We start from the raw sequence: 115,343 nt of genomic DNA on the forward strand, positions 1-115,343 counted from the left end.
AAATGAAGAAGTGGAATATGTGACGCCCAAAATCCGCGAGCTAATGACCACTGCCCTGCTGCTGCCCCACGGCGTGCCGCTAGAGGTGGAAGTAGGCACCGGCGACAACTGGCTGAAGGCGCACTAGGTGAGCTTGTAAGTAGCATGAATATTTGGAAACACTGCTTGCTGTCGCAGCATAAGTTTGGTGGGCAGCCGGGTGATTTTTTACCTGTGCATCGCTTTCTGGATAGCAGTAAGTTGTTTTGCTACCATCCCCGGCACCGATTATTGCTGCATCATACCGTAGGTATTGAATGGGCTATCGAGCTGCTAGGTGATGTGTTGACTACCAGTGATAACCGACAGGTGTTGGTGCGCGATGTGGCTGCCGCTCATTGCCAAGAAGACCTGTTGGGCCGAGTGCCTACGCTAGCGGAGTGGCTACCAGGCCCTGCCCCAGAGTTGCTGGCTGCCCTACCCATAGCTAGCCCCGATGAGTTGCCTGCAACGCTAACACCAGCGTTGCGGCAACTACTGCTGCGGCCTTATTTGCGTACTGGTCAGGTAGCTGCGCTGCTGCTCACGTGCAGCACATTTGGCATGTACCTCGCCGAGCAGCTACTAGGCCTTGCTGCTGCCGAGGAGCTGCTGCGGTGGCAGCCTGCACCAGTGCCGGTGGCCCAGTTGCTGGCGCATATTACTTTGCGCCACCCTTGGCAATATCGCCCCGACCCCCGGGCCTTGGCTTGGCTGCAACAGCAGGAGCAAGAGTAAGCTACCAATTCACCTTTTTAATAAATGACGCCATGCTGGATGGTCCTCTGTCAGCTATTCAAACGCAACTCGTACACCTGCTGAAGGCGGGGCATAAGTTGAGTGTGCGTTGGGATTGTGGTGGCGATGAAAGCTTTGTATATACCAAGATTGATGATAGCGAGCTGAAAGCCAATTACAGCTCTGATAATGATTTGTCTGTGCTCATGGATGAGTATATCACCGAACTGTTGGACCTACCCGCCGCCGGCGAGTTTAGCATGCAGGGTGATGGACGCATCTTTCAGGAAGGCAAGGAGATAATTATAGATTATAAATCGCGGGCAACTACTTACTGGGACGATGATGATAGCTGGAAAGACTATCTCTCTGACGAGCAGTTAGCCGATATAGGAGTCAGTCCTCGTGAAAAGGAGCCGTTACCTACTGAGGTGTCTAACAGTATAGAGAGCCAGCCACTTACCAGCGAAGTAGATACTCCTATTGATTCCGTTGCTTCAGGAGATGAAGAAGATGAGCAGGGAGGTACATATGACCCTGATATGAGTGATGACTATTCTGGCCGTCGCGTCTTATTCACTCTACCTTAAAGTTGGCGAAAGCGTAGTAGCAGACTACCCCAGCCACCCAAACAGTCCCGCCGCTAGCGCGGCTCCTAGCAGCGGCCCCACTACCGGAACCCAGGCGTAAGACCACTCGCTGCTGCCCTTGCCCCGGATAGGCAATAGCGAGTGCATAAGGCGCGGCATCAGGTCACGGGCAGGGTTAATGGCGTAGCCAGTAGTGCCACCTAGGCCAAGGCCGATAATCCACACTAGCAGCGCCACTGGTAGCGCGCCTACTGCACCCAGCCCAATGGCCGTGTGCGTAGCCGTGAGCTCGGGCTGGGTTTGGCTGTTGTAAAAAACAACCAGTAGGAGTACCAGCGTGCCTACTACCTCACTGAGTAAGTTTAGCTTATGGTTGCGGATGGCCGGGCCGGTGCAGAATACCGCTAACTTCAGAAGTGGCTCGGGGGTGCGGTCGAAATGGTCTTTGAACAGCAGCCACGCCAGTAAAGACCCTAGGGCGGCGCCCAACAGTTGGGCCAGCACGTAGGGTAGCACCTGCGCCCACGCAAACTTGCCGGCCAGCGCCAGGCCCAGCGATACGGCGGGGTTGAGGTGGGCGCCGCTGTAGGGGTTGGCTACTACCACACCCACGTACACGGCCAGGGCCCAACCTGTAGCGATGACCAGCCAGCCACTGTTGTGGCCCTTGGTGTCGGCCAGTACTACGTTGGCATTGGTGGCGGTGCCCGTGAGCATGAGCACAGCGGTGCCCACCAGCTCGGCGGTGAAAGGACTCATCTAGGAAGGGTAGAAAATGGGGTAGGGCCTAGCTGGGTTGCTGGGTTACCCGTAGGCGCGGCACCGCAGGTTGTTTGTTTCGGCGCTCTAACTTAGCCCCCAATGTCTGCGAAATCTATTTACTACGCCGCCTGCCAGGCTTTCTTGACCCAGCGCATAGCCCTGGCCCGCGCCGAGATGCAAGCCGCCCAGGATTCATCAAATACCGATACCAAAAGCAGCGCCGGCGACAAGTACGAAACTGGCCGCGCTATGGCCCAGCAAGAGCGCGACCGCCACGCCGCCCAGCTCCACGAGGCCCAGCAGCTATTGGGGGCGCTGCAAAAAATCAACCCTGAGCTCGCCAGCGACACCGTACGCCTGGGGGCACTGGCCAGCACCAGCCTAGGGCTGTTTTACCTGAGCGTTAGCGCAGGGCGGCTGGCCACGTCCGATGGGCAGGAGTTTATGGCCGTGTCGCCGGCCGCACCGCTGGCGGCGGCCCTGAGCGGGCGGCGGGCCGGCGAAGAAGTGCTATTCAACGGCAAGCCGGTGCGGGTGTTGGCCGTGAGCTAGCACCGCCCGCGCACCCTGCCAGCTCAGGTAGACGTAAGCAGGAGTATGGAAGCTACTCTTCGCCAACTAGCCACCCTCCCGGCCCCCAAAACCACCCCGCTGCAAGACGTGGCGCGCTGCCTGCTGGGCAGCTTTATGGTGGTGGCCGGCACCGGCCACCTCACCTTCGTGCGCCACGATTTTCAGGCCCAGGTGCCCGACTTCGTGCCGATGGACAAAGACACTGTGGTGCTACTCTCGGGCGTGGTCGAAATCGCCCTAGGGCTGGCCCTGCTTTTCCTGAAAGGCAAAAACCGGGTGCGTATGGGCCTGGGCCTAGCGGCGTTTTACGTGGCTATTTTTCCGGGCAATATTCACCAGTATACGGAGCGCATTTCGGCGTTCAACCTCGACACCGATGGCAAGCGGCTGGCCCGGCTATTTGGGCAGCCCGTGCTGGTGGGCGCAGCCCTATGGAGCACCGGCGCACTCAAGGCACTGCGCAAAAAGTAGTGTGCAGCGGAGCTTCTCGCTACTGCGCCTTCTCATTTTTAGCCACCACAAACATGCGGTCGCCAAACTGGCCAGTCAGCTTATTGAGCCAGTAAGTAGGGTACTGCGTGCCGAGCTTGGTGGCCTGCTCCACGAGGTTGCCACCTAGGCGGATATTGGCCGGCGCCTTCACGGGGTTGAGCAAATCGACCACCGAAAAACCGTTTTTGGCCAGCATCTTGCGGATGGTGTTTGGCGTGAACTCGTAGAGGTGGTAGGGTAGAATATCCATGCGGCGCTGGCGACCTAGGGCTTTGTAGGCGGCAAAACCCAGGCGCATGCTCGGCAGGTTCGTCACGCTGGGCAGGGCTAGCACCAGCAGCCCGCCGGGGCTCAGGATGCGGCCAAACTTGCGGATGGCGGCGGCCGGCGACAGCAGGTGCTCTAGCACGTCGCCTAGGTAGGCTAGGTCGAACTGATTTTCGTGAAAGTCCTCGGTGGTTTCGATGTTGCCGGTCACCACGGGTAGGCCCAACTCGCGGCGGGCATAGTCGGCGGCGTGGGCCGATATTTCGAGGCCTGAGGTTTCCCAGCCCAGGCTTTGCAGGCTCTTAAGGGTGTAGCCGGGGCCGCAGCCCACCTCTAGGTACCGAAATTTGCGGCCGGGGTAGTGCCGCTGCATATAGGTCGTGAACTTGTCTTCCTTGACCTTACTCAAATCCAGGTTTTTGCCTTCTTCAATAAACGCCTTATCCTTTTCGGTACGGTCGTAGTTGGGGCGGTCCGTGAAGTATTCCTTACCATACAGCTTTTCGAGCTGCGCTGGCGTGGGCTGGGGGTCGAGAAAAGCGAGGTCGCAGCTGGTGCAACGGGTGCCTTGCAGGCGCTGGCCGTCAAAGAGATAGTAAAAGGGGAGGGGCTCGAAGCGCGTGGCTCCGCACAAATCACAATGACGCATTTTTCAATTATCAGTGAGCAATTATCAATTATCAGCAAGGCGGCTGGGCGATAAAGGCAACTGATTTTAGCTGTAAAGTTCAGCAGCAGAACCCAACTCCGCGGCAAGTCGTTGGTTGAGTAGCTAATTGCCAACTGATACTTGTTCGATGATAACTGAAAAGCTAGACGCCATTGTAATCGGGGCCGGCCCCGTGGGCTTGGCCTGCGCGCTCGAAATTCAGCGCCAGGGCCTCAGCGTGGCGGTGGTAGATAAGGGCGCCCTGGTCAACTCTATTGTGGGCTACCCCACCAATATGGAGTTTTTCTCTACTCCCGAGCTGCTCGAAATCGGGGGCTACCCCTTCCCGATGGCTTCTTACAAGCCGCACCGCGAAGATGCCCTCGACTACTACCAGCGCGTGGCCGCCTCCGAAAAGCTTAGTCTGCGCCTCTACGAGCGCGTAACCGGCCTGCGTGGCCAGGCCGGCGACTTTGTGGTCGAAACCACGAAGGGCGAAATCGCCACCCGCACCGTCGTAGTAGCCACCGGCTTTTTCGACGTGCCCAACCCCCTAGGGGTACCTGGCGAGGACTTGCCGCACGTAAATCATTATTTTAAAGAGCCCTACGCCCACGCCGGCCAAAACGTAGTGGTGGTAGGAGCCAAAAATTCGTCGGCCAAAGCCGCGTTGTCGCTGGCTCGCTCGGGAGCCCGTGCCACGCTGGTAGTGCGCGGCGCCGAAGTGTCGGAGAGCGTGAAGTACTGGATTCGGCCCGACCTGCTCAACCGCATCAAGGAGGGGCGCATTACGGCGTATTTTAATACCACCATCACGGCTATCACGCCGCACACAGTAGAGGTCATTACGCCCGAAGGACCGCTCAGTATTCCGGCCGACTACGTGTACGCCCTCACCGGCTACCGCCCCGATTACTCGCTGCTGGTCGATATGCTGGCCCTGCCGCTAGATGAAAACGACCCCGCCCGGCCCATTCTTTTCGACCCTGCCACGCACGAAACGGCGCGCCCCGGCGTGTACGCCGCCGGCACCGTGTGCGGCGGCTTGGCCACCAGCCGCTGGTTTATTGAGAACGGCCGGCACCACGCGCAGCTCATTGCGGCGGCGCTAGCTGGCGCTCCGGTAAATGCCTAGGAAGCAACAATACCGCATAAAAAAGCCGCTTGCTTCGTACAAAGCAAGCGGCTTTTTTATGTGTTGGTTAGAGAGCTAGGGAGCGAACGTAACATCTACCGTGGCGCCACTCAGAGTGCCGGTCAAGCGCAAGCTGTTGCTTGTTAGTTCTTTGATATCGAAAGTGCCATTTAGAGGCGTATTAGGTACGGTGAGCTGCATTTGTGTCTGCTCGCTGTTAGCAAAGCTCCAAGAGCCGGTTTGCGTTTGCGGGTCCGTGGCATTGCATTTGGTTGCACCAGCATCGTCTACCACAGTCTTATCCGTGTTAAACTTGAAAGTGTCGTCATTGTAGCAAGTAGGGAGCACTACGTTGATTGGGAATGAATTTGTGCCAAGGCTAACTGTGCCAGTCGATATCTTCCACTTAGGGGTCGTCAACAATTCGGTGCGCGAAGGAGCAGGTGCGGGCTCGCTGTTTTTATCGCAAGCGCCTAGGGCAGCTATTCCGATGAGAAGAAGGTAGGCTTTTTTCATAGCAGGAGAGAGCTAAGTAGAATGAGAACGCAAGCTACACTCTGGCCACGCATTCTCGCTCATTTGCAGGTGAGTATCGCCTACTGGCAAGCGCTGGCCGCCGGGATGGCATAAGAGTAGCCTGCCGCTGCCCCGCGCTGAAAAAACGCGCACCCAGTAGCTGAGTCGCCCATCTGCTGTGCCAATCGGCCCAGCAAAAACAGCGTGCGGCCGTCTTCGGGCTGGCTCTCTAGCGCTTGAAAGTAGGCAGTGCGGGCGTCGGCGTAGCGCCCTAGGTGGGCCAACGCGGCGCCCTCGGCCTGCAGGTAGGAAAGGGGTACGGCGCGGCCCAGGCGCTGGTATTGGCGGTGGCCCTGGCGCAGGTCGGCCAGGGCGGGGCGGGGGCGGCGTAGGTCAAGCAGGCGGTTTTCGCCGCGAGCCAGGTAGGCCTCGGCTAGTGTAGTGTCGAGGCGTAAGGCCTGCGAGTAGCTACGCTCAGCCTCGGCCGGCTGGTGCAGCACTACCTGGCAGCGACCTAGGCGGTAGAGCACGCGGGCGGTTTCGGGGGTGGGCAGTGGGTCGGTGCCAGCGGCGCTGGCCAGTAGGGCAGCTTGGTAGTCGGCCCGGGCCGTGGCGTAGTCGTGGTTAATGTCTTCGGCGAGCTGGCCCCGCAGGCGCAGGGCCGAGGTGTAGTCGTCGCGGAAGGCAATGGCTTGGTCGAGGTAGCTGTAGGCAGTGCTCCACTGGCCCTGGGCAAAGGCCTTGCGAGCGTCGTCGTAATTAACGCCCGCCGCCACGCGGTCCATCACCACCTTGGCCGAGATACCAAACAAGAAAATGAGCCCCGTAATGGCCGCTACCAACCAGAAATCCTGGCGGTTGAAGCGCACCTGCTGGCGAGGCACGCGCTGCTGGTAGTGGCGCTCGCGGCTGCCTGCCGGGGGGCGGGTGCGCAGCGGGCGGGTGGCCATGGGCGGGGGCATGTGGTACACCGAGGGGCCACTGGCGGCAGCTTCGGCCGCGGCGCGGCGCTGGCTGTCGGCGTACTGGGCAGCTTGCTGCAACTGGTAGTCGTACTGGGCGCGGCGGCCGGGGTCAGACAGCACCCGGTAGGCGGCGGCTACGGCCTTAAATTGCTCTTCGTGGCGTGGGTCGCCGCCGTGCTTGTCGGGGTGCAGCTGGTTGGCTAAGCGCCGGTAGGCCTGCTTGATAACCTCGACCGAAGCCGTTGCGGGCACCCCTAGCACCTGGTAATGATTTTGACTCACGTCCCGAAAAAATTAAAGAGAAGCCAGGGATAAAAGTTAGCCCTGGCCGCAAGTTTTGCGTAAAGAACGCCCTAGGTAGGCGGGCTGTTGCCCACGGCGCCTGCTTCTTAACCGCAACTTCTAGCTAAACAATTCCTCTTTTATGGCGACCCTGACCGACGACAAAACGCCGCGCAACGATAGCCTCATCAGCAACCTCACCGGCTACCTCGACACGCGCATCGACATTGTGCGCCTCGAAACTCAGGAGAAGGTTAAGGGTGTGTTTGTGAGCACTGTACACGGCGTAGCCCTAGCTTTTCTAGGTATCCTATTCATCGTGTTTGGCTCCGTTTACCTGGGCCTGGCCCTGAACCAAGCGCTCGAAAGCCCATCGGCCGGCTTTGGGCTGGTAGCGGCGCTATACTTGGTGCTGGCGGTGCTTTTCTTCGTGGGCGTCGATAAGAAAGTATTTCAAGGGGTAGCTGATAAGCTGCTCAATAACACCATCTACAAATCGGATAAGCGCGACGCGGCAAAGTAATTTGTCCGGCCGGCGGCACCCTAGGTCGCCCTTGCCCTGCCGAGCCTACCTAGGGCGCCTGCCCCACGTTTCTCTCCTCTACTTAGCAACCAACACCTACTATGGCTGAGCCGAACAACCCGCTGTTTGAAGACGAAAAGGAATTTCTGGAGCGCAAAAAGCTCGAGTATGAACGGGCTTTGCGCGGTGATGTCGAAGAAATAAAAGAGCAGACCATTCATGTCGGCAAGCTAGCGCTAGTGGGCGCGGGTGTGGCCGGCGGTGTGTGGCTGCTCGTGAAAGCCTTTAGCGGCAACAAAAGCAAGAAGAAGCATAAAAAGCATAAGCGCCATTCTTCCTTCGAAGACTACGCGGGCTTTGATGGCTACGAAGGCTACGATGATGCGCACGACGAGGAGCTAGATGCCTTGGCTACCGCTTACAACTCGCCAGAGTACGCTTACGACCACGCCAACCGCTACTCAGAAGAAGATGGCTTTTACCAAGAGGGTAATCGGGCCGACTACTTCCAGGATGAGGATAGCGATGACGACGATAATGGCCTGAGCGATTATCCCGACTTCCCGGCCCACTCTAGCTCGCAGCACGGCACCGATGCGTATAGCGAAGGCGCTACCGATACGGATACCACCTACGGCAGCCACGACGACCCAGGCGTGTACAGCACCGATACTGGCGTGTACCACACCGACGAAGACCAAGGTGATGATGACCTAGATGACGCGGAGCCGTCCCATTCGTTTGCTTCGCCCAATTCGTACCAAGCGCGCCCTTACGACGATAGCCGCCGCTTACCAGAATCGGATAGCTTTACCGAGCTGGATGAGAAAGATGAGTACGCGCAACCTGCTGAAAACGAAACGACCGAGGCTAAAAAGCCGTGGCTGATACCAACTGTGATGGCCTTTGCCCAGAGTGAAACGGGTAAGGTGCTAGTAGCGCAGGCTGCCGCAATGGCCCTGGCCTTCGTGAGCAGCAAGGTGAAGGATATTCTGCCGCGCAATGAGGACAAAGCCGGCAAAAATGCCGACCTTGCGCACTCATCGGCCTTGGCGGGCGCTTCGCCTGTTACTTGGCCTGCCAACACTGCCGCTCAGGATGCCTCTGCTGCCGCCCACCACGACACCGACGCCAACTCCCACCGCGAGCCGCTTGCTTGATTCGCTAGTCGGGCTGCGGCGGCGCGGGCGCAAGGCCCTGGCCGTGCTGCTCGACCCCGATGATTTTGCTGCCGATAGCCTGCGCCACTTGCTGCGCTTGGCCCGTCAGCACCCCGTTGATTTCTTCCTCGTTGGGGGCAGCCTGGTGCTTACCGAGCACCAAGCTGCCCTCATTGCGTTGCTGAAGGCTGAGGCGCCGCAGGTGCCCGTTATCCTGTTTCCGAGCCACGCCCTGCACGTAGACCCCGCCGCTGATGGCATACTGCTACTGTCGCTCATCTCGGGGCGCAATCCTGACTTTCTCATCGGGCAGCACGTAGTAGCTGCCCCGCGCCTGCGCCAGAGCGGCTTGCAACTGCTGCCCACCGGCTATATGCTGGTTGATAGTGGCCGCCCCACCACGGCGTCGTACATCAGCGGCACCACGCCTTTGCCCCACGACAAGCCCAGCATCGCGGCGGCTACGGCCATGGCCGGCGAGCAGCTAGGACTGCGCCTCATGTACCTCGACGGGGGCAGTGGCGCCCAGCACCCCGTGTCGGCGGCCATGATACGGGCCGTGCGCGAAGCCGTAGATGTGCCCCTCATCGTGGGCGGCGGGCTAAACACGGGCGAGAAGATTCACGCCGCCCTAGGTGCCGGCGCCGACCTCGTAGTAGTAGGCAACCATATCGAGCACAACCCCAACTTCCTAGCCGAAGCCGTAGCCGCTACCCGTACCGCAGATTCGAACGGATTTGTCGAATTTAACGGATACGCCCGCTAAAGCGGGCTAGCTATTCAGGAGAGGCATAATAGTGCAGAATGCCAGTCTGCAGCCATTAGGCTATACTACGCCCACTGTGTCCACCTAGAAGTCAAGACCTCTACATACTATTCAAAAACACAACAGGCCGCCTATTTGGGCGGCCTGTTGTGTTTTTGAATAGTATAACCAGTTAGTCAGCCTGCTATAGCAGGCGTATCCGTTAAATCCGACAAATCCGTTCGAATCTGCGGTCCTAGATGTTCATGGCCGATTCGCGGCGGCGCATCTTACCGGCCGGAATGCCAAACATCATCTTGAAACGGCGGCAGAAGTAGGCAGTGTCTTTATATCCCACCTCGCGGCCGATGTCGCGGATGCTCTTCTTGGTAGTGCGCAGCAGCGATACCGCACGCTCCATGCGCTGGTATTCGATGTAGTCCTGAGGGTTAATGTTGGTCAGCATCTTGAAATACTGGCCCACATAGTCCTCGCTCACGCCTGCTACGCCAGCCAGCACCTTGTTCGAGAGGTCACCGCTCAGGTTCTCCTTAATGAAGTTGAACAGGTCAATGAGGCGCGGGTCTTTGAAGTACGTGCTGTTGGTGGCAAGCTGCTCCACAAAGAGGTTATTGCGCAAGATGTAGCGCACTACCTCCACCACGATGTTTTCGGTGTAGATGCTTACCAGCCGCTCGCGACCCGGCAAATCTTGTAGCGTTTCTTCAACAACTTTAATAATAAGGTTAGCCAGCTTAGAGTTGCCTTTGATAACAAAGGCCGGCACGTCGAGAGACGAGAAAAAGTTAACCGAGTCGAATACTTTGGCCTCGAAGGCTACAAAGCTGTGGCTTTCTTCGGCGTCGCCAATAAGGTCCAGGTTATCGTTAGAAGAGAAGAACCGGTCCTTGTTTGTAATCAGGTCGTCGTTAGAAATAACCCGGCTGCTAGCCCCGGCGCCGTAGCCAATACGGGTGGCGCGGCCGCCCGGCACAAACAGCAGTTCGCCTTCTTCTACGACTTGCTCGTCTTCGCCGAAGCGAATTTGTCCCCGGTGCAATAAAATAATATTATTACCCACGTCATATACGTTGCGGGCCGTAAAGCCTTGCCGTAGTACCAAATTCTTGGCCTTTATGTAGCGGACCCCTAGTGATTCGATGACTTTATTGTAATCTTCCATAAGTTAATGAGTAGCTCTTGGGTATAATGGGTGTTAAAAGTGCCGAAAGTTACGACTTAATAATCCAATAAAGCATGGAAAAATTCAGTAAAAATAAAAACCCAAGCCAAAAGGCCTGGGTTTTGTGCAAAATGCTTGAAAACAAGGGCCGCAGAAGGCCTATTTGAGTATTTCCCGCGAAATCACAATTTTCTGAATTTCAGAAGTGCCTTCGTAAATCTGCGTGATTTTAGCGTCTCGCATGAAGCGTTCTACGTGGTATTCTTTCACAAAACCGTAGCCGCCGTGAATCTGCACTGCCTCGACCGAAGCGTCCATGGCAGTCTTTGAAGCGAAGAGCTTGGCCATGGCGCCGCTCTTGGCGTAGTCGGCTCCGTTGTCCTTATCAGCGGCAGCCTTTAGGCACAGCAGGCGCGCGGCTTCTATGTTGGTCGCCATGTCGGCCAGCTTGAACTGAATGGCTTGGTGCTTGGCAATCTCTACGCCAAAGGCCTTGCGCTCCTTCGCATACTTGATGCTGAGCTCAAGCGAGCCCGAGGCGATACCTAGGGCCTGCGCCGCAATGCCGATGCGGCCACCAGCCAGCACTTGCATGGCAAACTTGAAGCCGAAGCCATCTTCGCCAATGCGATTCTCCTTAGGCACCTTCACATCGTTGAAGAGCAGCGAGCACGTGTCAGAGCCCCGAATACCAAGTTTATTCTCCTTCGGCCCTTGCTGAAAGCCGGGCATGTCCTTGTCCACAATCAGCACGTTGATGCCGCGCGACTTTAGCTCAGGGTTGGTCTGGGCAATGACGAGGTATACCGATGCCGTAGTGCCGTTAGTAATCCAGTTTTTGGTGCCGTTCAGCAGGTAGTAATCGCCTTTGTCTTCGGCAGTGGTGCGCTGGCTGGTAGCGTCGGAGCCCGCCTCGGGCTCGGAGAGGGCAAAAGCACCGATTATCTCGCCCGAGCACAGGCGAGGCAGGTACTTCTGCTTCTGCTCTTCAGTGCCATATTTTTCGAGGCCCCAGCACACCAGCGAGTTATTCACCGACATAATAACCGAGCACGAAGCATCGACCTTAGAGATTTCTTCCATGGCCAGCACGTAGCTCACGGTGTCGAGGCCCGAGCCACCGTATTCGGGGCTTACCATCATGCCCATGAAGCCGAGCTCGCCCATCTTCTTGATTTGCTCGGCCGGAAATTTCTGGTGTTCGTCGCGCTCAATTACGCCTGCCCATAGCTCTTGGGCAAAGTCGCGGGCCGCGTCGCGCACCGCTAGCTGCTCTTCTGTGAGCTGAAACGGGGAGGTGGGGGCAGTGGTGGTCATCATACGGGGTGGGGGCCGAAGCCAGGGGGAGGGTAGAGTGAAAAAGAGACACGAAAATACGGCCTAGGGTGCATGTAGGCCGAAAAAAAGTCGTCATGCCGAATACCGGCATGACGACTTTTTAGTTCACTAAGAAGCAGATAGTGCTGCTTTAGTTACGGCGGCTACCGCCCAGGAAAATGCTGACGTAATAGAGCAGCGTGGCTAGCGAGCTAAGCGCGGCCACTACGTAGGTCATGGCTGCCCACCAGAGCGCGTCTTTGGCGCCCGCGTGCTCCTGGGTGGTCACCACGCCGCTGCGGTCCATCCAGGCTAGCGCCCGGCTCGAAGCGTCGAACTCGACGGGCAGCGTGACAAACGAGAACAGCGTTGTGAGCGCAAACAGCCCAATGCCGATACCTAGGGGAATGACGCTGGTGCGTATCATGAAGATGCCCGCCAACAAAAGGAAGGGCATGAACTTCGACACGGCCGACAGCGCCGGCACCATAGCCGAGCGGAACTTGAGGAAGCTGTAGGCCTGCGCGTGCTGCACAGCGTGGCCACACTCGTGGGCAGCTACGGCAGCAGCGGCTACCGAGCGCTCGTTATACACGTCGGCGCTTAGGTTCACGGTCTTGTTGGTGGGGTCGTAGTGGTCAGTTAGGCTACCGTCGGTGCTGGTAATCTGCACGTCGTAGATGCCATGGTCGGCGAGCATCTTGGCGGCCACCTCGCGGCCACTCAGGTTGGCGCGCAGACCTACCTGGCCGTACTCTTTAAACTTGCTACGCAGTCGCCATTGCACCGCAGCGCTGGCGACCATTATTAAAATCAGAAGCAGGTACATAATGAAGAAAAGATGAAGTAGCTAATTAAACGGCTAGCCCCCGGTAGCGGTTGCCTCTAGGTAGACGCGCTACTTAACCGCGTGCTTTAGCTACAATACTCGATGTGCTGTAGCCCGCTACGAGCGGCACGGTCAGGACTTGTCCGCCTCTCTTTAACACCAATTCGTGCCCCACAATTCCGTCAATCGCGTAGTCATCGCCCTTTACCAAAATGTCGGGCTGCACCAGTTCGATGAGCCGCAGCGGCGTGGGCTCGCCAAACAGCACCACGGCATCGACAAAAGCCAGCGCGGCCATGATGCGCGCCCGCGAGGTCTGGTCTTGAAGTGGCCGGCCGGGCTTAAGGGCGCTCACCGAGGCGTCGGTGTTCAGGCCCACCACCAGGCGGTCGCCGAGCGCTCGCGCCTTTTCGAGGTAGTCTACGTGCCCTAGGTGCAGCAAATCGAAGCAGCCGTTGGTGAACACTATGCGCTCGCCATTGGCGCGCCAGGCGTTGAGGGTGGCGGGCAATTGGATTTCGGTTAGAATTTTGTCAGCAGTCATAAGTTAGATAGTAGAGAAAAAAGAATGTCATTGCGAGCGCAGCAAAGCAATCGCACCCGACGAGTACCCGAGCGGTACAACTGAACAGGTGCGATTGCTTCGCTGCGCTCGCAATGACAATCAAAAAAATACCTATTCCGTCGTCAGCGGCTCGTGTACCAGCGCATCGGCTTCGTCTACTACGTTGCCTTTGTCGGCCGCTGCCACGGCTACAAAGCTGATGCCACCCATGAGCACCACCAGCAGCGTTTGGGCGCCGTGCACCACCAAGGCGTAGGCAATGCCAGCCTCCTTGCTGATGCCGTACACCAGCAAGATGCCTTGCACCAACACGTGAAATGGCCCGATGCCGCCCGCCACCGGCGCAGCCATGCCAAATGCACCAAAGGTGAGCACCGCCAAGCCGGCACGCATGTCGAGGCCGTAGGTTTCGGGGAAGCAGAAGAAAGCCAGGTAGTCGAGCAAGTAATAAACCAGCCAGGTAAAGAGCGTGTGGAGCAAAAAGAGCCCTTTCTTCCTGAGCTTGAGCACGCTGAATACGCCCGCTAGCAGGCCTTTCACAAATACGATGCCCTTGTTAAACAGTGCGTTCTGCCGCAGCTTTTCGAGATTGCGAAACAGCGCGTAGCCCACGCTGGCCAGCAGCACCAGCCCCACCACAGCCGCTATTACCAGCGGCGTGGGGTTTCGAGCAATGGTGTCGGCTTTGCCGCCGAGTAGCTCATTGTTGAAGAAACCCCAGAAGGTCTTAAAATCGAGTAGTAGCGTGCTGCTCAATAAAATAAGTAGCATGAGCACGTCAATCACGCGCTCGGTCACGACGGTACCTAGGGCCACCTGCACCGGCACGCCGCTGGTGCGCCGTAGCACCGAGCACCGGATAACCTCGCCCGCGCGCGGCAGTACCAAGTTGGCGAGGTAGCCCACCATCATGGCGTGGTACACCTTCCAGTAAGAGGCGGGGTGCTGGGAGGCGTCGAGCTGCATTTGCCAGCGGTAGGCGCGGCTGAAGTATCCTAGGGCCGAAAGTACGAGCGAGAGACTCAGCCAGAAGTAGTTAGCGGTGCGGATGTAGTGCCCGATGCGCGACAAATCTTGGCCGCGCACCGCATACCACATGAGGGCGCCCGAAATGCTGAGGAGCAGCGCGTACTTAAGGACGGTAAGAAGGTGCTTCATAGATTGTTGGCTAGTAGCTGCTGGCCTGGCTGACAAGCTAGCAGCTACTAGCCAGCAGCGAGCAGCTTAGGTAAGGCGGTTGTGTTGGTCGGGGAAAATGACGGTCGGCTTGTGCTCGCGCGCCTCTTTAAAATCGACCAAGGCGTACGAAAACACGATAACCACGTCGCCCACAGCCACGCGGCGGGCGGCGGGGCCGTTGAGGCAGATGGTGCCCGTGCCGCGCTCGCCCCGGATGGTGTAGGTTTCGAGGCGCTCGCCGTTATTAACATTTACCACCGTTACCTTCTCATTTTCAACCATATTGGCGGCGTCGAGCAGGTCTTCGTCAATGGTAATGCTGCCCACGTAGTGCAGCTCGGCCTGGGTTACCTTGACGCGGTGAATCTTGGATTTAAGAACTTCGATGTGCATAAAAGCAGGATAAAATAGCCCTCAAAGATACCAGCCTCAGGCGTCTATGCTCGGCAAGGGCGGCTGGGGCCACGCCAAATGAGTTTAGGACGGATGGGGGGTACTGCGTAGCTTAGCCGCCCAACTTGCTGCCTAGCTCTCCTTCAGTCGTATGAAAATCACCAAGCTGCTCGTAGCCAATCGGGGGGAAATTGCCATTCGCGTGTTTCGCGCCGCCTCCGAGCTCGGTATCCCCACGGTAGCCATCTACACCTACGAAGACCGGTATTCGCTGCACCGCTACAAGGCCGATGAGGCGTACCAGATTGGGCGCGACGACGAGCCGCTGCGGCCCTACCTCGATATCGAAGGCGTTATTAAAGTAGCCAAGGAAAACGGTGCCAATGCCATTCACCCCGGCTATGGCTTTCTGAGCGAAAACGCCACCCTGGCCCGCCGCTGCCGCGAGGAAGGCATCATTTTCGTGGGCCCGCGCCCTGAGGTGATGGAGGCCCTAGGTGACAAAGTAGCCGCCAAAGAAGTAGCGATGAACTGCGGCGTGCCGCTCATCGAGAGCTCGGAGCAAGACCTGACCGACATCGATGTGGCCCTGGCCGAAGCGCACCGCATCGGCTACCCTGTGATGTTGAAAGCCGCGAGTGGCGGCGGGGGCCGCGGCATGCGCGTGATTCGTGACGACGAGCAGCTGGCTAAAGGCTTTTTCGAGGCCCGTAACGAAGCTCAGAATGCGTTTGGCGATGACACGGTGTTCCTCGAAAAGTTTGTGGAGCGCCCTAAGCACATCGAGGTGCAGCTGGTGGGCGACCAGCACGGCCACCTCACGCACCTCTACGAGCGCGACTGCTCGGTGCAGCGCCGCTTCCAGAAGGTGGTAGAAGTGGCCCCGGCCGTGGACCTTACCGAGTCGCTACGCGGTAAGCTCTACGAATATGCTTTGCAGATTGGGCGGGCTGTGGGCTACGACAACGTGGGCACGGTCGAGTTTTTGGTGAACCCCGAACTTGACCGCATCTACTTCATCGAGGTGAACCCCCGCATCCAGGTCGAGCACACGGTGACCGAGATGATAACGGGCGTGGACTTGATTAAAACGCAGCTTTTCATCGCCTCGGGCTTCCCGCTTGAGTCGCCCGAAATCGGCCTAGGTCCCGATGTGGTGGTGCCGCGCATGGGCGTGGCCGTGCAGTGCCGCATCACGACCGAAGACGCCACCAACGACTTCAAGCCCGACTACGGCACGGTGGTGGCCTACCGCTCGGCGGGCGGCTTTGGCATCCGCCTCGACCAAGGCTCGGTGTATCAGGGCGCCGTGATTTCGCCGTTCTTTGACTCGCTGCTGGTGAAGGTGTCAACCCAGGCGCCCACGCTGGCTAGCGCGGCCCAGAAAATGCTGCGCACCCTCGACGAGTTTCGGGTGCGTGGGGTGAAAACCAACATGCAGTTCTTGCAGAACATCGTGCGCAATGCCGACTTCCAGGCTGGCCACGCTACGGTAGATTTCATTAAGGACCACCCCGAGCTGCTGCAGTTTAAGACCCGGCTCGACCGCGCCACGCGCACGCTCAACTTCATTGGGGAGATAACCGTGAACGGCAACCCCGACGTGGCCGGCCGCGTGGACGAGCGCCGCCAGATTCGCAAGCCCCCGCTGCCCGCCGCCGACCTCAGCGTGGCCCCCGCCGATGGCACCCGCCAGAAGCTGCTGGCCCTAGGTCCCGATGAGTTTGCCAAGTGGCTGCGCGCCGAGCCCGCCATCCACTACACCGATACCACGCTGCGCGACGCCCACCAGAGCCTGCTGGCTACCCGCATGCGTACCATCGACATGCTGAAGGTAGCCGACCGCTACGCCCGCCAGCACCCGCAGACGTTCTCGATGGAGGTGTGGGGCGGCGCGACTTTCGACGTAGCCCTGCGCTTCTTGCACGAAGACCCCTGGGCTCGCCTCACGCGGCTGCGCACGGCCGTGCCCAACATCATGCTGCAAATGCTGATACGCGGCGCCAACGGCGTGGGCTACAAGGCCTACCCGGATAACCTGACCGAAAAATTCGTGGCCACGGCCAGCGAAAAAGGCATCGACGTGTTCCGCATCTTCGACTCCCTGAACTGGATGAAGGGCATGGAGGGCTGCATCAACTACGTGCGCAAGCAAACGCCCGGCCTGGCCGAAGGCAGCATCTGCTACACCGGCGATATTCTCGATACCAGCAGGCCCAAGTACAACCTCAACTACTACCTCACGCTGGCCCGCCAGCTGGAGGAGGCTGGCGCGCACATCCTCTGCATCAAGGATATGGCGGGCTTACTCAAGCCCTACGCCGCCGCCGAGCTGATACCCGCGCTGCGTGAAACGGTGAAGATTCCGATTCACCTGCACACCCACGACACCAGCAGCCTGCAACCTGCCACCTATCTCAAGGCCGTGGAGGCGGGCGTAAACGTGATTGACGTGGCCCTAGGTGGCCTTTCGGGCCTCACCTCGCAGCCCAACTTCAACTCGGTGGTCGAGATGCTGCGCCACTCGCCCCGCCACCGCGAGTTCGACCAGGCCAGCCTCAACCAGTTCAGCGACTACTTCGAGGCCCTGCGCGAGCAGTACTATCCCTTCGAGAGCGGCCTGCTGGCCGGCACGGCCGAGGTTTACGAGCACGAAATCCCCGGCGGGCAGTACTCCAACCTGCGGCCCCAGGCGGCGGCCTTAGGTCTGCTCGACAAGTTTGGCGAGGTGAAGCAGCGCTTCCACGACGCCAACGAACTGCTGGGCGATATTCCGAAAGTGACGCCTTCCTCTAAGGTGGTCGGCGACTTGTCCTTGTTCATGGTGTCGAATAATCTGACGCCGCAGGACGTGTTGGAGAAAGGCCCAACGCTCAACTTCCCCGAGTCGGTACGCGAGCTGCTGCGCGGCGACATCGGCCAGCCCGAAGGCGGTTGGCCCCAGGACATTCAGCAGGCCGTACTGCGCGACGAGAAGCCCTTCACCGAGCGGCCTGGCGAGCACTTGGCGCCCATTGACTTCGACAAGGAGTGGGCCGAATTTGAGAAAACGCACCCCTACGCGCAGTTCACCGACCTGCTCTCTAGCTTGCTTTACCCCAAGGTATTTGCTGACTATTGGGAGTTCCGCAAGAGCTACGGCGATGTGAGCCGCGTGCCCACGCCGGTGTTCTTCTTCGGCCTGAAAGAGGGGGAGGAAACCATCATCGAGATTGCACGCGGCAAGTCGATTATTATCCGCCTGCAAAGCATCGGCCCGGTCAATGCCGAGGGCATGCGCACTATGTTCTTCACTCTCAATGGCCAGACGCGTAACCTTGAGATACGCGACCAGGGCGTGGAAGTGAAAACCGTGCACAACGCCAAAGCCGACCGCGCCAACCCCAAGCAGATAGCCGCCCCGCTGCAAGGCCTGCTCAGCAAAATGCTGGTCGAGGCTGGCCAGCAGGTCACGAAAAACACGCCGCTCTTCGTTATCGAGGCCATGAAGATGGAAACCACCATCACTGCTCCCGACGACCTCACGGTTGGTGCCATCGCCCTGGGCGAAGGCACCCGCGTGCTGGCCGACGACCTGGTGCTGACGGTGGCTTAGCCGCAACTAATAGCCCCTATTCCTACTCGTAGCAGATTACCTAAAACCAGTAACACGCCAGCACATGCGCTCCTCGCTTTTAGTTCTTGCCTGCCTTGGCCTGCCGCTCGTAGGAATGGCGCAGATTAGTGATTTGCACACCGACCCGCGCGGCGGCACCCTCAACGACCGGTTTGCCCTAGGGTACTTCATGGCACCGCGAGCCAATGAAGCCATTCAGGGCAACGTATTCCTAGTAGCAGCCTGGGCCCCAGGCCAGCTCCTGCTCAATGGTAATAGCAAGCCAATAGAGGCCCCACTCAAATACGACGTGCACAACCAGGAGGTGCGGGCCAAGCGGCCCAATGGCGACTCGGTAGCTGTGTCCGTGACTAGAGTAAAGGAGTTTACGCTTGCCACGCGGCGCTTTGTGTGCTACCCGGCCCCCACGCTGCCGGCCGAGACAGGCGGGGGCTGCGGCGAAGTACTGGCCGATGGTACCCACGCGCAGCTACTAAAATATGTGCGCAAAACCGTTGTGAAGCAGGCCGCCCAAGGTGGTGCCTATGCTTCTAGCTCTAGCGTTGATGCGCTGGAGGCCCAAACCACTTACTACCTGCGCTGGGCCGATGGGCGCTTCGTGCCCATGCGCCTCAAGCGCAGCAGCCTCGAGCAGGCGCTTGCGGGCCAGCCCGCCGCCCTGGCTGCCCTCAAGGCTCGCAAAGGCAGCCTAGGCAGCGAAACCGAGTTGGCCGCCGCCGTAGTAGCCCTCGACCCATTGCTTACCGCGCCCACGCGCTAGTTTTTAGTTGTTCTTAATGCGTATTTCCTTGCTCCTAGGCTGCTTAGCGGTAGCCAGTACCCTATCGGCCACCGCCCAAACCAAAACGGCCGTGTCGGCCGCAACCGTGAAGCGCGTGCTCACCACCCTGGCCGCCGACGATATGCAGGGCCGCGCCACGGGCCAGCCCGGCCAACTGAAAGCAGCCGAGTTTTTGGCCGGCGAGTTTAAGCGCATTGGCTTGCAGCCGCTGCCGGGCCAGAGCAGCTTCATGCAGGAGTTTCCAGCTTACGAATCGGGTGTGACGAGCCTGCAGGTGACGCTCAATGGTGCACCCGTGCCGGCCACCCGGGCCCTCGCCCTCACCACGAAGCCCCAGCTAAGCTGGACGGAGCGCGACAGCGTGCAGGTGCTGGTACTGGGGCCAGAAGACAAACTGCAGGAGCACTACCGGGAAATCATGCTGCCCAGCAAGAACACGCTCGTCGTGTTTGACCCCGCGCAGGCGGCTACCTTTCAGAATATGCTGAGCCAGTTTGGCAAGCCTAGGCTACGCAGCGAAGTCATTAGCCGCCCCTATTCCAGCGTGCTGGTGCTGGCCGAGGCCCCCGCGCCCAAGGTCACTACCTTCCGGGTGGCCGCCACCGCCGCTACTAAGCCCGTGACCCTGCGCAACGTGGTGGGCTATCTGCCCGGCCGCGACGCCAAGCTAGCCCCGGACAAAGTCATTTTTTCGGGCCATTACGACCACCTAGGTATTATAAAGCCCGTGGCTGGCGACTCTATCGCCAACGGCGCCGACGACGACGCCAGCGGTACCACGGCGGTAGTAGCCCTGGCCGAGTACTTCAAGAAGCGCAACGACAATGCGAGGTCGTTGATTTTTGTGGCTTTCACGGCCGAGGAGATAGGCGGCTTTGGCGCGCGCTACTTCTCCAAGCAGCTCGACCCGAAGGAGATAGTGGCCATGTTCAATATCGAGATGATAGGCAAGGAAGCCAAGTTCGGACCCAAAACGGCCTTCATCACGGGCTACGACAAGTCAGATTTTGGCAAGCTGCTGCAAGCCAACCTGCAAGGCACCGAGTTCAAGTTTGAACCCGACCCGTATCCCGAGCAAAACCTGTTTTACCGCTCTGACAACGCCACGCTGGCCAAGCTGGGCGTACCCGCCCACACCATCAGCACCGACCAGATTCCGACCGACAAGCTCTACCACAGCGTCGACGATGAAGCCAGTAGCCTCGACCTGAAGAACATGACCAACGTTATTTCGGCCATTGCCCGCAGCGCCACCGGCATTGTGGCGGGACAGCAAACGCCCACGCGCGTGGCTCCCGAGCCGGCCGGTAAGTAGGGGCGGCACCTGGCACTACAGCAAGGTGCCAGCGAAGTTTATAGTTTGTAATTGGGGCCGGGCGGGGTTGTACCTTCCGGCCCCCATCCATTTTTAGGCGTTCATTTGGTATGCGACACTCCCTTTTTCAGCTACGCCGCTGGGCTCTTGGGGCTGGCCTCCTAGGCTACCTGCTCTTGGTTGGCAGCCCTTCGGCCCGCGCCCAAACGCCCCTCGGGCAGCCCTCGCTCGACGAAGCCAAGGTGCAGGTGTGGTGCGCCACAGCGCGCTTTGTATACGAAGATGCCGGCCGCCCCAACCTCAAGCGCACCCTGCGCTGCGACGGCAACCTAGGCACCCTGGCCGCGAGCCTGCGCCCCGACAGCCTGCGGGTGTATTCGCTGCTGTACGCGCCCATCGAGGGGCAAGGCCGCATATATAAAGGCCTCAAAGACAATCCGGCCCGCTTGGCGGCGCTCACTAAGGCTATCATTGCCCGCCTGCGGTCGTCGCCCGCTCGGCAGCGCGACCCCGCCCGCCTGGCCCGCCTGCAAGGGCTCGAAAAAAAGCTGACCGACTACGTTACGACCGGCCTGCCCCCCGGCCGCGAAGAGGAAGCCCCCACGGCCGATACCTCCGTGCGTGCTGCCCCAGGCCTGGCCGAGGCCGCCGAGGCGAGCGCTACTGGCGCACCCGCCGCCCGGCCAGAGGCGCCCACCACCGAGCCGGTGCTCAATCGCTTTTTCGCGCCGCTGGCCTTGATTCTGAGCATTGTAAGCCTAGTCTTGTTTGCGCTGCTGCGCCTGAGCATGGGCCGCGAGCTGCGCCAAATGCGGCGCATGACCAGCCTAGCCTCTGAGCTGAGCCCGGCCCAGCAGCGGCAGGTGGAGGAGCTGATAACCCGCCGCGTGGCCGAGGCCCTGCGCGAGCGCGAAGGCGAACGGCCACCCACCACCTAGGCCGCCTACGCTGCCCCCGCCACTCTACCTCTCCTCCCTATGAAAGCAGCTTTTAGGTCAACTACGGCGGCGGGCTTGCTGTTACTAGCCGCCTGCCGCACGGCGCCGCCCCGCCAGGCGGGCATCTCTCCTTCTAAAACCAACGGCGGCCACGACGCCCTCACCGAATCGGCGATTGCCGAGCGCGCGCAGCCCACCGCTACTTCCACTGCCTTGACCTACCCCCAAACGCGCCGCGACGCGCACACCGACAACTACTTCGGCACCACCGTGGCCGACCCCTACCGCTGGCTCGAAGAGCTGGACTCGCCCGAAACCAAAGCCTGGGTAACGGCCGAAAACCAGGTGACCTTCGACTACCTCAGCCGCATCCCGTTTCGCGACAAGGTGCGCGAGCGCCTCACTACCCTCTGGAACTACGAGCGCTACGGCGTGCCCAGCGTGGAGGGTGACCTGCTGATTTTCAGCAAGAACGATGGTTTGCAGAACCAAGCCGTCGTCTACGCCGTGAAAAAGGGCGAGCCGCTCGAAAACGCCGTAGTGTTGCTTGACCCCAACAAGTTTTCGGCCGATGGCACTACGGCCCTGGCTGGGCTGCACTTCAGCAACGACCACCGCTACCTAGCCTACGCCACCAGCGGCGGCGGCTCGGACTGGCAAAAGGTGCACCTGCTCGACATGCAAACCCGCCAGCCATTGGCCGACGAGCTCGATTGGGTGAAAGTATCGGATATTTCGTGGGCGGGCAAGGGCTTCTACTACAGCGGCTACGACGCCCCCAAAGCCGGCGAAAACAGCTTGGCCGGCAAAAATGAGTACCACAAGGTGTACTACCATCAGCTGGGCACCCCGCAGAGCCAGGACAAGCTGGTGTACGAAGACAAGACCAAAGCCCTAGGGTTCCGCATTGCGGGCGTGACGGAGGACGAGCGCTTTCTGTTTCTCTCGCTTACCGATAGCAAGGCCGATGGCAACCAGCTGCTGGTGCGCGACCTCAAAGACCCCAAGCAGGCCACTGCCTGGACTACGCTGCAAACTAGCTACGAGTACGATACCAGCGTAATTGGTAACCTAGGCGGCGAGCTGCTGGTGTACACCAACGACCACGCGCCCAATTACAAAGTGGTGCGCATCGACCCCAAGCACCCGCAGCCGGCTAGCTGGAAAACAGTGATTCCCGAGGCCAAGGAAAAGCTCGAAGGCATCAGCCAAGCCGCGGGCCAGCTGCTGGCCACCTACCTGCACGACGCCAGCTCGCAGGTGAAGGTGTACACCGAAGACGGGAAGTATAAGTACGATGTAGCGCTGCCGGCCATTGGCACGGCGGCGGGCTTTGGCGGGCGCCGCACCGACAAGTATCTGTACTACGCGTTCACGTCGTTTACCTATCCCACTACCATCTATAAATACGACCCGGCTACCAACCAGAGCACCGTATTTAAGGCGCCTAGGGTGGATGTGAAGCCCGAGGACTACCTCACCACGCAGGTATTCTACGCTAGCAAGGACGGCACCAAGATTCCGATGTTCATCACCCACAAAAAAGGGGTGAAGCTCGACGGTAAAAACCCAACCTACCTCTACGCCTACGGCGGCTTCAACGTGAGTTTGACGCCGGGCTTTTCGGCCGCGCGCATGTTGTGGCTGGAGAATGGCGGCGTGCTGGCTATTCCGAACCTGCGCGGCGGCGGCGAGTATGGCGAGGCCTGGCACAAGGCCGGCATGACGCCCAATAAGCAAAACGTATTCGACGACTTCATCGCGGCGGCCGAGCACCTGAAGGCCCTAGGGTATGCCGACGCCGACCACCTCGCCATTGCGGGCGGCTCGAACGGTGGCCTGCTCGTGGGCGCTACCATGACGCAGCGGCCCGACCTCTGCAAGGTGGCCTTCCCGGCCGTGGGCGTTATGGATATGCTACGCTACCAGAAGTTTACTATCGGCTGGAACTGGGCGCCCGAGTACGGCACCTCCGACGACAAGGCGCAGTTTGAAAACCTCTATAAGTTCTCGCCGCTGCACACCCTCAAGCCCGGTACCAGCTACCCGGCCACGCTCATCACTACCGCCGACCACGACGACCGCGTGGTGCCGGCGCACTCCTTCAAGTTTGCCGCCCAGCTGCAAGCCGACCAGGCCGGCAACAACCCCACGCTCATTCGCATCGACGTGAACGCCGGCCACGGCGCCGGCAAAAGCACTAAGCTGCAAATTGATGAGTGGGCTGATATCTGGAGCTTCGCCTTCTATAACATGGGCGTGACCCCGATGGGCAAGTAGCTATTAATAAACAAAACACGTTTGTCATGCTGAGCTTGCGAAGCATCTTCTCACGTCAGGGTTATTAGCTCTAACGTGAGAAGATGCTTCGCAAGCTCAGCATGACAAACGTGTTTTAGTGGACGTAGTAGGTACCCTAGGGCATGCCTTTGCCACCCGCCGAGCCATAAATCTGGCCCGTGGCGTAGCTGGCGTCGCTAGCCGCAAGCTGCACGTAGATGCTGGCTAGCTCCACGGGCTGGCCGGGCCGCTTCATGGGCGTGTCGCCGCCAAACTTGACCAGCTTTTCTTGGGTCGCACCACCACTTACTTGCAGCGGCGTCCAGATGGGGCCAGGAGCCACGCCATTTACCCGAATGCCTTTGGGAGCCAACTGCTTGGCTAACGAGCGTACGTAGTTGGTAGTAGCCGCCTTGGTCTGGGCGTAGTCGTAGAGGTCTTCCGACGGGTCGGTAGCCTGCTCCGAGGTAGTGCCAATGATGGCCGAGCCCGGAGGCAGGTGCGGCAGCGCAGCCTTGATAATCCAGAACGGCGCGTAGATATTGGTTTTTATCGTCCAGTCAAATTGCTCGGTCGAGATGTCCAAGATAGACTTATTCGCCTGCTGCCGGGCCGCGTTGCTGACCACAATATCGAGCCCGCCGAGCTGGCGTACGGCTTCCTCGACCAGCTTTTTGCAAAACGCCTCGTCGCGCAAGTCGCCCGGAATGGCAATGCCTTTGCGGCCTTCCTTCTTGATGAGGGCAATAACTTCTTTGGCATCAGCCTCTTCAGCAGGCAGGTAATTGATGGCTACGTCGGCCCCCTCGCGGGCGTAGGCAATGGCGGCGGCGCGGCCCATGCCCGAGTCGCCACCCGTGATGAGGGCCTTGCGCCCTTGCAGGCGGCCCGAGCCCTTATAGCTGGTTTCGCCGTGGTCGGGCTTGGGGTCCATTTGGCTGGCCAGGCCGGGCCAAGGCTGCGACTGGCTCTTAAAAGGCGGCCTAGGGTACTTGGTGGTAGGGTCCTGGAGCGGGGCCGCCGTGGGGCCGGGGGCCGCCTCGGCCGGTAAGATGGGCGATACGGCTGCGGCAGCTAGGCCGGCGCCCAGGCCACCGAGCAGCTTGCGCCGGCTAATGTTGTTTTCTTCCATGAGATAGCACGCTGGTTGGCTAAGTAAGAGTAGGCTGGGCTAAACGAAACAGGTGCCAGGAAGTTGCTATAGTTAAGCTTACTAAGATAGTTAAGCATAGGGGTATAGCAGTAAATGCACGCGCTTTGGCGCCGCAGAATACGAACGCTCGACCTAGGCGGCCGCGCTAAAAAACAATGTCCGGCCGAGCTAGCTCAGCCGGACATTGCCAGGCAATTAAAAGCGAGCGCTGGGCTACTCTATCACCTCCAGCACGGTGCGGAAGGAAACGTAATTGCCCTTGAATTTTCGGTCCATTTCCTCGCGCAGGGCGGGGGCAAAGTGCTCTTGGTAAGCCTCTAGTTGCTCGAGGCTGATGGCGAAATACTGGGCGGCATACGTGATGCCGTCGTCTTCCTCATTGAGCAGGCGCAGCAGGCTACTTTTGATGAAGCAACCGGTGCCTACTACCTCGGCCATGTGGTGGTCGCGCATGTAGGCTACCCACTCGTCGGCAATGCGGGGCTCGAGGCTGGTCGTAACGTTGTATAGAATCATGAGAGTGAAAATAGGGCGCAGGAGGCAAGCGTGGCCACTCAACAGCACCAAGCTGAAGGTAGCCGCCGTCTACTACTACGAGGGTTTAGTTTGAGATGGGCATTGCCGCACGCAATTCATCGGCCAGCACGCGCACTAGCTCGGCGGCAGGCAACGCGCGTGCCCGCCCAGCCCCGGTGCCGGCCCACTGCACGGCAAAGCCGGGCTCGCCGGCTTGCTGGGCGGCGGCCACCAGGGCTTTGCCCGCCGCATAGGCCCGTGAGTAGGCGGCGGTAGCAGGCCGGCCTGGCTGGTCGACATCTAGCATAAACCGATTGACCAAGCCCCGCGCCGGCCGCCCCGAAATAACGTCGGTGAGCGCTGTAGCGAGTGGCGGCTGTTGAAGCAGTGCGGCTCGGTAGGCCGCACTGGCTCCCGACTCGGGGCAAGCGACGAAGGCAGTACCCAACTGTGCCGCCGCTGCGCCCGCGCCCAGCGCCGCCGCAATGTCGGCTCCGGTCATGAGCCCGCCGGCGGTCACCACAGGTAAGGGTACCGCTTGTGCCAACTGCCGCGTCAGGGTGAGGGCTGGCAAAAAGGTATCGGTAGCTACGTCGAACACGCCTCGGTGGCCCCCGCCTCTATGCCCTGGGCCACTAGCGCATCGGCACCTAGGGCCGCCGCGGCCTGGCCCTCGGCCACCGACGTAACGCAGGCCAGTAGTAGCGCGCCAGCTTGCCGCAGGGCGCTGGCCTGGGCTGCCGTAGGCAAGCCAAAGTGAAAGCTCACTACCCGCGGCCGGGCCGCTACCAGCACCCGCAGCAAGGCATCGTTCACCCGAAAGCTAGGGTACACTTCGGGTAGGCTGGTGGGCGGCTCGCTGCCTAGGTCCTCAAAAAATGGCCGCAAATAGGCCAGCCACTGAGCATCGTGGACCGGGTTGGGCGCGGGCGGCTGGTGGCAAAAAACATTGACGTTGAACGGCCGGTCGGTGGCGGCTTGTAGCTCGGCTAGCTGCTGGGCCACTACTGCCGCATCGGGGGTAGCCCCGGTGGCCAATGAGCCCAGTGCACCCGCCCGTGACACGGCCAACGCCAGCGCTAGCGTAGACACCCCAGCCATAGGTGCCTGAATAATAGGATGGGTGAGCGCAAAACGCTCGCAGAAGGCATTCATAAGCTAGCGGGGTGGTGGCTAAAACTAACCAGCCAGCTGCGCGCAGGGTTTGACCCTAGGGCTCACACCCGCATGGAGTCAAACTGAAAATCGTTGATGCGGGCCTGAATGTCTTGGGGCGACAGCTTTTCGCGAGCGGCGGCCTGGGCCAGGGCGGGCAGTTCCTGGTCGCCGGCCAGGCGCAGGGTCAGAATCTGCTTGAGCGTGAGGTTTTTTTCGAGCTCGGCAAAGCGCTGGCCACTTACTTCAAAGTAGCGTTGGCGGACTTCGAGGCGGGCCACCCGGTCTTGCAGCAGCAGGGCGTAGTGCTGGCGCAGCATCACGACCGTGACAAAAAACAGCAGCGTGACGGCCGCCAGCGAAAACCACAGCCGCGAAATTTCGGAGTCGTCGCCGGCCACGCCCACGTAGCGCCGGATAGTGTAGATAACCATCACCAGCGTGAGGGGCAGCACGATAAAATGGTGAAGCGGGTAGTAGCGAACGGGGTTTTTGGCAGCCATTGGGCGAGAAGATTAGAAAAGGAACTAAGCCAAACGAGAAAACTCCGGCCGGGGCCGGAGTTTTCACTAAAAAACGTAAGTACGAAGCCGCGGCTAGGATTTACGGGCTTCTTTTTCGGCCCTCTTTTGCGCCTTGAGTTGCTCTTTAGCAGCTTTCTCCTGCTGCCGGGCGGCTTTGCTGGCTTCCTGCTGCTGTTTGAGCTGTTCCTTTTGCTGCTTGGCCGCAATGCGCTGCTCTTTCAGCTGGCGCTTGAGGTCGTCGGCCTGGTTTTGTTGCTGCTCGATAGCGCGCTTGCTGTCGCGCACCGAGGCCTCCGAGGCCTGCCGCTGTGCACGCTGCTGGTCGTAGGTGGCTTGGGCACCCTGCACCGAAGGCTGGGGAGCGCTCTGGTCGGGGGTAGTGGTCTGGGCGTGGGCCGAGGTAGCGGCCAGGCTGGCTACGGCAAAGGCAGCCAGCAAAAATGCTTTTTTCATGAGAAGAAGATGAACAGCTAACTAGCTGAACTACTTTAACGTGAAAAGCCTAGGTAAGGGTTAGGGTAAGCACCGCCACCTAATGCATGCGGCGTACTTCGACTCACTGCTAACCACCTTGAAGCCACCTAGGCATGTGCCGCGGCTGGCACGGCGCAGCCGCTTCGGCAGCCATCAGGCAGCTCGGTGTCTTCAACCTGCACCGTGCTGTGGTGAATATGAAACTCGCGCAGCAGCCCCGCCGATAGGTTGGCCAGCCACGTGGCATCGGCCCCACCGGGGCGCACCAGGTGGGCCATGAGGGCGGTATCGTGGCCATCGCTGCTCATGCTCCAGATGTGCAGGTCGTGCAGGCTTTGCACGCCCGGCTGGGCCAGCATAAACTGCCGCACCTTTTCGAGGTCGATGCCATCGGGCACGGCTTGCAGCCCGAGGCGAATGGTATCGCGCAGCAACCCCCACGAGCTCACTGCAATCACCCCCAGCAGCCCGAAGCTGATGAGAGGGTCGAGCCAAGTTACATTGGTGAAGTAGGTGATGGCGCCGCCTATCACCACGCCTAGGCTCACCAGCGCATCGGTCAGCATATGCAGGTAGGCGCCGCGCACGTTCACATCGCCCTTTTGCCCGGCGCTGAACAGCCAGGCCGTGAAGCCATTAATCAAGATGCCGGTGCCGGCCAGCAGCATCACGGCGCCGCCCTTCACAGGCTCGGGGTGACGCAGGTGGTCGATGGTTTCCCACAAAATGAACCCTAGGGCGCCGTAAAGTAGTGCGGCATTAATCAGCGCGGCCTGAATGGTAGCGCCCCGGTAGCCGAAGGTATAGCGCGGCGTGGCCGGGCGGCCCGCCAGCCAGGCGGCCCCCCAGGCCAGGGCCAGGCTCAGCACGTCGCTCAGGTTGTGGCCCGCATCGGAGAGCACGGCGGCCGAATTAGACCACAGCCCACCTAGGGCTTCGATAACGACAAAGGCCAGGTTTAGCCCGATGCCCCAGGCAAAGGCGGCGCTGAATTTGCCCCCGGCCGGCGGGGCGGCGTGTACGTGGCCGGCGTGGTCGTGGTCGTGCGAATGGCCCATAACTAAGTAGCGTGCGCGTGTACTGGCCTAAACGCAAAGGCTGGGGTTTGGGTGCGAAAGTAGCCCTAACCCCGGCCTAGGTGCTATTTAAAGGCCAGGGGCACTACCACTTTCACGCTCACCGTGCGGCCCATGTTAAACACGCCCTGGCGGCCAGTGGTGTAGTTGATGGCCGCGTACTTGAGGCGGCTCAGGTGCGACTGGTAGGCCACGTCGAACAGGTTATTGGCCGTCACAAATACCGAAAACAGCGTGCGGCCTTTGCTGTCGGCTACGTCGGTGCCCGCGCCAGCATTAAACAGGGTATAGGCAGGTGTCGCCGTTTCGGTATCGAAGGCCCCGAAGAAGCGGTTTTGGGCAAAGGTCTGCTCTAGCTGAAAGCGGGCGTACACGTTGGTGAGGCGCTTGCCCTGGCGGCGGAAGTTGCCGCGCAGCTCCGATTGCAGCCGGTCGGCCGGGATGAAGGGCAGGTACTTTTGCTCGTCGGGCACGTCGAGCTGGCGGGCGCGCACCATCGAAAACGAGTTTTCGAAGTGCAGCCAGTCGAGCGGGTGGGGGTGAAAGTCGAGGGTGACCTCGCCGCCCAGCAGCCGCGCCTGGCCCTGCACGTAGTTAAACAGCCCGATGTCGGGCCCCGTCGAAACTAGCGAATCGGTGCCGGCCTGATTAAGCACGCGCCGCGCAAAAATGTAGTTCGAGATGCTGTTCTCAAACGCATCGATGCTGAAGCGCACGTGGTCGCTGACATAGCTCACGCCGGCATCGACCTGCAAGCTGGTTTCAGCCTTAAGGCCCGGCTGGCCCACCTCATAGCGAATGGTACCCTCGTGCACCCCGTTCGACCCCAGCTCGGCAATGTTGGGCGCCCGGAAGCCGCGACTCAGGTTGGCCTTCACCGTAAGGCGGTCGCTAAAGCTATAGGCGGCACCTAGGCTGCCGCTGTAGTTATTGAAAGTGCTCTCGAAGCCCGGAAACTTGGTTTCGGCGCCGGCCGTGCCGGCGGGCACGGGCTGTTCGTCGGCATCGAGGTACAAACTCTGGGCCCGGATGCGGCGCACATCGTAACGCAGGCCGCCGCTGAGGTCGAGCCCGCCGAGCGATTTTTTGATGACCCCAAACACGCCGCCCTCGTTCAGCTTGTAAGCCGGAATCAGAAATTCCTGCCCTAGGTTACGGTTTTGCTGGTGCAGGCCGCTGGTGCCCACGGCCAGGTTCCAGCCGTTTAGCTCGGGCAAGAAATAGCGCAGCGCGTAGTCCACAGTGCGCAGCTGGAAGTACAGGTCGGGCGTGTCGGGCGCCAGCACGTTGCCAAACTCGCGGCGCAGGTTCTGCTGGTAGTTGACTTGCAGCGCCAGCCGCCCGCCGCGCTGCCCAATGATAAAGTTATTGTCGGTGCCAAAGCGCAAGTGGTTGATGCGCTGGCGCGGCACTTGCAAGGTGTAGCCCGATTGGTTGTCGGTCACTACCTGGGGCTCGGCTTGGCCGTTCACGGCCACCTCGCGCAAAAAGCGTCCGGTCAGGCTGTCGCGCTCGCCTTCTATCAAGCCCACGTTTTGGTTAAATGAGCTGAAGGTCAAGTGCGAATAGCCCCAGCTTTTGTTCAAGCCCACGTAGCCGTTGGCGTCCCATTCATTAAAGCCTGAGTTGAAAACCCGGCCGTCGTAGCGGTTGCGGTAGTCGCCGGCCACCTTGCGGGTACCCCGCACCAGCCAGTTAAAGCCATTGAGGTTACCCGCGTTTTCGAGCGAGTAGCCCTGTTGGCGGTTGTTGGTTTGGTAGTTAGCCACGGCCTGGCCCGTGATGTGGCCTTCGGCAATGGGGTCGGGCGCTAAGAAGTTGATAACGCCCGCCATGGCATCGGAGCCATACAGCAACGAGCCCGGCCCCTTAATAATCTCGGCCCGGTCGATGCTGAACTCGTCTAGCTCAATGCCGTGCTCATCGCCCCACTGCTGGCCTTCCTGCTTGGCGCCGTTGTTGAGCGTCACCACGCGGTTGTAGCCCAGCCCGCGCACTACCGGCTTGCTAATGGCTGCACCTGTGGTAATCTGGCTGATGCCCGGCGTGTGCGCGATGGCGTCAATCACGTTGGTGGCCGAGGTCTGGTTGAGGCGCGTGCGGTCGACCACCGTGGTGGGCACCGGCGAGCGGCGCAACTCTGTGGCCTGGCTCACACCCGTCACTACCACCTGCCCAATCTCGGTGGCCGACGGGCTCAGTTTGAAGTCGAGCGGCTGGCCGCTGCCAGTGTCTACCAGCTGGCTTATCGTGTTATACCCTAGAGAGGTAATCTGCACTGTGAACCGGCCCCTGGGTAGGTTGGCGAAACTAAAGCGGCCCTCAGCGTCGGTGGCTGTGCCCTGCTTGAGGTCGGGAAAAATAACGTTGACGCCCGGCAGGCTTTCGCCCGTGGTGGCATCGGTAAGGCGGCCACTGACTGGCCCCGCTGCCCGCGGGCGTGCCACTGGCGCAGTAGATTGGCCTGCTGCCGCAAAAGACAAGGTGCTGGCTAGCACCAGCATAGAAGAGGTACGAAGCATAAAGCCCACTAAGTAGAAAAAAGGCACCAAAGCGGCCAGCTCTGGGCTCGGCTAGCAAGCCTCTGCGCCTAGCTAGGGCCCGGGGCCTTAGCAGCGAGGAAGAGCAGAGCTGCCGCCCGGCAGGTACGCCGGCGCTTGGCGCTGGCCCGCGGCTGCACACGCAGCCCGCAGGACCAAAACCTAATTGATTGAAAGAAAAAGAATTGTGGGTGGCATAGGCCCGGCCTAGCTACCCAGTAGCTACCTAGGCACTCGGCGGCGGGCCGCGCAAAGCCGAGCGCCGTAGGGCCGCCGCCGAGCAAGCCAGCGTGGCAGGCACGGCCAGCGGCCGATAGTACAGCGCGCACGAGGGGAGAGGGACGGCTACCCGCGGCGCAGACTGGTAGGCTACATTATAGAACTGCTCGGTTTGGCAGTGGGTGTGCTTGGCCGTGAGCCGCACCTTACCTGGCTGGTGCTTTGCGGCTGGGGCAAAGGCGGGCTCCTCGGTAGTGTGCTCGTGGGAGTGCAGCGCCAGTATCCATGCCTCCGGCAGCAGCGTCCGCATCAGGCAGAGCAGCAGCAGCAAAGCAAGGTAGGGGCGAAGAACGGGCCGCAACACAGTAACGCTAAAGTAACCGACTTACTGACAACGCAGGCGGCTTGGCATGGCTGCCGCCCGGCAAAGATATGCTTAAATAAAAAGCGCAGCGGGGAAGCGGTGCAACAGGGTTTCGCGAACACTCGCGCGGCCTAGCCGTAATGAGCGCCTGCCAGTAAACGACCTTGCTAAGTCTTCACCGCTGCGGGGCACCACGCCGCAGTGCCTCATGTGCCAACCCTAGGACCGGCAAAAAATAGTACCAATCTAACTAAGCAGTGGTGCGGGCTTGCTACCGCAGTTCATAGGCTGGCATATGAAATGCTGTTACAAAATAACCTATTTGGCATGCGGTTGCTACAGCTTGCTGTGCTTGGCGTAGGCTTACCGGCGTTACCTTTGTTTTTAATTCAGAAAAGTCAAAACATCAAGTATATATCATTAAAATAGACGAGTTTTTTGTATTTATTCTATATTTAATATATTTTGGGTTTTTCGAGCGGTTTTCCCGACCGGAAATAAGGTTTCTGCGTACGTGCGCCGCTTTCTTGCATAAAATTATATTGCCTGCGGTGCGTTGAGTCGTACCGTCAGGATGCTCTTCTTTCTTCCGCTGTTGTTTTTATGATTATTACGGACATTAAAGAACTCAAAATTCAATATGATGAACCGTTGCATCTTTTACGAGTAGAGTGGGCCGCTGGCCGTGATATGCGCCGCCTCCGGCCTGCCCTGGAGCAGCTATCGCAAGTAGCTATTCGCTTGCAAATCACGCACGGCCTACTGGCAATCGACACGCTGCCCGACATTTCGGCATACGACCAGATATGGCTAGGCTCGCAATGGCTGCCTAAAACGGAGCGGCTGTCGCTAAAGCAAGCCGTGGTGGTACTCTCGTCGGGTAAGATTTATAATCAGCAAGCCATCGAAACGCTGCTGATGCTGAATCGAAACCACGTAAAATTTGACTTTCAGTTCTTTAGCCAGTCAGTATCGGCCATGCACTGGCTCACCAACGAGTCGCGGCGCCTGCCAGCCCTGCTTGCCGAGTGGGATAGTGCCTTTGGGCCCATGGAACCCGAGGCCTCGCAGGTAGCCGAACCGCGGGCACCGTACCGCCGGCCATAGCCGCTCGCGGCCTCTGCCAACCTGGCAGCGGCTACTACATTTGGAACAGCCTTTGAAAGAAGGGCTGACTGACAGGCGCGGCTTGTTGGTCAGCCTTTTATTGTTTTCACTTAGCTCATTTCCCGATGTCCGAAACCGGCTCCATCTCCATCCATACCGAGAACATCTTCCCGATTATCAAGAAGTTCTTGTATTCTGACCACGAGATTTTCCTGCGCGAGCTGGTCAGCAATGCCGTCGATGCCACCCAGAAGCTTAAGAGTCTGGCAGCGCTGGGCGAGTACAAAGGCGAGCTGGGCGAGCTGAAAGTGCGCGTGACGGTTGACAAAGACCAGCGCAAAATCACGATTTCGGACCACGGCCTAGGTATGACGGCCGAGGAAATTAAGAAGTACATCAACCAGATTGCCTTCTCCGGCGCCACCGAGTTTGTGGAGAAATACAAGGAGAAGGATGCGCAAGCCAAAGACCAGATTATCGGGCAGTTCGGCCTAGGCTTCTACTCGGCCTTCATGGTGGCCAAAGAGGTAGAAATCTGGTCGCAATCGTATAAGGAAGGCGCCCTGACCGCGCACTGGACTTGCGACGGCTCGACCCAGTATACCATCGACGAGCCTACCGGCGAGCACGCCAAGGCCGAGCGTGGCACCGACGTAGTGCTGCACGTGGCCGAGGACTCGGACGAGTTCTTGGAAGAGGCCCGGTTGCGCACCATCCTCACCAAGTACTGCAAGTTCCTGCCCATCCCGATTGAGTTTGAGGGTGAGCTGATTAACGACACCACGCCCATCTGGACCAAGCAGCCGGCCGACCTGACCGACGAGGACTACAAAAAGTTCTACCGTGAGCTGTACCCGATGAGCATGGATGAGCCGCTGTTCTGGATTCACCTGAACGTGGACTACCCCTTCAACCTGACGGGTATTCTGTACTTCCCGAAGGTGAAGGACGAGCTGCAATTCCAGCGCAACAAGATTCAGTTGTACTCGCGCCAGGTGTTCATCACCGACGAGGTGAAGGACGTGGTGCCCGAGTTCCTAATGCTGCTGCACGGCGTGATTGACTCGCCGGACATTCCGCTGAACGTGTCGCGTAGCTTCCTGCAGGCCGACGCCAACGTGCGCAAAATCAACACCTACATCACCCGCAAGGTGGCCGACAAACTGGCCGAGCTGTTCCGCAAGGACCGCGCTGGCTACGAGGAGAAGTGGGCTGACATTGGGCTGTTTGTGAAGTACGGCATGCTCTCGGACGATAAGTTCTATGAGCGCGCCAAGGACTTCGTGTTGCTGAAAAGCGTGGACGGCACCCTGCGTACCCTCACCGAGTACACCGAGCACGTGCAGGCCAACCAGAAAGACAAGACCGACAACACTGTGGTGCTTTACACCACCGATGCTGAGGCGCAGCACGGCTTCGTGGCAGCAGCCCAGGAGCGTGGCTACGACGTGCTGAACATGGACCAAGTGCTCGACGCGCACTTCATCGGCCTGCTAGAGCAGAAGCTCGAGAAGACTACGTTTAAGCGCGTGGACTCGGCCACGGCCGGCCAGCTCATCGAGAAGGAAGAAGCCCCGGCCAGCGTGCTGAGCGAAGACGACCAAAAGAAGCTGGAAGAGGTATTTACGGGTGCTATCAGCAACCCCGCAATGCACGTGAAAGTGGCGGCCCTCTCGCCGCAGGATGCGCCGGTGGTTATCACCCAAAATGAGTTTATGCGCCGCATGAAGGACATGCAGCGCACCGGTGGCGGAGGCGGCATGCAGATGTTCGGCAACATGCCCGACTCGTTTGACGTGACCGTGAACGCCAACAGCCCGCTGGTGAGCAAGGTGCTGGCCGACGGCGGCGACACCATTGCCAAGCAAGCTTTCGACTTGGCGCTGCTGGCCCAGGGCCTGCTGAAGGGCGAAGCTCTCACGGCCTTCGTGAAGCGCAGCACTGAATTGCTATAAGTAGAGCCGTCCTAGGTTAACGAAAGCCCCGCCACCGCAAAGTGGCGGGGCTTTTTGATTTGGTAATGGCTGGTGTAACTGGCGCGAGTTTAGCGCAGCGTAACTCGTGCCTAGGTATTACGTGGAGGCTGCGCCTCCACTGCCGCGTTAGCGGCAAATCACAGTTGAAATGAGCGAGATTGCGCAAGCCAAGCGGCAATCCCTTCCGCACATTGCCGCGTTGCGGCAGTGGAGTTGCAAACTCCACGTCATACTCAGGCACGAGTTACGCTGCGCTAAACTCGCGCTAGTCACAGGGGCTTTTGAGTTAGTGGCAGCTGGTGGGCCCGACGCTGGCCCTAGGGCAGTCAGCAAGATTTTCGGCAGAAGTTCTTACTATTGTGCGACTCGTGCTGTAAAAAATTCAAGCACCTAGCTCTTTGCTCGCCCCACCCGCCCTATGAAAAACCTGATTGCCCTGGCGCTACCCTGTTTCGTGGTAACGGTCGCCGTTGCCCAGCCAAGCCAAAAAGCAGCGGCCGACTTAGCCCGCAACCAAGCCCGCGTGAGCGGCGGCGTGCTGCAAGGCGCGGCGGTTGATAATATTCACACCTTCAAGGGCGTACCCTATGCGGCCCCGCCGGTGGGCAACCTGCGCTGGCGCGAGCCCCAGCCCGCAGCCAAGTGGACCAACCTGCGCCCGGCCACGCAATTCGGACCTAGGGCCATGCAGCTTCCGCTATTTGGCGATATGAATTTCCGCTCGAATGGCGTGAGCGAAGACTGCCTCTACCTGAACGTGTGGACCGGGGCCAAAACTACCAGCGAGAAGCGGCCGGTGCTGGTGTACTTCTACGGCGGCGGGCTGGTGGCCGGCGACGGCTCGGAGCCGCGCTACGACGGCGAAAGCATGGCCCGCCGGGGCATCGTGTCCGTAACGGTGAACTATCGCCTGGGGGCGTTTGGCTTTATGGCCCATCCCGAGCTGACCAAAGAATCGCCTCACCACGCCTCGGGCAACTACGGCCTGCTCGACCAGGCCGCGGCCATTAAGTGGGTGAAGGACAATATTGCGGCCTTCGGCGGCGACCCGCAGCACATTACTATCGCGGGCGAGTCGGCGGGCTCGTTTTCGGTGAGCGCCCAAATGGCATCACCGCTTTCTAAAAACCTAATAGCCGGCGCCATAGGCGAAAGCGGCTCGCTCCTAGGTCTGCAGCCGCTGCCCGCGCTGGCGCAGGCCGAGCAGGCGGGCGCTACCTGGGCTACCAGCCTCGGCGTGGGCTCGCTAGCCGCACTACGGGCGCTGCCGGCCCAGCAGGTGCTAGAAGCCAGTGGTAAGCCAGGTGCGCCGCGCTTTTCGGCCATTGTAGATGGCTACTTGTTTCCGCAGTCGCCCAAGGAAATTTTCTTGGCTGGGCAGCAAGCCAAGGTGCCGCTGCTGGTGGGCTGGAACTCGCAGGAAAGCGGCTACCAGGGTATCCTGGGCCAGGCTGCTCCAACCGTGGAAAACTACCGCGCCGCCGTGCAGAAAAACTTCGGCGACCGCGCGGCCGAGGTGCTGCGCCTGTACCCCGCCACCACCGATGCCGAGGTAGAACAAGCCGCTACCGACCTGGCCGGCGACCGCTTTCTGGGCTATAGCACTTGGAAGTGGGCCGATGCGCACGCTAACACCAGCGGCCGGCCCGTGTACCGCTACTACTACGCCCGCCCGCGCCCGGCCATGACGCCCGAAATGGGCAACGCCACGGCCAACCTAGCCGGCGGCGTAACCAAGGGCGACCCCAACGCTAAGCCCGCGCCGCCTGCCAAGGGGGCCGTGCACTCGGCCGAGATAGAGTACGCGCTCGGCAACCTAGGGAGCAATAAAGTATTTGCCTGGACGCCCGACGACTACCAAGTGTCGAAGACCATGCAGGCCTACTTCGCCAATTTCATCAAGACCGGCAATCCCAACGGCGCGGGCCTGCCTACCTGGCCGGCCCTGAAGCCCGGCGCGGGTGGCCAACTGCTGCACCTCGACGTGCAAACCAAGGCCGTGCCCGACCAAACCCGCGACCGCTACTTGCTGCTCGAGCAGCTGGCGACGAAGTAAGTGCTAGGCACTAGCAGAGCCGTACGCCGGTGTCTGACTACTAAGGTGATAGAATTGGTGTGCCTGGGTATTAGGTATAGATAAAACGTTATATCAAATTAGCTCCTCTTTTCGTATGATAGCGTATGGAGCCTACATCATTAACTGACGCGACCGAGCCCGACGAACTGGCGCAGGTGCTACTGGAGGTAGCTCCGGTAGGTATGATGCTGCTGCGCCCCGTGTTTGCTGCGGAGGGCGGAGACATTATCGACGTAGTTTTTGAATACCTTAACCCCATAGCCCAGCGCAAAGTCCTGCTGCCGGCGCGGCCTACCGAGTCGCTGCGCACGCTGTACCCCGACGATGAAGGACTGTTCGCTTTTTACCAAAAAGCTTACCTAAGCGGCGGGCGGGCCGAGTACGAGGGTACCCGCGAGGTTGCCGACTTAGTATTCACTTACCGCCTGGTGGCGCAGCGGCAGGGCCCTAGGTTGGTTGTCAGCTTCGAAACGACCACCAACCACCCCATTGAGGCGGTGGCCGAGCAGCTGCACGCCAGCCTAACCCGCGAGCAGGCGGCCCGGCAGCTAGCCGAGCGCCAGCAGCAAGAGGTGACCCGGCTGTTTGAGCAGGCGCCCGTGGCCATTTCGGTGCTGAAGGGGCCCCGGCACGTGGTCGAACTCATGAACGAGGCCAACGCGACGCTCCTAGGTAGCACGCGGGAAAAATTGCTGGGTCAGCCCATTATGGAGGCGCTGCCCGAGCTGCAGGGGCAAGGCTTCGACCTGGTGCTGCACCGGGTGATGCAAGGCGAAACCATCGTGTTTCGGGAAGTATCGGTCGAACTCAGCCGTGCCAACATAGGCAAGCCCGATAGCGGCTACTACCACGTGACGTACCAGCCCTGGCGGGCCGAAAATGGTGCCATAGTGGGTGCGATAGCCGTGGCGATTGAGGTAACCGACCAGGTACTGGCGCGCCAGCAACTCGAACTGCTCAACCAGGAGCTAGAAGCCCGCGTGCAGGACCGCACCCGGCAGGCCCACCTCGCGCGGGCCGAGGCCGAGCGCGAGCGCGGCCGCCTGGCGCAGCTCATTGCCGAGGCCCCGGCCGCCATCTGTGTGCTGGCGGGGCCCAAGTTTGTGTACGAGTTCGTCAATCCGCGCTACCAGGCGCTTTTTGATAACCGTACCTTAGTTGGGCGGTCTATTCTGGATGCGGTGCCCGAGTATGCCGACCAGCCCGTGTGGCACGGCCTGCGCGGGGTGTACAAAACAGGCCGCACCCACCTAGCCGACAGCAAGGCGGTACCCGTGGCCCGGCCCGACGGCGTGGTGGAAGAGCGCTACTTTACCTACATCGAGCAGGCCCGCCACAACGAGCACGGCGAAATAGACGGCGTCTATGTGTTTGGCTTTGAAGTGACTGATAAGGTACTGGCGCACGAGCAGGTAAGGCGCCTCAATGACAAGCTGACGGCCGCCAACCAGGAGCTATGCGCCGCCAACAAGCAGCTTATGCGCACCAACATCGACCTGGATAATTTCATTTATACGGCCTCGCACGACCTCAAAGCGCCCATTACCAACATTGAGGGCTTGCTGAACTTACTGAAAAAGAGCCTGCCTGCCGAAGTTCGCACCGACGGCCTAGTGGCTACCGTGCTGAGCCGCATGCACGGCTCGGTCGAGCGCTTTACGCGCACCATTGGCCACCTCACCGACGTCACCAAGCTACAAATCGAGTTCGCTCATCCTCCCGAAACGCTGTCGCTGGCGGCCGTGCTGGAAGACGTGCGCCAGGACCTGCTACCCCAGCTTACCGAAGCCGGTGCCGAGCTTGAAGTAGACGTAGATGACTGCCAGCCACGCGTATTTTCGGAGAAGAACTTGCGCAGCATCCTCTACAACTTGCTCAGCAATGCTCTCAAGTACCGCCATCCCGCGCGGCCGCCCCGCATCCGTATGGCCTGTGCCCCCGAGGGTGATGAGCTAGTATTGCAAGTACAAGACAATGGACTGGGCGTGGGTGATTGGCAGCAGGCGCGGCTGTTTCAGTTATTCCAGCGCTTGCACACCCACGTCGAGGGCTCGGGCCTGGGGCTGTATATGGTGAAGAAAATAGTGGAAAACGCGGGCGGCACCATTACCGTGGAAAGCCAGGTAGACGTGGGCACCACGTTCATCCTCCGCTTCCCGGCCTAGGACAATAAACAATTATCATTGCGAGCGCAGCGAAGCAATCGCACCCCAATAGTGTCGCTCAACAGGTGTGGTTGCTTCGCTGTGCTCGAAATGACAGACGGTACTAATTACTCAGCGCTGGCGAGTAGTGTCCGTTAGCGTTAATAAAAACGCTTTGAGGTCGGCTACGTCGCGGGTAGAAAGGTGCAGCTTGTCGGGCGGCAGGGTTTGGTTTTCGACGGAAATACCCTGGCCTACCCCGCCGCCCTCGTTATAGAACGCGATGACCTCATCTAGGGTGCGAAACTGCCCATTGTGCATATAAGGCGCGGTGAGCGCCACGTTACGCAGCGTAGGCGTTTTGAAAGAATGGCGCAATGGGGCCAGCTTGGTGAGAGCGTAGCGCCCTAGGTCGGGGTCGAGCTGCCGGCTGCTGGGGCGCGTGGGCACGCCCAACACCTCGGCCTCCGAGTCTTGGAAAGTAGGGGGTGCGGTGCCGTTGGTGAGGGGCAAGAAGTGACAGGTGGCGCAGCGTGCCCGACCCGCGTAGAGATTAAAGCCGCGCACGGCGGCCGAACTCAAGGCGGCGTCCTTTTCGCCGCGCACGTAGCGGTCGAAGGGTGCGTTGAGGCGCACGAGGCTGCGCTCGTAGGCAGCCAGCGCGTTTTGGATGCGCACCGGGCTCACGAGCGGCGCGCCAGCTTCGGTGCCGGGAAAAGCTTGGCGGAACTGCGCGGCGTAGCGCGGCTGCCGGGCCAGGCGGCCGGCGGCAGATTCCAGTGAGCCGTGCATCTCGTCGCGGCTGCCGACTACATCAATGGCTTGGTTTTCAAGATTGGGGGCGCGCAGGTCGTAGAATTGCCCGGCCTGGAGTGCGGCATTGAGGATGGTAGGGGTGTTGCGCCGCAACGTACCGCCGTTGAGCGTGGCGCTCAAGGCCAGGCCATCGGTGAAGGCGCGGCTTGGCTGGTGGCATGAGACGCAGGAGCGGCCGCCGCCGCTCAGCACGGGGTCGTGGAATAGCGCGCGACCTAGGGCCACCTTGGCCGGGTTACTGAACCACTGCCGGTTGCCAGTATAGAAATCGGGGTTGAATGCACCCGTATCGAATAGCGTGGCCGCGTTGGGCCGCAACGCCCGCAACTCGCCCGGAAACGGCGCAATGTTTAATTGCATCTGCAAAGCCAGTAGGCTGCGCCCCAGTGGATTGGCGTGGCTGCGAATAAACCCTATGCGGTCGAACAACGCAAAATCTTGTTGCTGTAGTAGGGCCGTGCGAGCCGCCGCCAGCCGGGCTTGCGCGGTAGGCGCGGCTGGCTTGCCAGCGGTAGCGCCAGCCGGGGCATACAGCCGCAACGACGCTTCTAGAGCACCTAGGGCGGCCTCTGCTTCAGGCAAGGTGGCGGTGGGGCACAGCGGCGTATCGAAGCCCGTGATACCCAGTGCCACCACCCGAAACACCTGCTGCCGCAAGGCGTCAAAGACGTGAGCATCAGTAAACTCTTGGTCGGCCCACGAGAGCTGGAGCGAGCGCATCTGCCGTCGCAGGCGCACTACTTGGCGGCGCAGTTCGGTGCGGCTGGCCGTGTCTTGGGCGGCCGGGGCGGGGCTAGGGTACAGCAGCGGCTCAATTACCTGCAAGCCCGCCGGCTCAAACATCTTGGTCTCTTCCACCTCCACTTCAGCCACGGGCGCGCCATTCACCAACCGGCTGGTGGCGGGCAAAAAGTATTCGGTAAACGGCTCGACGCGCTTGTAGGCCAGCCGGCAGCGCCGGAATGCCTGCCGCAGCGAATCGATAGGGAGCGGCTCAGCGGCGGGCCGGCGGCTCAGCGGCAGCAGCTCCTTATCAATGAGGGCTAACAGGTGCCCTAGGTCGCGAGCTACGGCGGTTTTTACCTGAGCTGGGCGCGAGCGGGCTTGCTGGGTGGTTTGGCCGGTGGGGGCGGGTGGGGGAGTGGCCTGCTCGTCGGTGGCGGGCGTGCAGTAGGTCAGCACGCTTGCCAGTAGCAGATTTAGGCTTAAAAATTGAAAAAGAGGCTGTTTCATAAAAGTGCCAAGCTGTGGCCGCTGATGCAGAAGCGAGGCTATCCCTCACTGGTCATGCAGCGCGTAGCGAAGCATGACAGTTAGTTGTGCTTCTATAAAACAGCACCCCCCACCAGGGCCGGCGGAGGGTGCTGCAAAGGCCCTAGGTCCTGAAAACTACTTGGCTACGCCGCGCACGATGACGACCTGGCCGCCCTCGCTGTTGGTGTTGGAAGTTGCTCCTGAGCCATCGGCGTTACGGAACTTGGTATCCTGCCAGGTGTGGGGGTGAATGTTGACCAAGAAGGTGTTAGGCGTATTTACGAGGTCGCTGATGTCGTACATGGCGCCGTATTCCCAGGAGCTTTTCTGCTGGTTGTTGCTGGGGTTATACTTGGCGTTGAAGGTGGCATCAGTGCGGCGGTGGTCCATTTCAAGCATGGCCTTGGCGCGCTGGCTGGGGCTGTTGATGGCCCACTGCCAGATGCGGCCGTCGTGGTTGTTGGCCACGTAGTACGAGTCGCCGTCTTCCTGAATGTAGACGTAGTTGTCGGTCACGCAGATATTGTCCGGGTTCACGATGTAGTTGCCGGGGTCGCTGGCGCCGTCTACTACCACTTCGAGCTTGGCGGCGGCGGTAGGGTCGGTGGCATTCAGGTTCAGCTTATAAACGCGGCCCCACATGGTTTTGCCAGCCACGGGCGTCACTTTATCCGAAGCGCTCACGCCGGTAGCCGTGAAGTACACCTCGCGGTTGTTGGCGGCGCTGCCCTTGCGGTAGTCTAGGTCCTCCACGCGGGCTAGCTGCAAGGCATTGTTGGTCACCGAGAAGGCAGCAATTTGGGCGCCCGTCATGGTGGTCACGTTGGGTACCTCTACCCACTGCACGTCGTAGCTGGTGCCGGAGCTCATGTTGGTCTCGACGGGGTCGTTGTTCTGGCGCTTCATCATATAAAGCTTGCCATTGTCGAGGTCGCCGGGCGTGTTGCTCACGTAGAGCAGCACCTGGCCGTTGGTGTCGTCTTCGCCAATCACGATAACCGTTTTGCCGGGGTAAGCCTGCTTGCTGAGCGGCACGGCGTTTTCCATGCTGGCCTTACCTAGGGCGGGCTTGCGGCGGCTCGAGTTAGACTTGTTGGCCGTGCCTAGTGGGTCGAGGGCGTGCACCATGCTTTCGGAGCCGCTTTCGCCGGCCGTCAGGAAGGTGGGTATCGGGAAGCCGTGCTCTTCGGGCGTGGCCAGCGTGGCCGAGCACAGGCGGGTGGTGCCGCCATTGTAGTCCAGGATATACTCGCCGCGTACCGGCTTGAAGGTGCGGTCAAGGTACACGCGCGATACCGACTGCGAAATCTCGTGGTTGTTAATCAGCACGTAGCCACCCTCGGCGGCGGGATTCTTCAGCAGGCCGGCGCCATCGGGTTGCGGGCCAAATATGAAGTTGGGCGACCCGGCCAGCACATCGTCCGACGAAATCAGGGGCATGATTTGCAGGTTCTCAAAGCCCGACATTGCCTTCACCAGCGATGGCGTCACCGATTGTGCCTTCAGCTCGACGGGGTTGCCGGGCTCGTTGTTATCGTCGTTGCTGCAAGCTGCTAGCAAGGGCAGAAGACCTAGGGCCGCTAGGCGGGCCGAACGAAGAAGAGTAGTGTTGGTCATAAAATAAAAACGGAAAAAAACTGGGTTCTAACAGGTCCCCAAAATTCCTCGTTTAGTGTTACGCCAACGTCAAGCCGTAATTATGAAAATTTGATTAAGGAAAATGCAAAAGCTTTACTTCTTAAAAAACGTCAGTAAGTCAGCCTTATACGAGTTGCCAATGGGTATCTCGTCGCCCGTAGTCAATACCAGTTGCTCGGGTTGAAGCAGCTTGATGTGGGCCGCCGCCACGATAAAGGAGCGCTGCACCCGCACAAAGCGCTCGCCTAGGGTGTCTACCATCTCCTTCATAGTGGCGTGGTGCAGGTAGGTTTTGGCAGCCGTCACGATTTTTACATAGTCTTTGCAGCCCTCCACAAATAGAATATCGCGGTACGGCACTTTCAGCAAGCTGCCTTGTTCCTTGAGTAGCAGGTGGGTGTCGTCGGCGGCATTGGGCGCGGCGGCTGGGGTAGGGGGTTGGTAGCGCGCCACGGCCTTTTGGAAGCGCTCGTAGCTGAACGGCTTGAGCAAGTAATCGAGCACGTTGAGCTCGAAGCCCTCGTAGGCGTACTCGCGGTAGGCGGTAGTGAGGATGGTAGCGGGCGGCGAGGGGAGCGTTTTGAGGAAATTTAATCCCGTAACAAGCGGCATTTCAATGTCTAAGAACATTAAATCGACCGGGTGCTGGCGCAGGTGCTCGTGGGCCTCCAGGGCGTGGCGGCACAGGCCGCTGAGCACGAGGCCTGGCGTTTGGGCAATGAATTGCTTTAAGACCTGGTGGGCCAGCGGCTCATCGTCGACTATCAGGCAGCGGGTAGGGGCAGTGCTCATAGGTGCAAAATAAGCTCGGCGCGGTAGCGGCCGTTGTTCTCGCCTAGGTGTAGCTCGTGGGTGCCGGGGTAGTAAAGCTGCAAGCGCCGCTTAATATTCTCTAAGCCAATGCCTCCGCTGCGGCGCGGCGACGCGGGTGGCGGGCTGGGCAGCATGTCATTCTCGATGACGAAGCGCAATTGGCCCGGCGCGGTCGTGAGGGTGGCCTCCACACTGGCATCGTCGCTGAAGTGGTGGCGGCCGTGCTTAAAGCTGTTTTCGACCAGCGGCAGCCATAGCAGCGGCGGCACCTGCCGCCCGCCTAGGTCGGCCCCGGCCGTGCTAAACCGAATGCGCGCGCCCTCATACTTGCGCTGCTCTAGCTCGAAGTAATTGTCTAGAAACGCCACTTCATCGGCTAGGTTTATGCGCTCCTTGCCACTGTCGTAGAGCACGTAGCGCATCAGCTCCGACAGCAGCAAGATGAAGCGTGGCGTTTCGGGCGAGCCTGCTAGGCTGAGACCGTAGATGCTATTAAGAGTGTTGAAGAGGAAATGCGGCTGCAGCTGTGCTTTGAGCTGCTCAAGCTGCAAGGCGGCATGCTCCTTTTCGATTTGGCGGCGGCGCATCTCCTGCTCGAAGGCCACCCGCACAAAGCCCACGCAGCTAAAGGCGAGAAAATCGGTCAGCAGCAATAGTAAATAAGGCATGCCGGGGTGGAACAGTAGCCGAATGCCGTCGCGGTAGTAGTGCTGGTAAAACGCGGCCAGCGCCGGCGGCACGGCCACGGGCCGAAAAGCCAGCGCCATCAGCATCGTGTTGAGCTTGATTCCCCACCACATATACAATATTGCCCCTAGCACCAGCAGTGCCGCGTAGCGCCGTCGGCGCAGCAGCCGGGGCAGCAGCCAGCGGTAGTAGGGCACCACATAGAGCGTAGCCGCCAGCGCAAACAGTATCAGCTGCGGAAAGGGAAAATTGGCCCTTTCGGTCGGGTGCAGCCGGCTGTCCTCCATAAAGTAGTTGTACTTATACATCCCTACATAGAGCGCCCACACTAGCACTTCAAAAAACAGGGGGAAGCGGCTAGGCCGCGCGGCATCGTCTTGTTGCATGGAGCGAAGGTGGCAGCCGAAAGCCTGCCTAGGGTAAGAAAGCACCCTGAATTTCGACCAAACGGGGGATTTTTTCGACTAAAAATCGAGCGGGCGCGCTTGGTCGAAATCGGCCCTGGCGTGGTCGAAAAAAGCGAAAAGAAGGTTTTGGGCGGCTGTTGCTTTGTCCCATTCCCAGCCGGTTGGCGGCGGGAGTCACGCACCCAGCAACCTTTTCTGCCCCTCGATATGAAAAACGTTTTCGCCTCCCTGCTCCTCACCGGCACCCTGGCTTCGGCCGCTCAGCAAGCCGCTGCTCAAGTAGCCGCCAACCCCGCCGCTACTGCCCTAGGTACCCTCGCTGGCACCGTAGCCGACAGCACCTCGCACCAGCCACTGGCCTTTGCCACGGTAATCGTGCGCTCTGCCAGCGATGCCAAAAAACTTCTGAGCACGGTGACTACTGATAAGGGTGCGTTCAGTTTCGCGGGCCTGGCGGCCGGGGCCTATACTCTGGAAGTCCGCTACCTCGGCTACCGTTCGGGCCGGCCTACGGCCGTGGCGGTGGGCGCGGGGAGCACGCCTGCCGTAGCCCTGGCGCTGGCTCCTGAGCACCACGCGCTGGCCGAAGTGAAAGTGACGGCTGCCAAGCCTTTCATCGAGCAGCAGGCCGACAAGCTGGTGCTCAACGTGGCCGCTAGCCCCATCGCCGCGGGTGGCACCGCTGCCGACCTAATAGGCCGTGCCCCCGGCGTGCTGGAGCAAGGCGGCGGCTACCAGTTGCGCGGCAAAAGCGTGACCGTGATGCTCGACGGTAAGCTCACCAACTTAAGCGGCGACGAGTTGAAAAACATGCTCAGCGCCATGCCCGCCAATAGCCTAGATAAGGTCGAGCTCATTGCCAACCCCTCGGCCAAGTACGATGCTAGTGCCAGCGCCATCGTGAACCTGGTGACGACCAAGAGCCTGAAGCTGGGCACCAATGGCACGGCTACCCTAGGCGTGGGCGCTGGGCGCTACAGCCGCTACAATGCTGGCCTGAACCTCAACCACCGCACCGAAAAGATGAACGTGTACGGTGGCCTCGACCGCCTCGACAACCAGACCTACAGCACCACTAGCGCCGTGCGCGCCCTCAGCAGCGAAGGCCAACTGGCCGAGAACAGCCTCGAAACCCGCCGCCTCCAAACTAACAATGCCAAGCTGGGCTTTGGCTATGACCTAAGCAAAACCACTTCGGTCGGCGTGTTGGTAAAGGGCATGCTCACCGACCGCACCCGTGATGCCGAGAGCCAAGCGCTCCTCAGCGCGCCGCAGCAAGCCACGCTCGTAAACATCGCTGGGGCCTCGCAGGTAGTAAGCCCGGCTGTGAATGCCTACTACAAAACGGCTTTTGCGAAGGGTAAAACGCTGCGCGTGAACGCCGATTACTTCAGCTACGCTAAAAATTCTTACAACGACTACGCCACCAGCACTCGCGACGCGAGCGGCCCAGCCGACCTGCTACGTGACAATTCGCCGGCCCGCAACTCGGTGAAATCGGTAATGGCCGACTACTCGCAGCCGCTTTATAAGGGTACGTTTGAGGCTGGCCTAAAAGCCATTTCAACCACCACCGACAATGATATTCTTTGGGAGCAGGCACCCGCCGGCCAGCCCTGGACTACCGACCTCGGCAAAACCAACCACTTCGTGTACCGCGAAAACGTGCGCGCTGCCTACGCCACGTTCAGCCGCGACCTCAAGAAGGTGGCGCTGCAAGTGGGCCTGCGCGCCGAGCAAACCAACACCACTGGCACCTCGCTGACCACGGGCCAAACCACGGAGCGCCAGTACCTCAACTTCTTCCCCAGCGTGTCGGCGCAGTACAACCGGTCGGAGAAAACGCAGTTTGGCTTCTCGTATCGCCGCAAGATTGAGCGGGCCCAGTTTGGGATTGTCAACCCCTTTCTCACCTACATCAGCCCCTACCGCTACGTGCAGGGCAACGCTAACATTCTGCCCTCCCTCTCGCATAACCTGGAGGTGAGCTACTCCTATGGCAGCCTGCTTTCGGCGGCCGTGAGCTACAGCCGCTTCAGCGACGTTATCACCGAAAGCTACCAGAAAAACGACGCCACGCAGGTAGTCATCAACTCCTTCGCCAACTACCGCAGCGCCGACCAGCTCGGCGCCACCCTGACCCTGATGAAGCCGCTGCTAAACAACAAGTGGCAGACCGTGACGACCCTAAGCGTGCTGGCTGCTCAAGTGCAAGGCGGCCCCGGTACCATTGGCCTAGCCAAGTCTAGCCCCGGCGCCTACCTCTCCAGCAACCACACTATCACGCTGCGCCCCGGCCTCAAAGCCGAAGTAGCCGCCTCTTATGCGTCACCTATGACCTTCGGTGGGCTGGCGATGCGGTCGAGCTACAGCGGTAACGTGGGCATCTCGCAGACCGTGCTCAAGGGCGCCGGCACGCTTACCCTCAATGTTACGGACATCTTCAACACCCAACGTACACGCTACGAGGTACTCGCCGCCGGCATCAATTCGCAAAACGTCAACAAGTTCGAGAGCCGCTTTGTGAAGCTGAACTTCAGCTACAAGTTTGGCAACCAGAAAGTAAAAGCCAGCCAGCGCCGCGAAACGGGCGTGGAAGCCGAGCGCTCGCGCATGGAATAGTACTACGGGTGCCTTTCTGACTATGAAAACAGCGGCGGCGGCTGGTACGGATAGTTCCGTACCAGCCGCTGTCTTTGCATTATCTGCCTCACTAGGTGGGCGTGGCTCGGTAGGTGAAGTGGGCAGGTTGGTAGAAAAAATGCGGCGGCTCGGTGCAGTTGGCCGCATTTTCGCGTTTAACCATAATTGGCGGGGCGGTTACTTTTGCCCACGACCCCTAATTACCTCTTCCTGATGCGTAAGATTCTCTTTGGTTTTCTGCTCTTTCTGGTGGTGCTGGTGGCGGCGGCCGCGCTGGCGCCCTTCCTCTTCAAGGACAAGCTGCGTGCGCTGGCCGACAAGCAAATAGCCCAGCGCGTGCGCGCCAAGGTGCAGTACAACCCCGCCGATATCGACGTGACGCTGCTCAGCACGTTTCCCGACCTAGGGCTGGATATCAAGAATCTGCGCGTGATTGGCGTCGATTCCTTCAGCCGCGATACGCTGGCCTACCTGCCCCGCCTGCGCGTGGGCCTCGACCTGATGAGCGTTATCAAAGGCCAGCAGATTGATATTAAGAGCGTGAACCTCGACCAGCCCGACATTGCGGTGAAGGTGCTGAAAAGCGGCCGGGCCAACTGGGATATCATGATTTCGGACTCCGCCGCCGCGGCAAAAGGTCAGGATACCAGCGCCGTGAACCTCGCCATCCAAGGCTGGAAAATTGACAACGGCCGCCTGCGCTACGACGACCGCAGCATCCCCTTCCGCCTAGATGCGCGGGGCCTCAACCACACCGGCAAGGGCGACTTTGCGAAGAATATCTTTGACCTGACTTCAAATACCAAGATTGCCAAGCTCACGGCCAACTACGCCGGGGTAGACTACCTGACTGACAAACAGGTAGACGCCGATATCGCGATGGCGATGGACCTAGGCAAGAGCCTCTATACTTTCAAAGAAAACCAGGTAAAGCTGAATGACTTTCCGTTCAGCTTCGCGGGCGCCATCGGGCTGCCCAATGCCACGGATATCACCTACGACATCACCTTCAAGGCGCTGCAAACTGACTTTAAGAATATCCTGAGCTTGGTGCCCGGCGTGTTCAACGAGCAGTTTAAGGACGTGCAGGCCAGCGGACAGGTCGCTTTTAATGGCTATTACAAAGGTGTTCAAAACAAGCTGCGTATGCCCGGCTACGGCGTAAACCTAACCGTGACCAACGCCCGCTTCCACTACCCGCAGCTACCTAGGGAGGCTAAGAACATTAATGTGGCGATGGTGGTGGATAACCCTTCGGGCTTTACCAACAACGTGAAAGTCAATGTGTCGAAGTTCCACCTCGACCTGGGCAACGACCCCGTAGATGGCAACGTGATTATCGACGGCCTGGAGCCCATGAAGGTGGATGGCCGCGTGAAAGCCAACGTGAATCTGGCCGAGGCGCTGAAAGTGTACCCGGTAGCCGGCATCAACATGCGTGGCCAATTCTTCGTGGATGCCACGGCCAAGGGCACCTACTCGAAAACCCAGATGCCGGTGGTGAACGCCGCCATCAAGATGAGCAACGGCTACGTGAAATCGAACCAGTTTCCGGCCCCGATTGAGGACATTAATCTGAGTGGGACGGTGGTGAACAAGACCGGGCAGGTGAACGATACCTACGTCAACCTGCCGCAGTTCCACATGGTGCTGGAGGGCGAGCCGCTCGACGGCCGCCTCGCGGCCCACAATATTAACTCGCCCATCTTCGACGCTAATGTGAAGGGCACCGTGGACCTCACGAAGATGACCAAAATCTTCCCGCTCGAAGGCATGACCGTGACCGGCCGCGTATCGGGCGACATCGCCGCCGCCGGCAACATGGCCGACGTGGAGGCCGGCCGCTACCAAAATGTGAAAGCCAGCGGGGCGGTGAAAGCTAACAATATCACCTATAAGAGCAAGGACTTGCCGCAGGGCGTGAAAATCAGCAGCGCAGCGGGTACGTTCAACAACAACCAGATTAACATTCAGAGCCTGAACGGCACGGCGGGCTCTTCCGACTTCGCCGCCAATGGCACCGTAAGCAACTACCTAGGGTACCTCTTCACGCCCGGCCAGCCGCTACGCGGCACCATGAACGTGACCTCGCACAACTTCAACGTGAACGAGTTTATGGTAGACCCGGTGAGCGAGAAGCCTACCGCGGGCGCCGTAAAAGCCGCCCCCGCCAAGGCCGATGGCGTGGTGCCGATTCCGAAATTTTTCGACCTCGTGCTGAACAGCAAGGTCGATAACGTGACCTACGACAACCTGAAGCTGCAAAATGCCAGCGGCACCGTGACGGTGAAAAACGAGGTAGCCACGCTCAAAAATCTCACTTTTAACACCCTAGGGGCCACTTTTGGCACCACTGGTAGCTACAACACGCAAGATCTGGCGCACCCCAAGTTCGACCTAGGGCTGGATATTAAGCAGCTCGATTTCCAAAAGGCATTCAGCGCGTTTAACACGGTGAAGGCGCTGGTGCCGCTGGCCTCTACGGTGCAGGGCGTATTCAATACCAAGTTCTCGGCCAGCGGCGAAATGGGCCAAGACATGCTGCCCAAACTGAGCACCCTAAGCGGCAGCGGCCTGTTTGACATTGTGAAAGCGGCCGTGTTGCAGTCGCCCACCCTGACGCAGATTGCCAGCCTCACGACCCTGCCCGAGCTCAAAAACCTGCAAGTGCTGAACCGTGAGGTGAAGGCTCAAATCGTGAACGGCAACCTCGTGGTGCAGCCCTTCGACCTGACGGTGGGTGACATCAAAATGACCCTAGGTGGCTCGAACAGCCTGCAAGGCATCTTGTCCTACGTGGCCGCCATTAACGCACCCACTGGCAAGCTCGGCTCGGCAGTGAGCAATAAGCTGACTCAGCTAACCGGCGTGCAAAACATCCAGGGTACCGACCGCGTGACGCTGGGCCTCAACATTGGCGGCAACATCGCCAGCCCTAGCGTGAAGCTGACCAGCGGCAGCCTCAAAGACCAGGGCAAAGCTATCGTGACCAACGTAGTGAAAACCAAGCTTACCAATACTCTGCTCGACCTGGCTAATAAGAACCGCGCGAAAACCGATAGCACGCAGAAAGCCACCGCCATCACGCAGCAAAACGCGCAGGAGCAGCTGAATCTGGAAGTACAGAAGCGCAAGCTAGAGGCGCAGGAAAAAGCCAGGCAAGCCATTGGCAAGGGGCTCAACAGTCTCTTTGGTGGTGGGCGTAAGACTACGCCGGCCGCGCCAGCTGCCACACCTACCCCAGCTGATACGACTAAGAAAGCCACGCCTTAGCGAGGAGGCTATTGGCAAAATTTTTGCCGTAATAAAGCCCAGTTGCCAATCCGGTAGCTGGGCTTTTTAGTACATTTTAATTCTTATTCTTAGTACAGCTTTTATGCAAAAACACCTTCTTTTAGGGCTGGCTGGTGCCACTTTGCTCAGTTTGGCTAGCTGCTCCAAAAACTCATCGGACAATGCCAGCGCTGGCGCGGCCAAGCTGGAAGTACGTCTCACCGATGCGCCTGGCAATTTCAGCGCCGTGGTGCTCGATGTGCAGCAGGTAGAAGTGCATCTCAAAAATGAAAACGACCCGAGCGGTTGGCAAACGTTGGCCTTCACGCCCCAGGCCGTGAACGTGCTGGACTACGTCAATGGCAAGTCGGCACTACTGGTAAATACTGATTTCGCGCCCGGCGACCTCAAGGAAATTCGGCTGATACTCGGGCCCAATAGCCACGTGGTGGGCACCGACAACCAGCGCTACGACTTGAAAACGCCCAGCGGGCAGACCTCGGGCGTGAAGCTGAAGCTCGACAACGTAACGCTGCAAGCCAACGCTACCTACCAGCTGCTGCTCGATTTTGACGTTGCTAAGTCTATTGTGGAGCGCGGCAACTGGCGAGCCGGCAACGATAAGAAAGAGCGCTACCTGCTCAAGCCTGTTATTCGGCTGGTGGCCCAAAACTTGCAGGGTGGCCTCAGTGGCACCGTAAACCCAGCCGCCGCTCGGCCGCAAGTGCTGGCCATTCGCTCGTCGATACTCGGCCCCGACACCGTGAGCACGTTTGCGGATGCCTCGGGGGCCTTTCAGCTTAGAGGCTTGGCGGCTGGTACGTACCAGGTACAGTTCTTTCCGAGCACTACGGCGCTTACTGGGCAGTCAGCTTATAAAAATGTGGTAGTGCCTAATGTCACTGTCACGACAAACCAAGTAACTAGCCTAGGCGTGACGCAGTTGCAGTAATTCGGAAGATGTCAATAGATGCATAATTCATTGATAGACAATAAAAAGTGATGCTTAGTAGTGGTCGCTATTGTCGATTAACACAGCCGCTATTGCTCGAAATGAATTGATAATGTGCCGGGTTGCGGAAAATGTTCGTATAAGGACATAGCCGTGGTCCGGCCTTTTTTCAGTTCGTTTGAAAGGCGCAAGCCTAAGGGCAACCGTAAAAAATGCGTAGGTTTGCAACAAATTTCATCTTTTCTTCATTATCGGTTTCGACTTGAGCGAATTGCTTTGAGCGAGTCGCCATGAACACACTTTAAGGAAAAACAGGATACCGTATGGCATCACACGCTACGGCCGGCTTGCCGCCACCCACCCCCTGGCAGCGCCTTACCCGCATGCTCGATACTGAGCGCAGCACTATTCGCTACATCATTTTCTACGCCGTTCTCACCGGCCTCATCAGCTTGTCGCTGCCCCTAGGTACGCAGGCGGTATTCAACCTGGTTTCGACGGGGGCGGTGTTCAGCTCCACCTACATCTTGGTGGCGGTGGTAGTGGGCGGCGTGCTACTAGGCGGCATTTTGCTAGTAGGCCAGATTACGCTGGTCGAGGCCATCGAGCAACGCATTTTTGCCAAAGCGGCCATCGAGTACGCCTACCGGCTGCCGCGCATCAAGCCCGAGGCCTTGAAGGGCCTGGACGCTAAGGAGCTAGTAAACCGCTTTTTTGATATTCTGACCGTGCAGAAAGGCCTCACCAAGCTGCTGGTTGATGTCATGTTTGCGGTACTTCAAATTTTAATGGGCGTGATAGTGCTGTCCTTCTATCACCCCATTTTCATTGGGTTTGGCTTGTTTACTATCCTGGCACTGGGGTTTGTGTACATGCTCAACTACCGGCGGGCGCTACGTACCAGCATCGAAGAGTCGGCCTATAAGTACGAGTTGGTAGCCTGGCTCGAAGAAGTAGCTGGCCGCCTCGACGAGGTGCGCGGCGACGACAAGGAAGAGCACAAAACCCTGGCCCGCGCCGACGAGCTAACTTCCGAGTACCTGCACGCTCGCAATGAGCACTTTCGCGTGCTCAAGTCATACTACAACTATGGTATTGCCCTGCGTACTATTCTAACGGCGGGGCTACTGATATCGGGCACGCTCTTCGTAGTGTCGCGCCAAATGACCCTAGGGCAGTTTGTGGCCGCCGAAGTACTGATTGTGATGATTAGCGGCTCGATAGAAAAGCTGATGACAAGCATCAACACCATTTTTGACGTGCTGACGGCGGTGGAGAAAGTAGCTGCCGTAACTGACCTGCCCATGGACGAGCATAAGAATTCTATTGCCTTCGAGAATGCTTAATATATCTAATCAGAATGTTATCGATGAGGTGTGGGAGCACGTGCCCCGGCAGTCGCGCCCCGAGCTGCTGCGCACCTTTGCTAGCCGCAAGCTGGGCCGCATCCTGATGGTCATCGGTATCGTCTTCATTATCATCCTGTTCTTACCTTGGCGCCAGACCATTGAAGGCTTTGGCACGCTCACGGCCCTCACGCCGCAGGACCGCCCCCAAAACATTCAGAACCAGATAGCCGGCCGTATTGAGCACTGGAACGTTCGCGAAGGCCAGTTTGTGCGCAAAGGCGACACACTGCTAATGCTGTCGGAGGTGAAAGATGAGTACTTCGACCCCAACCTACCCCAGCGCCTGCGCGAGCAGCTGTCCGCCAAGCAGGGCAACGTGGTCGCATACCAGGCCAAAATCAACGCCACCGACCAGCAGATTGCCGCCCTGCGCGCCACGCTGGAAGTGCAGCTCGAATCGGCCCGCAACAAAGTAGAGCAGGCTGAAAACTACCTCAACAGTGACCGTGCCGACCTGGTAGCTATCACTAATTTCTACGAAACGTCGCGGGCCCGACTGTTGCGCTACGAGGAGGGCTACAAAAACGGCTTGTTCTCGCTTACCGACATCGAAACGCGCCGCCTCAAGCTGCAAGAAGACCTAGCTAAGGTGACCTCGCAGCGCAACAAGGTGAATAGCAGCATCCAGAACCTAGCCAATGCCCGCATTGAACTGGCTAACCTGCGTGCCAAGTACGGCCAGGACCTAGCTAAGGCCAACTCCGACCGTAGCACGGCCGTAGCCAACCGCGAAACCTACGAAGGCGAAGTAGCCGCCACCCGCAATAAAATTGCCAACGTATCTGTGCGCCGTGACCTCTACATCGTGCGTGCCCCCCAAACGGGCTACATCGTGCGTGCGCTCAAGGCCGGTATTGGTGAGACCATTAAGGAGGGCGAGAGCATTGCCACCTTGCAGCCCGAGGCCCCGGCCCTAGCCGCCGAAATCTACGTGCGAGCTATGGACGTGCCGCTCATTCAGCGCGGACGCACAGCGCGCTTGCAGTTTGAGGGCTTCCCGGCCATCCAGTTTTCGGGCTGGCCCTCGGCAGCGGTGGGTACGTTTGGCGGCGAAGTGGTGGTGATAGATGTGGTGAACAGCCCCGGTGGCAAGTACCGCCTGCTGGTGCGCCCCACCCAGCCCCAGCGCGGCGACCAGCCCTGGCCCAAGCAGCTGCGCCTAGGCTCGGGCGTGCAGGGCTGGGTTATCCTAGACTCGGTGCCGGTTTGGTACGAAATCTGGCGTCAGCTCAACGGCTTCCCGCCCACCCTAAGCAAAGAACCCGAGGTAACCCCCACCAAAGCTGATGCTGGCAAAGCCAGCAAATAGCCGCAATATGCCTTTGTTTTTCATTATAATAAGCTTTTTTCACTGGCTAGCCCGCCGTTGCGCGGACTTTGTAGTTCGCGTTTTTAGCACGGCACACGCGGACTACAAAGTCCACGTAACGAGCCTGCTATTGCTTCTTGCTACCCCGGCCCTGGCCCAAGACCCGCAGCTGCCAACTCGCCGTTCGGGCCTAGAGCGCGCGCCGCTCCAGACCCAGCAGCTCGATGAAGTTCGCCCAGCCGATACGGCCAAGGTATTCTCGCTGCAAGACTTGGCTGAGCTGGTGTTTGCCAACCACCCCATCGTGAAGCAGGCGGCCCTGCTCAGCGAGGAAGGCCGCAGCCAGGTGCTGCAAGCCCGTGGCGGCTTCGACCCCAAGCTGGAGGCCGACTTTCACCGCAAGCTGTTTGGCGGTACTGAGTACTACAACAACTGGGGCAACCAGTTGAAAGTACCCCTGTGGCCGGGCGGCATCGACCTTAAAGCTGGCTACGACCGCTATGTAGGCGTGTACACCAACCCCGAAACCCGCACGCCCGTCAACGGGCTGGCCGGTATTGGGCTATCGGTGCCCATCGGGGCGGGGCTCTTTATCGACGCCCGCCGTAGTACCCTGCGCCAAGCCAAGGCCCTGTTAACCGCCGCCGAGGCCGACCGCGTGAAGCAGATAAACGAGGTGTGGCTGCAAGCCGCCAAAGACTACTGGAACTGGTACTACCAGTACCAGCAGATTCAGCTTATCCGCGAAGGCATTGCGCTGGCCAACCGCCGCTTTCAGGCTACGGCCCGCCGCGCTCAAATTGGCGACCAGGCTCCCATCGACTCGGTAGAGGCCCAAATCACGGTGCAGGACCGCCTGGTGCAATCGACCCAGCTGCAGGTAGAGCTGCTGAACGCCCGCCGGGTGCTTTCCAACCACCTCTGGAACAAAGACGGCCAACCCGTGGAGTTGCCCGACTACGCTGCTCCTCAAACCCCCGTGCTCGATACTGTGAGCCGGGCCCAGTTTCAGCAGCTGGCAGAGCAAGCTGCCGCCAACCACCCCACGCTGCAAAAGCTAGGTGCCAAGATAGCCCAGTACCGCATTGAAGAGCAGTATCGGCGCGAAATGCTCAAGCCCAAGCTCAATGTGAGCGGTACGCTCATCAGCCAGGGCAATTTTTACCGCAGTGAGGTGCCGAGCTACTACAATTTCGGCATGGACAACTACAAGCTGGGCGTCGATTTCTCGTTCCCGCTTTTCCTGCGCGCCGAGCGTGGCAAGCTCCAGTACGCCCGCATTCAGCTCAAGGAGTTTGCCTACGAGCAGCAGCAGAGCCGGCGTACCATCGTCACGCAGGTCAACAACGTGTACAACACGCTCAAGGCCTACGAGCAGCTACTGACTTTGCAGGCGCAAACCATTAAAAATCAACGCACCCTGTTACTAGCTGAGCTGCAAAAGTTTGAGCTAGGTGAAAGCACCATCTTCCTCATCAACGCCCGCGAAAGCAAACTCATTGATTTGAGAATCAAGCAAGAAAGCATGCGGTCCAGCTATGAAAAATACCGTGCCGAGCTGTACTACTACGCTGGCACTAGGTCGGTAAACGCCGAGTAGGACCGCAGATTTAAACGGATTTGTCGGATATAACGGATACGCCCGCTATGCGGGCTGACTATTCGAGCGCAGGGCAGCCTTCGGCTAGCCTCTCTGCTTGTGGAGAGCTGGCGAAGCCACTCCTGCGCCCGATTAGTCAGCCCGCGCAGCGGGCGTATCCGTTATATCCGACAAATCCGTTTAAATCTGCGGTTGAACTTGACCGCTCATCTCGCGGCAGTAGGTGATAAAGTCGGTATTGACTGGCTCTAAGCCGTCTTCGCGCATCTTGGTGGCTACTTGGCCGCGATGGTAGCTGGCGTGCACTACGCAGTGCGTCAAGATGTCGCTCACCTGCGAGTCAAACGCGTCGCCCTGCGAATTGCTGTATTGGATGTGGCGGTGCAGCTCGGGGTCGTCGGCATTAGCACACAGCTCGGCAAAGCGCTGCGAGGTTTGCTCGTGCCAGTGGTGCAGGCCAGCTAGGTCATGCTCTTGCCACACTTTCAGGGGGCTAGCCGTGCCCGAGAGGCGCGCAATCCAGATGGCCTGGGCATTGATAACGTGGCTAAAAATGCGTAGCGCTGCCGTGGGCAGCTCCTTGCCTGCGGCGGCAGATGAGTCGAGGCGGCGCAACAGCGTTTCGTTGGCCCACACGTTGAATACGCCGAGTTTTTCGATGGTGTTAACCATGATAATTTTGAATTTTGAGTGCTGAGTTTCGAGCTGGCAAAGCTAACTCGTGCGCCAAAGCTACTCTGCCTACAGCAGGCCTCTAGCGCACGAGTTGGCTTTGCCAGCTCGAAACACGAAATTTATACCTCAAAAACTGCTATCAGCGTGGGTCTTGCCACACCAGTAGCTCGTTGGTTTTGCGCTTGTCGAAATTGGCGCACTGGCCATCGCCCTTGCCCGTAATGCCGCCTTCGGGGTGGCAAAGTACCTTGCCTTTAGTGTCGTACACCGTCGATTGCTGGTCGCAGCAAGGGGCCGACTCGTAGTACACCGTTTGGCCCTCGTACTGGTAGCGCACGATGCGGATAACGGGGTTGCGCTTGCGCGTGGCCAAGATGTTCTGAATGTGCTGGCGCAGCCATAGCGGCCGGGCCGAGCTATCGACGCGCATGTCGCGGGCGGGCACGGCATCTACCGTGTTGGTGCTGGTGGGGGCGGGGGTGTCCACGTTGCGCACAAAGCCCTCGGAGGGCGGCGTAGTAGGAGTATTGACCACCACATCTTGCTGGCAGGCACCTAGGAGCAGCGCCAGCGCGGTAAACGAAAGGAGCGAGCGACGCATAGCGGAAAAGGGTAGAAGAGCACGCATAAAAGTGCTTCACCTTACGCCAACCAGCCCGGAAAGTTAGCGCAGCAGCAGCGCCCACACCTTGGGCCCAAACACCAGCCCGCCCACTACTACGGCCCCTAGGGCCGCCAGCAGCACGGCCCCGGCAGCCACGTCTTTGGCCTTGCCGGCCAGCGGGTGGTAGCCCGGCGACGCCAGGTTGGTCAGCGTTTCGATGGCCGTGTTGAATAGCTCGGCGGCCCACACGCTGGCCACCGACAGCGCCACCAGCGCCCACTCGGTCGGGCTCAGCCGGAAATAGGTACCTAGGCCGAGCACCAGCACCGTTGCTACTGCGTGAAACTGCAGATGTAGCTCGGAGCGCAGTGCCCCCCACACGCCCCGCAAGGCGTGCCCGAAGCTAGCCGCCCGGCGCTTGAGCAGGCTGCGCTGCAGGGCCGCGGGCGGCACGTAGGTTTCAGGCTCCTCAGCTTCAAGCATAGTACTCCCGAAAGACAGTCTGGCGCAGCCCATCCCACTCGGGCCGGATGATGCTGAAAATAACCGTGTCGCGCCGGACGCCGCCCTGCGTGAGGCGGTGCCGCCGCAGCGTGCCTTCCTCGGTGGCGCCCATGCGGCGCATGGCCTGCTGCGACTGCTCGTTGCGGCTATCGGTTTCGAGCTCGACCCGCTCGTAGCCTAGGTGGTCGAAGGCATAGCTGAGCAGCAGGTGCTTGGCAGCCCGGTTAAGGCCAGTGCCCTGAAATTCGCGCCCCAGCCAGGTGTAGCCGATGCTGAGGCGTTGGTCGGTGGGCACGATGTTATAGTAGCTGGTGCTGCCCGCCAACTGCCCCGTAGCCCGGTCGATGATGGCAAAGGCATAGCGCCGGCCTGCTTCGCGGTCGAGCACCGCCGTGGCCAGGTAGTCGGCTAGGCTCACGGCATCGTCGGCGCGGGAGAGAGTAAACTGCCACACGGCCGGGTCAAACGCCGCGGGCTTTAGCGCTTCAAAATCGGCGGTGTCGAGCGGCCGCAGCCGCACGCGGCTGTTTTCGAGCACAACAGACTGCAGGAAGTTCATAGGCTTAGGAGCTGCTGGTTTATGCAAATATGCCAGCCGTAGCGGAGTATAGCGGGGTAAGCGGTGTACAGATTTTGCTACGGCTGGCGCATAGTATACTAAAACGGGTTGCTGGCCACCTAGGGCATTACCTCTACCCAGCCTTTGAGGGAGGGTTGGCAATAGCGCTCATTCTCCAGCAAGTAGTAATACAGGCCCGGTGACTGGCCGCGGCCCCAATCATTGTGGTAGTCGGTGGTGCTGTACACTAGCCGGCCCCAGCGATTAAACACCTGCAGGCGAGTGCCGGGCTCTGCTGGCCGCAGCTCCAGTGCATCGTTGAGGCCGTCGCCGTTGGGCGTGATAACGTTGGGCGGCAGCACGGTTCGCCGCAGCTCCACGCGCACTTGCCGCGTGAAGGTGCAGCCATCGGTAGTCACGGCCACGCCATACACGCCCGAGGTGCTCACGGGTAGGGTGCTGGTGGTTTGGCCGCCATCCCAGCGAATGGTGCTGCCGGGGGCGGCCTGCACCTGCAAGTTCAGGCTGCCGTTGGTGCAGAGCGTAGTGTCGGCTGGTAGCCGCGGCACTGCCACGGCGCGCACCACGATGCTGTCGCGGGTGCTGCAGGCGCCGTTGCTCACCACCACGCGGTAGGTGCCGGCCTGGGTTACGGCCAAGGTGCGGGTGGTGGCGCCAGTGCTCCAGCGGTAGCTGTAGCCAGCGCCGCCCACGGCCTGCAGCGTTACGGGGCTGTTGGGGCATAGCACGGTCGTGGCGGGCAGTGCCCGGCCCGGTACACTCAGCACGCGTACCAGCACGCTCGTCGAGTCGAGGGTATTGCTGCCGCAGCTGCCCAGTGCGGCACGGCGGGCGCGTAGCCACACGCGGTAGGTGCCGGGTGCCGCGTACAAGTGGCTGGGGGCAAAGGAGGTATCGGCCGGGCTGCCATCGCCAAACGTCCAGCGGTAGCGTTGGGCATTGCGGCTGCCATTGCCAAACTGCAGCCGGGCAGGCGCGCAGGCCGAGTCGGGCCGAATGATGCTGGCCGCTAGCGTCGGGGCACTACCGCCGGCTACTTCCTGGTTGATGCTGATAGTTAAGACATCGTACCCATTGGTGCGGTTGGTGGGGCCGTAGGCGTTGGAAGGCGCCGCATAGGAGAAGGTGTTGTCGCAGATACTTTGGTAGAGCGTGCCCCGCCGCGTGAAGCGGTGCGAGCCTGAGTGCGTGTGGTTGACGCCGTTGGTGCCGAAAGGCGAGTAAAACAAGAGCCGCGCTGCGCCCACATCTAGGGTTAGGGTATGAAAGCCGGCATTGGCATTGGAGCCTGCCAGTAAGCCACCGGTCACTGGCAAGCTAAAGGGGTTGAAGCCAGCCAAGTACAAGTGTCCACAATCACCCACCTGAAAAGCAAAGACATCGAGCGACGGCAGCCGCCCCACGTAGCGCAGCTGGCTAAAATCGGCCGATAGCCCCGCCACAAAAGTGGCCGTAGACGTGGCGCTGCCTAGCTGCACCGCACCAGCCGTAGCGCTCGGAAAGCTGCCGGCTGCTATTCCGGCAATTACTGGCAAGCCATTGCCATCTAGTGCTATTTTAGTAACGCTGGCTGGGCCAAATAGCGCGCTGGCCCCAAGGGCTGCCCCCGTGGCCGACAAGCGCGCTACAAAGCCAGTATAATTAGTGGTAGTAGCTTGGAAGGCCCGGGTAGTAACCGGAAAATCGGCCGATGCCGTGATGCCTGCCAGTACGGGCTCGCCCGCGGCCGTCAGGGTCAGGTCGCGCGGGTAGTCCACGTTGCTGCCGCCGAGTAGGGTGCTCCAGCGCAGCCCTAGGGCGCCGCCGGTTAGGCACGTCACAAACACGTCTTGCACGCCCCGCCACGATTGCGAATAAGCGCCACCGGTAGTCGGGAAGTTAGAAGAAGCGGTGCTGCCCGTCAACAGCACATCGCCGTTCGGGTGCAGCACCAGTTCCCCAATGCTCACGGAGCGCAGGGAGCCCACCGAGCCGAAGGCATAGGGCGTGTCGTTGCCCGAGCCCCCTAGGTACGTGCTGGCCAGCACAGCCGACCCAGCCGCGTTGAAGCGCGTGACGGCTAAGTCGCCCTGGCCACCGGGCGTAATAGACAGGCTGCCGCCCGTGGCCGGGAAGTTAGTGGAGTTTATGCCGCTCAGCGCGTATAGCTCGCCCGCCGCACTTACGCGCATCGCGATAACGCGGTCGTCGCCATTGCCACCTAGGAAGGTGGCGTAGAAAAGGTTGGTGCACTGTGGGTTGAATTTTTGAATAATGCCTTCGGTGCTACCTCTGGAAACCGTCTGGTAGGCCCCCGGCGAGGCCGGAAAGCCTACGCCATAGGAGTAGCCCGAGCTGTAGGCATTGCCGTCCGCGTCGTAGGTAGCTGCCATGGCAAGCTGGTCAGAGGTAGACCGGCTGTAGCTGGCCACTACCACGGGGTCGATAACGAGCGGGCGGGTGGCATCGTAGCCGGCCGGTAGCGCAAAGCCTACGGTAGTGCCGCTTAGGGTGTAGCGGCAAGGCACTGCCTGCCGGCCGCCGGCCGCTGTAAGCTGGTAGGCCACTGGACGTTGCTCGCGTACCTGGCCTACGCTGGTGCGCACCAGCAGGCTGCCATCTTCGAGTAGCTGCAGGCCGCTCGCGCCGCGGTAGCGCAGGCCAATGAGAGCGGGCGTGGCACCGGGCGCCAGCTCAAAATCGTACTCTAGCTGGCCGCCAGCCGTGCCATGGCAACGCAGGCTGGTGCCTGGGTAAAGCCCAGCATAGCGCACCTCCTTGTATAGAGGCACGTGCCCGGCCCAGTGGTGCGGGTCGTTGCCCACAAAGTAGTTGTGGTAAGCGGCTTGCTGCTGCTCGCCGGCCGGCTCAACGGCCTGGGCGCCCACAAAATCCACAAATACGGCGTGGTGGTGCAGCGTCAGGCTAGCACCCGTGGCTGGGTCGCGCTCTAGCACCTCGTGCAAGCGCTGTTGGTCGGTGGCCAGCAGCCAGTCATAAACTAGCCCGGTAGAAGTCAGAAAGGCCGTGCCACCCGGCAGGTTGGCGCGGTAGCGAACAGCGGCTGGCCACTGCCCCCGGTTAGCCACAAACGATAGGGCCGGCGCCGGGGCTTTACTCGGCGCTGAGCTTGCGGGCAGGCAGCTTACTAAGCAGCCTAATAAAGGAAGACTACGCAATAAAACTTGTAAATATTTAACCATATAAACGGAAAGAGATGGAAATAAACGCGTGAAAATAATGGGTAACCTGCACCATTTCCGGCCTGTCGGTGCCCAGCCTAGCAATCGCCCGCTGCATAGGCACCTCACGGTGCCAAAAAAAGCGGGAGCCCCGGCGCTGTGCACCGAAGCTCCCGCTGGCATTATCCTAGGGTGCTACTTATTTAATCTCGCCTACCATGTCCTCGGGCTTCAGCCACTGGTCAAACTCCTCGGGGGTGAGGTAGCCGAGCTGCACGGCGGTTTCCTTCAGGGTCGAGCCGTTTTTGTGAGCCGTTTGCGCGATTTCGGCGGCTTTGTAGTAGCCGATGTGCGGGTTGAGGGCCGTTACCAGCATCAGGCTGCTGTCAACGTGCTTTTTGATGTTGGGCAGGATGGGCTCGATGCCCACGGCGCACTTGTCGTTGAAGGCCACGCACACGTCGCCGATGAGGCGGGCCGAGTGCAAGAAGTTGTAAATCATGACGGGCTTGAATACGTTGAGCTCGAAGTGCCCTAGGCTGCCGCCCACCGTGATGGCTACATCGTTGCCCATCACCTGGGCCGATACCATCGTCATGGCCTCGCACTGCGTGGGGTTCACCTTGCCCGGCATGATGCTGGAGCCCGGCTCGTTGTCGGGGATGTGCAACTCGCCGATGCCCGCACGCGGGCCGCTGCTCAGCATCCGAATGTCGTTGGCGATTTTCATGAGGCTCACGGCCACCGTCTTGAGAGCGCCGTGGGCTTCCACGATGGCGTCGTGGGCGGCCAGGGCCTCAAACTTGTTTTCGGCCGTGACGAAGGGCAAACCGGTGAGCTCGGCAATGTACTTGGCCACGTTCTCGGAGTAGCCAGCAGGCGTGTTGATGCCCGTGCCCACGGCGGTGCCACCTAGGGCCAGCTCGCTCAGGTGCGGCAGCGTGTTCTTGATGGCGCGCAGGCCGTGGTCGAGCTGCGATACGTAGCCCGAAAACTCCTGACCTAGGGTCAGTGGAGTGGCATCCATAAAGTGGGTGCGGCCGATTTTGACGATGTTCTTAAACTCTTCCGACTTCTTCTTCAGCGTGTCGCGCAGCTTCTCGATGCCCGGCACAGTGGTCTCTACCAGGATTTTGTAGGCCGCAATGTGCATGGCCGTCGGGAAGGTATCGTTCGAGCTCTGCGACTTGTTCACGTCGTCGTTGGGCGCCAGAAACTTCTTCTCGTCCGAGAGCTGGCCGCCATGTAGCACGTGGCCGCGGTAGGCGATTACCTCGTTCACGTTCATGTTGCTCTGGGTGCCCGAGCCGGTTTGCCACACCACCAGCGGGAAGGCGTCGGCGAGCTTACCTTCCAGAATCTCGTCGGCTACTTTCCCGATGAGCTCGGCTTTTTCAGCGTCGAGCACGCCCGCATCGCGGTTGGTGAGGGCGGCGGCTTTTTTCAAATAGGCGAAGGCTTTAATAATCTCCTTCGGCATCTTGTTGATGTCCTGCGCAATGGGGAAGTTCTCGATGCTGCGCTGGGTTTGGGCGCCCCAGTAGGCGTCGGCGGGCACTTGCACCTGGCCCATGGTGTCTTTTTCGGTGCGGAACTGGCTCATGTTAAGAGGGTATGAGGGAGTGAGGGTAGGCGAGTAGGAAGTGAGGAAGGCCAGCGGTGCCCGACCGAAGCCAGGGCAGTACAGCCGTTTTGGTACACGGCAAAAGTAAGGCTGTGAGCGGGTGGTGGGCAGCCATCTGCCGCCCCTCGCCGTAAAGCCCACTAGCTGTCTTCTAAAAAGTAACTTTTACCTTACCCCTACATCCATCTACCATGAACGAGCCTACGCCCACCCCCGACCCCCACACCGAGCCGCCCGTACCCGTGCAAGGCGACGGCGTGCCCGATTACAGCCACCTAGAGATTCATACCGAATCGGAGCTGCCCACGCCCGACAAAGCTGGCGGCAGCGCCACCGAGCCCGAAAGCGGCGGCGGCTACAGCGGCTAGTCTGCTTGGCATTTTGGCCCTAGCGCCGCGTTGCCTACTGTAGGCGGCGCGGCGCTTTTGCGTGGTGCTGAGTAGTATTTACACCTCATGCAATTTCACAATAAGGCGAAAAGCAGCAGGTATCGAAAAGGAGGGAGTGCTATCTTTCGAGGGCCTACCGCCAAGGTTTTGCGGCGTGAGGTGCTGATTTTTTGCCACGCCAACCTGACTCATGCTGAAACGCTACCTCTTCTTATTACTAGCGGCCGGGCCGCTGGCTGCCCAACCCACGCGGCCTACTGCCAGTGGCCAACCGGCTCCCGAGCCGGTAAAAGTCACTGACTTGCTAAAAATTGAGCAGCTCAGTAATGTAACCCTGACCCGCGATGGCCGACGGGCAGCCTTTACGGTGCTGGCCGTGGTGCCCGATGAGAAAAGCAAGGCCGACTACAAAAACCTGAGCCAGCTTTATACCATTGGCACCGAGGCGGGGGCTGTGCCCCGGCAGCTCACTTTTAGCAAAGACGGCGCTACGCAGCCCGCCTGGAGCCCTGACGGCCGGCAGCTAGCTTTTGTGCGCACGGTAGAAGAGAAGCCACAGGTATTTGTGATGCCCGCCGATGGTGGCGAGGCCCGGCAGCTCACCCGCTTCAAGTACGGTGCCACGGCCCCTAAGTGGAGCCCCGATGGCCGGCAGGTACTGTTTGGGGCGGCCATTCCACTGCGCGATTTTGTGAAGGATTCTCTGCTGAATGCTAGCAAGGCCCTCCCTCTCTGGTCGTACGAGAAGCCGGGTTTTACCAAGAATAGTCCCCTAGGGTCGGCGCGGCCCAATGCCGACGGCAATCTGGCTGAAGTGCGTGCCTACCTCGATAAAAACGAGTTGGACAAGAAAGCCAAGGTGCTCGATAATCTGGACTTTCAAGACGAAAAGGACGTGTCGGCCGACAAAAGCCTGGCCCAGCTTTTCTTGATTAATGCTACTGACCCGGCCGCGCAGCCTGTGGCCATTACCCACGGTTTCTATCGCTTTAGCCAGGCCGAATTCACGCCCGACGGCCAGCACCTGCTGCTGCTGGCAGCCATCGACTCGGTGCGCCACCCCGACCGCGCTCAGGAAAACGCGGTGTTTATGGCCGACCTCCAGGGCCGCCACCTGCGCCCGCTGCTGAGCCAAGACAGTACCGCCTACGCCACCCCGGCGGTGTCGCCCTCGGGTCGGTGGCTGGCGTTTCAGCAGTCGCCCACCGGGCGCGTGGCCGTGCCCAAGCTGATGGTAATGCCCCTAGGCGGTGGCCCCGCCATCACCGTTCCGCTCGACCGCACACCGGCCGGCCTCACGTGGAGCAGCGATAGCAAGTATTTATACTTCACGGCCCAGGCCAACGGCGGCGTGCCCTTGTACCGAGTAAATATTGGCACGCGCAAAATGGAGAAGCTGTCGGCCGACGACGCAGGTATCCTAAGCTTTGCCGTGGCCCAGGGCCATGTGGTGTACGCCCAAACCGGCGTGCGCAACCCCTCCGACCTGTACGTGGCCGATGCTAGCCTGCGCCAAGTGCACCGCGCCGGCACCTTCAACGACTGGGTGAAAACCTGGCGCCTCTCCTTACCCGAGAAGCACACGTTTGTGAACGACAAGGGCCTGACTGTGGAGTACTGGGTGATGAAACCCACTGCCTACCAGGCCGGCCAGAAGTACCCGCTGCTGCTCGAAATCCACGGCGGACCGTCGGCCATGTGGGGGCCGGGCGAGGCCAGCATGTGGCACGAGTTTCAGTATTTCGCTAGCCAGGGCTACGGCGTGGTATACAGCAACCCGCGCGGCTCGGGCGGCTACGGCGAGCAGTTTCTCCGGGCCAATATCCGCGACTGGGGCACTGGCCCGAGCAGCGACGTGCTCACGGCCCTCGACAAAACCGTGGCTGAAGGCTGGGCCGACCCCAGCAAGCTGGTCGTGACGGGCGGCTCCTACGCCGGCTACCTTGTGGCCTGGATTGTGAGCCATGACCACCGCTTCCAGGCGGCCTGCTCACAGCGCGGGGTCTATGACCTAGCTACCTTCTTCGGCGAGGGCAATGCCTGGCGCCTAGTGCCCAACTACTTCGGTGGCTACCCCTGGCAGCCGGCGGTGCGGGCGGTACTCACCCGCGAGTCGCCCATCACCTACGTCGAAAACATCACGACCCCCTATATCCTCTTTCACGGCGAAAACGACCGCCGCACGGGCTTCGTGCAGGGCGAGATGCTGTTTCGCAGTCTCAAAGTACTGGGCCGACCAGTGGAGTACGTGCGCCACCCCGGCGGCACCCACGAGCTTACCCGTGCGGGCGACAACCGCCAGCGCATCGACCAGATGCTGCGCACCTACGAGTTTTTTGAGCGTTACCTGCACACCAAAGGGGTGGCTGCGCAGTAGGTTGATTTCAATATAACTACTTCAAAACCCAGGAGAACGGTCATGCTTATCTGGCGTCTAGGCAGTGAAGCATGACCGTTGTTCTAGCTCTTCTTTTCCCCGCCCCATGAAAATGCGTTTCTCCACCTGTTCGATGGCATTGGTAGTGCTCAGCGCGCTGCTGTCTGGTTGCGGTCAGTCGCAAACTTCTGCTACTGCCGAAGTTGTGACAACCAATACCACTGTTCCGGCCGATTACTTCCCTGCCCCTGAAACGGGCGTGAAAACAGGCGGTGTGCAGGTCATTCCGATAACGACGCCCAAGGGCACGTTTAAGGTCTGGACCAAGCGCTTCGGCAACAACCCGAAAACCAAAATCCTGCTTCTTAATGGAGGGCCAGGTGCCACGCACGAATACTTCGAGTGCATGGAGAGCTTTTTGCCACAGGAGGGCATCGAGTTTATCTACTATGACCAGCTAGGGTGCGGCAACTCCGATAACCCCCGCGACACAGCCATGTGGAGCCTGCCGCGCTATGTGGAGGAGGTAGAGCAGGTGCGCAAAGCCCTAAATCTGGATAAGGACAATTTTTACCTCCTAGGTCACTCCTGGGGCGGCATCTTGGCGGCTGAGTATGCCTTTAAGTATCAGCAAAACCTGAAGGGCCTTATAATCTCTAATATGATGATGAGTTGCCCCGCCTACGGCCGCTATGCCGATGAGGTGCTGGCCAACCAACTAAAGCCCGAGGTGCTAGCCGAAATCCGGCAAATTGAAGCGCGGAAGGACTTCAGCAATCCGCGCTATATGGGACTGCTGGAGCCCAATTTCTATGCGCAGCACCTGTGCCGCATCGTGCCCAACCCCGAGCCGGTAACGCGGGCCATGAGCAAAATAAATCAGTCGCTCTACGTGACGATGCAAGGGCCCAGTGAGTTTGGTATTTCGGGCAAGCTCACTACCTGGGACCGCACCAAAGACCTACCTAGGCTCACCATTCCGGTGCTCAGCATCGGCGGCAAGTACGACACCATGGATCCGGCACACATGCAGTGGATTGCGACTCAGGTCAAGCTGGGTAACTCGCTTATTTGCCCTAACGGCAGCCACATGAGCATGTACGACGACCAGCAAATCTATATGACGGGCCTAGTAAAATTCCTGAAGTCGGTGGAAGACGGTTCCATCAAGCCCGGCACACAGCTAGCAGCAGAATCGTCTGACAGTAAGGCCAGGGTAAATATCATGAATGCGAAGTAGGCTAATCACCTCTTCCCACAACTACTGCTAAAACGGCACCGTCACATCTACCGTTTGGGCGGCGCGGCGGCCGCCGCTGATGCCGGGTATCCAGCCGGGGCCTTCGCACACCAGGCGCTGGGCTTCTTCGTCGTAGTCGGCGCGTAGGCCGTGCAATACTTTGAGTTGTTGAATCTTGCCATCGGCCCCGATGGTGAGCCGCAGCTGCACGCTGCCCGACAGCGGGCGCTCGCCAGCTTCGGGCTGAAACTCGGCGGCGGCGCGGCGCAGCTTCTCACGCATAGCCGAGTAGCCACCGGCGGGGGCCGGGGCAATGGGCGGGGCAGCCGGCATCAGGGCTTGCCGGCTAGGTGCGCTTTCTACTGGGCGCGTGAGCTGAGTGTCAGCAGCCTTCAAAGTAAACCGCAGATGGCTCGTATCGGCCGTGGCGGCGGGCGCGCTGCTGGCGAGGGGCGGCGCCACGGGCAGTTCCTCCGCAGGTTTGGCACTGTTGGCGGCTAGAGGCGCATCGGGCATCGGGGCAGCCGAAGTAGTTTGCTGCGTGGGCTGCTGGCGCGCATGGCGGGCGCTGCTGCTGGCGACATGAGTGCGCCGGGGCCGGGCCGCAGCCCTAGCATGCGCCGGCTTGCTTGCTGCAAGGGGGGGAGCGCTGGCTACTTCGCTCTCGGACGATGTCACCGAGGCAGGGGCAGCCGGTGTTACAGGTTCTACTGGTGCCGCTGCGGGCGCCACGGCCACGGCCGTAGTAGTGCGCGCGGCATGGCGCTGCTGCCAGGCCCACCAACCACCGGCCACTAGGCCTAGCAACAGGGCAGCGGCGGCGGCTAGCTGGGGCAGCAGCCAGCGGTTGCGGCGCTCTTCGCGGTCGAAACGGGCGGGCGCGGCTTGCTGCTGCACACGCTGGCGCAGGCGCTGCTGAAGTTGAGCCAGCGCTTGGTCGGTAGTGGCGGCAGAGGTTTGCTGCAAGCCAGCCAGAATATCGGCGCAGCGCGGGCAGGCCAGCGTGTGGGCTTCTACGCGGTGCTGGCTGGCCGGGGCCAGCGTGCCCGCCGCATACTGGCGCAACAAGCCCACGGGCAGGTGCGGGCCGGCCGGGGTAGTGGCGTTCAACAGCGGGTTGGTGGGCAGCATCTTTTTTGAGTGGAGAGTTTTAAGTGTTGGATTAGGAGCTGAGGTAGGGGAGGAAAACGGTTATCACTGCTTTGCTACGCTCGCAATGACAATCAACTTTCGCCTTAGTCGTTATTGTTCATTCTCAATTCTTTGTGCAGGCTGCGCTTGAGCATGCGGCGGCCATTTTGGAGGTGGCTTTTTACTTGGTTGAGGGCCAGCCCAGTGGCGGCCACTATTTCCTGATACGATTTTTCTTCTAGATAAAACAGCTCGAGGCAGCGGCGTTGCTCAGGCGGCAGCTGACTTAGGGCCAGCTCCAAGGCTTGCAGGTCGGCTTCGTGCTGCTGGGTTTCTTCGGCCTCATCGGCGGCATTGGGCAGATGCCGTGCAGCGGCCGTTTCCACATCGGCGGCGTCGGGCAGCAGTAGGAGGGGGCCGCCGCTGGCGGTGCCGCGCTGCCGGGCCCGCAGCTCCATGAGGCAGTGGTTGCGGGCCGTGGCGTAGAGCCAGGCCCCAAAGTTATCGGGCACGTGGGTGCGCAGCTTCACCACTAAGTGCTCGAATAGCTGCATGGTCGCATCCTGGGCGTCTTCGTCGGGCGGGGCCAGGTAGCGGCGGCACACCGCAAACACCTCGGGCAGGTACCGCTCGTAGAGCAGGCCTAGGTCGGCCACGTCGCCGCCTTGGCGATAGCGCGCCAGCACCTCCTGGTCGGAGAGGGCAGCGGACGGAACGACGGTAGTGCGGCGACGAAACAACACGGCGGCAAGGTACGAGTGGGCGCAAACACCCGCGGCCTGCCACTGGCAGGATGCCGCTTCGCCTCGAAATGCACACGCCCGGCCCAAAAAAAGGAGCACCGGCCACGCAGCGGGCCGGTGCTCCTTTTTAATATACTGCCAGGTGCCTGGGCAGTAAGCTGAAATTACTGCTTGGCAGCAGCTTTCATGTTCTCTTTGGTCTGGCTAGCCGACTTGGCAGCGGCGTCGCCCATAGCGTCCATTTTGTTGCCAGCGGCATCCATTTTGGCGTCCATTTTAGCACCGGCTTCTTGGGCGTTGGCTTTGGCGTTGTCAGCAGCGGCGTCCATTTTGTCGCCAGCTTTGTCGGCAGCCGCTTCCATCTTGTCACCAGCGGCTTCCATTTTGGCTTCGGCTTTGTCGCCAGCAGCCTCCATTTTGTCGCCTACTTGCTCGGCGCTGGGGGTAGTTACCTCGGTGGTAGTGGTGGTGCTGCCGTCAGCGTTTTTAGTGGTGTCGGTGTCGGTCGAGCAAGCGCCGAGGCTCAGGCTGAGGGTAGCGGCGGCGAGCAGAGTTTTGAACGAAGTAGTCATGGGAGTAGGGGGTTGGGAAAGTGAAATTGTGCTGCTTAATGAAGGCTCTCTGCAAAAGGTAACCTTCGCCCGCGCTCGGGCTTACCAACTTTTTTTGCCCCGCGCAAGTATAGCCGAGTTGCACCTCGATTTTGCTTTTCCTTCATTCTATGGATTCCACTGCCTCCACCCCGCACACCCCGCCCGCCCGCACCGAGCCGCTGCACATCAGCGACGAACAAAGCACGGCTCTGCTCACCGATACCCTAGGCCTACTCGGCGAGGGCCTGCCCAATGCCGATGGGGCCAGCGGCCTGCACGAGCTGGAGCGTTGGGAAATGGTGCTCGAAGCCAGCGACCGCCCCGGCCTAGCCAAAGTGTGCCAGGAAGTGAAGCTGCTGCGCGAGCGTCTCAGCGCCTCCGATACCCAAGCCCATGAGATTGCCGAAATTCTGGCCAGCCTAGGTGCTGAAACCCAGAAGGTGAGCGAAGAAGCTGCCAATGGCTACTCCGATTCGCTGCACAAGCTGAGCCGCCTGCTCATCAAAGCCAGCAACCTGCTTTCGCGCTAAGCGCAAGCCCTAGGTACTCTAAATCTGCGGTTTGCCGCTTGCACGCCACTTTAGCGCGGACCCCTCCGGGGCCGCGCTATTTTTTTGCCCCGACCTTTGCACCGCAATTCGCGTCGCTCATGATTACCCTCTACGACCCTTTCGAGGGCATGCAGTTTGGCCCCGGCCGCTGCTTTCTTACCGGCCAGCCCGTTGGCCCCGCTGATACCGTTCCGGTTTTTGCCGAGTGGGTGCAGGCTGCCTACGGCCTGGCCGAGCGCCCCATCTACCTGCTCGACCAGAGCCAGACTACCTACGCTGCCCTGCGCCTGCCACTGGCCCCCGCGCTACGCCCGAGCCTGCAAGCCCTCGAAGACGAGGTGCAGCAAGCGGCCCTAGGTGGCCCCGCCGGCCTGCGCGCCTTGCTACCCGCCCGCCTGTGGCAGTGGGCAGCCAAAATGTTCTACGGCATCTTCGCCGCCGAATTGGTGCAGCAGCAGCAGCCACTCATCAAGCCCCAGTACCCGCTGGCCGAAAATGTGCAGCTGCTGCGCAAGTTTCGGCCGTTTTTTCAGCTGCTGCAAGGCCTGCGCGTGCCCACCGACTACGCCGACTTCGTGCCCGGCTCAGTGTTCGTGCTAGAGGCAGACGACCATTATGAGGCGCCGGTCTTTGAATATGATGACGACCTCAATACCCTGGTATTTAGCATCAAGCTAGGCAATGCCGTGGTAGTGGCTTCGCTTATCGACATCGGCTTTATCGGCCAGGCTATGCGCCAAGTGTATGCCGATGCCCAGCGCCCGCTGCACCCCGTGCAGGTAGCCGAGTTTAAAGCCCGCGTCTATTACGCGGCCTATTTGCTGTCGGCCATTCCCGACATCTACCCGCGCCGGCCTGGCCCGCTCGACCCGCCCAGTGCCGAGCTGGTGCTCGATGCGCTGGTCGACGATGTGACGGCGACAATCTTCAATCCTTGGGAAAACCTGTCCTACGGCCACGTGCTCACCGGCCTGTGGGCGCGCTGGGGCCTCTCCGAAGAGATTATCCTGCGCAATCCCTTCCAGCCCCTAAGCTTGCTCTACGATGCCACTGGCCAGCCGCAGCCCGCCGAGGCAGCGGGCGAGCAGCTCAACGTATTAGCTTTCAAGGGGTAGTATAGCTTAGTTTTTAGGTAATGTGGCGTCAGGGCATATTAGGCAGACCTAGGATAGGCAGCCGCAGGCCGACACTACGCTAGCTGAAGCCTACTCTACCCTAACCCCAACCGAACGGACGCCCCGCGCTGCCCGTATGCAAAGCCCCAGCCGGTAGCCGGCTGGGGCTTTTCCATTCCTACTCACTTGTTTCTATGTCTTCTTTCTTCGCCAAATCGGCGGCGGCACCCGCGGCGGCCGTGGCCGCTGGCTTGCTCCTAGGTGCCTGCAACGGCAACAGCGCCACCGATAACCAGACCCGCGGCACTATGCCTGCCGATTCGACCGCTGCCCATGTGCCGGCCCCCGCGCCCGCCAATTCGCCGCTCACCATCGTGGCCGAAATCAATGCCCCTCAAATCACGGGCGTGGCCGTAGCGCCGGGCGGCAAGATATTCGCCTTTTCGCCGCGCTGGGACTACAATCCCACCAACCCCGTGGCGCTCGTGACGGGTAAAAATACCCTCGCGCCTTACCCCGACGCCAAGTGGTGCATGTGGAACGACTCGCTTCGCAATGAGCCCCAAAAGCACTGGATTTGCCCACAGGCTGGCTACGTCGATACCAAAGGCCACCTATGGATAGTAGACCCCGCCTCGCCTGGCCTCAAGTACACCGTGCCCGGCGGCCCCAAGCTAGTCGAAACTGACCCCGCCACCAGCACGGTAGTGCGCACCATCGCCATCCCGGAAAGCGTGGCTCCGCGAAAGTCGTACCTCAACGACGTGCGCATCGACCTGCAAAACAACTACGCCTACATGACCGAGTCGGGTACCGGCGCGCTGGTAGTAGTTGACCTCAAAACTGGTACGTCGCGCGCCCTACTCAAGCAGCAGCCTTCAACCCTGCCTACCCCTGGCTTCGTAACCAAAGCGCAGGGCCACGCCCTCATCGACCCCACGGGCAAGCCTGGTTCGTTTAAGGCCGATGGTATTGCCCTTAGCACCGATAACCAATACCTGTACTATCGGGCGCTGTCGGGCCATGAGCTCTACCGCATTAAAACTGAGGTATTGCGTAACCCGGCCCTCAGCGCCGCTCAAGTGAACGCCGCTCCCGAAAAGTTACCCGATGCGCCCGCCTGCGATGGCATGGAAATCGACAGCAAAGGCAACCTCTATCTTACTGCTTTCGAGACTGGCGCTATCCTACGCCGCACGCCCGACGGCAAAACCGAAACGCTGGTGCAGGAAGAGCGCCTACAATGGCCCGATACCTTCGCCTGGGACCCCGATGGCAAGAGCCTCTACTTCACCGTGTCGGAGCTCGACCTCACGCCCAATTGGAACAAAGGTGTAGCCTCAGCACACGAGCCCTTCCGCATCTACAAAATGGCAGCTACCAAGTAAAGTTCAGCTTAGCGAAAAGCCCACTGCTGCCCCTAGGTGCCAAGCAGTGGGCTTTTTAGCAAGTAGGGCTACGGGAAAATCCAGTTTTTTACGTTAGCTTGGTAAACTTTTCGAGTTATAAAGCAGCATATGCAGAATTCATCTGGTTGTCCATTAAGCTTATTCGCGTAACCGCATGTAGGTTTTTAGGTTATTCTCAGCTAGTTTACTTTTGCACTGCTTGTTGTAGCCTTTTCAATTCCCACTCCCTATGGATTCTTACTCCTATATCGCCAATGCTGATGTGGCGGCCATCGAAACGCTATACGAAGCGTATCAGCAGAACCCCGAATCGGTCGATTTTGGCTGGCGTAAGTTTTTTGAAGGCTACGATTTCTCACAGCAGTTCCCCGAGGGTGCGCCGGTAGTACCTGGCCAAGCACCTGCCACCAATGGCAGCGCGGCTCCGGCCGGCAAAACCAGCGCTGCTCCAGCGCCCGGCCCCGTACCCCAGCCCGATGGCTACGGTGTGCTCCAAACGGAGGCCTCGACTAATGATGCCGGCCCCATTGCCAAAGGTGCACCCGCTAGCGACAAGGAAACGGCCGTGCGCAACCTCATCCACGCTTACCGCAGCCGTGGCCACTTGCGTGCCAAAACCAACCCCGTGCGCGAGCGCAAAGACCGCAAGGAGCGCCTGAACCTCGCTGATTTTGGCTTGAGCGACAGCGACCTGGACACGAAGTTCCGCCAGGGTGAGTCGCTGGGCCTAGGGCAGAGCGCCACGCTCCGCGAAATTGTAGCGGCGCTTACCAGTATTTACGCCGGCACGGTAGGCTTCGAGTTCACTTATATCCGCGACCCCCAGATTCTGGATTGGTTCCAGCAGAAAGCCGAGCATGGTGCGCTGGCCTTCAACCCCGATGTAGAGTACAAAAAGCGCATTCTTAAGAAGCTGAACGAGGCAGTCGTTTTCGAAAACTTCTTGCACACTAAGTTTCTAGGTCAGAAGCGCTTCTCGCTGGAGGGTGGCGAAACGGCTATCCCGGCCCTCGATGCCATCATCAACCGTGCGGCCGAACTGGGCGTGAAGGAAGTGATGATTGGTATGGCCCACCGCGGCCGCCTCAACGTGCTGGCTAACATCATGGGTAAGACCTATGAGCAGATTTTCAGCGAGTTTGAGGGTACTGCCACGCCCGACCTCACGATGGGCGACGGCGACGTGAAGTACCACATGGGCTACTCGTCGGAAGTAGACACCACGAGCGGCAACAAAGTCAACCTAAAGCTGGCCCCTAACCCCTCGCACCTAGAGGCGGTGAACCCGGTAGTAGAAGGCTTCGTGCGGGCTAAAATCGAGCACCAATACGACGGCGATTACCACCAAATTCTGCCCATCCTCATCCACGGCGATGCGGCGTTGGCTGGCCAGGGCATCGGCTATGAGGTAACGCAGATGTCGCAGCTCGAAGGCTACAAGACGGGCGGCACGATTCACTTCGTGATTAACAACCAAGTAGGTTTTACCACTGATTTTGAAGACGCTCGTTCGTCTATCTACAGCACCGACCTAGCTAAGATTATCGATGCGCCGGTAATTCACGTGAATGGCGACGACCCCGAAGCAGTGGTGTTTGCCGTGCGCCTAGCTACTGAGTATCGTCAGCAGTTCCACGCCGATATCTTCATTGATATGGTGTGCTACCGCCGCCACGGCCATAACGAGTCAGACGAGCCCAAGTTCACGCAGCCTACCCTCTACAACGTTATCTCGAAGCATCCCAACCCGCGTGAGGTGTACAACAACACGCTGGTGAAGCGTGGCGACGTGGATGCCGAGCTGGCCAACCAGATGGACAAGGAGTTCCGCGACATGCTGCAAGCCCGCCTCGACCAAGTGAAGCAGCAGCCGCTTCCTTATAAGTACCAGGCCCTCGAAAATGAATGGCGCACCCTGCGCCGCAGCACCAATGAAGACTTCGACCAGTCGCCGGAAACCGGCATCAGCGAGGAAATCGTGGAGCGCGTAGCTAAGGCGCTGACGACCATTCCCGAGAACTTCCGGCCCATCAAGCAGATTGATAACCTGCTGAAAGAGCGCCGCAAAATGTTCTACGAAACCCGCACTCTCAACTGGGCCGCTGGCGAGCTGCTAGCTTACGGCTCGCTGATGAGCGAGAACCACACGGTGCGTGTGAGCGGCCAGGATGTGCAGCGCGGCACATTCTCACACCGCCATGCGGTGCTGCACGATGCCGAAACGTCGGCCCCGTACAACTCACTGAATCACCTAGAAGGCGAGCACCAGCAGTTGAACATCTACAACTCGCTGCTGAGCGAGTATGCCGTCCTGGGTTTTGAATTTGGCTACGCGATGGCTAACCCCACGGCGCTGGTAATCTGGGAAGCACAGTTTGGCGACTTTGCCAACGGTGCGCAAACCATGATTGACCAATTCGTGGTGAGTTCCGAAAGCAAGTGGCAGCGCATGACGGGCCTCGTAATGCAGTTGCCCCACGGCTACGAAGGCCAGGGCCCAGAGCACTCCAATGCTCGCCCCGAGCGCTTCTTGCAGCTCGCTGCTGAGAATAACATCATCGTGGCTAACATCACGACGCCGGCTAACTTCTTCCACTCGTTGCGCCGCCAGCTCACCTGGAGCTTCCGCAAGCCGCTGGTGATGATGTCGCCCAAGTCGATGCTACGCAACCCGCTGTGCGTGTCGCCGATTGAGGATTTCACGAGCGGCCGCTTCCAAGAGGTCCTAGGTGATGGTTTTGCCGACGCTGGCCAGGTAGAGAAAGTGCTGCTGTGCTCGGGTAAGGTGTACTACGACCTGCTTGACGAGCAGCAGAAGTCAGACCGTAAGGATGTAGCCATCGTGCGCCTCGAGCAGTTGCACCCCTTCCCGAAAAAGCAACTCGACGTGGAGTTGGCCAAGTACCCCAACGCCAAAATCTACTGGGTACAGGAAGAGCCCGAAAACATGGGCTACTGGAACTACCTGCTCCGCTTTATGCGCCGCGAGCTCGAAGATGTGGTGGCTCGCAAGCCCTCGGCTTCGCCCGCTACCGGCTACAACAAGGTGCATGTAAAAGAGCAAAAGGAAATCGTGGCCCGCGCCTTCGGCGAGCGCCGCGAAGAAGTTGCCAGCGAACAAATCGAGGAGACTGCCGAAATCGCTAAGAAGCAAGAGTAGTTAGTCTATGTAAGTTGCTAGCGCTGTGAGAATACTCGCAGCCTATCTTCCCTTTTAATTTTTAGCGGTCGGCCACCTTTCGCGTAGTGCCGTTTCCCTGCCAATACAATTCTTCGTCATTCTCAGATGCCCACCGAAATCAAAATTCCCGCCGTTGGCGAATCCATCACCGAAGTAACTATTGCCAAGTGGCTGAAAGCTGATGGCGACGCCGTAAAGCGCGACGAAGTAATCGCCGAGCTCGAATCGGACAAAGCCACGTTTGAGTTGCCCGCCGAAGCTGACGGCACGTTGAAAATCCGCGTGGCTGAAGGCGAAACGATTGGTATTGGGACAGTCATTGCGGAGCTCGATGGTGCTGGCGCCGGCGCCCCGGCTGGCAACGGCCAAGCTGCCGCGCCCGCTGTCGGCGGCGATGCCCTTGCCCAAGGTGAGCAGAACCCCCAGGCCAGCGACCAAGCCGGCTATGGCGGCCAGCCCGCCGACCGCCCCGCGGCCGACCCTTCTACTCCGGGTGCACCCACTACTGCCCCGGCAGCTGGCAGCAGCTCGGTTGAAATGAAGATTCCCGCCGTGGGTGAGTCCATCACCGAAGTAACGGTGGCCAAGTGGCTGAAGCCCGACGGTGCGCAAGTAAGCCGTGATGAAGTAATCGCTGAGCTTGAATCGGATAAGGCCACGTTTGAGCTGCCCGCCGAGGGCAGCGGCACGTTGCGCCACGCCGTGAAGGAAGGCGATACCATCAGCATCGGCGCTACTATTGCGCACATTGAAGGTGGTAATGGAGCGGCTGCGGCTCCGGCCGCCAGTGCGCCTGCTGCGTCGGCCCCGGCAGCTACGGCCCAGGTTGCTACCAGCGGCGCAGCTACCTACGCCACCGGCGTGCCCTCGCCAGCTGCCGGCAAAATCCTAGGTGAGAAAGGCATTAATGCTGCCGATGTAAACGGCACGGGCCGCGATGGCCGCATCACGAAGGAAGACGCACAGAACGCCCAAGCTAAGCCCGCTGCGCCAGCTCCAGCCGCTGCTCCTGCAGCTTCGGCACCTGCTGCTGCCCAGCCCGCCGCCCCAGCTGGCGAGCGCGGCCAGCGCCGCGAGCGCATGAGCAACCTGCGTAAGACAGTAGCCCGCCGCCTAGTGTCGGTGAAAAATGAGACGGCCATGCTCACCACCTTCAACGAGGTGAACATGCAGCCCATCATGGACTTGCGCAACAAGTTCAAAGACAAGTTCAAAGAGAAGAACGGCGTAGGCCTCGGCTTCATGTCGTTTTTCACCAAGGCTGTATGCGTAGCCCTGAAAGAGTGGCCCGCTGTGAACGCCTATATCGACGGCGACAGCATTGTGTACTCGGATTTCTGCGACATTAGCATCGCTGTATCGGCCCCGAAAGGTTTGGTAGTACCAGTTATTCGCAATGCCGAGAAGCTGAGCTTCGATGGTGTGGAGAAGGAAGTGGTGCGCCTCGCTGGCCTGGCCCGCGACAACAAGCTCACCATCGAGCAGATGACGGGTGGTACGTTCACCATCACCAACGGCGGCATCTTTGGCTCGATGATGAGCACGCCCATCATCAACGCTCCGCAGTCGGCTATCCTAGGGATGCACAACATCATTCAGCGCCCCGTAGCCGAAAACGGCCAAGTGGTTATCCGCCCCATGATGTATCTAGCCTTGAGCTACGACCACCGCATCATCGACGGCCGCGAGTCGGTGTCGTTCTTGGTGCGCGTGAAAGAACTGCTTGAGGACCCAACCCGCCTGCTATTAGGCATTTAATAGATTTTATAATACTTTGCAAAGACCCGCTTCTATTTTTAGAAGCGGGTCTTTTTGTGTTTATGTATACTTTGCTCTGATATTCAGCTGTTAATAAGATTTAATGCTTGCATAAGTATCAGGGTCTATTTTGTGTTTTTTATTTAAGCTGCTAATTTTGATATGTCCGCTATATACTTACTATTATTATATGCAACGCTTTACCAAACCCGAGTGCCAGGCGTGTCCTCACCGCCAAAACCCATTGCTGAGTTGCTGCTCGCCCGAAGAACTGGCATCTATTAACAGCAACAAGACAACGCTGCATTATCAAAAGGGACAATACATTTATCATGAAGGCAGCCAAGCTATGGGCTTGTTCTGCATCAACCAAGGAAAGATAAAGCTGGCAAAAGCAGCAGGAGATAATAAAGAGCAGATTGTGCACCTCCTACGTGAGGGTGGAGTTATGGGCTATCGTGCCTTGGTAGCTGGCTCACGGTATACACACTCGGCGGTAGCACTCGAAGATTGTGTGGTGTGCTTCATGCCTCGGCTAGACTTTTTACAACTGGTGCAAGGCAATCAGCAGTTTGCCATGGGGCTCATGCAACTCCTCGCCCAAACACTTGGGCTGGCAGAGGAGCGAATGCTCCACTTAGCTTACAAACCAGTGCGCGAGCGCTTAGCCGGTGCCCTATTATTTGTGCAGCAGACTTTTCATCGGGAAGATGAGGCCTTACCTTTTCGTATTGCCCTAGGGCGCGAGGATTTGGCAGCCCTTGTTGGTACTGCCAAAGAGACCGTTAGCCGGCTGCTTTCCGAGTTTAAAGATGCTGGGATGATTGTTACACGCGGCAGCCAGATTACCATTCTAAAACCTCTGCGCCTGCAGGAGCTAGCTACCATGTACGACTAACGAGTCGACATTTAAGGCCTTGGCTGAATTGGTGCATCCACCGTCCGGAGCCTTTAGATACTTACTGGTTGGCTTTTTTAACCAGTGAATAGGATAAATACTTGTATGGCGGGTTATTGCTTTAATCATACTTCAGCGCAATTCGCGAAATAGAATATTTTAATTATAATCATCATCGAAAATGATATTAATCATTTTTTGGAACCAGTTGTACGACGAGCTTTGCTATAGTTGAAAGCCAAGAGTACTGAAGCATTAGATAGTGATATTGCCTATGTGAGATAGCTAGTTAGTAGATTATAATATTTGTATTATGAGAATATCTATTATTTACAGACCTTATTTAGAACGCATTTCACCTAATTAGACGTATTTATGAAAGGCCGGCGATAAGTTAGTCCGGATGCTATGAATATTCCTTTTCTTCGCAGCTTGCCAGGGCTTGGCCGTCGTCCTTTATCAAAGGTGGTGGCTAGTGCTGAGGCAACTTCCACGGGAGCAGCGGCTGCACTTCAATACTTATTAGCCGAGCTACCAGAACTCCTAATGGCGGCTGTGATAGCAATGGAATCGGGGCAGGTGTTGGCGACCTACGCTACCCAGCCACAGCTATGGCCTAGTACCGCTGCTCCCTTTTGGATGGCGGCAGTGCAGCAGCTACAAGCCAACCAAGCTGCCCAAGGCTCAGAATCAGACTACCTAGAAGAAGTGCTGGTGACGCTGCCAACACAGTTACACTTACTTCATCTGGCATCGAATCGACAATACCTGCTCTGTTTAGCGATTGAGGAAGCGGATACTAATCTGGCTTTAGCTCGTGAAGTAATGCGACAAGCTGCTGATTTGACGATTCATACGACTTTTTAAATAGTATTATTTATTACCCTATCAAAGTACAATTCATCCATTTCCTTTTCACCCTTTACATCCTCCTTACCCATGAAACTGACTGCTACTCCTTTTGATGCTACCACCGGCGAACTGCTGCCCGTATACCGGGATGCCTACCTGCGTGGAGACCTGGCTCGCTCGTCGGCGCAAGCGGTAGAAGATTACCTGCGCCGCGATGCCAGCGAAGCCTATTCGGTAGTGACGCGCTGGCATGACCTGCAGGCCGACGAAAACCAGGCGGCCGCGCCTGGGTGGGTTGGTCGTCAGGTCCAGTTTATGCGCGAGCAGCCCCAGCGTTTTCGCCGTCGGGCCATGAGCTTTGTGCTAATGGGTGCAATGCTAGCTGGGGCCTCCATGGCTGCCAACCTACCTGCCAGCAAGCTGCCCACTGCTGCGCTATCAGCTTCGGCTGCTAGCCTATCGGCAGCCTCCGAGGTGACAAGTGTGCCAGAAGCTGCGCTCACTCGCACGGTAGTGCTGCACGGCCGCATTCTAAACGAAAAAGGCTTGCCGCTGGCTGGGGCCACCGTGCTGCAGAAGGGTACTGCTTATGGCACCAGCACTGATGCCAACGGCAACTATAGCCTGCGCGTGGCGGCGGGCAGCCAGGCTACGCTTCAGTATGGCTATGGCGGCTATACCGAGCAGGAAATGAAGGCTGTTAATGCCACGTCTGCTGTAGTGCTGCAGCCTAAGCAGGGCAAGCGCAAGCACTGGCTATTCTTCTAATAGCGTTAATGGCAGAAGACTGCTTATGTGGCAAACGCTGTAAATAACCTCGCTGACAAAGAGAGTAAAGTCATCACAGTGGAACTGCACGTCTTGGTTGCGCCAGCTATAGCCAACGTTACCTAGGGTACTGCGCTGACTTCGCACGCCAATTCCCTTCCTCATGACCTTGTGGTGGATAACAAGTTCATTCACTGCGTAGTGGATTGGCGTAAAACAAACCCGGCGCTATTGCCCGCGAAATATTGCGGTTGCACGCCGGGCAAATAAACTAGCCAGTAGCAACCCGGATAGTTTGCCGAAAGCCCACCCGATTTCGGGTGGGCTTTTGTGCGCCTAGGAATAGCTTCAAGCCGGCGGCTGCGCTTTTGCGTACTATGCCAAATTCTTTGATGCTTCTCTCGTATGACTTCTTCTCACAAATCGCGCGGTGCTAAGTTTTGGCCCGCGTTGGGCTTTGCCGCGCTGGCGGGCTCACGAGCTACCTCAGGGCCTGCTTTCCTAAGCCAATATCTTTCACAGCAGGCACTAGCGCCAGCGCTGGCAGGCTCGCCGCTCCGCTTTTTGGCCAAGCCGGGCGCTACTACCGCGCTGCGGTTTCTTATTGCCGGCGAGTTTGTGGGCGATAAGTTGCCGAATACGCCCAACCGCATTGTGCCAATGCAGCTTTCGACACGCGCTACCTCGGGCGCGCTAGTAGGAGCTACGGTGTACAAGAGCAAGGGCGGCAGCGCCCTAGGTGGTGCGCTAGTGGGGGCACTTGGCGCAGTGGCAGCTACGTACCTCACGTTTTACCTGCGTCAAGCTATTAGCCAGAAAACCAGCACAAACACGAGCCTTGTCGGGGCAGGCGAAGATGCGCTGGTGCTGGGCCTTGGGGCAGCGCTGGCCAAGAGCCAAAAGCAGTCGTAAGATGAACTGACTGCTCTCGGGCACTAGGTCGCACATTTTGGGCGGGCTACTTGTTAAGAACGCGGGCGTAGCGGGCGAGGTATTCGCCCGCTACGCCCGCGTATCTTTGCCGGGCTGGCCGGATGGTTAGCCCTACCCGTTTTTTGCGATTATGAATCAATATGATGTCACCGTCATCGGCTCGGGCCCTGGCGGATATGTAGCCGCCATCCGGTGCGCCCAGCTGGGCCTCAAAACTGCGCTTATCGAGAAGTATCCGACCCTAGGTGGCACTTGCCTCAATGTGGGCTGTATTCCGAGCAAGGCGCTGCTTGACTCTTCGGAGCACTACCACAACGCCCACACGGCGTTTGCCGACCACGGCATCGGGCTCGATAACCTGACGGTGGACATGAACCGCATGATAGACCGCAAGGCTGGCGTGGTGAAGGCTAATGTGGACGGCATCGCCTATCTGATGAAAAAGAACAAAATCGACGTGCTCACCGGCGTCGGCTCGTTCGTTGATAAAAATCACCTCAGCATCGCGCCCACTGAGGGCGGCGAGGCGCAGCAAATAGAGACGAAGAACGTCATTATCGCCACTGGCTCCAAGCCCACGGTGCTGCCGTTCATTAAGCAGGACAAGCAGCGCATCATCACCAGCACCGAGGCCCTGAACATTCGCGAAGTACCCAAGCACATGATAGTGATTGGCGGCGGCGTGATTGGCCTCGAAATGGCTTCTGTGTATGCCCGCTTAGGTGCCAAGGTATCGGTGGTAGAGTTCATGGACAGCATCATCCCAACCATGGACCGCGGCCTAGGTAAGGAATTGCGCCGCGTGCTGGGCAAAATCGGCATCGAGTTTTTCTTCTCGCATAAAGTTACCGGCGCTACCCGCGATGGCGACAACGTGACCGTGACCGCTACCAACGCCAAGGGCGAGGAGGTGAAATTTGAGGGCGATTACTGCCTCGTGGCCGTGGGCCGCGTTCCTTATACCGCTGGCCTCAACCTAGAGGCTGCCGGCGTAGAAATGGAAGAGCGCGGCCGCATCAAGGTCGATGAGCACCTGCAAACCAACGTGCCCGGCATCTACGCCATTGGCGACGTGGTGCGCGGCGCCATGCTGGCCCACAAGGCTGAGGAAGAAGGCGTGTTCGTGGCCGAGACCATCGTGGGTCAGAAGCCGCACATCAACTACTTGCTAATACCTGGCGTGGTGTACACCTGGCCCGAAGTGGCTGGCGTGGGCTACACCGAGGAGCAGCTCAAGGAGCAGGGTAAGGCCTACAAAGTGGGTTCGTTCCCCTTCAAAGCCAGCGGCCGCGCCCGTGCCAGCGGCGACACCGACGGCTTTGTGAAGGTGCTGGCCGACAAAACCACCGACGAAATCCTAGGTGTGCACATGATAGGACCGCGCATCGCCGACCTCATCGCCGAAGCCGTGACGGCCATGGAGTTCCGCGCCTCCGCCGAGGACGTGGCCCGCATGAGCCACTCGCACCCCACCTACGCCGAGGCCATGAAAGAGGCCTGCTTGGCGGCTACCGAGAATCGGGCAATTCACATGTAATACCCCCCACCCTGCGGTAGAAATACAAAAGCGGCTGAAGCTCTAGGAGCTTCAGCCGCTTTTGTTTGGTATAGTTTTTATTAGCTCAGGCCAGCGCCGTATTTGGCCGGTTCAAGTCCAGTACGTCGTTGGTGTCGAAAACCTCGAAGCGGTCGATGAGCGCATCCACGCCTTGCTCCATTTTTAAGTCCATTTCCTCGCGGTAGATGGGGTAGAGGGTATAGAAATGCACCGTTTTATCGGGGTTGATTTCCAGCGTTTGAAACTCTTCGGGTAAGCTGAGGGCGGTGAGCAGCAGCATGCAGCCCAGCGCGGTATTGTCGGCGAAGGGCGTGGCGTCTTCGCCGTTGGGGATGGTGTGGCCGAAACCCAGCCAGGTGCCGTACTCATGGGGCAGGCGAGCCAGCAGTTTCAGCCAGCGGATGGGCCAGTACGTGTTTTCATCTTCGAAAGCCTCGGCCATGTCGGCCGGGTCGGGGGGGATGCGCCAAGTGCTGGGCAGCAAGATGCACAGCTCGGCAAAAGGTGGGGCGTCGTCGGGGCTGGCTTCAGGCGGTACGGTCATGGGCCGGTCGCTCATGCCCGAGGTGATGAGGGCGTAAAAAGGGAAGTCGGCGCTGGGGGCCACCACATGCACGTCGAGGTGTACCTTGTCGGAGATGAGTTCGTGGTACACGCCTTGCACCGGCCCTAGGTGCCGCTCGATGTGGTCGGCAATGGCCGTAATGGTCACGTCGTCGCCACTGGCCAGTTCAAACGGGGCAGGCGCCACGCCATCGTAGCGGTAGATGGGCGCGCCCGAGGGCGTCAGTTCCGGCTCGTCGTCTGGGCCGGAGTGGGAGGGGGAAGTGGGCGAATTAGCCATGCGCGGCTATACGGCGTTAGTTTGCGGCAAGGTTGCTGAGACGAGCTTCCGGCTTTTGGTATAGCTACTAAACAGCCTTTAAGACAGGGGCAAAAACAAGAATTGTCGGTACACTTTGTAATGTTGTGCTGCCTGCTTTAGTACTCAGTCCATGCGTCTACTTCTCCTCTTGGCTAGTTGCGTGCTGCCGCTCGCCGCCCGCGCCCAAACGGCCCCCGCCGATACGGCCACCTTTCTACTGCACAAATTCGCGCAGCGTATCGGCAAGGAAACCTACCGCCTCACGCGCACCCCGCAGGCGTACACTTACGACGTCGCTTTCCGGTTCGTAGACCGGGGCTCGCCAGTGGCGCTCACCGCCCAAATCGCTACTACACCCGCCGGCGAGCCGCTGCGCCTGGCTGTGAAGGGGCAGACCTCGCGCTTCAGCAGCATCAACGATACGGTGAGCCTTGGGGCCGATGGGCAGGCCCGCATCCGCATCAATGAGGCGGTGCATACCGAGCCGCGGCCGGCCTTGAGCTTTCCGGTGGCGGGCTATGCGCCGGGCACTGGGCAGTGGCTGCTGCTGCGCTACTGGCAGCAGCACGGCCGCCCCGCTAGCCTAAATATGCTGCCCAGCGGCACGGTGCGCATCCGCGAAGATGGAATAGATACCCTACAATATCAGAACCAGCCGCTGCTACTGCGACGCTACGTGCTTAAGGGCCTCGTGTGGGGCAACGAGCTGCTCTGGACCGACCAGCAGGGCAACCTCGTGGGTCTCATCACCAATGACGCCGAGGGCGACAAGCTAGAGTTGATGGCCCAGTCCTACGAGGCATTACTGCCAGCGCTTATCAGCCGGGCAGCACGGCGCGGCATGCAGTTGTTTCGGGCCGAGATGGGCGCGGCGGCCACCCGACCAGCTGCCCCGGTTCCGCTTCTGGCCGTGGTGGGCGGCACGGTGGTCGATGTGGTGCGGGGCCGCCGCATCCCCAAGGCCACGGTACTACTGCAGGGCGGTAAGGTGCTGAAGGTGGGGCCGGCCACGGCTGTAGCCATCCCGAAAGGTGCGCGCATAATCCGGGCTGAGGGTAAAACGGTGCTGCCGGGGTTGTGGGACATGCACGCCCATTTTCAGCAGGCCGAATGGGGGCCAGCCTACCTGGCTGCCGGCGTGACCACTGTACGCGACTGCGGCAACGAGTTTGCCTATATCAACGCTGTGCAGCGCGCTATCGACAGTGGGCAGGGGGTAGGGCCGGGCATTCTCAAGGCCGGCCTCATCGATGGCAGCGGGCCGCGCACCCTAGGTATCGAAATAGCCGATACCCCGGCCGAAGCGGTGCGACTAGTGCAGCGCTACAAGGCCAGCGGCTTTGCCCAAATCAAGCTCTACAGCTCGGTGAAGCCCGCAGTAGTACACGCCGTATGTGCCGAAGCGCACCGCCTGGGCCTTACGGTTACGGGCCACATCCCTGACGACATGACCCTGTTACAAGGCGTGGCGGCGGGCATGGACCAGGTCAATCATATCAACTACGTGGTGCGGCTGCTACGCCGCAACCCCGACGGCTCGGTTATTCTTACCGACACCACAGCCGCTCGCGTCTTTGCCTTCCTCAAAGCCCATCGCACGGTTATCGACCCCACAGTGGGAGTGTTTGAGCTGGCGTACCGCTCGACCAAAGACGATATTATGGCCATCGAGCCTGCCTACCTGCGGCTGCCGCAGCCTTTGCAGGCGCTGTTTGTGAACATGGGCCAAGACCCGGCCGATGCGGCTAAGTCGGCCTCTTACGTAGCCAGCTACCCGCTCCTCGTAAAAGCGCTTAACGACCACGGCATCCCGGTGGTGGCAGGCACCGACATGGGCTTTCCTGGCACTAGCCTAGCTCGTGAATTGGAACTGTATGTGCAGGGCGGCCTCACGCCCATGCAAGCGCTGCAAACGGCTACCATCGCCGCTGCTCGCGCCCTGAAGCTGGATGCCCGTGCTGGTTCGCTCGACCCCGGCAAGCAGGCCGACCTAGTCCTCATCGACGGCGACCCGCTGGCTCATATTCGAGACATCCGACAGGTGCAACTAGTGGTGAAAGCCGGACAAGTATACGAGCCCGCTCAACTTCGTCGGCTGGCCGACTACTCCGAGTTGGTCGGGCCTAGGTAGGGGGGAGCCACACGCAAAAGCCCTACGCTACTGAGTAGCGCAGGGCTTTTGTTAAAATGATGGGCGCATAAAGTAGCCCTATATATGCTTGTGCAGCAGTCGCCTAGCTAGCCAGCTTTACGCGCACAGCCGTTGGACCCTTCATGCCGGGCTCTACTTCGAAGGTCACTTTGTTGCCTTCTTTCAGCGTGAGGCCACCTAGGGCGTTGGCGTGCACGAAAATGCTTTCCTGCGAAGCTTGGTCTTTGATGAAGCCGTAGCCTTTCGAGTCATTGAAGAATGACACGGTGCCAGTGCGCAGCGTGTCTTCGGGCTCGCGGTCTTCTTGCTTGGGCACGCCAATTTGAATGCTTTCGACAGAGATTTCCTTACGCTTGCGCGTGGGGTCGGGCGGCGTGTTCGTGATGTTGCCGTCCTCATCTACATAAGCAAGCATATCCTCTAGGCTCTGGCCCGAGGTAGCATTGGCTTGGCGCTCTTTGCGCTTCTCTTCTTTGTCGTTCTTCTTCTTTAGGCGCTTCTTCTCGTTTTCCTTTTTGCTAAAGGTTTCCTGTGCTCTTGCCATAGATGCTTGGTAGCGGTATCGTTGGGTTAGTGTCTTATACTGAAAAGGATAAAACAGCCAATTAGATTCCGCCGAAGGTACGAAAAATAACTTAGTTATCTGCTTTTTTACAGAAGTGCTACGTCCGCGACAGCTAGCTCTTGCACTTGGCCGGGCGCCAGGTCGCCTAGGTGCCACGGTCCGATGCGTACGCGCACCAGCCGCAGGGTGGGTAGGCCCACGGCAGCGGTCATCTTCCTCACCTGGCGAAACTTGCCTTCCGTGAGCGTGAGCGACAGCCAGCTAGTAGGGCCATGCCGGTCGTCGCGCACGGGCCGCGCCCGCGGGGCGAGGTCCGGCGCCTGCGCCAGCCCGCGGGCTAGGCATGGCCCTGTGCGGTAGGCCTTGCCCTGAATGCTGATGGCGACGCCCTGCCGCAGCTGGGCCAGGGCGTCGTCGGTGACGAGGCCATCGACCTGGGCATAGTACTCTTTTTCTATGTGGTGGCTGCGCACCGCCTCGCTCAGCCTGCCATCGGTGGTGAGTAGCAGCAGGCCCTCGCTGTCTTCGTCGAGCCGGCCCACAGCCATGGTGCCGGGCGGAAAATCGTAGAGCTCACCTAGGAAGCGTTTGAGGCGGGCCTCGCGTGGGAAGGCACTAATGAACTGACTGAGGTAGCCAGCGGGTTTGTGCAATAAAAAGTGGCGGTGCAGCTCAGTGGGCTCCGTCAAGGAAGGGTCGATGGTCAAGGTAATCTAGTAAAAAGCATCTTCAAACAGCTCTATCCGAAAGCCTTGGCTGAGATGAGTGAGAGCTAGAATGTCGAAGCGAATGTCGCCGGTCCAATTTAGCTCTTCCTGCAAGTGCGTAGCAGCCAATCGGAAAAGCTCTTTCTTGCGGGGCGAGACGAAGGTTTCGGGCGGGCCGTACTGGCTGCCCGACCGGGTTTTGACTTCTACAAACACGAGCAGCTCCTGGCCGCGCTGGGCAACTAAGTCTACCTCGGCTCGGCCGTGGCGGTAGCTGCGCAGCAGCACCGCATAGCCGGCTTGCTGGTAAAATGCAGCGGCTGCCTCCTCGCCAGCCCGGCCTAGCGCATGGGCAGATGTAGTCATGAAAAAATAAAGCAAGTGCTGCCGGCAGCTTGCGTGTTGCCACCTGCCCGGCCCCAAGCCAAAGCCTGCGGCGCGAAGTACCTTTGTATAACCGTTCATCGCGCCTCAAACGCGCGCCTTGTCTTCAGAAGCTATGGATTTTTACTCGGCCTGCGCCGCCCCAGTTGCTCTTAGCCCAGGCGAAAATACTCAACCCGAGCTAGTGTCCGGCTCTAGGTGCCTGCAGGTGCAGCGTTTAGGGCTTGTGCCTTACGTGCCTACCTGGGATTTGCAAGAGCAGCTACTGGCCGATACCCTGGCCATTAAGGCTGCTAACCGCGTGGCCGAAGCTGCTGGCCAGCCTCAGCAGCCCACGCCTAACCACGTGCTTTGCTGCCAGCACCCGCCCACCTACACCCTAGGCAAGAGCGGCAAGCCCGAGCACCTGCTGCTCGACGACGCAGCCCTGGCGGCGCACGGTGCCACCTTCCACCGCATCAATCGTGGAGGCGACATTACCTTTCACGGACCTGGCCAGCTAGTAGTGTATCCGCTGCTGGACCTCGAAAACTATCGGCCCGATATTCATTGGTACTTGCGAGCGCTGGAGGAGGCCGTTATTCAAACGCTGAAGCTATACGGACTGCAGCCCGGACGCATTGCGGGGCTTACCGGCGTGTGGCTCGATTGGGAGGAGGGAGCGCCTAATCCGCGCAAAATCTGCGCCATGGGCGTGCGCTGTAGCCGCTGGGTAACCCTGCACGGCTTAGCCCTCAATGTAAATACGGACCTCAGCTACTTTGGCTACATCGTGCCCTGCGGTATTGCCGATAAAGCTGTGACCTCGCTGCAAGCCGAGCTAGGGCATGCCGTGGCTATCGAAGAGGTGCAAGAGCAGTTACTGGAGCACTTGCGCGAGCAGCTAGGTGCTAGCTTTGGCTAAGGCTGCCGAGGTGGTGGCACTTGACAAGGAAGAAATTAAAATTTAAGGCTTTAACTGTTGATGAGCAGAGTGCTATGCAGTTATTGTCGAGTATAAATAAGCCGGCTATAATGTGTCTTGCAAAAGGTAGCCGCTTTTCACTGATTAGGACCGACGTGTATTCTGGTGCGCCGGGCCGTAATGCCTCATGAAACAAGATATTCCCTTCGAGCCTGTAGTAGGCGTTTCTATTGCGATTGTGCCCGATGCTCCTGCTGCAGATACTACGCTCGGCGAAACGGGCGTGGCTACTTGGCAAGTATTCCTGCTCAACAATAATGAGTTTCCGCTCGAAACCGTCATTATTGCATCGGAGGGCTACGGCACGCAGCCCGATGGTCAAGCAGTACGCACCTCTACCCTACGCTATCATTTTCCGGAGATAGCGCCGCACTCGGCCACGCCTGTCGAGCTTATCGACCCCGCCGTGTTTCACCTCACCAATCAATACTGGGTGAGCTACTACCTAGGCGGCCAGGTTTTCGACAAAAAGTTTGTGTTTGTTCCCGACTCTATCGTGCCCGCCAACTTTAGCCGCATCGACCTGCTCGACGGCCAGGCTGGCGTGCTGCACAGCTAGGATAAGGGTGCACGTGCGCTCCTCATGGTGGTAAGTCGTCCGCCGTTCCTGTTTTCGTCTGTTGTCCTTGTCGCTTCCGCGCTATGAACCACACTCTTAGTATATATCTGGCCCTGGCCGCGTTGTGGGCGCTGCTCGTTGCCATGTTTGCGGTGCCTTCCATCATATTCATTGCGCACCTCAAAAACCTACTTGACACGCCCAACGGCCGTACCGTGCACAAGTCCCTCACGCCGCGGCTGGGCGGGGTGGCCATCTTCGCGGGGTTCATGTCGGCGCTTACCATCTTTGCGCCACTCGGCAATGGAGTGCAGCAACTGTTAGCGGGCTGCATCATCCTTTTCTTCGTGGGTCTCAAAGACGATATGGTGACCATTTCGGTGATGAAGAAATTTATCGGTCAACTGCTGGCCACCGGGGTGGTTATGATAATGGCCGATGTGCGCATCACCAGCTTTCAGGGCATCCTAGGTATCGAAACATTGCCAGTAGGCTTTAGCTATGGCTTCACGTTTGTGGTTATCGTGGGCGTCACCAATGCCATCAATCTCATTGACGGCCTAGATGGCCTGGCGGGTACCATGGTTCTGATAATCAGTAGTACGTTTGGGTACTACTTCTATCGCTACGGTGGGGCCACGTACAGCAACTATGCGTTTGTAGCGGTGTGTCTTATTGGCGGTATGCTAGGCTTTTTGCGCTACAACTTCCACAAGGCCACCATCTTCATGGGCGATACCGGCTCGTTGGTGTGTGGGTTCATTGTCTCCATACTAGCCATTCAGTTTATCGAGATGGGCAATGGTACGGGGCAGCCCTTCGGCAACGTGGCCCCGGCCGTGACCCTAGGTATCCTATTTGTGCCTCTCTTCGATACGCTGCGGGTGTTTACCCTGCGCGCGCTGGCTGGTAAGTCGCCCTTCGCCCCCGACAAAAACCACGTGCACCACCGCATCATGGCCCTGGGCTTCTCCCAAATTAGCACGGTGCTTCTGCTCGGCCTGCTTAATGCGGTAGTTATCCTATTCGTAATCAGCTTTACGCACCTAGGTAACATCGCCTTGATTGGGGCGCTGGTAGTATTTGGAATACTGCTCAGCGTGTTTCTAGGCGTTTACCAAAGCCGGGTTGCTAAGCGGCAGGTAGCTTCTTCGTAGCGTGCGCACAGTAGCAAAAGCTTGGTTTAGGGTGCTTAGGAGGTGGTCACTCCTGCTGGCAATTTGCCTAGGGGTGTCCTTAGCCGGCCGGGCGGCCGAATACCGGCCGTTGCCCCCGGCGCCCGCCCCCGGCATCTCCGCCGATAACTGGCTGCTGCACGACGCCCTGCACAACCGGCTCATTCTCTACTTGCCGGGCTACCACGCGCCCGCTCATGCTTATTACCAGTGGGTGCGCCTGCGAGTGGGGCAGCCATTAGTGCTTTCTTTCGTAGCACAGCCCGGGCTAAGCATATTCGTTGACAACCGGCTCATTTTTACGGCTGGTAAGGCCAGTGCCTATACCGTAGACCTAGGGCGTAGTGTTCCGCGCCAAGCGGCCGCTGCGCACCTGCTGGCAGTGTGGCAGCCCGATGGCTACCCGGCCCTAGGGTCGTTCACGGCCGCGCCGGCCCCAGAAGCGGCTGCCAAGGGGGCCACAGCTGCTACTAGCGCCCACGTAGGGGCGCTTAATCCCGCCCGTCCGCAGCAGGCCGCTCTGCAAAGCCAGCCATTGCTGCTAGGGCTTTTGGTAGTGGGGCTGCTTTATGGCATTGTGCGGAGCGCCTACCCAGCCGGCCTAGCGCGGGTGTTGCAAATAACCGATTTTTTGGGAGCATCTGCCGACACGCCAAGTTTTTTGGTCCGGCCCGCCTTCACGCTACTTAACCTAGTGCTGACGCTCCTATTTGCGTTATCGCTGTCGCTCTTATTAACTGCGCTGCACACAGATTTCAGCAGCCTGCCGCTGGTCAACCAATTGCTTAAAGTGCCCGAGTCGGCCACTGTGGCGCGCGTAGGATTGTACGCCGGGCTCATCATCGCATTTATAGCAGGTAAGTTCTTGATAGTAGAGGCATTAAGCTACATTTTCGACCTAAGGTCTCTGGCTACCATTCACTACCGCGAGTTTCTGCGCACCACGCTGCTGCTGGGGCTGCTTATTCCTGTGGTGCTGCTGCTACTGTTGAGCTTGAACGCATACTGGCCTTTGGTTGTTAAAATAGCCAATGGCTTTGTCCTAGTTTTGCTCACGCTGACGGTATTGCGGGTAGCCCGCACGCTGCATCAGCGCACGTCGCTGCTTAATCTTCATTTGTTCGCGTACCTTTGTGCTACCGAAATACTGCCCCTTGCAGTACTACTAAAGCTCATCGTGTTTACATACCTTGGCTAAAGTAGGTTGTTGCTGTAGCCCCAGCGTTTAGTCTATTGCTTTAGCGTTACCCTTACTTATTCTTATGGCCGAGAGCGCAGCACAGCCGGGACTGAACCGGCACGCCAAGCCCATCCGCAGCATTCTGGTTACCCAGCCGAAGCCCGCCACTGATGTTTCGCCTTACTCGCCGTTGGCCGAGAAATATGGAATCCGGGTGGACTTTCGTGAATTCATTGATGTACAGGCTGTGCCGTACAAGGAGTTCCGGAAAGAGAAGATTAACATCTTGGAGTACTCAGCGGTAATCTTTACCAGCCGCAACGCTGTCGACCACTTCTTCCGCATTTGCCAAGAGGCTAAGCTGGAGATGCCGGCCGAAATGAAGTACTTCTGCATCTCGGACCAAACCGCCAATTACTTGCAGAAATATATTGTGCTGCGTAAGCGCAAACTTTTTGTGGGGCAACGTACTGCGGCTGACCTTTTCGACGTTATTAAAAAGCACAAGGGCGAGAAGTTTTTGTATCCTTGCTCCGACATTCGGAAAGATGATTTGCCCGAGTTTATGCGGGCCAATAATCTCAAGTTTACAGAGGCAGTTATTTACCGCACAGTAGCTAGCGACCTTTCCGACTTGTCTGATGTAAAATATGACTGCTTAGCGTTCTTTAGCCCTTCCGGCATTAGCTCGCTATTCGTCAACTTCCCCGATTTTGTGCAGGAAGGCACTCGCATTGCGGCCTTTGGTCCTACTACGGCCAAGGCCGTCCGTGATGCAGGTCTCATCCTTGACATTGAAGCCCCTATGCCCAATGCCCCGTCCATGACGGGTGCCATCGAAGCATACATCCGCCAGCACGCCTTGGCGCCCGGCGCCAGCGCTGACAAGGCAAAGGGAAACGGCTGATAGCATAGCGGCAACATAGAGAGGACCTAGGACCCCAAGCTATTCACCTAGGTGCGCTGCGTATAGCAGCGGCCTAGTAGTTACATTTGAAAGCGAGAGGTCTTCCCGTTTTCGCTATGTCTGCCCCATTGTTCCTATCTCCTCTCCCAATCCGTATGAAGGGAATTATACTCGCTCCCCTGCTGCTACTAGTGGCAGCGGGCACTGCTATGGCCCAGCAGCAGCCGCAGTTCACGCACTACGGCTTCAATGGCATGTACCTTAATCCGGCTTACGCTGGCATAAAAGGCCAAACCGAAGTTACTGTACTTGGTCGCTACCAGTATTTTAACCTCGGCAATACCCAAGGAGACGATAATGGTTCGCCGCGTACGGGCATGGCCTCCTTCTCCGTGCCTATTCTACCCCTAAGTGGGGGAGTAGGCCTAGTGGTGTACTATGACCAAGCTGGTCCCGTAAAAACGACAAACGGAGCGCTGTCTTACTCGCAGCATATTAAGCTCGGCCGTGGTCAGCTCGGCATCGGCATCCAGGGTACGTATACATACATAGGCAATGGTACCTACCGGGCTATTGACCCTAACGATATCAATGTGCCTGCTCAGGGGGCCTCAGACCGCAAGTTTGATGCAGGCGCAGGCATCTGGTATGAGAGCCCGAAGTTCTACGCAGGACTTAGTGCCAACAATTTATTCCGTTCTCAGTATACGTTTGCCAGTACTGGTGTGCGGGGCACCGCTAGCCAGTATTTAGGAGAGAACCATGCCTACTTCACAGCGGGCTACAATATTGAAGCATCCTCTTCCGTTGTCGTGACGCCGACCATCCTTGCTAAAGCGGTATTGCCTGGTAGCTACGGCACTAAAAGTAAATATGATAACCAGCACAACTATTCGTTCGAAACGGGAGTACGAGCTACTCTTGATGACCGATTCTGGGCTGGTTTGAACTATCGGTATGATGAATCCATTGCCGGACTGGTAGGTGCCAGCTTCGGCGCCGACAATCGGTTTCGAATTGGTTACGCATTCGACTTCGTTGCTTTTCACCAAGACGCCCTCGCATTGAGCTCGCACGAAATCATGCTTGCGCTACGTATGCCTAAGGTTGGTTTAATTACGCGTCCTGCGATTCGAACCCCTCGCTACAGCTTTTAGTCCTATTTTGAACTAAGGGTTGGAAAAAGATAAAATCTTTGTAAAGAAATATTTTTCTCTCAAAAATAGCTTTTTTTAGCTAATTAGAGCGTTTTTCTTGTTTTTAGGAACAAATATCCACACTCGCGTGTCCGGCCGATATTGCAGGTCGACTTGAAATAGTGTAGATTTGCCAGACGATAGAATACGCCCTGCTAACACCTGGATATACAATTAGTCTTTTCTTTATTATGAAAAAGTTTCTGGCACTACCCCTCCTGGCCCTTTCTGGGTTATTCATGGGTGGGTGTTTTACAAAAAACTATCAGGGTGACTTGGTAGGCGCGGAGGACCGACCGATTTTTAATCCTCAAGATGTTCCGTTTGGTATGGTTCCTTGCCCAGGGGGGACGTTCCACATGGGCCAGACCGACCAAGACATTTCGGCTTCTATGGTGAACATGAATAAGCAGGTGACTATCGCTGGCTTTTACATGGATGAAACCGAAATCACGAATAATGAATACCGTCAGTTCGTGGGTGCTATTATGCAGGACTCGGTAGAAGCCCTAGGGGAAGACTATATTAAGACTGAGCTGTATCCGGATACTACTGTATGGGTGCGTGACTTTACTTATCATATGGGTGACCCGTTGTTGGAGTACTACTATTCGCACCCTGCATTCGACGATTACCCGGTGGTAGGTGTTGACTGGTTTGCAGCTAAGTATTTCTGTAACTGGCGCTCGAAGTATAAGAATGCCACTAACGAAGAGCGTGGTGAGGCCCCGCTGCCAAACTTCCGCCTACCTTCAGAGGCTGAGTGGGAATACGCCGCTCGCGGTGGTCGTGAAGGGGCTACGTTCCCTTGGGGTGGCCCTTACGTGCGCAACACACGCGGCTGCATGCTAGCTAACTTCAAGCCGGGCCGCGGTGATTATGCTTCGGATGGCTTTGCTTATACCTCCGAGGTTGGGTCTTATTTCCCCAATGACTTTGGCCTCTATGATATGGCCGGCAATGTGTCAGAATGGTGCGATGACGCTTATATGGAAGCTTCCGTGCCGGTAGTTTGGGACTTGAACCCCACCAACCCCGACGATAACGAGCCCCGCAAAGTAGTGCGTGGTGGTTCGTGGAAAGACATTCAGTACTTCCTCGAAACGGGCACCCGCAACTTCGAATACCAGGATTCTTCGCGCTCTTACATTGGTTTCCGTTGCTCCATGATTCAAATTGGCATGGGCACCAATGGTAGCTTGAATCGCTAATTCACCAACCTAGTATCACCACACCATTTCATTTATTTTTTTAAGTTTCTACAATCACAATGGCAGCTAAAGGTAATTTTTTCTTCGATAAAGTAATGCCGATGGTCTACGGCATCGGAGCCGCGGTAGTAATCGTTGGGGCACTATTCAAAATTCGTCACTTACCCGGTGCCGACCTTATGCTTACGGTTGGTCTGCTGACCGAAGCCGCTATCTTCTTCTTAAGCTCGTTCCAGCCTCACGCCAAGGAAACTGATTGGTCGCTGGTATATCCTGAATTGAGCGAGGGCTATGACCCCAGCAGCAATGACAACCGTTTCCGCGATGCTAAGACGCCCGCTCCGAACGGTCTGACCGGTAAGCTGGACGATATGTTGAAAAACGCTAACGTTACGCCCGAAGCACTCACTAACCTCGGTCAAGGCCTAAACCGCCTCAGCGCTACTACGGCTCAGCTGGGCCAGCTAGGCGAGGCTACTAACGTAACCGAGGAGTACACCCAGAAGGTACGTACCGCTGCTCAGTCGCTCGAGCGTATCAACGAAGCTTACTCTAACACGGTAGAGGCTGTATCGGCTATGTCGAACGCCACTGGCGATGCCAAAGAATACCACCTGCAAGTGCAGAACGTAACCAAGAACTTGGGTGCTCTAAATGCGGTGTACGAAATGGAACTGCAAGATGCCAATACGCATTTGAAGTCCATGAACCAGTTCTATGGTACCCTAGGCAAAGCCATGGAAAATATGGTACAGGCCGGCAAAGACACCGAAAGCCTGCAGCATCAGGTAGCAGACCTGACCGGCAACCTGTCGTCGCTCAACCGTGTGTACGGCAACATGCTGAACGCTATGCGTGCCGGCGCAATCAGCTAACTATTAAGAGTGCCTATCTCAATTAATTATCACTATAGCGAGAATATCTGATGGCATCAGCTAATGAAACGCCGCGGCAGAAGATGATTGGCATGATGTATCTCGTGCTAACGGCTCTTCTGGCGCTCAACGTTAACTCCGCGATTCTACAAAAATTTAAGCTCATTGACGACAGCTTGGTTGACGTCAACGCTAAAACTGACAAAGCTGCCGATGGCACTGTAAAAGGTATTCAGGAGGCGGTAGCTAAAAACCGCAACCAGTCTGCCGACCAGCAGGTGCTAAAGCAAAGCGAGGAGATTCGCGAAAAGACCAAGGAAATGGTCGCTTATATCGACCAGGTACGCGAAAAGCTGATTGCTGCTACTGAAAACTCTAAGGCTGGCGAATTCCACAACATGGAAGCCACCGACAAAGTAGCTATCACGATGCTTGGCGGTGCTAAAAATGGTTTGGCTTACCCTTTGAAAGACAAGCTCAATGGCTACGCTGACTATATTAAGCAGTACGTACCTGATGCTGCTCCACTAGCTCTTGACGCTAAGGTTGACCCCAAGGTGACGGACAAAGAGCAGAAGGGCAAGAACTTCGCTGAGTTTAACTTCGAGAATACGCCGGTGGTTGCCGCGCTGGCCGTTCTGAGCCAGAAGGAAACCGAAGTACTGAAATACCAAGCCGACGCATTGCAAAAGCAGGCTGAGAAGGTAGGCGCCAAGACTATTGTATTTGATAAGCTAGGTGCTTTCGCCTCGGCCGAATCGAACACGGTGGCTGCTGGTACCAAATACAAAGCCGAGCTGTTCTTGACCGCTGCTGCTAGCGGCCTCAAGCAGAATATGACTTACAACGGTAGCCCGCTGTCCGTTGACCCCAAGACCAACCACGGCAAAATTGAATTTACGGCTCGTCCTGGCAACTTCGACGCTGCTGGTAATGCCAAAGCTTCGTGGACTGGTTCTATCCGCATCAACCAGAACGGCCGCGACACTACTTTCCGCGTAACGGTACCTTACACCGTGACTAAGCCGGTAATGCAAATTCAATCGGCTTCGGTACAGGCGCTGTACTACAAGTGCGGCAATAAGCTGAGCGTGCAGGTGCCGGCCCTAGGTGCCCAGTACCAGCCTAGCTTCTCGGCTTCGGGTGCTTCGGTAATCACGGGCCAGAAAGGTGAGGTAACACTGGTGCCCAACGCTCGTGAGGTGACCCTGAACGTAAGCAGCGGTGGCAACGCTATCGGCTCGCAGGAATTCAAAGTTCGCCCAATTCCGAACCCAACCATCGATTGCTATGTTGGTGGCCAAAAGGCTAATGAGAAGCAGGGTACGCCCGGTACGGCCATCCGCACTATCACGCTGCGCGCTGTCCCTGACCCTGGCTTTGCTACCTTCCTACCCGAAGATGCTCGCTACCGTGTATCGCGCTTTACCGCAGTACTTGCTCGTGGCAAGCGCCCTGTTATTGGTCCAAAAACCATTAATGGTGCCCAAGGCGATATGAGCGATATGGTAAACGCTTACAAAGAAGGTGACCGCCTCTACATTGAAGTACTAGGTGTGCAGCGTAACAACTTCCAAGGCCAAGTGGAAGATGTGAATATGCCTACTCGTGTGTTCAACATTCCGTTGCAATAAGATTTTAATTATCTTCTCTATTATGACCCGCTATTTTAAAATTCTTCCTTTCACGCTCGCAGCGCTGACAACCGCAGTAGCGGCTCACGCGCAGGAGCAGGCGGCTGCTACGGCTACAACCGGTGCCGTTCGGGCCATCCCGGTTTCCGACCAAATGTTCCGCAAGACTATCTGGCGGGCCATTGACCTGCGCGAGAAGCAAAACCTGCCGATGTATTCGGATGGGAGGGAAATTGGCCGAGTCATTATAGATGCAGTAAAGCGTGGTGAACTGCAGGCATATAAAAACGACTCGGTTACTTCGACTCTCACTGCTAAAGAGATGTCGGATAACATGTCGTATGCTATTGAAGCACCAATCAGCGCTGATGGCGACGATTGGGGCGCTAGCGCACCTCCTGCTAAGAGCACGAAAAAAGCTGCGGCTGCAGACGATGGTTGGGGCGCACCAGTAGCTTCGCCAAAGAAGCCCGCTACTAAGCGAGTAGCGGTACTGGATAGCAAAGGCAAACCAGTTAAGAAAAACGGTAAGATTGTGTACCGCACGGTACCTGTCTCATCGGTAGCTGTTGCCCCGCCGCCGCCTAAAACGACTGAAGAGTATCGTCCAAAAGACCTCTACCAAATGGAGCTGTCGGAGGAAATGATATTCGACAAGAAGCGCTCGCGGATGTATCACCAGATTAAAACTATCTCGCTGAAGCTGCCTTCGACACTGTCTACCAATACTTCGGGCCTAGAGAAGAACGTAGCAACGTTCAAATATGCCGACTTGGTAAAGGTGTTCCGCAACAATCCGCAGACGGCCATCTGGTTTAATGCGCAGAATGATGCCCAGCACAAGAACCTGGCCGATGCATTCGAACTGTGGTTGTTCAACTCATACATCACCAAGGTTTCGAACCCTGCTGGTGATGACCTCGCCAGTCAGTATGGTGGGGAGCGTCAAGGGCTGTTGGCTTCGCAGCAGATTGCCGCTGACCTAGTAGAGTACGAATACAACCTGTGGTCTTTCTAAACCGCAGATTCAAACGGATTTGTCGGATATAACGGATTGCCTGTCTTCTATTAGCTGAATAGGTAATTCGTAAAAAACAAAAGAGCCCTGGCCTATAGGCCAGGGCTCTTTTGTTTTTTCATAGGTTTACGTCAATTAAGATGTCGGCGATTCTTGTTGGTCGAAATAATTGAGCAGAATTTTAGCTTTGGCTTTGCCCACTTCGGCTATTAACTGAAGCTCGGTTAGCTCTTTTATCTTTTTGACCGATTTAAATTTTGTGAGCAGTTTATCCGCTGTGACAGGCCCTAGGCCCTTTACTTCGGTTAGTTCGGTCTTTAGCGTGGCGTCGTCGCGGGTCTTGCGGTGGAAGGTGATGCCGAAGCGGTGAACCTCATCGCGCATGCGCTGGAACAGGCGCAGACTCTCACTCTTCTTATCGATATAGAGCGGCAGGGGGTCGTTGGGTACGTAGATTTCTTCGAGGCGCTTAGCGATACCGATGACCGGGATTTGCCCCCATAGATTGAGGTCTTTTAGGGCCTTTACAGCCATGCTGAGCTGGCCTTTGCCGCCGTCTACAATGACGAGCTGTGGCAGGCTGGCCCCTTCATCGACTAAGCGACGATAGCGGCGCGTGATGACCTCATACATGGTGTCGAAGTCATTGGGCCCCACTACCGTCTTAACATGGTAGTGGCGGTAGTCCTTTTTGCTAGGGCGCGCGTTGCGGAAGCACACCATTGCCGACACTGGGTTGTCGCCCTGGAAGTTGGAGTTGTCGAAGCACTCAATATGCTTAGGTAGCTCTTTCAGGCGCAGGTCTTTCTTAATCTGCTCCATGATGCGTACCTCGTTGACGTCCTTGCTCTTCTCGTTCATGCTCTCCTTTTCCTTGCGGAGGTAGAGCACGTTTTTAATGCTGAGCTCTAAGAGCTTGCGCTTGTCCCCAATTTGGGGTTGGGTAACGGCTACGCCGGGCAGGGGCAAGTCGCCCACGGGCACGTTTGTCAAAATCTCTCTGGCCTCGCTCTCGTACTCCTGGCGCAGCTGCATGATGAGAGGCGCCAGAATTTCACCGTCTGATTCGTCAAGCTTCTTCGTCAGCTCTAGGTTCTGGGTAAGAATGATGTTACCATTCATCACCTTGAAATAGTTGACGAAAGCAGCCTTTTCGTTAGAGGCAATACTGAACACATCAATGTTGGTCAGCGAAGCATTTACAATGGTGCTCTTAGCCTGAAACTCGTCGAGCTTGTCTAGCTTCTGCTTGAACTGGTGCGCCAGCTCATACTGCATTTCTTGGGCCGCGGCCGTCATCTTCTCGCGGAAGTACTGCTTGGGCAAGCGCAGGTCGCCGTTAAGAATCTGACGGATTTGCTGGATGTACTGGTTATATGTGGCCTCGTCTTCTTTGTTCTCACACGGACCCTTACAGTTGCCGATATGATACTCTAGGCACACTTTAAACTTACCAGCCTCGATATTCTCGGGGCTTAGGTTATACGTGCAGGTCCGTAGCGGGTACAGCGCCCTGATAAGCTCCAGCAGGACGTTGAGCGAGCCTTGGTGCGCATAGGGGCCAAAATACTGCCCATCGCCAGGCTGTTTGTTGCGCGTTGGAATGAGGCGCGGAAACCGCTCCTTAGTCAGCAGCAGGTACGGATACGTCTTGCCATCCTTAAGCAGAATATTGTATTTCGGCTGGTGCTGCTTGATGAGGTTGTTCTCTAGCAAGAAAGCGTCCGACTCCGAGTTCACGATGGTGAATTCGATGCGCTTGATGTTCTTGACCAGCTGCTGGGTTTTCTTGTTGTGGTCTTGCTTGGTGAAGTAGCTGCTCACGCGCTTGCGCAGGTCTACAGCTTTGCCCACATAAATGATGCCTTCGTCGTCGAAGTACCGGTACACACCTGGCTGGTGAGGCAGGCGGTTTATTTGCTCTTGTAGCTCGGGTTTGGCTGCCATGACCGCAGATTCAAACGGATTTGTCGGATGGAACGGATGCGCCCGGCTACGCCGGGCTGACTCTGGTACGGATGAAACGAATATGCCGCTGGCGCGGCTGCTTTTAGGTACCTAGGGCGAAGAATTAGCAAGTGTTCTGCTAGGTACTGCTATGTAATAGCTTACCATTTAGCACCTAGGTTGCTCTTTGAAAGGGCCAGCTATCAGAACGCAAAACGGCCGGCAAAAGTAGCCGGCCGTTGCTTATTATAATACTTACCTTTCTGTCGGACCTGGCTACCGAAGTCAGCCCGCCGCAGGCGGGCGTATCCGTTTCATCCGACAAATCCGTTTGAATCTGTAGTCTAAATGTCTTCCTTGTTCAAGTCGATGGTTGTGGGCTGAGCCATCTTTTGGTCGGCCGGAATGGTATCGCGCTGGGCACCGTAATACTTCGAGCAGTCGAGCTCGATTTTGAGGTCCCTAGGTGCCGGGAATGGGCCGGTATTGATATCGATGCTCTTATTGGCGTACACCTTTTTCATAAAGATGCCGTAGAGCGGCAGCGCCAGGCGGGCCCCCTGCCCATAGTAGCCCGAGCGGAAGTGGATGCTGCGGTCTTCGCCGCCCACCCACATGCCGCAAACCAGGTCGGGCGTGATGCCCATAAACCAGGCATCGGAGTAGTTGGAAGTCGTCCCGGTCTTGGCCCCAATGTTGGTGTTGAACTTGAAGCCCGTGTGCAAGATGGTGCTGGTACCGCCTCGCTCGGTGGTGCTGGCTTCCAGCATGTTGGTCATCACGTAGGCGGTTTCTTCGGTCAGCACGTTGCGGGTGCGCGGAATAAACTCGCGCAGCATATTACCATTCTTATCGTCGATGCGGGTCACCATGATGGGCGAGGTCCAAACACCCTTGTTTACGAAGGTGCCATAGACGCCACACAGCTCAAAAATGCTGCAATCGGAAGCACCGAAGCCCACGGCCGGCACTGGGTCAACGGGTGACGTAATACCTAGGAGCTTAGCGTAGTCAGCCACCCGCTGGGGCGTGAGCTCCGATACCAGCCACGCCGTGATGGAGTTCATGGAGCGGGCCAGCGCCTGCCGCAAGGTGAAGGTGCGCCCTGAGAAGCCACCCTCGAAATTCTTGGGGGTATAGGGTGGCCGGCCCGCCACACCGGGGAACGTAGTAGCTACGTCGGGCCGTGGGAAGCACGGTGAATATCCTTCGGCAATGGCCGCCGTGTACACGATGGGCTTGAAGGTAGAGCCCGGCTGGCGCTTGCCCTGGCGCACGTGGTCAAACTTAAAGAATTTGTAGTTGGGGCCGCCGACCCAGGCCTTTACTTGGCCATTGAGCGGGTTCACGGCCATGAAGCCGGCCCGCAGGTAGCGCTTGTAATAGTCGAGCGAATCCATGGGCGACAGCAGCATTTCCTTCTCGCCCTGCCACGTAAACACCGGCATGCGGTACTTGCGGCGCAGGTAGTAGTTTACCGAGTCCTTATTGCCCTCATAGCGCGCCATCAGCGACTTATAGCGCTGGGTGCGGCGCATCGAAGTGGCCAAGAAGTTCGGAATAACCCGGCCGTTCTCATCGCGCCAGGGCTGCTGGCCTTTCCATTGCGCCGAAAACCACTTTTGCTGCAACGCTAGGTGCTCAGCCACCGCCTGCTCGGCATAGGCCTGCATGCGCGAGTCGAGGGTTGTATAAATTTTGAGGCCATCGGCGTACAAATCGTGGTCGGTTTCCTTGGCCCAGGTTTGCAGGTATTTGGCCACCTCGGTGCGGAAGTAGGGCGCCAGGCCCTGAGTAGGGCTTTCTACACTGTAGTGCAGTACAATGGCTTTGGCTGTATCCTTAGCCAATTCGGCGGCCGAGAGGTAACCGTATCTGTTCATCTGATGCAGCACCCAATTGCGGCGGCGCTTTGAGCGGGCTGGGTGCAGCGCTGGGCTAAAGCGCGAGGGCGCATTCACGATGCCCACCAGCGTGGCCGCTTCGGGCGTCGTCAGGTCTTTCGGCTTTTTGTTGAAGAAAGTCTTGGCTGCCGTATTGATACCAAACGCATTAGAGCCGTAGTCTACAGTGTTGAGGTACATGCGCAGGATTTCGCGCTTGGTATAGTTGCGCTCTAGCCGGATGGCAAGTAGCCACTCTTTCGTTTTCGTAATAAGCAGGCCGAGCTTGCCTTCGCCGTTGAGGGTACCGTCATTGAGATTGCTCGCTTCGCCGGGGCGGGTCTTGAACAGCACTTTGGCCACCTGCTGCGATAGGGTAGAGCCGCCACCGCTACGCCCTAGGCCCGCCACCGCGCGCATAATGCTCTTGAAGTCGATGCCCGAGTGCTGCTCAAAGCGCACGTCTTCGGTTGCCACTAGGGCATCTATCAGGTTCTGGGGCAGGTCCTGGTAGTCGGCTGGCGTGCGGTTTTCGCGGAAATACTTACCTAGGAGCACACCATCGGCCGAGTATACCTCGGAGGCTAATTCACTTTTGGGGTTTTCGAGGGTGCGCAAATTGGGCATGCGCCCAAACAAGCCCATGAAGTTGTAGTTCACAGCGCCCACGTACAGTACCAGCCCTACCAAGCCACCTACAAACAGCACCCACAAAGTGCGAACGAAGGCATGGAAGCGCCCGGGCCGGGCCGGCGCAGGCTGGCGGGACCTAGGGCGCGCTGTAGAGCGAGCTGGTGAAGAAGGAGAAGTAGGCATTTTGAAAAGATAGGAAAGTAGACCCAGCGAGGAAGGGGAAGGTAGGTGCGCCAACTACGGGCTATTCTTCGCTGAGGCTTTATTCCTGATTTGGCTATTGGTAAACCTTTTGATAAAACTGCTGGTAGCCGGCCACGTCGCCCGCCTCTTGCAGCAAGGTCAGGTTGGCTAGGCTAATGACGAGGGTCTGATAGCCCTGCCCGCGCAGGCGCGCCAGCGGCGACTGTGGCCCGCGCAGCTTGGTAGCGTAGCTCTGGGCCACTTTGGCCCCCGGCAAAGTCCGTACCACCACTACCTCTTGGTCGGCACCTAGGGGATGCGCCGCCGACACCACCAGGTTGTTGGCCCGGAAGAACCGGCCGTTATACGCCGTAAGCTGTGCCACGAGGTCAATCGTTGGAGCGGCACCTTTGGGGTAAACTAATGCTACAGCGTGGGCCGCGCTCAGCTGGGTGGTATAAGCCACTGCTGGTGCTGCTGGCGCCGGGGCTGGTACTATCGGCGTTGGGGCGGGGGCGGTTGCCGCGGGGGCTGGCGTGCTGGCGGGCACAGTAGCAGCCGGCGCCGGGGTTGCGGGGGCACTGGTAGTAGGTGGGGTAGCGCTTGGCACGGTAGTGCTAGCCGTGTCTTTAGCAACAGGAGCTGGTGTGCGCTTGCTTGGCGCCACGCGCGGGCGACGAGCAGCCGCTCGCTTGATAGGGGAGATGGCCGCTGAAGTGGTTGCTGGCGATGGGCTCGGCGCAGGGGTAGTGCTAGGCGCAGGTGCCGGAGATGTAGGCGGCGTGGTGGCTGCCGGGGCATCCATAGCGGGCGGCAAGTCTTCCTCTTCGATGCGCAGGCGATTGTTGACCTCGCCCGGCCGGAAAATAGAAACTACTGGCTTGTCGGTCGAGGCCAGGGCGCCCGCCAACTGCCCTTCGGCGGCTTTCTTATAAGAATCAGCCAAGGCCTTGGCTAGCGGCACCAGCGGGCTGCTAGGATAGTCGACATAGAACTGCTCAACCGCCGCGCGGGCTGTGAGAGGCGGCTGCGTCCGGATGGCCAACAGCGTGCGCAGGTAGGCCATGCGGTCGTTGAGGTCGCTCTTGGGGTATTGGCGCTCGGTGCGCGTCAGCAGCGCTTTGGCCTTAGTAAAGTTCTGCTCCTTGTAAAGCGTAAAAGCCGAGTCGAGCCGGGCCGCCACGGCATTATGCAAGGCCAGCTCGTGCTCGCGGTAGCGCGGGTCGGCAATGAGCTTGGCGTAGGTCGAGCTAGGGAACTCGCGCTGGAGCGCGCTGGCGTACTGGGCGGTTTTCTCGGCGTCGGGTAGGCCTTTATAGTAGAGGTAAAGCAGGTAATACGCTTCGGGAGCATTGGCGCCGTGGGGGTAGCGGGCTACTTGCTTGGTGTAGGTTTCATAGCCGCGCATAGGCTCCTTCAGCAGCTCTTTGTAGATGCCGCCTAGCTCATACATAGCCGCCTCAGTCTGGATATTTGAGGCCTCCAGCTTGTCGGGCGTGCTGGGCAGGGCGGCGCGGTACTGCGCCACCAAGCCTTGCTGCTCGGCGGCAGGGTCGGGGGTAGCAGGCGCGCCCGTAGCCGTGCCAGCGGGCCCTAGGTTGCCATTTACGCGGGTTTGGGTATTGCCCGTGATGCTGGGTGGCACGCCACCATTTTGCGGCGTATTGGGCGAGTTGCTAGGTTGGTTTACAGTACGCCAGTTGTCGCGCAGGCCGCGGTCGCCCCACTTCCGAATAAAGTCGGCCCGTGCCGTGCTCAGCGAAGTAGGGTTATCAAAATACCAGAGGGCGCCCGCCGCTACGGCGTTGTTGGGGTCGTAGGTGTTAGGGTTACTGATATCGCGCTGGTTGCCGCTGAGGGCGCTCGGCACGCCGGGCATGCCCTGGGCCTGGGCTTGCTGGGCCCGCTGCTGCGCCTTTTGTAAGGCCAGTGCTTTTTCGGCGGCCACGCGCTTGGCTTCGAGCTCAGCGGCGGCATACTTGGCCAGGCGCTGCTCTAGCTCGGCGGCGGGCAGGCGAACCAGGGCTTGCAGGCTGTCCTGCGTTTCGATGATGGTGTACTGCTTAGCAAACTCCTTCAGAATGCCCGCCCGCTCCTCAATAGAGGCATAGGTGGGGTTGTCCTTCGGCATAGCTTGCGTAGTGCTGTCGTAGTACGCCGCCGCCAGCCGGTATTTCTGCAGGTTTTCGTAGTAGATGCGGCCCGCCAGTAGGTAGGTATAGCCTTGCTGCGACTTGTTGGTGGTAGTGGCCTTGGCCGAGGTGCGTAGCAGCCCTAGGGCATCGGCGTAGCGCTTCTGTCGATAGGCCAACCGGGCCATCTCGTAATAAATTTTGTCGCGATATTCCTTGTTCTTTGGGTCTTTTAAGAGGCCTGCAAAGTACTTGTCGAGCCGCGCCGTGTTTTGGTTGTTGAGCTCCGATACCTGGCCCAGCATCAGCTTGGCGAAGAAGTCGAGTTCGTAAGGCGGATTGCGCTTGAGAATTTCGTTGAGCTGCGCGGTAGCTTCTTTGTCCTGGCCCTGTTCCTGGTAGAGCTGCGCCAGGATGTAGCGGGTACGCGAACGCTCGTTTTTGGCCGGTATTAGCGGTACGGCGCGCTCTAGCTGCTCAATAGCTGCCTTAGGCTCCTGCCGCTGCAAAAAGTATTCGGCGCGGGTCAAGAATAGCTCGCGGGCATCTTTGCGTAAGCCTATTTCACGGTCGAGTAGGTCCGATACGGCTTTGGCATTGTCTAGCTGCTTCGTTACCAAGAAGCTGCGCATCAATCCAATTAGGGCCTCTTGTTTGGCAAACGGGTCCTTGCTGGTGCTGTTTACATACTTAAACGTCAGTACTGCGTCGTCGAACTCCATTTTGTAGAAGCGCGACCAGCCTACCAGCAGGTAGGCGTCGTCGGTCCAGTCGGAGCCCGGCCGGTGCTGAATGGGCAGCGAAGCCTTCTTGATAATATCATTGAGGTCGGCCCGCGTGGCGCGCACTGTGGTGCTATCCAGCGTTGGGAAAAGCGGCAGCACGCGGTTGTAGTCGTTCACCCGGCCTTTGTAGAGCGTGGCCTCGGTGGCCCACAGCTTTTCGCGGGCCAGAAAAAAGCCGTTGTCGCGGGCCGCTACGTTGTTGAGGGTGTGGCTTACCAGCGACTTGTCGGAGGCGCAGCCACCTAGGGCCAGGCCCACCAGCACCGCCAGCCAGCACCACGAAAGTCGGGAAAGGGAAACGAGTCGAGTCAAAGCCACGAAAAAGCCAGGGAAGGATACGGAGGGCACAACGCTATGCCAGGGCCAGCCGGTTCGGCTGCCACCAGGCACAACGCCCGCTAACTCGTAAAATTACGCCTTGCTCCGCCGAAACTCGCCAGCGACACCCGCGTAGCTTACTTACCCACTCTCCTGCTTACTGCCATGGCTACCAACCCGCTGCCGCCCCGCGATACCGACCCCACGCCCTCTACCGACCGCTTGCGCTCGTTTGCTAAGTACTCGGGCATTGCGTTTCAAATGCTGGCTACTATCGGTCTTAGCGCGTGGGCTGGCACTTGGCTCGACCGCCATTTTCAAACCAAGAGTCCCTGGTGGACTATAGGCCTGATGCTGTTTGGTGTGCTGGCGGCCCTCTACCAAGTTATCCGAGGGCTCACTAAGGGCGACTAGTGCTTGCTCGCCTGGCAACGACTACCGGATATAAAGTGAACAAGCTTCTCTAGAGCTTACCTAGGTGGTGCTTTAGTGGGTTGAGAAATAATTAGTTATAATACTAGGTGAGTAGAAGTCGCACAACTTTTTTACTCAAAATAATGTATGTACATTAAATGTTGCTACATCGGTGTATATTTGCGCACCAAATCAGCCTTAGTAGCTTCCTCTCGTCATCATTCCCATCTCCCATGAATACGCGTTTCTTCCCAGCCGGCGACCGCGGCCTTAAGGATATTGGCTGGCTGCAAAGCCACCTTACGTTCAGCTTTGGCCCCTACGCCAACCCCGAGCGCAATGGCTTTGGGTTGCTCAAGGTTTTCAACGACGATTTTGTGGCGCCTGAGAAGGGCTTTGGCCTGCACGCCCACGCCAACATGGAAATCATCTCGGTGCTGCTGGCCGGCACCATGAACCATAAAGATTCCCTAGGGTACTCGGAAGTTATTCCGGCCGGGGGCGTGCAGATAATGAGTGCCGGCTCGGGCCTGCGCCACGAGGAATACAACGTGGGCGACGACGAGGTGAATTTTTTGCAAATCTGGATTGAGCCCAAGCTTCAAAACGTGACGCCGCGCTACCAGCGTCGTCAGTTTCCGGAAGAGCAGCGCACCAACCAGCTCACCACCATCGTGAGCAATGAGGAGGGCACCGCCCACTGCTGGATAAACCAGAACGCCAAGCTTTCGCTAGGTTACTATACCGAGGCGCACAGCCTCGACTACAGCTTTGCGCCTGCTAATAAAATGCTGTACGTGTTCGTCATCAGCGGTACGGTGCGCATCAACGACGAGGTGCTGAGCCGCCGTGATGCCCTAGGTATCTGGAACACGCACGGCCCCGTGCACCTCGACTGCGCTGCCGATACGCGCTTCCTGCTCATCGAGGCACCTATCAATCATTAAGAGCCCTGCGAGCAACGAGCTGTTTATTTAAAGAAGTAAGCTTCTGATTATCATGGAAAATCAACTCCTAGGTCTGCACCACATCACGGCCATTGCCAGCAACGCTCAGCGCAATTTTAACTTCTATACCAAGGTGTTGGGCCTGCGCTTCTTGAAGCGGACGGTGAACTTTGACGCGCCCGATACTTACCATTTTTATTTTGGCGATGAGGTAGGCTCGGCGGGTACCATCCTCACGTTTTTCCCGTGGGAGAACATGACGCCCGGCCGCCGCGGTCCCGGCCAAGCCACCGAAATCGGCTACGCCGTGCCGCAGGGAAGCCTTGAGTTCTGGCAAAAGCGTTTCGAAGCCCGCGGCGTGACGTATAACAAACCCGCCGAGAAGTTTGGCGAACGCTACCTCACCTTCCTCGACCCCGATGGCCTCAAGCTGGAGCTAACCGAGGTGGCCGACGACTCGCGCACTCCCTGGACTACCACTGAGGTTGGCGCCGAGGTAGCCACTCGCGGCTTTCACCACATCACACTCACCCTGAGCGACGTGAAGGCTACGGCCGCCGTGCTCACCGACGTATTTGGTTACCACCTAGTGGCCCAGCACGTCAACCGCTTTCGCTACGCCACCGATGCCCTAGGCACCGCTAACATCGTGGAGCTGGTGGCTGCGCCCGGCGAGGCCCGCGGCCACGTGGCGGCTGGCTCGGTGCATCACGTAGCCTTCCGGGTGAAAGACGATGCCACTCAGCTATACTTCCGCGACCTTCTGATTAAGAAAGGCTTTCAGGTAACGCCCCAGATTGACCGGCAGTACTTCCACGCCATGTACTTCCGCGAGCCGGGCGGAGTGCTGTTCGAAGTAGCCACCGACAATCCTGGCTTCATGGTCGACGAGCCGCTGGCTGAGTTGGGTACGCACCTAATGCTGCCGCCCCAGTACGAAAGCCAGCGCGCCGCCATCGAGGCGCACCTGCCCATGCTAGGCTAAGGAGGTGATAAGCAAATTAACCCGTCATGCTAAGCTTGCTGGAGTGTCTCTACTGTACAGCTAAATGAGGCAGTAGAGATGCTTCGGCAAGCTCAGCATAGCGGATGTCTAAATAGCCTTGACAGAGGAAATTTCCTATGAATCCCACCGCTTTTCAGCCTCTTACCTATATCTATCAACCCGCGCCTGGCGCAACGCGCACCCTGCTGCTACTGCATGGCACGGGCGGCGACGAGCGCGACTTGCTGCCGCTGGCTGCGCATTTCGGTCCCGGGTTTAATGTGCTAAGTGTGCGCGGCAATGTGCAGGAAGGTGGCATGCCCCGCTTCTTCCGCCGCCTAGGTATGGGTGTTTTCGACGAGGCCGACGTAGTGTTTCGCACCCACGAGCTAGCCGATTTTATAGGCAGCGTAGCCGAACAAGAAGGTTTTGACTCCGCGCAGCTCATTGCCGTGGGCTATTCTAATGGCGCTAACATTGCCGGCGGCTTATTGATGCTATACCCAGGCCTGCTGGCGGGCGCGGTGCTGTGGCGGCCCATGCAGCCGCTGGTGCAAGAGGTGCCCGCATTTGAGACGCCACGGCCGATGCCGGTGTACTTTGCGGCTGGCCAGCACGACCCTACTGTGCGTCCCGCCGCCACTGAAGCCTACGCGGCCTTGCTAGCGCAGGCTGGCTACCAGCTCACACGCCGCGATGCGCCTGCCGGCCACAATCTGACACAGGCCGACCTTGACGGTGCTGTGGCGTGGATGACCAAGAATTTTCCGGCAGCTTAGGCAACCAGCTAGCGTGGGCGGAAGACAATATATTGCGCGCCTATGCGCTACTCCTCACTGCCTCGCTCACTCGCCACGTGGCTACTTTGCTGGCTTACTAGCAGCTGCCTAGGTGCCTGCGGGTACCAGGCCCAGCCCCAAGCTGCCCGTCCGCTCGCGCTGACCACCACCCGCGTGGCAGTGCTGCGCAATGTGGGCGAGCTATTACCGCTGCAGCAACTCGACACCCTGCGGCTGGCTGTGGTGCAGGTACAGGCCCGGCCCGAGCGCCAAGTGCCTAACTTTAGTCAGTATCTCGCGCAAGATGTGCGCGACTACGCGCCTGCCATCTCGATAGTCGGCCCTAGGCCAGCCGATATGGCCCAACTGCGCCGGAGCAACCTCTTGGTGCTGGCCTTGCCCGAAGGCGGTGCCCACGACCGGGCCGTGTTGCACCAGCTGTTGGCCCTCCGCAAGAAGCTAGTGGTGCTGGTATGTGATAGCACAGCACTAACTACACTGCCCGAACTGCGCCAGGCTGCGGCCGTGATGTTTGTGAAAGAGCGCAGCAGGCAGGCCTGTAACCAAGCCGTACAAGTGCTTTTTGGAGGGATGGGTGCAGTCGGGCAGGTATCGCCCGCGCTGGCGCAGGCGGGCCTAGGGACGGCGCAGCTCACGCGCGGCGGACTGCGATTAGCCTACGCCTCGCCGCAGGCGGCGGGCCTGCGCCCTGATTTACCTAAGCTGGTCGATTCGCTGATGAGCCAAGCGCTGGAGGCGGGCGCCTTCCCAGGCGGGCAAGTAATTGTGGCGCGGCACGGGGTGGTGGCCCTCAGCCGCAGCTATGGCGTGCAGCAGCTGGCGTCCGCGGCTCAGCCGGTGCTCAGCAGCACGCTCTACGATTTTGCGTCACTCACCAAAATAACGGCCGCATTGCCGGCACTCATGCGCCTGCAAGACCTCGGACTATTTAAGCCTGACTACACGATGGGCGCAATGTTTGATTTCCTAAAAGGAACAGACAAGCAAGACCTGCGCCTGCGCGATGTACTGACGCACCAGGCGCGGCTCAAGCCCTTTATTCCTTTCTGGCAGAGCTACGTGCAGCCCGGTGGCCGCCTGCGGTCACAGTTTTTTCGGTCTGACTCTTCGGCGCAGTTTCCGCTGCCGGTGGGCCAGGGGCTTTGGGGTAGCCAGGCACTACCGAGCCGCATTTACCAAGGCGTGGCCACGTCGCCGCTCAATACTCAGCCGGGCTACGTGTACTCCGATTTTTCCTTCATGCTGTACCCATACTACGTGCAGCGAGCCACGGGGCAGGCGTTCGACCAGTTTATAGAGAAAGAAATCTACGGCCCCCTAGGTGCCGGTACGCTGGGCTTTAATCCGCTACGCCGCTTTCCCTTGAGTCGCATTGCACCTACTGAGTACGACTCGTTGTTTCGTAAAAAGCTGGTGCACGGCACCGTGCACGATGAAAACGCGGCTATGCTGGGCGGGGTGAGCGGCCACGCTGGGCTCTTTGGCACCGCCAATGACCTGGCTAAGCTGGTGCAGCTCTTCTTGTGGCAGGGACACTACGGTGGGCGGCAGCTTATCAAGCCCGAAACGATGGCCGAATACACTAGTTGCCCCTTTTGCCCTACCAACCGCCGGGGCCTAGGCTTCGATAAGCCCGAGCCCAAGAATCCCGCCCTCAACGCAGCGCGCAGTGCCAGCCCACGCAGCTTCGGGCACACAGGCTTCACGGGCACTTATTTCTGGGTCGAGCCCGACCAAGATTTATTCGTGATTCTACTCACCAACCGCGTTAATCCCACGCGCCGCAATGGGAAGCTCGGCGAGCTTGGCGTGCGCTCGGCACTGCTACAACTCGCCATCGAAAGCGCCTTGCCAGAGCAGTAGCCCTAGGTGGCACTTTGGCCTATTAATCAGGGCAAACGGCTCAATACACCTGTGAAGATGCGCAGCAGGTGAAGTAATAATAAAGCCGTGCTCATTCAGGTCCTCAATTTGCTAAAGGGTAGCTCAAATGGCTTTTGCAGAAGGCGTTCAGCGCCGACAACTCATTAATTATATCATCGCCAGCTGAGGTGTAAATGACGATTTCACCAGCCTATTGGCCCCGTTGACCAGCATCAGCGAAAGCTTTTTGCGCATGAAAGGCAAGTTGTGCCGACCTTTGCGCCCCGGTTGCCTGCAAGTAGCTGATTTTACCTATTATGACGCGCTCATTTTGGACGCAGTTTGCTGCGCTAGTGATGGCCAGCTATGCCGTGCTTTTGGGGTTGCAAGCGGCGTTTGGAACCGCCATAGTGCATCCGCTGGCGCCCTACGTCCTAGGTGGGTTGCTAGCGGTCACCTTGCTCACTTATTGGCTCACGGCGCGCTTCGTAGCTCGCTCTGCCGACAACTTCCTAGGGGCCTATTTTGGTGGGGTAGTGCTACGGCTGGTGCTATCGCTGATTATCGTGCTGGTGTATCTCTACCGGGGTGGGGCGCACGAGGGCCGGGGTACCTGGGCTTTCCTAGGAGTGTTCTTTGTGAGCTACTTTCTGGGCGCTGGCTTTGAAATTTGGGCTATTTTTAGTAACTTGCGCCCGTTTTCCAAGAAGCAAGTCCCGGAAGAATAGCAATTTATCAACGGACTCGCATTTTAATTAGTTTTTAATGAAGCGGTTACTAACTCTATTTTTCTGCCTTTGCACGTTTGCCGGCTTCGCTGCCGAGCCCACCGAAGGGGGCGAAAAAGAGGAGGCGTTCAACCCGGGCGAGATGATTCTGCACCACATCGGCGATTCGCACGAGTGGCACTGGTTCTCGACTGATGACAACCACTTCACCTCGTATCTGCCCATCATCGCTTACCGTCCTGGTAAGGGCCTTTCGGTTTTCTCGTCGAAGAAGCTGGCTGCTGAGCCCCATCCGGCTCGGGAAGAGTCGCCTTCGCGCAAACGGGCTGCAGGCGGCTCGCATAGCGAAGGACCTGAGTATGATGGCCTCATGCTACGTGAAGGTAAGCTGATGACGGCTGATGGTAGCAAAGTCTACGACCTGTCCATCACCAAGAATGCCGTTGCTCTCCTAGGTAGCGCAGTTCTGATGTTAGTGGTGTTTACCAGTGTCGCAGCCGGTTACAAGAAGAATCAAGGCCGGGCGCCTAAGGGCATTCAGTCGTTCTTCGAGCCTATCATCATCTTTATCCGCGATGAGATAGCCAAGAAATCAATTGGGCCGAAGTATGAGCGCTACATGCCTTACCTGCTCACCGTTTTTTTCTTCATCTGGTTCAACAACTTGCTGGGCCTTACGCCTGGTGCTGCTAACCTTACCGGCAACATCGCGGTAACGGCTACTCTGGCAATCATAACGCTGGTAATTACCCTGTTTAGCGCTAATAAGAACTACTGGGCACACATCTTCGCTACGCCAGGTGTACCGAAGCTGCTATTGCCTATCATGGTTCCGGTTGAATTGATTGGTGCTTTCCTAGTTAAGCCCGTTTCGCTTACCATCCGTCTGTTTGCTAACATCACGGCAGGTCACATCGTAATTTTGAGCTTCATCAGCTTGATTTTTATCTTCCGCTCGCCTGCTGTAGCGCCTATCTCGCTAGCGTTTGGCTTGTTCATCAATGTACTGGAACTACTGGTTGCTATCCTGCAAGCATACATCTTCACCTTGCTGACAGCGATGTACATAGGTGGTGCCGTTGAAGAGCACCACCACGATGAGGAACACGCGCTAGATATGCAAACCGGCCCCGCTGGTAGCGTTATCCCTAACCCTGCGGCTCACTAATAGCCCTAAACTGCTTTTTTACCGGGTAACCGATTGGTTGTCCTCCTATTGTTTTTTCATTCCCCACACTTTCTCCCTTTTTTTATGTTGCTCTCTCTGTTACTGCAGATTGCTAATGCCACTGGTTTGGCTGTATTTGGTGCTGCTATCGGTGCTGGTCTGGTAGCCCTCGGCGCTGGTCTTGGCATTGGCCGCATCGGTGGTCAGGCTATGGAAGCTATTGGCCGTCAGCCAGAAGCTTCGGGCAAAATCCAAACGGCCATGCTGATTGTGGCTGCCCTTATCGAAGGTCTGGCCCTATTCGCAGTAGTAGTCTGCTTGCTGATTTCGTTCAAGCTCTAAGAATAGAGATGGCACAAAACAGCCCGCGGCGCGTCGCTTCGGCGTAGGGCGCCGCGGGCTGTTTGCGTGAAGGTAGCCAGTTGAAAATGAATAGGATGTGGGAGAGTGAAGGGGCAGTGTGCATGATGCTTGCCGAGCTTCACTTTTAAATTACATCTAACCTCTTTTCACATTTACCCCGATAGTTAATCTCTATTCAATATGGACATTGTAACCCCCGAGTTAGGCCTTATTTTCTGGCAGCTGGTCATCTTTCTGCTAGTGCTTTTCCTGCTGGCCAAGTTTGCTTGGAAGCCGATTCTGTTAGCTCTGCGCGACCGTGAAGACAGCATCGACAATGCTTTGCGTATGGCGGAGCAGGCTAAGCTGGAAATGCAGAACCTGAAAGCTGGCAATGAGAAGTTGCTAGCCGATGCGCGTCACGAGCGCGACCAGATGCTGAAGGAGGGTCAGAACATCGCTAATCAGCTTGTTGAAAAGGCTAAGACTGATGCTACTGAAGAAGCAAACCGCATTGCCCAACAAGCGCGCGAATCGATTCAGCAGGAGAAAAACCAAGCTCTAGCCGAAGTGCGCAATACTGCTGCGCAACTTAGCGTCGACATTGCCGAGCGCCTACTGCGCCGCGAGCTAGCCGACCCTGCTGCTCAGCAAAAGCTGGTTGACGAGTACCTCAAGGACGTTAAGCTTAATTAGTTGTCAGCTGTCGGTTGCTAGGTCTGGTCAGTCCTTGTAAGACAGGCTAGACCTAGCAACCGACAGCTGACAACCGACAACTAACCTAAAAATGGCCGACCAACAAGTAGCCGCCCGTTACGCTAAGTCCTTATTGGACCTGGCTCAGGAGCAGGGCACCTTGGCAACGATTAAGCAGGACATGGACTTGCTGGCCAATACCATGGCTGGTAGCCGCGACCTGCGCTTGCTGCTGCGCAATCCGATTGTAAAGCACGATAAGAAACTAAGCATCCTCAACGCCGTGTTTAAGGGCAAGGTGTCGGATATGCTGTTACGCTTTTTTCAAATCGTGACGAGCAAAAACCGCGAGGACACGCTTGAGTTCATTGGCAGCGAGTTTTTGAAGCAGTACAATGTGCTGATGGGCGTGCAAGTAGCCGAAGTAACGTCTGCTGTGCCGCTGACGCCTGCAACCCGCGCCGAGATTGAGAAGATGGTGACCCAGCAAACGGGCCTCACCCAGATTTCGCTCACCGAGAAGGTGGATGCCTCGCTGATAGGTGGCTTTGTGCTGCGCGTTGGCGACCGGCAAATTGATGATTCGGTACGTGGGGGCCTGCGCCGTCTGCGCACCTCGCTCACCGACAAGACTTATACTCCCAGCTTAAACTAATATTCTCATGGCAGAAGTACGCCCGGACGAAGTTTCCGCCATCCTGCGGCAGCAGCTGTCCAATTTTAAATCGGCCGCCGAGCTGGAAGAAGTCGGCACTGTGCTGCAGGTTGGTGACGGTGTGGCTCGCATCTATGGCCTGTCGCACGCCCAGTCGGGCGAGCTAATCGAGTTTGAGAACGGCCTGCAAGGCCTAGTGCTCAACCTTGAAGAAGATAACGTAGGTGCCGTATTGCTCGGCGACTATGCCGAAATCCGGGAAGGTGATACGGTTCGCCGCACTAATAAGATTGCTGCCATCCAAGTAGGTGAGGGCATCGTAGGCCGCGTAGTGAACACCCTAGGTCAGCCTATCGACGGCCGTGGCCCTATCCAGGGTGAGACTTACGAGATGCCTCTCGAGCGCAAGGCTCCTGGCGTAATCTTCCGCCAGCCCGTAACTGAGCCGCTGCAAACTGGTATCAAGGCTATCGACGCCATGATTCCAATTGGGCGAGGCCAGCGCGAGTTGATTATCGGCGACCGCCAGACTGGTAAGTCAACCGTAGCACTTGACGCTATCCTCAACCAGCGTGAATTCTACGACCGTGGCGAGCCTGTTTTCTGCATCTACGTAGCTGTGGGCCAGAAGGCTTCAACGGTTGCTCAGGTAGTGAACGCCCTTACCAAGGGTGGTGCTATGGACTACACGGTGGTAGTGTCGGCTTCGGCCTCAGACCCCGCCCCGATGCAGTTCTACGCTCCCTTCACGGGTGCTGCTATTGGTGAGTACTTCCGCGATACGGGCCGCCCGGCACTGGTAGTTTACGATGACTTGTCGAAGCAAGCTGTGGCTTACCGCGAGGTATCGCTGCTGCTGCGTCGTCCTCCCGGACGTGAGGCTTACCCTGG

At 58.5% G+C, this 115,343-nt stretch carries 96 protein-coding genes and 1 pseudogene (2 of these 97 only partly in view); 59 read left to right on the top strand and 38 right to left on the bottom strand.

Annotated features, from left to right (window positions below; genetic code table 11):
- The 3 genes in view from polA to JAO77_RS11810 are tightly spaced (at most 32 nt apart) and all read left to right on the top strand, a layout consistent with a single transcriptional unit that may run on beyond the window.
- Positions 1–127, top strand: partial view of a DNA polymerase I gene (polA, locus tag JAO77_RS11800; protein WP_198990581.1) — the 3' portion only. The gene continues 2,771 nt to the left of window position 1, outside the view; only the last 127 of its 2,898 coding nucleotides appear in the window; its start codon lies beyond the left edge, outside the window; its stop codon occupies positions 125–127.
- A 17-nt stretch (positions 128–144) separates the two neighbouring features.
- Positions 145–756 (top strand): DUF6915 family protein, encoded by a 612-nt coding sequence (locus tag JAO77_RS11805; protein ID WP_198990582.1) that lies wholly within the window; start codon positions 145–147, stop codon positions 754–756.
- Between the two features lie 32 nt (positions 757–788).
- Positions 789–1,346 (top strand): hypothetical protein, encoded by a 558-nt coding sequence (locus tag JAO77_RS11810; protein ID WP_198990583.1) that lies wholly within the window; start codon positions 789–791, stop codon positions 1,344–1,346.
- 24 nt (positions 1,347–1,370) lie between these two features.
- Here the strand turns inward: JAO77_RS11810 and JAO77_RS11815 are convergent, their stop codons facing one another.
- Positions 1,371–2,105, bottom strand: coding sequence for an MIP/aquaporin family protein (locus tag JAO77_RS11815; protein WP_198990584.1), 735 nt, complete (start codon positions 2,103–2,105; stop codon positions 1,371–1,373).
- 102 nt (positions 2,106–2,207) lie between these two features.
- Here JAO77_RS11815 and JAO77_RS11820 point away from each other — a divergent pair, with 102 nt between their 5' ends.
- On the top strand, positions 2,208–2,660 hold the full coding sequence (locus JAO77_RS11820) for a 3-oxoacyl-ACP synthase (protein WP_198990585.1): 453 nt from the start codon (positions 2,208–2,210) through the stop codon (positions 2,658–2,660).
- A 45-nt stretch (positions 2,661–2,705) separates the two neighbouring features.
- On the top strand, positions 2,706–3,152 hold the full coding sequence (locus JAO77_RS11825) for a DoxX family protein (protein ID WP_198990586.1): 447 nt from the start codon (positions 2,706–2,708) through the stop codon (positions 3,150–3,152).
- A gap of 19 nt (positions 3,153–3,171) precedes the next feature.
- On the opposite strand, the gene JAO77_RS11830 is transcribed toward JAO77_RS11825, so the two are convergent.
- Positions 3,172–4,089, bottom strand: coding sequence for a class I SAM-dependent methyltransferase (locus JAO77_RS11830; RefSeq protein WP_198990587.1), 918 nt, complete (start codon positions 4,087–4,089; stop codon positions 3,172–3,174).
- A gap of 148 nt (positions 4,090–4,237) precedes the next feature.
- Between JAO77_RS11830 and JAO77_RS11835 the strand changes: the two genes are divergently transcribed.
- Positions 4,238–5,224 carry a YpdA family putative bacillithiol disulfide reductase gene (locus JAO77_RS11835; protein ID WP_198990588.1) on the top strand — a complete coding sequence of 329 codons (987 nt, stop codon included), beginning with the start codon at positions 4,238–4,240 and terminating at the stop codon, positions 5,222–5,224.
- A 75-nt stretch (positions 5,225–5,299) separates the two neighbouring features.
- On the opposite strand, the gene JAO77_RS11840 is transcribed toward JAO77_RS11835, so the two are convergent.
- Both JAO77_RS11840 and JAO77_RS11845 read right to left on the bottom strand, forming a co-directional pair.
- The gene (locus JAO77_RS11840; protein WP_198990589.1) at positions 5,300–5,740 is read right to left on the bottom strand and encodes a lipocalin family protein; all 441 of its coding nucleotides are present in this window, start codon (positions 5,738–5,740) and stop codon (positions 5,300–5,302) included.
- Between the two features lie 80 nt (positions 5,741–5,820).
- On the bottom strand, positions 5,821–6,987 hold the full coding sequence (locus JAO77_RS11845) for a J domain-containing protein (RefSeq protein ID WP_198990590.1): 1,167 nt from the start codon (positions 6,985–6,987) through the stop codon (positions 5,821–5,823).
- A 142-nt stretch (positions 6,988–7,129) separates the two neighbouring features.
- On the opposite strand from JAO77_RS11845, the gene JAO77_RS11850 reads away from it, so the two are divergent.
- The 3 genes from JAO77_RS11850 (at position 7,130) to JAO77_RS11860 (ending at position 9,436) form a co-directional block, all read left to right on the top strand.
- Positions 7,130–7,510 carry a phage holin family protein gene (locus JAO77_RS11850; protein ID WP_198990591.1) on the top strand — a complete coding sequence of 127 codons (381 nt, stop codon included), beginning with the start codon at positions 7,130–7,132 and terminating at the stop codon, positions 7,508–7,510.
- A gap of 101 nt (positions 7,511–7,611) precedes the next feature.
- Positions 7,612–8,670, top strand: coding sequence for a hypothetical protein (locus JAO77_RS11855; RefSeq protein ID WP_198990592.1), 1,059 nt, complete (start codon positions 7,612–7,614; stop codon positions 8,668–8,670).
- Positions 8,663–9,436, top strand: coding sequence for a geranylgeranylglyceryl/heptaprenylglyceryl phosphate synthase (locus tag JAO77_RS11860; protein WP_235998390.1), 774 nt, complete (start codon positions 8,663–8,665; stop codon positions 9,434–9,436). Before JAO77_RS11855 ends, JAO77_RS11860 begins: the two co-directional genes overlap by 8 nt.
- A 235-nt stretch (positions 9,437–9,671) precedes the next feature.
- Here JAO77_RS11860 and JAO77_RS11865 read toward each other — a convergent pair whose 3' ends face one another.
- The 6 genes from JAO77_RS11865 to panD form a co-directional block, all read right to left on the bottom strand.
- The gene (locus JAO77_RS11865) at positions 9,672–10,598 is read right to left on the bottom strand and encodes a helix-turn-helix domain-containing protein (RefSeq protein WP_144846051.1); all 927 of its coding nucleotides are present in this window, start codon (positions 10,596–10,598) and stop codon (positions 9,672–9,674) included.
- A gap of 159 nt (positions 10,599–10,757) precedes the next feature.
- Positions 10,758–11,918, bottom strand: coding sequence for an acyl-CoA dehydrogenase (locus JAO77_RS11870; protein WP_286192461.1), 1,161 nt, complete (start codon positions 11,916–11,918; stop codon positions 10,758–10,760).
- A gap of 148 nt (positions 11,919–12,066) precedes the next feature.
- Complete coding sequence (locus tag JAO77_RS11875; protein ID WP_198990594.1) at positions 12,067–12,744, bottom strand: zinc metallopeptidase; 678 nt, start codon at positions 12,742–12,744, stop codon at positions 12,067–12,069.
- A gap of 73 nt (positions 12,745–12,817) precedes the next feature.
- Positions 12,818–13,288 (bottom strand): D-glycero-beta-D-manno-heptose 1-phosphate adenylyltransferase, encoded by a 471-nt coding sequence (gene rfaE2, locus JAO77_RS11880; RefSeq protein WP_198990595.1) that lies wholly within the window; start codon positions 13,286–13,288, stop codon positions 12,818–12,820.
- 132 nt (positions 13,289–13,420) lie between these two features.
- Positions 13,421–14,467: a lysylphosphatidylglycerol synthase transmembrane domain-containing protein gene (locus JAO77_RS11885; protein WP_198990596.1), complete on the bottom strand. Its 1,047-nt coding sequence runs from the start codon at positions 14,465–14,467 to the stop codon at positions 13,421–13,423.
- 66 nt (positions 14,468–14,533) lie between these two features.
- Positions 14,534–14,881: an aspartate 1-decarboxylase gene (gene panD / locus JAO77_RS11890; protein ID WP_198990597.1), complete on the bottom strand. Its 348-nt coding sequence runs from the start codon at positions 14,879–14,881 to the stop codon at positions 14,534–14,536.
- A gap of 151 nt (positions 14,882–15,032) precedes the next feature.
- Here panD and JAO77_RS11895 point away from each other — a divergent pair, with 151 nt between their 5' ends.
- From JAO77_RS11895 to JAO77_RS11915, 5 genes are all read left to right on the top strand, one after another.
- On the top strand, positions 15,033–18,476 hold the full coding sequence (locus tag JAO77_RS11895; RefSeq protein WP_198990598.1) for a pyruvate carboxylase: 3,444 nt from the start codon (positions 15,033–15,035) through the stop codon (positions 18,474–18,476).
- A 115-nt stretch (positions 18,477–18,591) separates the two neighbouring features.
- Positions 18,592–19,257, top strand: coding sequence for a hypothetical protein (locus JAO77_RS11900; RefSeq protein ID WP_198990599.1), 666 nt, complete (start codon positions 18,592–18,594; stop codon positions 19,255–19,257).
- 16 nt (positions 19,258–19,273) lie between these two features.
- Entirely contained in the window at positions 19,274–20,593 is a 1,320-nt protein-coding gene (locus JAO77_RS11905) for a M20/M25/M40 family metallo-hydrolase (RefSeq protein WP_198990600.1), read from the top strand.
- A 110-nt stretch (positions 20,594–20,703) separates the two neighbouring features.
- On the top strand, positions 20,704–21,531 hold the full coding sequence (locus JAO77_RS11910) for a hypothetical protein (protein WP_198990601.1): 828 nt from the start codon (positions 20,704–20,706) through the stop codon (positions 21,529–21,531).
- A gap of 39 nt (positions 21,532–21,570) precedes the next feature.
- A complete protein-coding gene (locus JAO77_RS11915) occupies positions 21,571–23,811 on the top strand; it encodes a prolyl oligopeptidase family serine peptidase (RefSeq protein ID WP_198990602.1) in 2,241 nt (746 codons plus the stop codon).
- Positions 23,812–23,947: 136 nt separating this feature from the next.
- Here JAO77_RS11915 and JAO77_RS11920 read toward each other — a convergent pair whose 3' ends face one another.
- The 8 genes and pseudogenes from JAO77_RS11920 to JAO77_RS11960 all read right to left on the bottom strand — a co-directional run bounded on the left by JAO77_RS11920 (position 23,948) and on the right by JAO77_RS11960 (position 31,799).
- Positions 23,948–24,943, bottom strand: coding sequence for an SDR family oxidoreductase (locus JAO77_RS11920; RefSeq protein ID WP_198990603.1), 996 nt, complete (start codon positions 24,941–24,943; stop codon positions 23,948–23,950).
- Between the two features lie 234 nt (positions 24,944–25,177).
- Positions 25,178–25,480: a DUF4286 family protein gene (locus JAO77_RS11925; protein WP_198990604.1), complete on the bottom strand. Its 303-nt coding sequence runs from the start codon at positions 25,478–25,480 to the stop codon at positions 25,178–25,180.
- A gap of 85 nt (positions 25,481–25,565) precedes the next feature.
- A pseudogene (locus JAO77_RS24545) lies at positions 25,566–26,635 on the bottom strand (NAD(P)H-dependent flavin oxidoreductase).
- Positions 26,636–26,697: 62 nt separating this feature from the next.
- Positions 26,698–27,138 carry a DUF6526 family protein gene (locus tag JAO77_RS11940; protein WP_198990607.1) on the bottom strand — a complete coding sequence of 147 codons (441 nt, stop codon included), beginning with the start codon at positions 27,136–27,138 and terminating at the stop codon, positions 26,698–26,700.
- A gap of 93 nt (positions 27,139–27,231) precedes the next feature.
- A complete protein-coding gene (locus JAO77_RS11945; RefSeq protein ID WP_198990608.1) occupies positions 27,232–27,612 on the bottom strand; it encodes a hypothetical protein in 381 nt (126 codons plus the stop codon).
- A 128-nt stretch (positions 27,613–27,740) separates the two neighbouring features.
- Positions 27,741–28,691, bottom strand: coding sequence for a cation diffusion facilitator family transporter (locus JAO77_RS11950; protein WP_198990609.1), 951 nt, complete (start codon positions 28,689–28,691; stop codon positions 27,741–27,743).
- Between the two features lie 83 nt (positions 28,692–28,774).
- Positions 28,775–31,231: a TonB-dependent receptor gene (locus tag JAO77_RS11955; RefSeq protein ID WP_198990610.1), complete on the bottom strand. Its 2,457-nt coding sequence runs from the start codon at positions 31,229–31,231 to the stop codon at positions 28,775–28,777.
- A gap of 244 nt (positions 31,232–31,475) precedes the next feature.
- A complete protein-coding gene (locus JAO77_RS11960) occupies positions 31,476–31,799 on the bottom strand; it encodes a hypothetical protein (protein WP_198990611.1) in 324 nt (107 codons plus the stop codon).
- 723 nt (positions 31,800–32,522) lie between these two features.
- Here JAO77_RS11960 and JAO77_RS11965 point away from each other — a divergent pair.
- From JAO77_RS11965 to JAO77_RS11980, 4 genes are all read left to right on the top strand, one after another.
- Positions 32,523–32,939, top strand: a complete 417-nt coding sequence (locus JAO77_RS11965; protein WP_198990612.1) for a hypothetical protein — start codon at positions 32,523–32,525, stop codon at positions 32,937–32,939.
- 125 nt (positions 32,940–33,064) lie between these two features.
- Positions 33,065–34,894 (top strand): molecular chaperone HtpG, encoded by a 1,830-nt coding sequence (gene htpG, locus JAO77_RS11970; RefSeq protein ID WP_198990613.1) that lies wholly within the window; start codon positions 33,065–33,067, stop codon positions 34,892–34,894.
- Between the two features lie 439 nt (positions 34,895–35,333).
- Positions 35,334–36,971, top strand: coding sequence for a carboxylesterase/lipase family protein (locus JAO77_RS11975; protein ID WP_198990614.1), 1,638 nt, complete (start codon positions 35,334–35,336; stop codon positions 36,969–36,971).
- A 125-nt stretch (positions 36,972–37,096) separates the two neighbouring features.
- Entirely contained in the window at positions 37,097–39,157 is a 2,061-nt protein-coding gene (locus JAO77_RS11980; protein WP_198990615.1) for a sensor histidine kinase, read from the top strand.
- Positions 39,158–39,268: 111 nt separating this feature from the next.
- Here JAO77_RS11980 and JAO77_RS11985 read toward each other — a convergent pair whose 3' ends face one another.
- The 4 genes from JAO77_RS11985 to JAO77_RS12000 form a co-directional block, all read right to left on the bottom strand.
- A complete protein-coding gene (locus JAO77_RS11985; RefSeq protein WP_198990616.1) occupies positions 39,269–41,185 on the bottom strand; it encodes a cytochrome-c peroxidase in 1,917 nt (638 codons plus the stop codon).
- A gap of 156 nt (positions 41,186–41,341) precedes the next feature.
- The gene (locus JAO77_RS11990) at positions 41,342–42,823 is read right to left on the bottom strand and encodes an alkaline phosphatase PhoX (protein ID WP_198990617.1); all 1,482 of its coding nucleotides are present in this window, start codon (positions 42,821–42,823) and stop codon (positions 41,342–41,344) included.
- A 114-nt stretch (positions 42,824–42,937) separates the two neighbouring features.
- Positions 42,938–43,636 carry a LytR/AlgR family response regulator transcription factor gene (locus JAO77_RS11995; protein ID WP_198990618.1) on the bottom strand — a complete coding sequence of 233 codons (699 nt, stop codon included), beginning with the start codon at positions 43,634–43,636 and terminating at the stop codon, positions 42,938–42,940.
- A complete protein-coding gene (locus JAO77_RS12000; RefSeq protein WP_198990619.1) occupies positions 43,633–44,730 on the bottom strand; it encodes a sensor histidine kinase in 1,098 nt (365 codons plus the stop codon). Before JAO77_RS12000 ends, JAO77_RS11995 begins: the two co-directional genes overlap by 4 nt.
- A 228-nt stretch (positions 44,731–44,958) precedes the next feature.
- On the opposite strand from JAO77_RS12000, the gene JAO77_RS12005 reads away from it, so the two are divergent.
- The 6 genes from JAO77_RS12005 (at position 44,959) to JAO77_RS12030 (ending at position 55,937) form a co-directional block, all read left to right on the top strand.
- Entirely contained in the window at positions 44,959–47,373 is a 2,415-nt protein-coding gene (locus tag JAO77_RS12005) for an outer membrane beta-barrel family protein (protein WP_198990620.1), read from the top strand.
- 234 nt (positions 47,374–47,607) lie between these two features.
- On the top strand, positions 47,608–50,667 hold the full coding sequence (locus JAO77_RS12010; RefSeq protein WP_198990621.1) for an AsmA family protein: 3,060 nt from the start codon (positions 47,608–47,610) through the stop codon (positions 50,665–50,667).
- A 103-nt stretch (positions 50,668–50,770) separates the two neighbouring features.
- Positions 50,771–51,619, top strand: coding sequence for a DUF4382 domain-containing protein (locus tag JAO77_RS12015; protein WP_198990622.1), 849 nt, complete (start codon positions 50,771–50,773; stop codon positions 51,617–51,619).
- Between the two features lie 323 nt (positions 51,620–51,942).
- The gene (locus tag JAO77_RS12020) at positions 51,943–52,965 is read left to right on the top strand and encodes an ABC transporter transmembrane domain-containing protein (protein ID WP_235998391.1); all 1,023 of its coding nucleotides are present in this window, start codon (positions 51,943–51,945) and stop codon (positions 52,963–52,965) included.
- The gene (locus JAO77_RS12025) at positions 52,958–54,337 is read left to right on the top strand and encodes an HlyD family secretion protein (protein WP_198990623.1); all 1,380 of its coding nucleotides are present in this window, start codon (positions 52,958–52,960) and stop codon (positions 54,335–54,337) included. The genes JAO77_RS12020 and JAO77_RS12025 overlap by 8 nt, the downstream gene beginning before the upstream one ends.
- Before the next feature lie 130 nt (positions 54,338–54,467).
- The gene (locus JAO77_RS12030; RefSeq protein WP_235998392.1) at positions 54,468–55,937 is read left to right on the top strand and encodes a TolC family protein; all 1,470 of its coding nucleotides are present in this window, start codon (positions 54,468–54,470) and stop codon (positions 55,935–55,937) included.
- A 180-nt stretch (positions 55,938–56,117) separates the two neighbouring features.
- Here the strand turns inward: JAO77_RS12030 and JAO77_RS12035 are convergent, their stop codons facing one another.
- From JAO77_RS12035 to fumC, 6 genes are all read right to left on the bottom strand, one after another.
- The gene (locus tag JAO77_RS12035; protein WP_198990625.1) at positions 56,118–56,609 is read right to left on the bottom strand and encodes a DinB family protein; all 492 of its coding nucleotides are present in this window, start codon (positions 56,607–56,609) and stop codon (positions 56,118–56,120) included.
- 142 nt (positions 56,610–56,751) lie between these two features.
- A complete protein-coding gene (locus JAO77_RS24130; protein WP_235998393.1) occupies positions 56,752–57,213 on the bottom strand; it encodes a DUF6970 domain-containing protein in 462 nt (153 codons plus the stop codon).
- A 63-nt stretch (positions 57,214–57,276) separates the two neighbouring features.
- Complete coding sequence (locus JAO77_RS12045) at positions 57,277–57,699, bottom strand: diacylglycerol kinase family protein (RefSeq protein WP_198990626.1); 423 nt, start codon at positions 57,697–57,699, stop codon at positions 57,277–57,279.
- Positions 57,692–58,279 carry a GNAT family N-acetyltransferase gene (locus JAO77_RS12050; protein WP_198990627.1) on the bottom strand — a complete coding sequence of 196 codons (588 nt, stop codon included), beginning with the start codon at positions 58,277–58,279 and terminating at the stop codon, positions 57,692–57,694. Before JAO77_RS12050 ends, JAO77_RS12045 begins: the two co-directional genes overlap by 8 nt.
- 119 nt (positions 58,280–58,398) lie before the next feature.
- Positions 58,399–61,368, bottom strand: a complete 2,970-nt coding sequence (locus JAO77_RS12055; protein WP_198990628.1) for a DUF7948 domain-containing protein — start codon at positions 61,366–61,368, stop codon at positions 58,399–58,401.
- Between the two features lie 292 nt (positions 61,369–61,660).
- Positions 61,661–63,064 (bottom strand): class II fumarate hydratase, encoded by a 1,404-nt coding sequence (gene fumC, locus JAO77_RS12060; protein ID WP_198990629.1) that lies wholly within the window; start codon positions 63,062–63,064, stop codon positions 61,661–61,663.
- Between the two features lie 212 nt (positions 63,065–63,276).
- Here fumC and JAO77_RS12065 point away from each other — a divergent pair, with 212 nt between their 5' ends.
- The 3 genes from JAO77_RS12065 to JAO77_RS12075 all read left to right on the top strand — a co-directional run bounded on the left by JAO77_RS12065 (position 63,277) and on the right by JAO77_RS12075 (position 67,091).
- The gene (locus JAO77_RS12065) at positions 63,277–63,453 is read left to right on the top strand and encodes a hypothetical protein (RefSeq protein ID WP_198990630.1); all 177 of its coding nucleotides are present in this window, start codon (positions 63,277–63,279) and stop codon (positions 63,451–63,453) included.
- Positions 63,454–63,664: 211 nt separating this feature from the next.
- On the top strand, positions 63,665–65,851 hold the full coding sequence (locus JAO77_RS12070; RefSeq protein ID WP_198990631.1) for a S9 family peptidase: 2,187 nt from the start codon (positions 63,665–63,667) through the stop codon (positions 65,849–65,851).
- A gap of 112 nt (positions 65,852–65,963) precedes the next feature.
- Positions 65,964–67,091: a proline iminopeptidase-family hydrolase gene (locus JAO77_RS12075; protein ID WP_198990632.1), complete on the top strand. Its 1,128-nt coding sequence runs from the start codon at positions 65,964–65,966 to the stop codon at positions 67,089–67,091.
- A 27-nt stretch (positions 67,092–67,118) separates the two neighbouring features.
- Here the strand turns inward: JAO77_RS12075 and JAO77_RS12080 are convergent, their stop codons facing one another.
- The 3 genes from JAO77_RS12080 to JAO77_RS12090 all read right to left on the bottom strand — a co-directional run bounded on the left by JAO77_RS12080 (position 67,119) and on the right by JAO77_RS12090 (position 69,537).
- The gene (locus tag JAO77_RS12080; RefSeq protein WP_198990633.1) at positions 67,119–68,222 is read right to left on the bottom strand and encodes an energy transducer TonB; all 1,104 of its coding nucleotides are present in this window, start codon (positions 68,220–68,222) and stop codon (positions 67,119–67,121) included.
- 104 nt (positions 68,223–68,326) lie between these two features.
- Positions 68,327–68,965: an RNA polymerase sigma factor gene (locus JAO77_RS12085; RefSeq protein ID WP_198990634.1), complete on the bottom strand. Its 639-nt coding sequence runs from the start codon at positions 68,963–68,965 to the stop codon at positions 68,327–68,329.
- Between the two features lie 164 nt (positions 68,966–69,129).
- Positions 69,130–69,537: a hypothetical protein gene (locus JAO77_RS12090; protein WP_198990635.1), complete on the bottom strand. Its 408-nt coding sequence runs from the start codon at positions 69,535–69,537 to the stop codon at positions 69,130–69,132.
- A 149-nt stretch (positions 69,538–69,686) separates the two neighbouring features.
- Between JAO77_RS12090 and JAO77_RS12095 the strand changes: the two genes are divergently transcribed.
- The 10 genes from JAO77_RS12095 (at position 69,687) to lpdA (ending at position 82,560) form a co-directional block, all read left to right on the top strand.
- A complete protein-coding gene (locus JAO77_RS12095) occupies positions 69,687–70,088 on the top strand; it encodes a hypothetical protein (protein ID WP_198990636.1) in 402 nt (133 codons plus the stop codon).
- Positions 70,089–70,207: 119 nt separating this feature from the next.
- Entirely contained in the window at positions 70,208–71,224 is a 1,017-nt protein-coding gene (locus tag JAO77_RS12100; protein ID WP_198990637.1) for a hypothetical protein, read from the top strand.
- 194 nt (positions 71,225–71,418) lie between these two features.
- Positions 71,419–72,612 carry an SMP-30/gluconolactonase/LRE family protein gene (locus JAO77_RS12105; RefSeq protein ID WP_198990638.1) on the top strand — a complete coding sequence of 398 codons (1,194 nt, stop codon included), beginning with the start codon at positions 71,419–71,421 and terminating at the stop codon, positions 72,610–72,612.
- Positions 72,613–72,862: 250 nt separating this feature from the next.
- Positions 72,863–75,793: a 2-oxoglutarate dehydrogenase E1 component gene (locus JAO77_RS12110; RefSeq protein ID WP_198990639.1), complete on the top strand. Its 2,931-nt coding sequence runs from the start codon at positions 72,863–72,865 to the stop codon at positions 75,791–75,793.
- Between the two features lie 126 nt (positions 75,794–75,919).
- Complete coding sequence (gene odhB, locus JAO77_RS12115; protein ID WP_198990640.1) at positions 75,920–77,572, top strand: 2-oxoglutarate dehydrogenase complex dihydrolipoyllysine-residue succinyltransferase; 1,653 nt, start codon at positions 75,920–75,922, stop codon at positions 77,570–77,572.
- A 190-nt stretch (positions 77,573–77,762) separates the two neighbouring features.
- Positions 77,763–78,470 carry a Crp/Fnr family transcriptional regulator gene (locus tag JAO77_RS12120; RefSeq protein WP_198990641.1) on the top strand — a complete coding sequence of 236 codons (708 nt, stop codon included), beginning with the start codon at positions 77,763–77,765 and terminating at the stop codon, positions 78,468–78,470.
- Between the two features lie 408 nt (positions 78,471–78,878).
- Positions 78,879–79,337, top strand: coding sequence for a hypothetical protein (locus JAO77_RS12125; protein ID WP_198990642.1), 459 nt, complete (start codon positions 78,879–78,881; stop codon positions 79,335–79,337).
- A 72-nt stretch (positions 79,338–79,409) separates the two neighbouring features.
- On the top strand, positions 79,410–80,090 hold the full coding sequence (locus JAO77_RS12130) for a carboxypeptidase-like regulatory domain-containing protein (RefSeq protein ID WP_198990643.1): 681 nt from the start codon (positions 79,410–79,412) through the stop codon (positions 80,088–80,090).
- 405 nt (positions 80,091–80,495) lie between these two features.
- Entirely contained in the window at positions 80,496–81,002 is a 507-nt protein-coding gene (locus JAO77_RS12135) for a DUF4126 family protein (protein WP_198990644.1), read from the top strand.
- Between the two features lie 151 nt (positions 81,003–81,153).
- Positions 81,154–82,560 (top strand): dihydrolipoyl dehydrogenase, encoded by a 1,407-nt coding sequence (lpdA, locus tag JAO77_RS12140; protein WP_198990645.1) that lies wholly within the window; start codon positions 81,154–81,156, stop codon positions 82,558–82,560.
- An 85-nt stretch (positions 82,561–82,645) separates the two neighbouring features.
- On the opposite strand, the gene JAO77_RS12145 is transcribed toward lpdA, so the two are convergent.
- A complete protein-coding gene (locus JAO77_RS12145; RefSeq protein ID WP_198990646.1) occupies positions 82,646–83,425 on the bottom strand; it encodes a suppressor of fused domain protein in 780 nt (259 codons plus the stop codon).
- 151 nt (positions 83,426–83,576) lie between these two features.
- On the opposite strand from JAO77_RS12145, the gene JAO77_RS12150 reads away from it, so the two are divergent.
- Positions 83,577–85,577, top strand: coding sequence for an amidohydrolase family protein (locus JAO77_RS12150; protein ID WP_198990647.1), 2,001 nt, complete (start codon positions 83,577–83,579; stop codon positions 85,575–85,577).
- A gap of 103 nt (positions 85,578–85,680) precedes the next feature.
- Here JAO77_RS12150 and JAO77_RS24135 read toward each other — a convergent pair whose 3' ends face one another.
- From JAO77_RS24135 to JAO77_RS12165, 3 genes are all read right to left on the bottom strand, one after another.
- Positions 85,681–86,142, bottom strand: coding sequence for a cold-shock protein (locus JAO77_RS24135; protein WP_235998394.1), 462 nt, complete (start codon positions 86,140–86,142; stop codon positions 85,681–85,683).
- A gap of 107 nt (positions 86,143–86,249) precedes the next feature.
- Positions 86,250–86,870 (bottom strand): pseudouridine synthase, encoded by a 621-nt coding sequence (locus JAO77_RS12160; protein ID WP_235998395.1) that lies wholly within the window; start codon positions 86,868–86,870, stop codon positions 86,250–86,252.
- 6 nt (positions 86,871–86,876) lie between these two features.
- The gene (locus JAO77_RS12165; RefSeq protein ID WP_198990648.1) at positions 86,877–87,236 is read right to left on the bottom strand and encodes a YraN family protein; all 360 of its coding nucleotides are present in this window, start codon (positions 87,234–87,236) and stop codon (positions 86,877–86,879) included.
- Positions 87,237–87,438: 202 nt separating this feature from the next.
- Between JAO77_RS12165 and lipB the strand changes: the two genes are divergently transcribed.
- The 10 genes from lipB (at position 87,439) to porN (ending at position 97,973) form a co-directional block, all read left to right on the top strand.
- A complete protein-coding gene (gene lipB / locus JAO77_RS12170) occupies positions 87,439–88,158 on the top strand; it encodes a lipoyl(octanoyl) transferase LipB (protein ID WP_370550216.1) in 720 nt (239 codons plus the stop codon).
- Positions 88,159–88,345: 187 nt separating this feature from the next.
- The gene (locus JAO77_RS12175; RefSeq protein WP_198990650.1) at positions 88,346–88,777 is read left to right on the top strand and encodes a hypothetical protein; all 432 of its coding nucleotides are present in this window, start codon (positions 88,346–88,348) and stop codon (positions 88,775–88,777) included.
- A gap of 83 nt (positions 88,778–88,860) precedes the next feature.
- Positions 88,861–89,934, top strand: coding sequence for an MraY family glycosyltransferase (locus JAO77_RS12180; RefSeq protein ID WP_235998396.1), 1,074 nt, complete (start codon positions 88,861–88,863; stop codon positions 89,932–89,934).
- Positions 89,935–90,007: 73 nt separating this feature from the next.
- On the top strand, positions 90,008–91,150 hold the full coding sequence (locus tag JAO77_RS24550) for a DUF4271 domain-containing protein (RefSeq protein ID WP_198990651.1): 1,143 nt from the start codon (positions 90,008–90,010) through the stop codon (positions 91,148–91,150).
- Positions 91,151–91,214: 64 nt separating this feature from the next.
- Positions 91,215–92,039 carry a uroporphyrinogen-III synthase gene (locus tag JAO77_RS12190; protein ID WP_198990652.1) on the top strand — a complete coding sequence of 275 codons (825 nt, stop codon included), beginning with the start codon at positions 91,215–91,217 and terminating at the stop codon, positions 92,037–92,039.
- Between the two features lie 155 nt (positions 92,040–92,194).
- Positions 92,195–93,196 (top strand): PorP/SprF family type IX secretion system membrane protein, encoded by a 1,002-nt coding sequence (locus JAO77_RS12195; RefSeq protein WP_198990653.1) that lies wholly within the window; start codon positions 92,195–92,197, stop codon positions 93,194–93,196.
- Between the two features lie 230 nt (positions 93,197–93,426).
- Positions 93,427–94,446, top strand: a complete 1,020-nt coding sequence (porK, locus tag JAO77_RS12200) for a T9SS ring complex lipoprotein PorK/GldK (RefSeq protein WP_198990654.1) — start codon at positions 93,427–93,429, stop codon at positions 94,444–94,446.
- 59 nt (positions 94,447–94,505) lie between these two features.
- Positions 94,506–95,321, top strand: a complete 816-nt coding sequence (porL, locus tag JAO77_RS12205) for a type IX secretion system motor protein PorL/GldL (RefSeq protein ID WP_144846176.1) — start codon at positions 94,506–94,508, stop codon at positions 95,319–95,321.
- A 50-nt stretch (positions 95,322–95,371) separates the two neighbouring features.
- On the top strand, positions 95,372–96,955 hold the full coding sequence (gene porM, locus JAO77_RS12210; RefSeq protein ID WP_198990655.1) for a type IX secretion system motor protein PorM/GldM: 1,584 nt from the start codon (positions 95,372–95,374) through the stop codon (positions 96,953–96,955).
- Between the two features lie 22 nt (positions 96,956–96,977).
- Positions 96,978–97,973: a type IX secretion system ring subunit PorN/GldN gene (gene porN, locus JAO77_RS12215; protein ID WP_235998397.1), complete on the top strand. Its 996-nt coding sequence runs from the start codon at positions 96,978–96,980 to the stop codon at positions 97,971–97,973.
- 135 nt (positions 97,974–98,108) lie between these two features.
- Here the strand turns inward: porN and uvrC are convergent, their stop codons facing one another.
- The 3 genes from uvrC to porW form a co-directional block, all read right to left on the bottom strand.
- Positions 98,109–99,920 carry an excinuclease ABC subunit UvrC gene (gene uvrC / locus JAO77_RS12220; protein WP_198990656.1) on the bottom strand — a complete coding sequence of 604 codons (1,812 nt, stop codon included), beginning with the start codon at positions 99,918–99,920 and terminating at the stop codon, positions 98,109–98,111.
- Positions 99,921–100,264: 344 nt separating this feature from the next.
- Positions 100,265–102,619, bottom strand: coding sequence for a transglycosylase domain-containing protein (locus tag JAO77_RS12225; RefSeq protein ID WP_198990657.1), 2,355 nt, complete (start codon positions 102,617–102,619; stop codon positions 100,265–100,267).
- 94 nt (positions 102,620–102,713) lie between these two features.
- A complete protein-coding gene (gene porW, locus JAO77_RS12230; protein ID WP_198990658.1) occupies positions 102,714–105,848 on the bottom strand; it encodes a type IX secretion system periplasmic lipoprotein PorW/SprE in 3,135 nt (1,044 codons plus the stop codon).
- Positions 105,849–106,019: 171 nt separating this feature from the next.
- On the opposite strand from porW, the gene JAO77_RS12235 reads away from it, so the two are divergent.
- The 11 genes from JAO77_RS12235 to atpA form a co-directional block, all read left to right on the top strand.
- A complete protein-coding gene (locus tag JAO77_RS12235) occupies positions 106,020–106,268 on the top strand; it encodes an AtpZ/AtpI family protein (protein ID WP_198990659.1) in 249 nt (82 codons plus the stop codon).
- A gap of 233 nt (positions 106,269–106,501) precedes the next feature.
- Complete coding sequence (locus JAO77_RS12240) at positions 106,502–107,215, top strand: pirin family protein (protein WP_198990660.1); 714 nt, start codon at positions 106,502–106,504, stop codon at positions 107,213–107,215.
- Between the two features lie 52 nt (positions 107,216–107,267).
- On the top strand, positions 107,268–108,200 hold the full coding sequence (locus JAO77_RS12245) for a ring-cleaving dioxygenase (protein ID WP_198990661.1): 933 nt from the start codon (positions 107,268–107,270) through the stop codon (positions 108,198–108,200).
- Between the two features lie 137 nt (positions 108,201–108,337).
- Positions 108,338–108,979 (top strand): alpha/beta hydrolase, encoded by a 642-nt coding sequence (locus JAO77_RS12250; RefSeq protein ID WP_198990662.1) that lies wholly within the window; start codon positions 108,338–108,340, stop codon positions 108,977–108,979.
- A 42-nt stretch (positions 108,980–109,021) separates the two neighbouring features.
- Complete coding sequence (locus JAO77_RS12255) at positions 109,022–110,863, top strand: serine hydrolase domain-containing protein (protein ID WP_198990663.1); 1,842 nt, start codon at positions 109,022–109,024, stop codon at positions 110,861–110,863.
- Positions 110,864–111,180: 317 nt separating this feature from the next.
- Positions 111,181–111,591 carry a hypothetical protein gene (locus JAO77_RS12260; protein ID WP_198990664.1) on the top strand — a complete coding sequence of 137 codons (411 nt, stop codon included), beginning with the start codon at positions 111,181–111,183 and terminating at the stop codon, positions 111,589–111,591.
- A 37-nt stretch (positions 111,592–111,628) separates the two neighbouring features.
- Positions 111,629–112,759, top strand: a complete 1,131-nt coding sequence (gene atpB, locus JAO77_RS12265; protein WP_198990665.1) for a F0F1 ATP synthase subunit A — start codon at positions 111,629–111,631, stop codon at positions 112,757–112,759.
- Between the two features lie 84 nt (positions 112,760–112,843).
- Positions 112,844–113,101 (top strand): ATP synthase F0 subunit C, encoded by a 258-nt coding sequence (gene atpE, locus JAO77_RS12270; protein ID WP_144846205.1) that lies wholly within the window; start codon positions 112,844–112,846, stop codon positions 113,099–113,101.
- A gap of 201 nt (positions 113,102–113,302) precedes the next feature.
- Positions 113,303–113,797, top strand: coding sequence for a F0F1 ATP synthase subunit B (locus JAO77_RS12275; RefSeq protein WP_198990666.1), 495 nt, complete (start codon positions 113,303–113,305; stop codon positions 113,795–113,797).
- A 91-nt stretch (positions 113,798–113,888) separates the two neighbouring features.
- Complete coding sequence (gene atpH / locus JAO77_RS12280; RefSeq protein WP_198990667.1) at positions 113,889–114,452, top strand: ATP synthase F1 subunit delta; 564 nt, start codon at positions 113,889–113,891, stop codon at positions 114,450–114,452.
- A 7-nt stretch (positions 114,453–114,459) separates the two neighbouring features.
- Positions 114,460–115,343, top strand: partial view of a F0F1 ATP synthase subunit alpha gene (gene atpA, locus JAO77_RS12285; protein ID WP_198990668.1) — the 5' portion only. Its footprint extends 697 nt past the window's final position; only the first 884 of its 1,581 coding nucleotides appear in the window; it begins with the start codon at positions 114,460–114,462; the stop codon falls past the right edge of the window.

Source organism: Hymenobacter sp. BT559 (assembly GCF_016427535.1).
In the GTDB taxonomy this organism is placed as follows: Bacteria; Bacteroidota; Bacteroidia; order Cytophagales; family Hymenobacteraceae; genus Hymenobacter.

What these genes read in the sequence shown, in the direction of transcription:
- JAO77_RS12110 (WP_198990639.1), top strand. Translation starts at nt 72,863, where the DNA reads ATGGATTCTTACTCCTATATCGCCAATGCTGATGTGGCGGCCATCGAA.
- JAO77_RS11835 (WP_198990588.1), top strand. Translation starts at nt 4,238, where the DNA reads ATGATAACTGAAAAGCTAGACGCCATTGTAATCGGGGCCGGCCCCGTG.
- JAO77_RS12235 (WP_198990659.1), top strand. Translation starts at nt 106,020, where the DNA reads ATGGCTACCAACCCGCTGCCGCCCCGCGATACCGACCCCACGCCCTCT.
- panD (WP_198990597.1), bottom strand. Translation starts at nt 14,881, where the DNA reads ATGCACATCGAAGTTCTTAAATCCAAGATTCACCGCGTCAAGGTAACC.
- JAO77_RS11870 (WP_286192461.1), bottom strand. Translation starts at nt 11,918, where the DNA reads ATGATGACCACCACTGCCCCCACCTCCCCGTTTCAGCTCACAGAAGAG.
- JAO77_RS12035 (WP_198990625.1), bottom strand. Translation starts at nt 56,609, where the DNA reads ATGGTTAACACCATCGAAAAACTCGGCGTATTCAACGTGTGGGCCAAC.
- JAO77_RS11915 (WP_198990602.1), top strand. Translation starts at nt 21,571, where the DNA reads ATGAAAGCAGCTTTTAGGTCAACTACGGCGGCGGGCTTGCTGTTACTA.
- atpH (WP_198990667.1), top strand. Translation starts at nt 113,889, where the DNA reads ATGGCCGACCAACAAGTAGCCGCCCGTTACGCTAAGTCCTTATTGGAC.
- JAO77_RS11985 (WP_198990616.1), bottom strand. Translation starts at nt 41,185, where the DNA reads ATGAAACAGCCTCTTTTTCAATTTTTAAGCCTAAATCTGCTACTGGCA.
- JAO77_RS12020 (WP_235998391.1), top strand. Translation starts at nt 51,943, where the DNA reads ATGGCATCACACGCTACGGCCGGCTTGCCGCCACCCACCCCCTGGCAG.
- JAO77_RS12090 (WP_198990635.1), bottom strand. Translation starts at nt 69,537, where the DNA reads ATGACTACTTCGTTCAAAACTCTGCTCGCCGCCGCTACCCTCAGCCTG.
- JAO77_RS12070 (WP_198990631.1), top strand. Translation starts at nt 63,665, where the DNA reads ATGCTGAAACGCTACCTCTTCTTATTACTAGCGGCCGGGCCGCTGGCT.
- odhB (WP_198990640.1), top strand. Translation starts at nt 75,920, where the DNA reads ATGCCCACCGAAATCAAAATTCCCGCCGTTGGCGAATCCATCACCGAA.
- JAO77_RS12260 (WP_198990664.1), top strand. Translation starts at nt 111,181, where the DNA reads ATGACGCGCTCATTTTGGACGCAGTTTGCTGCGCTAGTGATGGCCAGC.
- JAO77_RS12130 (WP_198990643.1), top strand. Translation starts at nt 79,410, where the DNA reads ATGAAACTGACTGCTACTCCTTTTGATGCTACCACCGGCGAACTGCTG.
- porK (WP_198990654.1), top strand. Translation starts at nt 93,427, where the DNA reads ATGAAAAAGTTTCTGGCACTACCCCTCCTGGCCCTTTCTGGGTTATTC.
- atpE (WP_144846205.1), top strand. Translation starts at nt 112,844, where the DNA reads ATGTTGCTCTCTCTGTTACTGCAGATTGCTAATGCCACTGGTTTGGCT.
- JAO77_RS12050 (WP_198990627.1), bottom strand. Translation starts at nt 58,279, where the DNA reads ATGAACTTCCTGCAGTCTGTTGTGCTCGAAAACAGCCGCGTGCGGCTG.
- atpB (WP_198990665.1), top strand. Translation starts at nt 111,629, where the DNA reads ATGAAGCGGTTACTAACTCTATTTTTCTGCCTTTGCACGTTTGCCGGC.
- JAO77_RS12145 (WP_198990646.1), bottom strand. Translation starts at nt 83,425, where the DNA reads ATGGCTAATTCGCCCACTTCCCCCTCCCACTCCGGCCCAGACGACGAG.
- JAO77_RS11855 (WP_198990592.1), top strand. Translation starts at nt 7,612, where the DNA reads ATGGCTGAGCCGAACAACCCGCTGTTTGAAGACGAAAAGGAATTTCTG.
- JAO77_RS12225 (WP_198990657.1), bottom strand. Translation starts at nt 102,619, where the DNA reads ATGCCTACTTCTCCTTCTTCACCAGCTCGCTCTACAGCGCGCCCTAGG.
- JAO77_RS11945 (WP_198990608.1), bottom strand. Translation starts at nt 27,612, where the DNA reads ATGAAAAAAGCATTTTTGCTGGCTGCCTTTGCCGTAGCCAGCCTGGCC.
- JAO77_RS11840 (WP_198990589.1), bottom strand. Translation starts at nt 5,740, where the DNA reads ATGAAAAAAGCCTACCTTCTTCTCATCGGAATAGCTGCCCTAGGCGCT.
- JAO77_RS11830 (WP_198990587.1), bottom strand. Translation starts at nt 4,089, where the DNA reads ATGCGTCATTGTGATTTGTGCGGAGCCACGCGCTTCGAGCCCCTCCCC.
- JAO77_RS12005 (WP_198990620.1), top strand. Translation starts at nt 44,959, where the DNA reads ATGAAAAACGTTTTCGCCTCCCTGCTCCTCACCGGCACCCTGGCTTCG.
- JAO77_RS12180 (WP_235998396.1), top strand. Translation starts at nt 88,861, where the DNA reads ATGAACCACACTCTTAGTATATATCTGGCCCTGGCCGCGTTGTGGGCG.
- JAO77_RS11900 (WP_198990599.1), top strand. Translation starts at nt 18,592, where the DNA reads ATGGCGCAGATTAGTGATTTGCACACCGACCCGCGCGGCGGCACCCTC.
- JAO77_RS11995 (WP_198990618.1), bottom strand. Translation starts at nt 43,636, where the DNA reads ATGAGCACTGCCCCTACCCGCTGCCTGATAGTCGACGATGAGCCGCTG.
- JAO77_RS11965 (WP_198990612.1), top strand. Translation starts at nt 32,523, where the DNA reads ATGCGCCGCCTCCGGCCTGCCCTGGAGCAGCTATCGCAAGTAGCTATT.
- JAO77_RS12195 (WP_198990653.1), top strand. Translation starts at nt 92,195, where the DNA reads ATGAAGGGAATTATACTCGCTCCCCTGCTGCTACTAGTGGCAGCGGGC.
- JAO77_RS11865 (WP_144846051.1), bottom strand. Translation starts at nt 10,598, where the DNA reads ATGGAAGATTACAATAAAGTCATCGAATCACTAGGGGTCCGCTACATA.
- JAO77_RS12080 (WP_198990633.1), bottom strand. Translation starts at nt 68,222, where the DNA reads ATGCTGCCCACCAACCCGCTGTTGAACGCCACTACCCCGGCCGGCCCG.
- htpG (WP_198990613.1), top strand. Translation starts at nt 33,065, where the DNA reads ATGTCCGAAACCGGCTCCATCTCCATCCATACCGAGAACATCTTCCCG.
- JAO77_RS12045 (WP_198990626.1), bottom strand. Translation starts at nt 57,699, where the DNA reads ATGCTTGAAGCTGAGGAGCCTGAAACCTACGTGCCGCCCGCGGCCCTG.
- JAO77_RS11950 (WP_198990609.1), bottom strand. Translation starts at nt 28,691, where the DNA reads ATGGGCCATTCGCACGACCACGACCACGCCGGCCACGTACACGCCGCC.
- lpdA (WP_198990645.1), top strand. Translation starts at nt 81,154, where the DNA reads ATGAATCAATATGATGTCACCGTCATCGGCTCGGGCCCTGGCGGATAT.
- JAO77_RS11940 (WP_198990607.1), bottom strand. Translation starts at nt 27,138, where the DNA reads ATGGCTGCCAAAAACCCCGTTCGCTACTACCCGCTTCACCATTTTATC.
- JAO77_RS11980 (WP_198990615.1), top strand. Translation starts at nt 37,097, where the DNA reads ATGGAGCCTACATCATTAACTGACGCGACCGAGCCCGACGAACTGGCG.
- JAO77_RS12065 (WP_198990630.1), top strand. Translation starts at nt 63,277, where the DNA reads ATGAACGAGCCTACGCCCACCCCCGACCCCCACACCGAGCCGCCCGTA.
- JAO77_RS11955 (WP_198990610.1), bottom strand. Translation starts at nt 31,231, where the DNA reads ATGCTTCGTACCTCTTCTATGCTGGTGCTAGCCAGCACCTTGTCTTTT.
- JAO77_RS12100 (WP_198990637.1), top strand. Translation starts at nt 70,208, where the DNA reads ATGATTACCCTCTACGACCCTTTCGAGGGCATGCAGTTTGGCCCCGGC.
- JAO77_RS11850 (WP_198990591.1), top strand. Translation starts at nt 7,130, where the DNA reads ATGGCGACCCTGACCGACGACAAAACGCCGCGCAACGATAGCCTCATC.
- JAO77_RS12105 (WP_198990638.1), top strand. Translation starts at nt 71,419, where the DNA reads ATGTCTTCTTTCTTCGCCAAATCGGCGGCGGCACCCGCGGCGGCCGTG.
- JAO77_RS12240 (WP_198990660.1), top strand. Translation starts at nt 106,502, where the DNA reads ATGAATACGCGTTTCTTCCCAGCCGGCGACCGCGGCCTTAAGGATATT.
- fumC (WP_198990629.1), bottom strand. Translation starts at nt 63,064, where the DNA reads ATGAGCCAGTTCCGCACCGAAAAAGACACCATGGGCCAGGTGCAAGTG.
- JAO77_RS12175 (WP_198990650.1), top strand. Translation starts at nt 88,346, where the DNA reads ATGAAACAAGATATTCCCTTCGAGCCTGTAGTAGGCGTTTCTATTGCG.
- JAO77_RS12010 (WP_198990621.1), top strand. Translation starts at nt 47,608, where the DNA reads ATGCGTAAGATTCTCTTTGGTTTTCTGCTCTTTCTGGTGGTGCTGGTG.
- JAO77_RS12135 (WP_198990644.1), top strand. Translation starts at nt 80,496, where the DNA reads ATGACTTCTTCTCACAAATCGCGCGGTGCTAAGTTTTGGCCCGCGTTG.
- JAO77_RS11920 (WP_198990603.1), bottom strand. Translation starts at nt 24,943, where the DNA reads ATGGAAGAAAACAACATTAGCCGGCGCAAGCTGCTCGGTGGCCTGGGC.
- JAO77_RS11825 (WP_198990586.1), top strand. Translation starts at nt 2,706, where the DNA reads ATGGAAGCTACTCTTCGCCAACTAGCCACCCTCCCGGCCCCCAAAACC.
- JAO77_RS12095 (WP_198990636.1), top strand. Translation starts at nt 69,687, where the DNA reads ATGGATTCCACTGCCTCCACCCCGCACACCCCGCCCGCCCGCACCGAG.
- JAO77_RS12150 (WP_198990647.1), top strand. Translation starts at nt 83,577, where the DNA reads ATGCGTCTACTTCTCCTCTTGGCTAGTTGCGTGCTGCCGCTCGCCGCC.
- JAO77_RS11885 (WP_198990596.1), bottom strand. Translation starts at nt 14,467, where the DNA reads ATGAAGCACCTTCTTACCGTCCTTAAGTACGCGCTGCTCCTCAGCATT.
- JAO77_RS12075 (WP_198990632.1), top strand. Translation starts at nt 65,964, where the DNA reads ATGCGTTTCTCCACCTGTTCGATGGCATTGGTAGTGCTCAGCGCGCTG.
- JAO77_RS12025 (WP_198990623.1), top strand. Translation starts at nt 52,958, where the DNA reads ATGCTTAATATATCTAATCAGAATGTTATCGATGAGGTGTGGGAGCAC.
- JAO77_RS11975 (WP_198990614.1), top strand. Translation starts at nt 35,334, where the DNA reads ATGAAAAACCTGATTGCCCTGGCGCTACCCTGTTTCGTGGTAACGGTC.
- JAO77_RS12245 (WP_198990661.1), top strand. Translation starts at nt 107,268, where the DNA reads ATGGAAAATCAACTCCTAGGTCTGCACCACATCACGGCCATTGCCAGC.
- JAO77_RS11805 (WP_198990582.1), top strand. Translation starts at nt 145, where the DNA reads ATGAATATTTGGAAACACTGCTTGCTGTCGCAGCATAAGTTTGGTGGG.
- JAO77_RS11815 (WP_198990584.1), bottom strand. Translation starts at nt 2,105, where the DNA reads ATGAGTCCTTTCACCGCCGAGCTGGTGGGCACCGCTGTGCTCATGCTC.
- JAO77_RS12190 (WP_198990652.1), top strand. Translation starts at nt 91,215, where the DNA reads ATGGCCGAGAGCGCAGCACAGCCGGGACTGAACCGGCACGCCAAGCCC.
- porN (WP_235998397.1), top strand. Translation starts at nt 96,978, where the DNA reads ATGACCCGCTATTTTAAAATTCTTCCTTTCACGCTCGCAGCGCTGACA.
- JAO77_RS11820 (WP_198990585.1), top strand. Translation starts at nt 2,208, where the DNA reads ATGTCTGCGAAATCTATTTACTACGCCGCCTGCCAGGCTTTCTTGACC.
- JAO77_RS12250 (WP_198990662.1), top strand. Translation starts at nt 108,338, where the DNA reads ATGAATCCCACCGCTTTTCAGCCTCTTACCTATATCTATCAACCCGCG.
- JAO77_RS11810 (WP_198990583.1), top strand. Translation starts at nt 789, where the DNA reads ATGCTGGATGGTCCTCTGTCAGCTATTCAAACGCAACTCGTACACCTG.
- JAO77_RS12165 (WP_198990648.1), bottom strand. Translation starts at nt 87,236, where the DNA reads ATGACTACATCTGCCCATGCGCTAGGCCGGGCTGGCGAGGAGGCAGCC.
- JAO77_RS12255 (WP_198990663.1), top strand. Translation starts at nt 109,022, where the DNA reads ATGCGCTACTCCTCACTGCCTCGCTCACTCGCCACGTGGCTACTTTGC.
- JAO77_RS12125 (WP_198990642.1), top strand. Translation starts at nt 78,879, where the DNA reads ATGAATATTCCTTTTCTTCGCAGCTTGCCAGGGCTTGGCCGTCGTCCT.
- JAO77_RS24135 (WP_235998394.1), bottom strand. Translation starts at nt 86,142, where the DNA reads ATGGCAAGAGCACAGGAAACCTTTAGCAAAAAGGAAAACGAGAAGAAG.
- JAO77_RS12120 (WP_198990641.1), top strand. Translation starts at nt 77,763, where the DNA reads ATGCAACGCTTTACCAAACCCGAGTGCCAGGCGTGTCCTCACCGCCAA.
- porM (WP_198990655.1), top strand. Translation starts at nt 95,372, where the DNA reads ATGGCATCAGCTAATGAAACGCCGCGGCAGAAGATGATTGGCATGATG.
- JAO77_RS11905 (WP_198990600.1), top strand. Translation starts at nt 19,274, where the DNA reads ATGCGTATTTCCTTGCTCCTAGGCTGCTTAGCGGTAGCCAGTACCCTA.
- JAO77_RS12015 (WP_198990622.1), top strand. Translation starts at nt 50,771, where the DNA reads ATGCAAAAACACCTTCTTTTAGGGCTGGCTGGTGCCACTTTGCTCAGT.
- JAO77_RS11925 (WP_198990604.1), bottom strand. Translation starts at nt 25,480, where the DNA reads ATGATTCTATACAACGTTACGACCAGCCTCGAGCCCCGCATTGCCGAC.
- JAO77_RS12275 (WP_198990666.1), top strand. Translation starts at nt 113,303, where the DNA reads ATGGACATTGTAACCCCCGAGTTAGGCCTTATTTTCTGGCAGCTGGTC.
- JAO77_RS11910 (WP_198990601.1), top strand. Translation starts at nt 20,704, where the DNA reads ATGCGACACTCCCTTTTTCAGCTACGCCGCTGGGCTCTTGGGGCTGGC.
- JAO77_RS11895 (WP_198990598.1), top strand. Translation starts at nt 15,033, where the DNA reads ATGAAAATCACCAAGCTGCTCGTAGCCAATCGGGGGGAAATTGCCATT.
- JAO77_RS11990 (WP_198990617.1), bottom strand. Translation starts at nt 42,823, where the DNA reads ATGACCAACACTACTCTTCTTCGTTCGGCCCGCCTAGCGGCCCTAGGT.
- JAO77_RS24130 (WP_235998393.1), bottom strand. Translation starts at nt 57,213, where the DNA reads ATGCGTCGCTCGCTCCTTTCGTTTACCGCGCTGGCGCTGCTCCTAGGT.
- JAO77_RS11875 (WP_198990594.1), bottom strand. Translation starts at nt 12,744, where the DNA reads ATGTACCTGCTTCTGATTTTAATAATGGTCGCCAGCGCTGCGGTGCAA.
- uvrC (WP_198990656.1), bottom strand. Translation starts at nt 99,920, where the DNA reads ATGGCAGCCAAACCCGAGCTACAAGAGCAAATAAACCGCCTGCCTCAC.
- rfaE2 (WP_198990595.1), bottom strand. Translation starts at nt 13,288, where the DNA reads ATGACTGCTGACAAAATTCTAACCGAAATCCAATTGCCCGCCACCCTC.
- porL (WP_144846176.1), top strand. Translation starts at nt 94,506, where the DNA reads ATGGCAGCTAAAGGTAATTTTTTCTTCGATAAAGTAATGCCGATGGTC.
- JAO77_RS12000 (WP_198990619.1), bottom strand. Translation starts at nt 44,730, where the DNA reads ATGCAACAAGACGATGCCGCGCGGCCTAGCCGCTTCCCCCTGTTTTTT.